General features: G+C 44.3%; 142 protein-coding genes and 1 pseudogene (2 of these 143 only partly in view). 13 read left to right on the forward strand and 130 right to left on the reverse strand.

Features of this window, described 5'->3' with window-relative positions:
• From BK126_RS02515 to BK126_RS02645, 27 genes are all read right to left on the reverse strand, one after another.
• Positions 1-353 carry the 5' portion of a response regulator gene (locus BK126_RS02515; protein WP_047909710.1) on the reverse strand. Its footprint begins 13 nt before the window's first position, so the window shows 353 of its 366 coding nt (coding positions 1-353); it begins with the start codon at positions 351-353; its stop codon lies beyond the left edge, outside the window.
• 30 nt (positions 354-383) lie between these two features.
• Positions 384-1,676 carry a flagellar motor switch phosphatase FliY gene (gene fliY, locus BK126_RS02520; RefSeq protein WP_076311140.1) on the reverse strand — a complete coding sequence of 431 codons (1,293 nt, stop codon included), beginning with the start codon at positions 1,674-1,676 and terminating at the stop codon, positions 384-386.
• Complete coding sequence (fliM, locus tag BK126_RS02525) at positions 1,666-2,664, reverse strand: flagellar motor switch protein FliM (protein WP_076311141.1); 999 nt, start codon at positions 2,662-2,664, stop codon at positions 1,666-1,668. Before fliM ends, fliY begins: the two co-directional genes overlap by 11 nt.
• Before the next feature lie 49 nt (positions 2,665-2,713).
• Positions 2,714-3,178 carry a flagellar basal body-associated FliL family protein gene (locus tag BK126_RS02530; RefSeq protein ID WP_047909713.1) on the reverse strand — a complete coding sequence of 155 codons (465 nt, stop codon included), beginning with the start codon at positions 3,176-3,178 and terminating at the stop codon, positions 2,714-2,716.
• A 1-nt stretch (position 3,179) separates the two neighbouring features.
• Positions 3,180-3,404, reverse strand: a complete 225-nt coding sequence (locus tag BK126_RS02535) for a flagellar FlbD family protein (protein WP_047909714.1) — start codon at positions 3,402-3,404, stop codon at positions 3,180-3,182.
• A 62-nt stretch (positions 3,405-3,466) separates the two neighbouring features.
• A complete protein-coding gene (gene flgG, locus BK126_RS02540) occupies positions 3,467-4,282 on the reverse strand; it encodes a flagellar basal body rod protein FlgG (protein WP_076311142.1) in 816 nt (271 codons plus the stop codon).
• Positions 4,283-4,366: 84 nt separating this feature from the next.
• A complete protein-coding gene (locus BK126_RS02545; RefSeq protein WP_076311143.1) occupies positions 4,367-4,753 on the reverse strand; it encodes a TIGR02530 family flagellar biosynthesis protein in 387 nt (128 codons plus the stop codon).
• Complete coding sequence (locus tag BK126_RS02550; RefSeq protein WP_076311144.1) at positions 4,750-5,271, reverse strand: flagellar hook capping FlgD N-terminal domain-containing protein; 522 nt, start codon at positions 5,269-5,271, stop codon at positions 4,750-4,752. Before BK126_RS02550 ends, BK126_RS02545 begins: the two co-directional genes overlap by 4 nt.
• 21 nt (positions 5,272-5,292) lie before the next feature.
• Complete coding sequence (locus BK126_RS02555; RefSeq protein WP_076311145.1) at positions 5,293-6,780, reverse strand: flagellar hook-length control protein FliK; 1,488 nt, start codon at positions 6,778-6,780, stop codon at positions 5,293-5,295.
• A 38-nt stretch (positions 6,781-6,818) separates the two neighbouring features.
• Positions 6,819-7,760, reverse strand: coding sequence for a MotE family protein (locus BK126_RS02560; protein ID WP_076311146.1), 942 nt, complete (start codon positions 7,758-7,760; stop codon positions 6,819-6,821).
• A 41-nt stretch (positions 7,761-7,801) separates the two neighbouring features.
• Complete coding sequence (fliJ, locus tag BK126_RS02565; protein ID WP_047909720.1) at positions 7,802-8,245, reverse strand: flagellar export protein FliJ; 444 nt, start codon at positions 8,243-8,245, stop codon at positions 7,802-7,804.
• A gap of 11 nt (positions 8,246-8,256) precedes the next feature.
• Entirely contained in the window at positions 8,257-9,576 is a 1,320-nt protein-coding gene (fliI, locus tag BK126_RS02570) for a flagellar protein export ATPase FliI (RefSeq protein WP_076311147.1), read from the reverse strand.
• On the reverse strand, positions 9,563-10,417 hold the full coding sequence (locus BK126_RS02575) for a FliH/SctL family protein (RefSeq protein WP_076311148.1): 855 nt from the start codon (positions 10,415-10,417) through the stop codon (positions 9,563-9,565). The genes fliI and BK126_RS02575 overlap by 14 nt, the downstream gene beginning before the upstream one ends.
• A complete protein-coding gene (fliG, locus tag BK126_RS02580) occupies positions 10,410-11,423 on the reverse strand; it encodes a flagellar motor switch protein FliG (RefSeq protein WP_047909723.1) in 1,014 nt (337 codons plus the stop codon). The genes BK126_RS02575 and fliG overlap by 8 nt, the downstream gene beginning before the upstream one ends.
• Before the next feature lie 11 nt (positions 11,424-11,434).
• On the reverse strand, positions 11,435-13,021 hold the full coding sequence (gene fliF / locus BK126_RS02585; RefSeq protein WP_076311149.1) for a flagellar basal-body MS-ring/collar protein FliF: 1,587 nt from the start codon (positions 13,019-13,021) through the stop codon (positions 11,435-11,437).
• Between the two features lie 37 nt (positions 13,022-13,058).
• The gene (gene fliE, locus BK126_RS02590) at positions 13,059-13,364 is read right to left on the reverse strand and encodes a flagellar hook-basal body complex protein FliE (protein WP_076311150.1); all 306 of its coding nucleotides are present in this window, start codon (positions 13,362-13,364) and stop codon (positions 13,059-13,061) included.
• A gap of 60 nt (positions 13,365-13,424) precedes the next feature.
• Entirely contained in the window at positions 13,425-13,874 is a 450-nt protein-coding gene (gene flgC, locus BK126_RS02595; RefSeq protein WP_076311151.1) for a flagellar basal body rod protein FlgC, read from the reverse strand.
• Between the two features lie 7 nt (positions 13,875-13,881).
• A complete protein-coding gene (gene flgB / locus BK126_RS02600; RefSeq protein ID WP_076311152.1) occupies positions 13,882-14,286 on the reverse strand; it encodes a flagellar basal body rod protein FlgB in 405 nt (134 codons plus the stop codon).
• Between the two features lie 499 nt (positions 14,287-14,785).
• Positions 14,786-16,180, reverse strand: a complete 1,395-nt coding sequence (gene hslU / locus BK126_RS02605; RefSeq protein ID WP_076311153.1) for an ATP-dependent protease ATPase subunit HslU — start codon at positions 16,178-16,180, stop codon at positions 14,786-14,788.
• A 40-nt stretch (positions 16,181-16,220) separates the two neighbouring features.
• On the reverse strand, positions 16,221-16,763 hold the full coding sequence (gene hslV / locus BK126_RS02610) for an ATP-dependent protease subunit HslV (protein ID WP_047909727.1): 543 nt from the start codon (positions 16,761-16,763) through the stop codon (positions 16,221-16,223).
• Between the two features lie 81 nt (positions 16,764-16,844).
• Positions 16,845-18,176 carry an FADH(2)-oxidizing methylenetetrahydrofolate--tRNA-(uracil(54)-C(5))-methyltransferase TrmFO gene (gene trmFO / locus BK126_RS02615; protein ID WP_076311154.1) on the reverse strand — a complete coding sequence of 444 codons (1,332 nt, stop codon included), beginning with the start codon at positions 18,174-18,176 and terminating at the stop codon, positions 16,845-16,847.
• Positions 18,177-18,274: 98 nt separating this feature from the next.
• Positions 18,275-20,374: a type I DNA topoisomerase gene (topA, locus tag BK126_RS02620; RefSeq protein ID WP_076311155.1), complete on the reverse strand. Its 2,100-nt coding sequence runs from the start codon at positions 20,372-20,374 to the stop codon at positions 18,275-18,277.
• Positions 20,375-20,447: 73 nt separating this feature from the next.
• The gene (dprA, locus tag BK126_RS02625; RefSeq protein ID WP_076311156.1) at positions 20,448-21,557 is read right to left on the reverse strand and encodes a DNA-processing protein DprA; all 1,110 of its coding nucleotides are present in this window, start codon (positions 21,555-21,557) and stop codon (positions 20,448-20,450) included.
• A gap of 166 nt (positions 21,558-21,723) precedes the next feature.
• Positions 21,724-22,653, reverse strand: a complete 930-nt coding sequence (gene sucD / locus BK126_RS02630; RefSeq protein WP_076311157.1) for a succinate--CoA ligase subunit alpha — start codon at positions 22,651-22,653, stop codon at positions 21,724-21,726.
• Between the two features lie 61 nt (positions 22,654-22,714).
• Complete coding sequence (gene sucC, locus BK126_RS02635) at positions 22,715-23,875, reverse strand: ADP-forming succinate--CoA ligase subunit beta (protein ID WP_076311158.1); 1,161 nt, start codon at positions 23,873-23,875, stop codon at positions 22,715-22,717.
• 268 nt (positions 23,876-24,143) lie between these two features.
• Positions 24,144-24,602 (reverse strand): MarR family winged helix-turn-helix transcriptional regulator, encoded by a 459-nt coding sequence (locus BK126_RS02640; protein WP_076311159.1) that lies wholly within the window; start codon positions 24,600-24,602, stop codon positions 24,144-24,146.
• 746 nt (positions 24,603-25,348) lie between these two features.
• Positions 25,349-25,777: a YxiG family protein gene (locus BK126_RS02645; RefSeq protein WP_076311160.1), complete on the reverse strand. Its 429-nt coding sequence runs from the start codon at positions 25,775-25,777 to the stop codon at positions 25,349-25,351.
• A gap of 116 nt (positions 25,778-25,893) precedes the next feature.
• On the opposite strand from BK126_RS02645, the gene BK126_RS02650 reads away from it, so the two are divergent.
• Complete coding sequence (locus BK126_RS02650) at positions 25,894-26,589, forward strand: IS3 family transposase (protein ID WP_090722992.1); 696 nt, start codon at positions 25,894-25,896, stop codon at positions 26,587-26,589.
• 97 nt (positions 26,590-26,686) lie between these two features.
• Here the strand turns inward: BK126_RS02650 and BK126_RS02655 are convergent, their stop codons facing one another.
• From BK126_RS02655 to BK126_RS02670, 4 genes are read right to left on the reverse strand one after another with little or no spacing between them, the layout of a single operon-like run.
• Positions 26,687-27,127 carry a hypothetical protein gene (locus BK126_RS02655; RefSeq protein ID WP_076311161.1) on the reverse strand — a complete coding sequence of 147 codons (441 nt, stop codon included), beginning with the start codon at positions 27,125-27,127 and terminating at the stop codon, positions 26,687-26,689.
• An 8-nt stretch (positions 27,128-27,135) separates the two neighbouring features.
• On the reverse strand, positions 27,136-27,720 hold the full coding sequence (locus BK126_RS02660) for a hypothetical protein (protein ID WP_143757656.1): 585 nt from the start codon (positions 27,718-27,720) through the stop codon (positions 27,136-27,138).
• A gap of 58 nt (positions 27,721-27,778) precedes the next feature.
• On the reverse strand, positions 27,779-28,039 hold the full coding sequence (locus BK126_RS02665) for a hypothetical protein (protein WP_076311163.1): 261 nt from the start codon (positions 28,037-28,039) through the stop codon (positions 27,779-27,781).
• Positions 28,020-28,604, reverse strand: a complete 585-nt coding sequence (locus BK126_RS02670) for a hypothetical protein (protein WP_076311164.1) — start codon at positions 28,602-28,604, stop codon at positions 28,020-28,022. Before BK126_RS02670 ends, BK126_RS02665 begins: the two co-directional genes overlap by 20 nt.
• Before the next feature lie 823 nt (positions 28,605-29,427).
• Between BK126_RS02670 and BK126_RS02675 the strand changes: the two genes are divergently transcribed.
• Positions 29,428-31,008, forward strand: a complete 1,581-nt coding sequence (locus BK126_RS02675; RefSeq protein ID WP_076311165.1) for a YifB family Mg chelatase-like AAA ATPase — start codon at positions 29,428-29,430, stop codon at positions 31,006-31,008.
• A gap of 230 nt (positions 31,009-31,238) precedes the next feature.
• Here the strand turns inward: BK126_RS02675 and BK126_RS02680 are convergent, their stop codons facing one another.
• The 17 genes from BK126_RS02680 to wecB form a co-directional block, all read right to left on the reverse strand.
• The gene (locus BK126_RS02680) at positions 31,239-32,120 is read right to left on the reverse strand and encodes a hypothetical protein (RefSeq protein ID WP_076311166.1); all 882 of its coding nucleotides are present in this window, start codon (positions 32,118-32,120) and stop codon (positions 31,239-31,241) included.
• 141 nt (positions 32,121-32,261) lie between these two features.
• On the reverse strand, positions 32,262-32,816 hold the full coding sequence (locus tag BK126_RS02685) for a nitroreductase family protein (RefSeq protein ID WP_076311167.1): 555 nt from the start codon (positions 32,814-32,816) through the stop codon (positions 32,262-32,264).
• Positions 32,817-33,135: 319 nt separating this feature from the next.
• Positions 33,136-33,552 (reverse strand): YraN family protein, encoded by a 417-nt coding sequence (locus BK126_RS02690; protein ID WP_076311168.1) that lies wholly within the window; start codon positions 33,550-33,552, stop codon positions 33,136-33,138.
• 6 nt (positions 33,553-33,558) lie between these two features.
• Positions 33,559-33,867, reverse strand: coding sequence for an EscU/YscU/HrcU family type III secretion system export apparatus switch protein (locus BK126_RS02695; protein ID WP_076311169.1), 309 nt, complete (start codon positions 33,865-33,867; stop codon positions 33,559-33,561).
• Positions 33,864-35,894 (reverse strand): flagellar hook-length control protein FliK, encoded by a 2,031-nt coding sequence (locus BK126_RS02700; RefSeq protein ID WP_076311170.1) that lies wholly within the window; start codon positions 35,892-35,894, stop codon positions 33,864-33,866. The genes BK126_RS02695 and BK126_RS02700 overlap by 4 nt, the downstream gene beginning before the upstream one ends.
• Before the next feature lie 380 nt (positions 35,895-36,274).
• Positions 36,275-36,952 (reverse strand): ribonuclease HII, encoded by a 678-nt coding sequence (locus BK126_RS02705; RefSeq protein ID WP_076311171.1) that lies wholly within the window; start codon positions 36,950-36,952, stop codon positions 36,275-36,277.
• Between the two features lie 172 nt (positions 36,953-37,124).
• The gene (gene ylqF, locus BK126_RS02710) at positions 37,125-37,988 is read right to left on the reverse strand and encodes a ribosome biogenesis GTPase YlqF (protein WP_047909743.1); all 864 of its coding nucleotides are present in this window, start codon (positions 37,986-37,988) and stop codon (positions 37,125-37,127) included.
• Positions 37,989-38,104: 116 nt separating this feature from the next.
• On the reverse strand, positions 38,105-38,725 hold the full coding sequence (lepB, locus tag BK126_RS02715; RefSeq protein ID WP_047909744.1) for a signal peptidase I: 621 nt from the start codon (positions 38,723-38,725) through the stop codon (positions 38,105-38,107).
• Positions 38,726-39,060: 335 nt separating this feature from the next.
• Positions 39,061-39,402, reverse strand: a complete 342-nt coding sequence (gene rplS, locus BK126_RS02720) for a 50S ribosomal protein L19 (RefSeq protein WP_047909745.1) — start codon at positions 39,400-39,402, stop codon at positions 39,061-39,063.
• Positions 39,403-39,657: 255 nt separating this feature from the next.
• Positions 39,658-40,458: a tRNA (guanosine(37)-N1)-methyltransferase TrmD gene (gene trmD / locus BK126_RS02725; protein WP_076311172.1), complete on the reverse strand. Its 801-nt coding sequence runs from the start codon at positions 40,456-40,458 to the stop codon at positions 39,658-39,660.
• Positions 40,458-40,967 carry a ribosome maturation factor RimM gene (rimM, locus tag BK126_RS02730; protein ID WP_076311173.1) on the reverse strand — a complete coding sequence of 170 codons (510 nt, stop codon included), beginning with the start codon at positions 40,965-40,967 and terminating at the stop codon, positions 40,458-40,460. Before rimM ends, trmD begins: the two co-directional genes overlap by 1 nt.
• 94 nt (positions 40,968-41,061) lie before the next feature.
• A complete protein-coding gene (locus BK126_RS02735; protein WP_047909748.1) occupies positions 41,062-41,292 on the reverse strand; it encodes a KH domain-containing protein in 231 nt (76 codons plus the stop codon).
• Between the two features lie 26 nt (positions 41,293-41,318).
• Positions 41,319-41,591: a 30S ribosomal protein S16 gene (gene rpsP / locus BK126_RS02740; protein ID WP_047909749.1), complete on the reverse strand. Its 273-nt coding sequence runs from the start codon at positions 41,589-41,591 to the stop codon at positions 41,319-41,321.
• A gap of 43 nt (positions 41,592-41,634) precedes the next feature.
• On the reverse strand, positions 41,635-43,008 hold the full coding sequence (gene ffh / locus BK126_RS02745) for a signal recognition particle protein (protein WP_076311174.1): 1,374 nt from the start codon (positions 43,006-43,008) through the stop codon (positions 41,635-41,637).
• Positions 43,009-43,047: 39 nt separating this feature from the next.
• Positions 43,048-43,404 (reverse strand): putative DNA-binding protein, encoded by a 357-nt coding sequence (locus BK126_RS02750; RefSeq protein WP_076311175.1) that lies wholly within the window; start codon positions 43,402-43,404, stop codon positions 43,048-43,050.
• 157 nt (positions 43,405-43,561) lie between these two features.
• Positions 43,562-44,212 carry a PAQR family membrane homeostasis protein TrhA gene (gene trhA / locus BK126_RS02755; RefSeq protein WP_076311176.1) on the reverse strand — a complete coding sequence of 217 codons (651 nt, stop codon included), beginning with the start codon at positions 44,210-44,212 and terminating at the stop codon, positions 43,562-43,564.
• 98 nt (positions 44,213-44,310) lie between these two features.
• Entirely contained in the window at positions 44,311-45,426 is a 1,116-nt protein-coding gene (gene wecB, locus BK126_RS02760; RefSeq protein ID WP_076311177.1) for a non-hydrolyzing UDP-N-acetylglucosamine 2-epimerase, read from the reverse strand.
• A gap of 214 nt (positions 45,427-45,640) precedes the next feature.
• On the opposite strand from wecB, the gene BK126_RS02765 reads away from it, so the two are divergent.
• From BK126_RS02765 to BK126_RS02790, 5 genes are read left to right on the forward strand one after another with little or no spacing between them, the layout of a single operon-like run.
• Positions 45,641-46,666, forward strand: a complete 1,026-nt coding sequence (locus tag BK126_RS02765) for a glycosyltransferase (RefSeq protein WP_076311178.1) — start codon at positions 45,641-45,643, stop codon at positions 46,664-46,666.
• Entirely contained in the window at positions 46,659-47,900 is a 1,242-nt protein-coding gene (locus tag BK126_RS28690; RefSeq protein WP_083655690.1) for a glycosyltransferase family 2 protein, read from the forward strand. Before BK126_RS02765 ends, BK126_RS28690 begins: the two co-directional genes overlap by 8 nt.
• A gap of 1 nt (position 47,901) precedes the next feature.
• Complete coding sequence (locus BK126_RS02780; protein WP_076311181.1) at positions 47,902-48,906, forward strand: polysaccharide pyruvyl transferase family protein; 1,005 nt, start codon at positions 47,902-47,904, stop codon at positions 48,904-48,906.
• A 25-nt stretch (positions 48,907-48,931) separates the two neighbouring features.
• Positions 48,932-49,249, forward strand: a complete 318-nt coding sequence (locus BK126_RS02785) for a hypothetical protein (protein WP_076311182.1) — start codon at positions 48,932-48,934, stop codon at positions 49,247-49,249.
• A gap of 51 nt (positions 49,250-49,300) precedes the next feature.
• Positions 49,301-49,504: a hypothetical protein gene (locus tag BK126_RS02790; protein ID WP_047909757.1), complete on the forward strand. Its 204-nt coding sequence runs from the start codon at positions 49,301-49,303 to the stop codon at positions 49,502-49,504.
• A gap of 108 nt (positions 49,505-49,612) precedes the next feature.
• Here BK126_RS02790 and ftsY read toward each other — a convergent pair whose 3' ends face one another.
• The 12 genes from ftsY to BK126_RS02850 form a co-directional block, all read right to left on the reverse strand.
• A complete protein-coding gene (gene ftsY / locus BK126_RS02795) occupies positions 49,613-50,620 on the reverse strand; it encodes a signal recognition particle-docking protein FtsY (RefSeq protein ID WP_076311183.1) in 1,008 nt (335 codons plus the stop codon).
• 83 nt (positions 50,621-50,703) lie between these two features.
• Positions 50,704-54,273, reverse strand: coding sequence for a chromosome segregation protein SMC (gene smc / locus BK126_RS02800; protein ID WP_076311184.1), 3,570 nt, complete (start codon positions 54,271-54,273; stop codon positions 50,704-50,706).
• Between the two features lie 361 nt (positions 54,274-54,634).
• The gene (rnc, locus tag BK126_RS02805) at positions 54,635-55,327 is read right to left on the reverse strand and encodes a ribonuclease III (RefSeq protein ID WP_047909760.1); all 693 of its coding nucleotides are present in this window, start codon (positions 55,325-55,327) and stop codon (positions 54,635-54,637) included.
• A 14-nt stretch (positions 55,328-55,341) separates the two neighbouring features.
• On the reverse strand, positions 55,342-56,580 hold the full coding sequence (gene fabF, locus BK126_RS02810) for a beta-ketoacyl-ACP synthase II (RefSeq protein WP_076311185.1): 1,239 nt from the start codon (positions 56,578-56,580) through the stop codon (positions 55,342-55,344).
• Between the two features lie 207 nt (positions 56,581-56,787).
• Positions 56,788-57,021 carry an acyl carrier protein gene (gene acpP / locus BK126_RS02815; RefSeq protein ID WP_025334828.1) on the reverse strand — a complete coding sequence of 78 codons (234 nt, stop codon included), beginning with the start codon at positions 57,019-57,021 and terminating at the stop codon, positions 56,788-56,790.
• Between the two features lie 118 nt (positions 57,022-57,139).
• Positions 57,140-57,889 (reverse strand): 3-oxoacyl-[acyl-carrier-protein] reductase, encoded by a 750-nt coding sequence (fabG, locus tag BK126_RS02820; RefSeq protein WP_076311186.1) that lies wholly within the window; start codon positions 57,887-57,889, stop codon positions 57,140-57,142.
• 53 nt (positions 57,890-57,942) lie between these two features.
• The gene (gene fabD, locus BK126_RS02825) at positions 57,943-58,884 is read right to left on the reverse strand and encodes an ACP S-malonyltransferase (RefSeq protein WP_076311187.1); all 942 of its coding nucleotides are present in this window, start codon (positions 58,882-58,884) and stop codon (positions 57,943-57,945) included.
• A gap of 76 nt (positions 58,885-58,960) precedes the next feature.
• Positions 58,961-59,956: a beta-ketoacyl-ACP synthase III gene (locus BK126_RS02830; RefSeq protein WP_379260934.1), complete on the reverse strand. Its 996-nt coding sequence runs from the start codon at positions 59,954-59,956 to the stop codon at positions 58,961-58,963.
• Between the two features lies 1 nt (position 59,957).
• Positions 59,958-60,953 carry a phosphate acyltransferase PlsX gene (gene plsX / locus BK126_RS02835; protein WP_076311188.1) on the reverse strand — a complete coding sequence of 332 codons (996 nt, stop codon included), beginning with the start codon at positions 60,951-60,953 and terminating at the stop codon, positions 59,958-59,960.
• On the reverse strand, positions 60,937-61,533 hold the full coding sequence (gene fapR / locus BK126_RS02840; RefSeq protein ID WP_170862471.1) for a transcription factor FapR: 597 nt from the start codon (positions 61,531-61,533) through the stop codon (positions 60,937-60,939). Before fapR ends, plsX begins: the two co-directional genes overlap by 17 nt.
• 329 nt (positions 61,534-61,862) lie before the next feature.
• Entirely contained in the window at positions 61,863-62,036 is a 174-nt protein-coding gene (gene rpmF, locus BK126_RS02845; RefSeq protein ID WP_076311189.1) for a 50S ribosomal protein L32, read from the reverse strand.
• 54 nt (positions 62,037-62,090) lie between these two features.
• Positions 62,091-62,603 carry a YceD family protein gene (locus BK126_RS02850; RefSeq protein ID WP_305954026.1) on the reverse strand — a complete coding sequence of 171 codons (513 nt, stop codon included), beginning with the start codon at positions 62,601-62,603 and terminating at the stop codon, positions 62,091-62,093.
• A gap of 289 nt (positions 62,604-62,892) precedes the next feature.
• On the opposite strand from BK126_RS02850, the gene BK126_RS02855 reads away from it, so the two are divergent.
• A complete protein-coding gene (locus tag BK126_RS02855; RefSeq protein ID WP_076311191.1) occupies positions 62,893-64,125 on the forward strand; it encodes a nucleotidyltransferase in 1,233 nt (410 codons plus the stop codon).
• A gap of 94 nt (positions 64,126-64,219) precedes the next feature.
• Here the strand turns inward: BK126_RS02855 and BK126_RS02860 are convergent, their stop codons facing one another.
• Entirely contained in the window at positions 64,220-65,266 is a 1,047-nt protein-coding gene (locus tag BK126_RS02860; protein ID WP_076311192.1) for a SepM family pheromone-processing serine protease, read from the reverse strand.
• Between the two features lie 126 nt (positions 65,267-65,392).
• On the opposite strand from BK126_RS02860, the gene BK126_RS02865 reads away from it, so the two are divergent.
• Entirely contained in the window at positions 65,393-66,607 is a 1,215-nt protein-coding gene (locus tag BK126_RS02865) for a nucleoside recognition domain-containing protein (RefSeq protein ID WP_076311193.1), read from the forward strand.
• Here BK126_RS02865 and coaD read toward each other — a convergent pair.
• The 9 genes from coaD to BK126_RS02910 all read right to left on the reverse strand — a co-directional run bounded on the left by coaD (position 66,582) and on the right by BK126_RS02910 (position 71,320).
• Positions 66,582-67,100: a pantetheine-phosphate adenylyltransferase gene (gene coaD, locus BK126_RS02870; RefSeq protein ID WP_076311194.1), complete on the reverse strand. Its 519-nt coding sequence runs from the start codon at positions 67,098-67,100 to the stop codon at positions 66,582-66,584. The genes BK126_RS02865 and coaD overlap by 26 nt on opposite strands.
• Positions 67,097-67,723 carry a 16S rRNA (guanine(966)-N(2))-methyltransferase RsmD gene (rsmD, locus tag BK126_RS02875; protein WP_076311195.1) on the reverse strand — a complete coding sequence of 209 codons (627 nt, stop codon included), beginning with the start codon at positions 67,721-67,723 and terminating at the stop codon, positions 67,097-67,099. Before rsmD ends, coaD begins: the two co-directional genes overlap by 4 nt.
• 387 nt (positions 67,724-68,110) lie before the next feature.
• Positions 68,111-68,332: a hypothetical protein gene (locus BK126_RS02880; RefSeq protein WP_076311196.1), complete on the reverse strand. Its 222-nt coding sequence runs from the start codon at positions 68,330-68,332 to the stop codon at positions 68,111-68,113.
• A 574-nt stretch (positions 68,333-68,906) separates the two neighbouring features.
• Positions 68,907-69,290: a LytTR family transcriptional regulator DNA-binding domain-containing protein gene (locus BK126_RS30170; protein ID WP_076311198.1), complete on the reverse strand. Its 384-nt coding sequence runs from the start codon at positions 69,288-69,290 to the stop codon at positions 68,907-68,909.
• Positions 69,291-69,303: 13 nt separating this feature from the next.
• Positions 69,304-69,429 carry an AgrD family cyclic lactone autoinducer peptide gene (locus BK126_RS28970; protein ID WP_143757657.1) on the reverse strand — a complete coding sequence of 42 codons (126 nt, stop codon included), beginning with the start codon at positions 69,427-69,429 and terminating at the stop codon, positions 69,304-69,306.
• Positions 69,410-69,964: an accessory gene regulator ArgB-like protein gene (locus BK126_RS02895; protein WP_076311199.1), complete on the reverse strand. Its 555-nt coding sequence runs from the start codon at positions 69,962-69,964 to the stop codon at positions 69,410-69,412. The genes BK126_RS28970 and BK126_RS02895 overlap by 20 nt, the downstream gene beginning before the upstream one ends.
• On the reverse strand, positions 69,964-70,554 hold the full coding sequence (locus BK126_RS02900; protein WP_083655691.1) for a hypothetical protein: 591 nt from the start codon (positions 70,552-70,554) through the stop codon (positions 69,964-69,966). The genes BK126_RS02895 and BK126_RS02900 overlap by 1 nt, the downstream gene beginning before the upstream one ends.
• A gap of 20 nt (positions 70,555-70,574) precedes the next feature.
• Complete coding sequence (locus BK126_RS02905; protein ID WP_179085501.1) at positions 70,575-70,787, reverse strand: helix-turn-helix domain-containing protein; 213 nt, start codon at positions 70,785-70,787, stop codon at positions 70,575-70,577.
• A gap of 197 nt (positions 70,788-70,984) precedes the next feature.
• Positions 70,985-71,320: a YolD-like family protein gene (locus BK126_RS02910; protein WP_076311201.1), complete on the reverse strand. Its 336-nt coding sequence runs from the start codon at positions 71,318-71,320 to the stop codon at positions 70,985-70,987.
• Between the two features lie 165 nt (positions 71,321-71,485).
• Here BK126_RS02910 and BK126_RS02915 point away from each other — a divergent pair, with 165 nt between their 5' ends.
• Positions 71,486-71,908 carry a hypothetical protein gene (locus tag BK126_RS02915; RefSeq protein ID WP_076311202.1) on the forward strand — a complete coding sequence of 141 codons (423 nt, stop codon included), beginning with the start codon at positions 71,486-71,488 and terminating at the stop codon, positions 71,906-71,908.
• A 42-nt stretch (positions 71,909-71,950) separates the two neighbouring features.
• Here BK126_RS02915 and BK126_RS02920 read toward each other — a convergent pair.
• From BK126_RS02920 to BK126_RS03025, 23 genes and pseudogenes are all read right to left on the reverse strand, one after another.
• A pseudogene (locus BK126_RS02920) lies at positions 71,951-72,634 on the reverse strand (N-acetylmuramoyl-L-alanine amidase); the annotation flags it as partial.
• Positions 72,635-72,697: 63 nt separating this feature from the next.
• Positions 72,698-72,982 carry a phage holin family protein gene (locus BK126_RS02925; RefSeq protein ID WP_076311203.1) on the reverse strand — a complete coding sequence of 95 codons (285 nt, stop codon included), beginning with the start codon at positions 72,980-72,982 and terminating at the stop codon, positions 72,698-72,700.
• 15 nt (positions 72,983-72,997) lie between these two features.
• Complete coding sequence (locus tag BK126_RS02930; protein ID WP_076311204.1) at positions 72,998-73,387, reverse strand: hypothetical protein; 390 nt, start codon at positions 73,385-73,387, stop codon at positions 72,998-73,000.
• 65 nt (positions 73,388-73,452) lie between these two features.
• The gene (locus BK126_RS29260) at positions 73,453-73,626 is read right to left on the reverse strand and encodes a hypothetical protein (protein ID WP_179085502.1); all 174 of its coding nucleotides are present in this window, start codon (positions 73,624-73,626) and stop codon (positions 73,453-73,455) included.
• A 49-nt stretch (positions 73,627-73,675) separates the two neighbouring features.
• Entirely contained in the window at positions 73,676-74,257 is a 582-nt protein-coding gene (locus tag BK126_RS02935; protein ID WP_076311205.1) for a hypothetical protein, read from the reverse strand.
• 66 nt (positions 74,258-74,323) lie between these two features.
• Positions 74,324-75,823, reverse strand: coding sequence for a phage tail protein (locus BK126_RS02940; protein WP_076311206.1), 1,500 nt, complete (start codon positions 75,821-75,823; stop codon positions 74,324-74,326).
• 11 nt (positions 75,824-75,834) lie between these two features.
• On the reverse strand, positions 75,835-77,457 hold the full coding sequence (locus BK126_RS02945) for a pectate lyase family protein (protein WP_076311207.1): 1,623 nt from the start codon (positions 77,455-77,457) through the stop codon (positions 75,835-75,837).
• Positions 77,458-77,471: 14 nt separating this feature from the next.
• A complete protein-coding gene (locus BK126_RS02950; RefSeq protein WP_076311208.1) occupies positions 77,472-78,284 on the reverse strand; it encodes a distal tail protein Dit in 813 nt (270 codons plus the stop codon).
• Positions 78,281-81,136 carry a phage tail tape measure protein gene (locus BK126_RS02955; protein WP_076311209.1) on the reverse strand — a complete coding sequence of 952 codons (2,856 nt, stop codon included), beginning with the start codon at positions 81,134-81,136 and terminating at the stop codon, positions 78,281-78,283. The genes BK126_RS02950 and BK126_RS02955 overlap by 4 nt, the downstream gene beginning before the upstream one ends.
• Before the next feature lie 189 nt (positions 81,137-81,325).
• Complete coding sequence (locus tag BK126_RS02960; RefSeq protein ID WP_076311210.1) at positions 81,326-81,673, reverse strand: hypothetical protein; 348 nt, start codon at positions 81,671-81,673, stop codon at positions 81,326-81,328.
• A 2-nt stretch (positions 81,674-81,675) separates the two neighbouring features.
• Positions 81,676-82,266: a major tail protein gene (locus BK126_RS02965; RefSeq protein ID WP_076311211.1), complete on the reverse strand. Its 591-nt coding sequence runs from the start codon at positions 82,264-82,266 to the stop codon at positions 81,676-81,678.
• Between the two features lie 4 nt (positions 82,267-82,270).
• The gene (locus BK126_RS02970) at positions 82,271-82,591 is read right to left on the reverse strand and encodes a hypothetical protein (protein ID WP_076311212.1); all 321 of its coding nucleotides are present in this window, start codon (positions 82,589-82,591) and stop codon (positions 82,271-82,273) included.
• A gap of 2 nt (positions 82,592-82,593) precedes the next feature.
• Complete coding sequence (locus BK126_RS02975) at positions 82,594-82,971, reverse strand: HK97 gp10 family phage protein (RefSeq protein WP_076311213.1); 378 nt, start codon at positions 82,969-82,971, stop codon at positions 82,594-82,596.
• 1 nt (position 82,972) lies between these two features.
• Positions 82,973-83,341: a phage head closure protein gene (locus BK126_RS02980; RefSeq protein ID WP_076311214.1), complete on the reverse strand. Its 369-nt coding sequence runs from the start codon at positions 83,339-83,341 to the stop codon at positions 82,973-82,975.
• On the reverse strand, positions 83,316-83,633 hold the full coding sequence (locus BK126_RS02985) for a hypothetical protein (RefSeq protein ID WP_076311215.1): 318 nt from the start codon (positions 83,631-83,633) through the stop codon (positions 83,316-83,318). The genes BK126_RS02980 and BK126_RS02985 overlap by 26 nt, the downstream gene beginning before the upstream one ends.
• A gap of 5 nt (positions 83,634-83,638) precedes the next feature.
• Positions 83,639-83,929 (reverse strand): hypothetical protein, encoded by a 291-nt coding sequence (locus tag BK126_RS02990; RefSeq protein WP_076311216.1) that lies wholly within the window; start codon positions 83,927-83,929, stop codon positions 83,639-83,641.
• A gap of 34 nt (positions 83,930-83,963) precedes the next feature.
• A complete protein-coding gene (locus BK126_RS02995; RefSeq protein WP_076311217.1) occupies positions 83,964-85,124 on the reverse strand; it encodes a phage major capsid protein in 1,161 nt (386 codons plus the stop codon).
• A gap of 17 nt (positions 85,125-85,141) precedes the next feature.
• A complete protein-coding gene (locus BK126_RS03000) occupies positions 85,142-85,885 on the reverse strand; it encodes a head maturation protease, ClpP-related (RefSeq protein WP_076311218.1) in 744 nt (247 codons plus the stop codon).
• Entirely contained in the window at positions 85,882-87,036 is a 1,155-nt protein-coding gene (locus tag BK126_RS03005) for a phage portal protein (RefSeq protein WP_076311219.1), read from the reverse strand. The genes BK126_RS03000 and BK126_RS03005 overlap by 4 nt, the downstream gene beginning before the upstream one ends.
• Before the next feature lie 26 nt (positions 87,037-87,062).
• Positions 87,063-88,712: a terminase TerL endonuclease subunit gene (locus tag BK126_RS03010; RefSeq protein WP_076311220.1), complete on the reverse strand. Its 1,650-nt coding sequence runs from the start codon at positions 88,710-88,712 to the stop codon at positions 87,063-87,065.
• Positions 88,709-89,044 (reverse strand): P27 family phage terminase small subunit, encoded by a 336-nt coding sequence (locus BK126_RS03015; RefSeq protein WP_076311221.1) that lies wholly within the window; start codon positions 89,042-89,044, stop codon positions 88,709-88,711. Before BK126_RS03015 ends, BK126_RS03010 begins: the two co-directional genes overlap by 4 nt.
• A gap of 252 nt (positions 89,045-89,296) precedes the next feature.
• Positions 89,297-89,563, reverse strand: a complete 267-nt coding sequence (locus BK126_RS03020; protein ID WP_076311222.1) for a hypothetical protein — start codon at positions 89,561-89,563, stop codon at positions 89,297-89,299.
• A gap of 5 nt (positions 89,564-89,568) precedes the next feature.
• Complete coding sequence (locus BK126_RS03025; protein ID WP_076311223.1) at positions 89,569-89,901, reverse strand: HNH endonuclease; 333 nt, start codon at positions 89,899-89,901, stop codon at positions 89,569-89,571.
• Between the two features lie 80 nt (positions 89,902-89,981).
• Here BK126_RS03025 and BK126_RS03030 point away from each other — a divergent pair, with 80 nt between their 5' ends.
• Positions 89,982-91,328 carry a hypothetical protein gene (locus BK126_RS03030; protein ID WP_076311224.1) on the forward strand — a complete coding sequence of 449 codons (1,347 nt, stop codon included), beginning with the start codon at positions 89,982-89,984 and terminating at the stop codon, positions 91,326-91,328.
• Between the two features lie 20 nt (positions 91,329-91,348).
• Here the strand turns inward: BK126_RS03030 and BK126_RS03035 are convergent, their stop codons facing one another.
• From BK126_RS03035 to BK126_RS03200, 33 genes are all read right to left on the reverse strand, one after another.
• On the reverse strand, positions 91,349-93,580 hold the full coding sequence (locus tag BK126_RS03035; RefSeq protein WP_076311225.1) for a right-handed parallel beta-helix repeat-containing protein: 2,232 nt from the start codon (positions 93,578-93,580) through the stop codon (positions 91,349-91,351).
• Positions 93,581-93,679: 99 nt separating this feature from the next.
• Positions 93,680-93,958 carry a zinc ribbon domain-containing protein gene (locus tag BK126_RS03040; protein ID WP_076311226.1) on the reverse strand — a complete coding sequence of 93 codons (279 nt, stop codon included), beginning with the start codon at positions 93,956-93,958 and terminating at the stop codon, positions 93,680-93,682.
• 754 nt (positions 93,959-94,712) lie between these two features.
• Positions 94,713-95,093, reverse strand: coding sequence for a hypothetical protein (locus BK126_RS03045; RefSeq protein ID WP_076311227.1), 381 nt, complete (start codon positions 95,091-95,093; stop codon positions 94,713-94,715).
• A gap of 275 nt (positions 95,094-95,368) precedes the next feature.
• Entirely contained in the window at positions 95,369-95,878 is a 510-nt protein-coding gene (locus BK126_RS03055; RefSeq protein ID WP_076311229.1) for a hypothetical protein, read from the reverse strand.
• A 79-nt stretch (positions 95,879-95,957) separates the two neighbouring features.
• Positions 95,958-96,527 (reverse strand): hypothetical protein, encoded by a 570-nt coding sequence (locus tag BK126_RS03060; RefSeq protein WP_076311230.1) that lies wholly within the window; start codon positions 96,525-96,527, stop codon positions 95,958-95,960.
• Positions 96,520-96,813, reverse strand: coding sequence for a hypothetical protein (locus tag BK126_RS03065; RefSeq protein WP_076311231.1), 294 nt, complete (start codon positions 96,811-96,813; stop codon positions 96,520-96,522). The genes BK126_RS03060 and BK126_RS03065 overlap by 8 nt, the downstream gene beginning before the upstream one ends.
• The gene (locus BK126_RS03070) at positions 96,806-97,165 is read right to left on the reverse strand and encodes a BC1872 family protein (protein ID WP_076311232.1); all 360 of its coding nucleotides are present in this window, start codon (positions 97,163-97,165) and stop codon (positions 96,806-96,808) included. Before BK126_RS03070 ends, BK126_RS03065 begins: the two co-directional genes overlap by 8 nt.
• A gap of 126 nt (positions 97,166-97,291) precedes the next feature.
• Positions 97,292-97,459 (reverse strand): hypothetical protein, encoded by a 168-nt coding sequence (locus BK126_RS29265; protein WP_179085503.1) that lies wholly within the window; start codon positions 97,457-97,459, stop codon positions 97,292-97,294.
• A gap of 94 nt (positions 97,460-97,553) precedes the next feature.
• Positions 97,554-97,817, reverse strand: coding sequence for a hypothetical protein (locus tag BK126_RS03080; protein ID WP_143757659.1), 264 nt, complete (start codon positions 97,815-97,817; stop codon positions 97,554-97,556).
• A gap of 104 nt (positions 97,818-97,921) precedes the next feature.
• Positions 97,922-98,101, reverse strand: a complete 180-nt coding sequence (locus BK126_RS03085; RefSeq protein ID WP_076311235.1) for a DUF7167 family protein — start codon at positions 98,099-98,101, stop codon at positions 97,922-97,924.
• 30 nt (positions 98,102-98,131) lie between these two features.
• Entirely contained in the window at positions 98,132-98,698 is a 567-nt protein-coding gene (locus tag BK126_RS03090) for a phiTE_072 family protein (protein ID WP_076311236.1), read from the reverse strand.
• Between the two features lie 90 nt (positions 98,699-98,788).
• Positions 98,789-99,091 (reverse strand): hypothetical protein, encoded by a 303-nt coding sequence (locus tag BK126_RS03095; protein ID WP_076311237.1) that lies wholly within the window; start codon positions 99,089-99,091, stop codon positions 98,789-98,791.
• A gap of 147 nt (positions 99,092-99,238) precedes the next feature.
• Positions 99,239-99,868, reverse strand: coding sequence for a hypothetical protein (locus BK126_RS03100; RefSeq protein WP_076311238.1), 630 nt, complete (start codon positions 99,866-99,868; stop codon positions 99,239-99,241).
• A gap of 15 nt (positions 99,869-99,883) precedes the next feature.
• Positions 99,884-100,192 carry a hypothetical protein gene (locus tag BK126_RS03105; RefSeq protein ID WP_076311239.1) on the reverse strand — a complete coding sequence of 103 codons (309 nt, stop codon included), beginning with the start codon at positions 100,190-100,192 and terminating at the stop codon, positions 99,884-99,886.
• Positions 100,193-100,219: 27 nt separating this feature from the next.
• Positions 100,220-100,933, reverse strand: a complete 714-nt coding sequence (thyX, locus tag BK126_RS03110; protein ID WP_076311240.1) for an FAD-dependent thymidylate synthase — start codon at positions 100,931-100,933, stop codon at positions 100,220-100,222.
• Positions 100,930-101,439: a pyrophosphohydrolase domain-containing protein gene (locus BK126_RS03115; RefSeq protein WP_076311241.1), complete on the reverse strand. Its 510-nt coding sequence runs from the start codon at positions 101,437-101,439 to the stop codon at positions 100,930-100,932. The genes thyX and BK126_RS03115 overlap by 4 nt, the downstream gene beginning before the upstream one ends.
• Positions 101,440-101,523: 84 nt before the next feature.
• Positions 101,524-102,042 carry a crossover junction endodeoxyribonuclease RuvC gene (locus BK126_RS03120; RefSeq protein ID WP_076311242.1) on the reverse strand — a complete coding sequence of 173 codons (519 nt, stop codon included), beginning with the start codon at positions 102,040-102,042 and terminating at the stop codon, positions 101,524-101,526.
• Positions 102,039-102,374 carry a hypothetical protein gene (locus BK126_RS03125; protein WP_076311243.1) on the reverse strand — a complete coding sequence of 112 codons (336 nt, stop codon included), beginning with the start codon at positions 102,372-102,374 and terminating at the stop codon, positions 102,039-102,041. The genes BK126_RS03120 and BK126_RS03125 overlap by 4 nt, the downstream gene beginning before the upstream one ends.
• Positions 102,371-102,625 (reverse strand): hypothetical protein, encoded by a 255-nt coding sequence (locus BK126_RS03130; protein ID WP_076311244.1) that lies wholly within the window; start codon positions 102,623-102,625, stop codon positions 102,371-102,373. The genes BK126_RS03125 and BK126_RS03130 overlap by 4 nt, the downstream gene beginning before the upstream one ends.
• Before the next feature lie 121 nt (positions 102,626-102,746).
• Positions 102,747-103,628, reverse strand: coding sequence for an ATP-binding protein (locus BK126_RS03135; RefSeq protein WP_083655693.1), 882 nt, complete (start codon positions 103,626-103,628; stop codon positions 102,747-102,749).
• Complete coding sequence (locus BK126_RS29270) at positions 103,531-104,313, reverse strand: hypothetical protein (RefSeq protein WP_076311246.1); 783 nt, start codon at positions 104,311-104,313, stop codon at positions 103,531-103,533. The genes BK126_RS03135 and BK126_RS29270 overlap by 98 nt, the downstream gene beginning before the upstream one ends.
• Positions 104,314-104,321: 8 nt before the next feature.
• Positions 104,322-104,708 (reverse strand): hypothetical protein, encoded by a 387-nt coding sequence (locus BK126_RS03145; protein WP_076311247.1) that lies wholly within the window; start codon positions 104,706-104,708, stop codon positions 104,322-104,324.
• An 11-nt stretch (positions 104,709-104,719) separates the two neighbouring features.
• On the reverse strand, positions 104,720-105,046 hold the full coding sequence (locus tag BK126_RS03150; protein WP_076311248.1) for a hypothetical protein: 327 nt from the start codon (positions 105,044-105,046) through the stop codon (positions 104,720-104,722).
• Between the two features lie 8 nt (positions 105,047-105,054).
• Positions 105,055-105,444 carry a single-stranded DNA-binding protein gene (locus BK126_RS03155; RefSeq protein WP_076311249.1) on the reverse strand — a complete coding sequence of 130 codons (390 nt, stop codon included), beginning with the start codon at positions 105,442-105,444 and terminating at the stop codon, positions 105,055-105,057.
• Entirely contained in the window at positions 105,434-106,075 is a 642-nt protein-coding gene (locus tag BK126_RS03160; RefSeq protein ID WP_076311250.1) for an ERF family protein, read from the reverse strand. The genes BK126_RS03155 and BK126_RS03160 overlap by 11 nt, the downstream gene beginning before the upstream one ends.
• Complete coding sequence (locus BK126_RS03165) at positions 106,072-106,554, reverse strand: siphovirus Gp157 family protein (RefSeq protein WP_076311251.1); 483 nt, start codon at positions 106,552-106,554, stop codon at positions 106,072-106,074. Before BK126_RS03165 ends, BK126_RS03160 begins: the two co-directional genes overlap by 4 nt.
• 202 nt (positions 106,555-106,756) lie before the next feature.
• Positions 106,757-106,993 (reverse strand): hypothetical protein, encoded by a 237-nt coding sequence (locus BK126_RS28980; RefSeq protein WP_143757660.1) that lies wholly within the window; start codon positions 106,991-106,993, stop codon positions 106,757-106,759.
• A gap of 1 nt (position 106,994) precedes the next feature.
• A complete protein-coding gene (locus tag BK126_RS03175; RefSeq protein ID WP_076311253.1) occupies positions 106,995-107,183 on the reverse strand; it encodes a hypothetical protein in 189 nt (62 codons plus the stop codon).
• Positions 107,184-107,360: 177 nt separating this feature from the next.
• Positions 107,361-107,636, reverse strand: coding sequence for an AbrB/MazE/SpoVT family DNA-binding domain-containing protein (locus BK126_RS03180; RefSeq protein ID WP_076311254.1), 276 nt, complete (start codon positions 107,634-107,636; stop codon positions 107,361-107,363).
• 16 nt (positions 107,637-107,652) lie between these two features.
• Positions 107,653-107,916, reverse strand: a complete 264-nt coding sequence (locus tag BK126_RS03185) for a DUF7667 family protein (RefSeq protein WP_076311255.1) — start codon at positions 107,914-107,916, stop codon at positions 107,653-107,655.
• A 23-nt stretch (positions 107,917-107,939) separates the two neighbouring features.
• Positions 107,940-108,704, reverse strand: a complete 765-nt coding sequence (locus tag BK126_RS03190; RefSeq protein WP_076311256.1) for a phage antirepressor KilAC domain-containing protein — start codon at positions 108,702-108,704, stop codon at positions 107,940-107,942.
• A complete protein-coding gene (locus BK126_RS03195; RefSeq protein WP_076311257.1) occupies positions 108,701-109,009 on the reverse strand; it encodes a helix-turn-helix domain-containing protein in 309 nt (102 codons plus the stop codon). Before BK126_RS03195 ends, BK126_RS03190 begins: the two co-directional genes overlap by 4 nt.
• Before the next feature lie 105 nt (positions 109,010-109,114).
• Positions 109,115-109,315, reverse strand: coding sequence for a helix-turn-helix transcriptional regulator (locus tag BK126_RS03200; protein ID WP_076311258.1), 201 nt, complete (start codon positions 109,313-109,315; stop codon positions 109,115-109,117).
• A 117-nt stretch (positions 109,316-109,432) separates the two neighbouring features.
• Between BK126_RS03200 and BK126_RS03205 the strand changes: the two genes are divergently transcribed.
• Positions 109,433-109,795, forward strand: coding sequence for a helix-turn-helix domain-containing protein (locus tag BK126_RS03205; protein WP_076311259.1), 363 nt, complete (start codon positions 109,433-109,435; stop codon positions 109,793-109,795).
• Positions 109,796-109,806: 11 nt separating this feature from the next.
• Positions 109,807-110,970, forward strand: coding sequence for a tyrosine-type recombinase/integrase (locus BK126_RS03210; protein WP_076311260.1), 1,164 nt, complete (start codon positions 109,807-109,809; stop codon positions 110,968-110,970).
• Positions 110,971-111,252: 282 nt separating this feature from the next.
• On the opposite strand, the gene BK126_RS03215 is transcribed toward BK126_RS03210, so the two are convergent.
• From BK126_RS03215 to BK126_RS03230, 4 genes are all read right to left on the reverse strand, one after another.
• Complete coding sequence (locus tag BK126_RS03215) at positions 111,253-111,447, reverse strand: hypothetical protein (protein WP_076311261.1); 195 nt, start codon at positions 111,445-111,447, stop codon at positions 111,253-111,255.
• A 66-nt stretch (positions 111,448-111,513) separates the two neighbouring features.
• Positions 111,514-112,395: an SMP-30/gluconolactonase/LRE family protein gene (locus tag BK126_RS03220; RefSeq protein WP_076311262.1), complete on the reverse strand. Its 882-nt coding sequence runs from the start codon at positions 112,393-112,395 to the stop codon at positions 111,514-111,516.
• Positions 112,396-112,406: 11 nt separating this feature from the next.
• Positions 112,407-113,057: an SGNH/GDSL hydrolase family protein gene (locus BK126_RS03225; RefSeq protein ID WP_076311263.1), complete on the reverse strand. Its 651-nt coding sequence runs from the start codon at positions 113,055-113,057 to the stop codon at positions 112,407-112,409.
• Positions 113,058-113,165: 108 nt separating this feature from the next.
• Positions 113,166-113,418: the 3' end of an alpha/beta hydrolase gene (locus BK126_RS03230; RefSeq protein ID WP_083655694.1), read on the reverse strand. 542 nt of this gene lie beyond the right edge of the window; the window shows 253 of its 795 coding nt (coding positions 543-795); its start codon lies beyond the right edge, outside the window; the stop codon is at positions 113,166-113,168.

Below are 113,418 nucleotides of genomic sequence, written 5' to 3' on the forward strand. Positions count from 1 at the left end.
GTCTTATTAATTGCTTCGATAACACGATCGGATTGAAACGGCTTCACGATGAAGTCCTTCGCACCTGCCTGAATGGCGTCAATAACCATTGCCTGCTGTCCCATTGCAGAACACATGATGACTTTAGCATTAGGCTCGATTTTTTTGATCTCCTTCAATGCAGCAATACCGTCCATTTCTGGCATGGTGATATCCATGGTGATCAAGTCAGGACGAAGCTCCTTATACTTTTCAATAGCCTGTGCTCCATCTTGCGCTTCTCCCACAACCTCAAACCCGTTTTTTGTCAGAATGTCCCGAATCATCATTCTCATAAATGCTGCGTCGTCCACGATTAGAATTCGATTTGCCATGTTAGTTAAAATCCTCCCCAAAAATTATGCTTATTGTATTTTCTGTAGTCGGTCCCATTCACTGATGATATCTGTTACACGTACACCAAAGTTCTCGTCAATAACAACGACCTCGCCCTTAGCGATCAGCTTCTGGTTTACAAGAATATCTACAGGCTCACCGGCAAGCTTGTCCAGTTCAATAATTGATCCCTGAGATAGTTCCAAAATATCCTTAATTTGCTTCTGGGTCCTTCCTAATTCTACGGTGACTTTAAGCGGTATGTCCATCAATAAATTCAAATTATTGTCGCTTTGCTGCCCAAAATTTCCATTTTGAAAGTTTGCGAATTGTACTGGTTGCACATTTACACCGCGTGCGTGCATATTTCCGTAATGCTGTGGTTCGTTATACTGCATATTCGGCATTTGCTGCGGCATCTGTTGCTGCATTGGCGGCATCGCTGTTTGTCCCTGCCAAGGGTCCTGATATGGCATGCTTGGCATCTGCATCGATTCAGATGGTGCAGAAGGCATACTATTCGGATGCTCCTGCGGAGTGTGAACCGTAGGCTGCGCTGCCTGAGCTGGTGGTGCTGGTTCAGTCATCTCCTCGACCGCTGCAGCAGCTTCATTTGCAGCTTCATCCATAGGATCAGACGAACCATGGATCAGCATATGAACCATATTTTTCGCAAAATCGACTCTTAACAGCTGCATAATGTTCGAATCAATTAAATCTCCAATGAGCAGTCTGAAGGATACCTTAATCAGCGTTTCGTCCATTGGGAAATTGTTGAGCCCTTCACCGCTGGACATATTCAAAATGTCGATGCTTGGCGGCGAAATATTTACAAAGCGATTAAACAAAGTGGACATGGAGGTGGCTGAAGACCCCATCATCTGGTTCATTGCTTCTTGAACCGCACTGATATGAATTTCATTCAGTTCCTCATCCTGCGGATTCCCTTCACCGCCCAGCATCAAGTCAGCTATCACCTGCGCGTCGCGCTTTTTGATCACAAGGGAATTAATTCCTTCAAATCCGTCTACGTACGTAACATGTACGGTAACATGTGGTTTGGGGAACTCCTCTTCAAACTGTGACTTATTAATAATCGAAATTTTAGGTGTTGTTATATCTACTTTATTCCCGAGCAAGGTGGACAGCGCTGTTGCCGCACTCCCGAAGGTAATGTTTCCAATTTCGCCCAGTGCATCCTGCTCGAGCGGTGTGAGATAATCGTCAACCGTCTTGATTACAGGCTCTCCGCTGGAAATGGATTCAGATTGCTTCAATAGAGCATCTATCTCTTCCTGGGACAAATAATCTTTACTCGTCAAGCTCTTCAACTCCTTCAATCAGAATCTCATCGATCTGCACGGCTACTCGATCTCTAAGTGTACCGGGACTTCCCATAAATTTAGCTCGTTCCCCCACCTTGATCGTCAGCCCTTCCTCAACCGGCTTATTTAATGTAATGACATCTCCGACATTCAAGGATAGAAACTCTGCTATGGAAATATTCGACTCACCTAGTTCTGCGATAATGGGCAATTTCGCTTTTTTAACTCTTTCTTTTAAGGCTACGACTTCCTCAGGCGCTCTCGATTTCTTCTCGGATATAAACCACTGATGTGTCGACAGCTTGGACATGATCGGTTCAACTACCACATGTGGAATACATAAATTTATCATTCCTGTGGTGTCACCGATCTTGGTGCTGAGCGAAATAAGAGCAATGGTCTCGTTCGGAGATACAATCTGCATAAACTGCGGATTCGTCTCCAGTGCTTCCATTCTTGGTGTGATATCAAGTACCGTTTTCCACGCTTCTTGCAGGCTGTCGAATGCTTTGCTAAATATTCGTTCCATAATGGTAGTTTCAATCTCAGTCATTGAGCTGTTCTTGGCTGATGAGGTCCCGGGCCCGCCCAGTAAACGATCCAGCATCGCGTAGGCAACGTTGGGGTGCACTTCGAGCACCATTCTGCCTTGGAGCGGCTCCGCTTCAAATATGTTCAAGATCGTCATCTTCGGTATGGACCTAATAAACTCGTCATAAGGCAGCTGCTCAACCTGAACAACATTAATTTGAACAAAAGTTCGTAATTGTGCTGAAAAATAAGTCGTCAGATACCTCGCAAAGTTCTCATGTATGCGCGTCAGGCTTCGAATATGATCCTTCGAAAAGCGTACTGCACGTTTAAAATCGTAGGATCTGATCTTTCGCGCGGTTTCTTCCTTCTTGAGCTCTTCAGCATCCATCTCCCCAGAGGAAAGAGCAGCGAGGAGGGCATCAATCTCATTCTGTGAAAGTACATCAACCATTTATCTCACCCCCTTGCAGAAATAAAAATGAACTTGCCTAAGCTGCATTTTACAAGCCTGCTACCACGATAGAAGTTATTTTACTTTCCGTAACTCTGCCGCTTGGCAGTTCTTTATTAATGAGCTCTGTGAGCTCACTCAGGAACAAATCACGGTTCTTGCCGGACTCAAGCTGCTCAGGCTGAGTATCAGCTAGTTTCTGCAGTATAGCGGGCTTGATTTGAATTTCCTTGATCTTCTCAAAATCTTCTTTGGCTTCCTTGGAGTTGACCTGGAAAGCGAGGTTCAATTGCACAATATTCGTATATCCTGCAAGGTTGGTCTTGATGTCAGTAATTTCTGAAGTCAGCTCTACGATTTCATCTGCGGATAAATGCTTCGTCGCTGTACTTTCAGCCACTTCCTGATTTGAGCTCTCATCTGCATTTGTCCGATCTACTAACAGAACCACAGCAAGCACGATCAGGGTAATGCCAAGCATGATCGTAGAAAGCCAGGGTAACATCTTTTTCATATTAGGAATCCTCCGTTTGCTGCTGCACTTTTATCGTTGCTGCATGTATGCCTATTTCACCGTTATACTCTTTGATCTTGTTAATGATTTCGTCTGCCTTTTCTAATACAATCAAACGTTTACCTGTAACGAGAGTGACGTATGTATCCGGTGTTTCTTCTACAGTTTCTACGAGCAGCGCATTTAACCACATGGATGAACCATTTAATCTCGTCACTAATATCATGGGTTTTCCTCCCGCTTAAGTGCCTAAGGGAAGCTGTCAGCCTCCCCTAAGCTATCAAATTATTAACGCTTGAGGTTTACGACTTCAGTAAGCACTTCATCAGAGGTTGTAATAATACGTGAATTCGCTTGGAATCCGCGCTGTGCCACGATCATTTCTGTAAATTCACCTGTAAGATCGACGTTCGACATTTCCAGCTGTCCTGTAACAATCGCTCCAGTACCTGCTTCAGCGTCATTGGCAGTGACGATTTCAAGCTCTCCTTCTGGATTGGCATTCAAGGTCATACGGTACAGGTTGCCTCCCATTTTCTCAAGACCACCCGGATTTGCGACAAGTCCAATCCCTAGCTGAACATCTGCTGCTACGGTTCCATCCGCAAGCTGTGTATTAATCGTGCCATCCTGACCAATTGAAAAAGCCACCACTTCAGGGTCGATCACGATCGCTGCTCCATCGGAATCAAAGACAAACAATCCGTCAGAAGTCAGGAGATTACCATTTGCATCCACATGAAAATCACCAGCACGTGTAAGATAAGGCGGTTCTTGACCATCCGTAAGACCTACAAGAAAGAATCCATTTCCTTCGAGACGCAAATCCGTAGGATTGTTTGTCGTCTGGGCAGACCCAGCGAGGTGCAATGTATCAATTGAACCCACACTCACTCCAAGACCTACCTGTTTCGCATTTACTCCTCCACTCTCATCAGTTGGCGCGGTTGTTCCGGAGATCGTCTGGCTCATAATATCCTTGAACATTACCCGGCTGGATTTAAATCCGGTCGTATTCACATTCGCAATATTGTTACCGATCACATCAAGCTTGGTTTGGAATCCTCTCATTCCGGACACTCCGGAATACATAGACTTCAGCATTTCGCACTACCTTTCTTTTGTTCAGTTATTTTTGCCGCTTCAGTCGGTCCACGGCATGAAGGCTCTCCGTTTAGGGCCAGCCGGTTAAGATATAATTACTGCACTGTCAATCTGAGTAAATACATTGTCACTCATGGAATCCCCGTTCACTGCGGTTACCACAGTGCGGTTCGGTACATTTACAATAAAGGCCGTATCCTGCATCAGCACCAGCGTTTCCTTTGCTCCTTTTGCTGCCGCCTTATCAATTGCATCACCGAGCTTCATCAGCTGCTCATTCCCAAGCTCGATTCCACGCTGTGCAAGCCTTTTGGAAGCATGATGACTGAGCTTGACCCACTCCTGATTTAGCAGCTCTTGAAAAGAAGTTCCTGCCGCTGAGGAGCTCGTGCTCTTCTTGTTGACATCTCGAAGGCTTCCGGGTGTAACCGGTCCTGTATACAGCTGGCCTACTCTTAAAATGTCACTCATACCTGTGTACCGGATTGATCTTCAGACGATTCTTCATCAGCGAGCTCTGCATCTGGCTGCTGCACTTCTTCTCCCTCTGCTGGTGCTGGATCACTGATTTGTATGATGTCTGTGAGGGCTACTTCTTCATCACCGATCATGGCATACTGAATTTGATCACGAATTATGATGGACTCAACCTGTCCAGTAAGCACACCCGATTCTCCCGACTCCGCATCTTTTCCGATCCAGCTTACATTTTTGCCAATCAATCCGGATGCTGCTCCTAGAGATTGTGCCAAGCTCTCCAACTGGCCTGAAATATTGGTTAACTGTTCGACTGAAGTAAATTGTGCCATCTGAGCGATAAATTCTTTATCCTCCATCGGCTGCATCGGGTTCTGATTCTGCAGCTGGGTTATAAGAATTTTGAGGAATTGATCCTTGCCCATCTCCTGCGTTGATTTTCTGCTGGCTGCGGCCACATTGCCCGCGGAATAGTTCGGCCATACATTAGATGTTGAGATTATGTCTGCCACTCGTTACCACCTCACTTCCTATCAAGCTTTGGCTGTAAAGCCTTGGGTACGTTCTGCTGAAGGGAAGACCTCCAGTCCTTGCTGTTCTCGCATCCATGTTCGAAGCTCATCCTGCATTTCTACCGCCTGAATGGCATCTTCATCTCTTTGCTCACGTTCCCTGGATCTCCGTTCTCCTCCGGACTGTCCATTAGAACCTCCCCCATCCTGATACATATGGGAAGATAGTGATGTGTTCTGTGTGACTTCCAGTCTTTCGACTTGGATCCCCTGAGCCTGGAGTGTGGCTCTCAGCTGAGTGATCTGCTGCTCGAGCAAATCCTTGGCTATCACCTGCTCTGTCATAAAACGGGCAACGAGTTGTCCATTCTGCATGGATAGCTGAACATCAACCTGCCCTAAATGTTCCGGCCGCAGTGAAATGACCGCCTCCGCTACGCCGTTCTGTTTAACAAACTCGAACTTTTGAATGACAAACTCAGACATATCCTTCACAAATTGCCCCGCAGGTATTGCCATCTCAGATTTTGCAACGGGTGTTTGAACATTACCGCTGCGCAGTACGAGCTGACCCGCTGTTGTAGGTTCATTCTCTTTCCCTTGTTCACCATCTGAGGTTGAAGCCGAGGAGTCCGTCTCTTCAACGATGCTGGTCTTCGAAGCTTCTGTTGGAACAAGCTTGCCGGCTTCCTTGTCTGTCACCTGATTGGAGTCCTCCGTGGTGCTAACGGTATTCGTGCTGTCCTCACCCGCAGCTTTGAGCAGTTGCTCCATTAATGCAGAGCTGGCATTCTGGATCACAGCTTCCTTATTCGAAGACATATTTACGACTGTTGCTATTTGCTCTGTTACAACCTGTAATTTCTCTAGAGACTCTGTACTTATATCTGATTTTTGTAATAAATTCTTGAGAGAGGTAATCAGCTCTGTATGTAGGCTCTGCTGCACCAGGGCTTGTCCATCTGAACTCTTTGTCCCGCTCGCTTCAACCACTTGCTGTAATGCCTCTTGCACCGCATATTGGATCGTGTTCGGATCATTAGCCAGGATATTGACTATTTGCTGTGAAGTAGAATCCGATGATTCACTGCCTTCCTGAGCCGCTGGGTAATATGCATTCATGAATTGCGAGAGCCAAGCATTTAAATCGGCTAATAATTCTGAATCCTCTAGCAGAAGCTTCTCTTTGGAGTCTTCCAATGCTTTGATCAGGTTCTCAATCAGCTGTTCTGCTGCTGCGAAGAGCTCTGACTCATCCTGCAGTGCCAGATTCATTTCCTCCTCGGAAGCCGCCGTCATTCCGGCTGCGGCCATTAAAGTAAATAATCCCGCTTGATTGACGTCAGATGTGCTGCTGCCAGAAGATGAAGTTGTCCCCATCAATCCCTGTAGCTGTTCGAGAAAGGAAGGCTGCGTACTCGATCCCGTTCCGCTGCTGTTTCCTGCAAGTGTGCTGCTTGTTGATTCGACAGTCTGTGTCATCGCCATTTGCGGCAAGAAAGATATCATTTCTTTTTTTCACCTCCTTTCAAATCGCAAATTAAAGTCTATTTCCCACCCATAAGTCTATTCAGGATTTTGGCAGAAGCTTCTTTGTCAATGCCAGACATGCTGTCAAGGAGTTCTGCTCTCTTGGCATCATCAACCGTCTTAAGGATCGTAATGGCCCGATCAGAGCTGATCTTGTTCATCTCCAGAATAAGCTCTGCACCGCTTGCAGCCGACATGGATGAGAACGTTTGAGTAAGCTCATTCTGGTCCAGATTCCGACTGTTATTGGTCTGCGCCGTCTCTGCTGCGGGCTGACTTGCCGCGAGCTTCGATTGCAATGCCGCGATTGCCTTCACCTCTGATGTTGTTACTTCCTTGAGAGCTGAAGTCAATTCAGCAGCAGACTGTGGATTCATTTTCTCTAGAATGCCTATTCGTTCATCCGATTTCATCTCTGATAGAAGCTGTACCTGCTCTTCTTTTGTCATACTCTGAATAATTGGTGCCGCTTTGCTAGGCTTCATCTCACCATACATCTTGGCCAGGTCTCTGATCTCCTGCACATAAGGATCGACCTGTTCCTCGCCATCTTCCGCTCTGCTATCCTTCGCTTGCTCCAGCTGCTTAATTTCTTCTTCTAACTGTTTCACTTTGTCATCCTGCTGTGTCTTTTGCGCTTCTGCCTCGGCCAGATCCTTCTCAGCAGCCTCAAGGTCTGCTTTCAAAGTTTCGATTGTAGCCTGATCGCTCTCCATTTGCTGCTCCAGCTTTCTCTCTTTGACCAATTCAGGATCAAGTGCATCTTCAGGAATCCATTCTCTAACAATCGGAACTTGGCTTAAAAAAGCCATAGCCTTTTTCTTGAAGTCACCGTTCAGTACGATGAGAAGTACGGTAACGAGAACAGCTGTAAATACGATCGGGACTGCGATTACAAGGAATTTTTCCCATCCGCTGCTGGACTCTCGCTCCAGCTCTTCCTTATCCTTGCCTACCAAAACTCATACCTCCTCCGGCGCATTTCCTCACGTCACTGTCATTAACGTGCTTTGACTGCAAAGCGCACCGTTGCCATTTCATCCAGTTCATTTTGTTCCCGAAGGAGCATTTCCTGTTGAAAATGCATTTTTGCTTTTTCTCTTGCTTCCATCCAAACCTTCTCGTCCAGCATCTTGTCATTCAAAAAATCCTGATTCTTCTTCACGTTCACCTGTGCATAAGCCACGTCGTTGTTCTTACGGCTGATACATTCGTCCAGATAATGAATATATCGGTTCATTTCCTGAAGATTCGCAGCAGATAATGACTGCTGAGATGACGATGAGATGCCTTGGAGCATATTCTCTTTATCTTGAACCAGCTCCATAAGATGCTGCTCCTCTGACTTCAGCTTCCCAATTGCGGAGGATAGCAGCCATTCAGCTTGTGTTTTTTCAGTGGATTTAAGATCGACAACCTTCTGAAAATGATACGTGAATCTCATAACTTACTTGTTCATCTCCTCGAAAATTCTGTAATCAATCTCTGCATAACCTCGTCCAAATTCGTCTTCTCATCTACTTTTTGGCGAGTAAAATCCCAAATATCTCCGATTCGGTCGATAGACTCGTCAATTTCCGCATTAGAGCCTTTTTGATAAGCACCTATGTTAATCAGATCCTCCGAGTTCTTGAACACGGACATCAGTCTCTTTATATTTTCGGCAGCCTCAATCTGATCGCGGGGGGCAATGTCCTTCATCACCCGGCTTATACTCGCCAGCACATCAATGGCTGGGAAATGCCCTTTGTTGGCAATGCCCCGATTGAGCACGATGTGCCCATCGAGAATCCCTCTGACCGCATCGGCAATCGGTTCGTTCATATCGTCACCATCTACCAGCACGGTATAAAAAGCAGTGATTGAGCCCGTTGGTCCTGTACCCGCTCTTTCCAGCAATTTAGGGAGACTCGCAAATACAGACGGGGTATAACCTCTCATAGCGGGCGGTTCCCCAACGGCTAGACCAACCTCCCGCTGGGCCATCGCATATCTCGTAACAGAGTCCATCATCAGCATCACATTCATGCCTCGATCTCGGAAGTACTCTGCAATGGTTGTCGCAATGAGCGCCCCCTTAATCCTCACCAGTGCAGGCTGATCCGAGGTCGCAACGATGACAACAGACCGTTCCAATCCTTCTGGTCCCAAATCCCGCTCAATGAAATCGAGCACCTCACGTCCGCGCTCTCCAATCAGTGCGATGACATTCACATCAGCTGATGTATTTCTTGCGATCATACCCATAAGTGTACTTTTCCCTACCCCGGATCCGGCAAAAATACCTACACGCTGGCCTTTACCAATCGTGAGCAGACCGTCGATAGCCCGAACGCCAATGCTTATCGGCTCTTGAACTCTCGGCCTATTGAGCGGGTTAATGGGCGTACTAGAGGTGGAATAATGCTGCATTCTCGCGGGTATTAATGATCCATCCAGCGGCTGACCTAACCCATCCAGCACTTTTCCTAGCAGCTCAGATCCCACCTGTACATTCAGCGGTTTTCCTGTACCTACGACATCACATCCAGGGCCGATGGATTGCAGATCTCCAAGCGGCATCAGAAGCACTTTATTGTCTCTAAACCCGACAACCTCAGCCTTCAAAGGTGTCGATGACTGGCTGGGATAGATGAGGCATACATCCCCTATGCTGGCGTCTGGACCTTCCGACTCCACCATCAGCCCGATCACCTGCGTTACTTTTCCATTAATGCGAATCGGATCCAAATGTTTGAGCTGATCAATATATCTGTGTGAGCTAAGCACCTTCATACTGTCCTCGCTCCTCCTGATCAAGTGCGACTCTGATCAATTCCTTCTTGATCTCCGTCAATTGGGTATCTATTCTTGCATCCACACTTCCGTATGCTGAACGGATAACACAGCCACGGTCCTTGACAGAAGCGTCAGGCAATATCTTCAGCTCGGCTTGAGAATCAATTGCGAAGCTCAATTCCTCTCTCGCTGCTTGAACAAAGGAGAACTGGGATGGAGCGACACATAGAGTAATGACCCCTTGCTCTCGTTTGCGAGATAGATTCTTCTTGATCAGATCGAGCATGAGATCCGTATCCTCAGTCAGCTGTCTGTCAATGATTTTCTCCGCGATCGCACTGCTGAGCTCAACGAGGAAGGGCTCTGCTTCCTGGATGATCTGGTCCTTCGCTTGGTATGCTTCATTTAGCACTGCTTGAGCTTCAAGCATCTTAATCTCCACTTGCTCCTGAAGCTCCTTCTGTGCTTTGTCACACCCTTCGTCATATCCCTGTTTAAAACCCTCGGAGCGCAGCGCCTCAACTAAATGCTCATCCTGTAATCTTTTTTCTTCCCACCAGGCCTCGATCTGAGCTCTGCCCTCCTGCAGCATCCGTTCCGCTTCTTCTGCCGCTTCACGAATCTGCCTTTCTGCAAATTCTTTCGCATTATGAAGCATTTCTTCTTTTAGTTTTAGCGTTTCCTCATCAACACTCGGCTGTTGACCGATATGAGAAGTAACATCCAAATTGTCCGTAATTTGTTCCTCCTGCAGCTTATCTCCATACTCATGAACAGGTCTCAGCTGTTTGTGAGTATCCACCGGGACGTATTGGAAGGACTTAATCAAATTAGACAACGATATCATCTCCTCCGCCGCGAGCTATAATAATCTCACCAGCTTCTTCCAATCTTCTGATCGTTGCGACAATTCGAGTCTGTGCTTCTTCCACATCACGAAGCCTTACAGGACCCATGTACTCCATCTCTTCCTTGAACGTTTCGGACATGCGTTTCGACATGTTCGTGAATATCGCTTGACGCACTTCTTCACTCGCCACTTTAAGGGCAAGCTGCAGATCGGCATTGTCGATATCACGGATAATGCGCTGAATTGAACGGTTATCCACATTAACGATGTCTTCAAATACAAACATCCGTTTCTTAATTTCTTCTGCAAGCTCTGGATCTTGAATTTCGAGAGAGTCGAGAATGGTACGCTCTGTTCCCCGATCGACACCATTTAGAATCTGAACAATGGATTCAATACCGCCGGCATTAGTATAATCCTGAGTCACCGTTGCAGACAGCTTCTGTTCCAGAACCCGTTCCACTTGTGAAATGACTTCAGGAGAAGTGCTGTCCATGACGGCTACGCGTCTTGCGACATCGGCCTGTTTGTCCTGCGGAAGCGAGGACAGAATGGCTGCTGCCTGCTCAAATTGCAGATAGGACAGTACTAGCGCAATAGTCTGCGGGCTCTCGTTCTGAATGAAGTTAAGAATTTGATTCGGATCCGCTTTACGAGCAAAATCAAACGGTCTGACCTGAAGTGTAGCGGTTAGACGATTGATAACCTCCAGTGCTTTTTGTGATCCGAGTGCTTTTTCCAAAATTTCCTTGGCATAATTGATGCCGCCCTGCGAGATATACTCTTGAGCCAAGCAAATTTGATGGAACTCGGACATAATCAATTCTTTCTCTCCTGAATCCACCTTACGAACATTGGCAATTTCCAGCGTCAATTGTTCGATCTCTTCATCTCTCAAATGCTTGAAGATCTGCGCAGACACTTCAGGTCCTAATGTTATAAGCAATATGGCGGCTTTCTGCCGGCCTGTTAATCCGTTCCCCTGCTTAACCAACTCGTTCACCTCTATTCATCAGCTAGCCATGTACGAAGCAGGTTAACAAATTCATCTGGTTTCTTCTTGGCGAGTGTTTCCAGCTGTTTGCGCACTTGGCTTTCATTCGTGACTGTTTCCAAATTAATGGACGGGAACTCTGTAGGAACCTGGAGCGGAATATCTTCTTCGAACTCTTCTTCCTTGTTGCGCCGTCTTCTGTATATTAAATATCCACCGCCAGCAAGCAGTAATGCAGCGGCTGCAGCCAGCCCCCAGATCATGCCTGATGTGAGCTGAATTCCGGTTTGTTCCGCTTCTTGCACTTGTGCTGGTTTCTCAGTGACAGATACTCTCTGAGTCACTTGGTCTTCAGTATATTCAACCCCTGAGTTCGACAATGAGGATCTGACAATATTTTTAAGCACCTCTCTGATCTGTTCCGTGGTGTCTGATGTTTCATCGTCTTGATCATCATTTGGACTACCAGGTGATTCAACTGCTACATTAATGGTTAAATCTTTAACAACGTATGGACTCTGTACGATTTCTTTAGCAATGCGGTTCACTTCGTAATTGATGACAGAAGAGCTTTCTTCACCACTTGTGGTGGAAGCATCGGCTGCCGGGTAATTGACGACATCTTCTTCTCCAGTGCCAGCAACTCCGCCATCAGCAGAACCTCCGCCAGTATAACTGCTTTGAATATCCTGGACGCTGATTTCGATCCCCCTCATATTTTCTTCATCTACAGGAGTAACGAGATTTTGCGTTTCATTGACCTTGTCAAAGTTCAGATTAGATGTTACAAGCACGTCAACATTACTGCTGCCTGTAATACCCGTCAAAAACTCTCTGACTGTTTTCTCAATGTCCTCTTCATATTGCTTCTGAAGCTGCATGTTCTCCTGCACTTCACCGAGAACACTTCCACCACCGCGCTCCGTAGGTACGAGCTCCTCGCCTTGATCTGTTGAAATCGTAATATTCTCAATTGGCAGATGTGGAACAGCTGTTTTCAGCAAATTGAAATATCCGTCAACGGCCGCCTGCGAAGGCTGATACCCTGGTTGAAATTGAAGCACCGCAGATGCGGAAGCACTATCTTGAGCTGATGATGCAAACAAGCTTTCTTTTGGAAGATTAACTAGGACTTTAGCCTCAGATATCCCCTGCATACCTAATAGCATCTGCTCGATTTCACCATTAAAAGCATTGGCATACTTTACTTGGAATTCTTTGTCCGTCATACCCATTGCTGACGAGCCCTGCTCAAAGATGTCATATCCGATCGATCCATTCTGAATCAAACCTTGGGAGCCGACATCGACTTTTACACGAGCCGCTTGGGTACTTGGTATGGAAATTTCAGAGCCATCTGCGTTCAATTGAAACGGAATATTACCTGATTCCAAATAGCTGATTACTCCAGCAGAATCTCCTGCATCCAGCCCCGTAAACGCAACCTCATATTCCGTCTTGGAGAACTGTATCGTTAGAACCACAATCGCAATGATCAGGAATAAGACGGTCGAAATTAACATTACTTTTTGTTTTTTCGTAAATTTGTTCCAATACGCGGAAACCTTGTCCTTATATTGGGCAATTCTTTCGTTCACTGTGTCACCTCATCCGAAACTTTGCTATAAACATAAACTACATTTGGATCCGCATGATTTCCTGGTAGGCCTCGATTACCTTGTTTCGAACTTGGGTTGTCAGTTGCAGACTTAGGAGAGCCTGCTGTGATGCGACCATAACCTGATCAACATTTACGTTGCCAAGTACAAACTCGGTTGACATTTCGCTCGCATGTTTTTCTTGATCTGCCACTTGAGTGATTGCATCTTCAAGGTAGGAAGAGAATTGATTGATGGTTTCTGTTGGGGTCGAATTGCCCTGTGTCATGTTAACCTTAGGGGTTTGGATAGCTGAAGCTTTAAACATCGTATTTTCGATCACGATTTTCCCTCCCATTATCTTCACGATTATGTATTCACATCATTTTTCTCTAGCTTATTTCTAACGTCCGATCTCCAGTGCTTTCATCACCATGGCTTTGGAAGCATTAAGGGCAGTAACGTTTGCTTCATAGGATCTTGATGCACCTATTAAATCTACCATTTCTTTTGTTGTATCCACGTTAGGCATGTACACATACCCTTCTGCATTTGCATCCGGATGTGTCGGATTGTATACCGGCTTCAGTGGTGCCGTGTCCTCTTCAATCGCCGCGACTTTAACTCCCTGACCCACATTTCCGCCTTGCATCTCATTGTCTAGCATCTGCTTGAAGCTGGGCTGATTGGACTCGAGTACAACCATTTTTCGCTTGTATGGAACGGCTTCACCATTCTCGATCTTTGCTCTTGTCGTTTCACTGTTCGCTATATTCGAAGAAATCACATCCATGCGAAGCCGCTGAGCAGTTAATGCAGAAGCACTGATATCAAAGCTCTTACTGATGTTCACTTATGATCTATCTCCCTTCGGTTGCAGTGCGCATAATCTTGATATGTTCATTCACCAATTGAATATAAGAGTTATACCGCAGCTGATTTTCCGCCAAAAGACTCATTTCCTTATCTACGTCAACATTGTTGTCATTATTGCTCATAGCTGTACTGTTATCGGTGGTTGTGACAGCTGCTGGAATGAAAGAACTAGGACCAATGGGTATGTGTCTCTCATTCGTACGTCTTCCAGTTAAAGTCGGTGTTCCTTGCATTTCCTGTGCAAGCAGCTGCTCGAAGTGAACCTCTGAACGTTTGAAATAAGGAGTGTCACTATTCGCTATATTATTAGTAATCGCAAGTTGTCTGACGTTAGCTGCATCAATTCCTGCTTGCAATGTTCGAAAGCTTACATCATTCAGAAGATTAATCCTCGTCCTCTCCTTCCAGAATATTTAAACTATTACCATTTGAAAAATGAGACCTAGTTCAAATAATTTCGACAAATAAATCTGAACTTTACTCTTTTCCTAGGTCTTTAGTAGAAATAATAAGTTATTTGTCGTATATTCTAAGTTTCTTAGAGTTGGGCATTTATTACAATAAGAAAAAAGCCCTATCTTTTGCCAAAAACAAGGACTTAATATGTATAATTTTCAAAATATGTACATTCTCATGAAAATATAGTCCCATTCTTAGCTGTATATTTTCATAAAAAATTCTTAATTTCAGATAGGTCGATTTTAAGATTTCACTAAAAACGATATGATACTTTAGGAGGAAAAAGCGCGACAAACCGCATTTATTGTCATATTTGACTTGGAGACTGGTTGGATTTTTACCACAAAACAAGTATAGAATTGCACTAAGATGAAAATGCGCACACAAAAAGACTCTTTACAGAGAAATTCTCTATAAAGAGTCTTAATTCTACAAAATATACTGACTTAGATCACGGTCTTTCGCAATTCCACCGAGCTTCTCTCTTACATATTCCGGTGTAATTGTCATCTTCTCTAAGGTGAGTTCCGGCGCTTCAAAGGACAGATCCTCAAGCAGCTTCTCCAAGATCGTATGTAGACGACGAGCACCAATATTCTCCGTATTCAGGTTGACGGATTCTGCGATGTTCGCAATCTCCCGAATAGCTTCTGGAGAGAATTCAATCTCGATGTCCTCGGTTTTCAGCAGATCAACATATTGTTTGGTCAGCGCATTTTTCGGTTCTGTCAAGATAGATACAAAATCATCCAGAGATAGACTGCTGAGTTCTACCCGAATAGGAAAGCGTCCTTGGAGCTCCGGAATGAGATCTGACGGCTTCGACACATGAAAAGCACCTGCAGCTATAAACAGGATGTAATCCGTCTTTACAGGCCCGTATTTGGTCATTACAGTCGATCCTTCAACGATAGGAAGAATATCCCTCTGAACGCCCTCACGGGACACATCTGGCCCTGATCCTTGTCCACGACTTGCTACCTTATCGATCTCATCTATAAAAATGATACCGGACTGCTCCGCACGCCGAATCGATTCCTGTGTCACATCATCCATATCGATAAGCTTGCCCGCTTCCTCCTGAATAAGGACTTTACGTGCTTCCTTGATGGGCAGCTTGCGTTTCTTAGTACGTTTCGGGAGGAAGTTACCAAACATCTCTTGCATATTCATGCCCATTTGGTCATTTCCTTGACCGGCAAACATATCAAACATGTTAGGTGCATTATCCTCAACATCAATCTCGATCGTATCATTCTCAAGCTGGCCGGCCAGCAGTTCAAATTTCACTTTACGTCTGCGTTCATGGATAGAGGCATCTTGTGCCGGATCTTCCTCTTGCTGTGTCTGCTGATGATTGCCAAACAGCATTTCAAAAGGATTTTTTTGATTTTTTGATTTGTTAGCCGACGGGACAAGGATTTGCACAATACGCTCATTCGCATTTTCCTCAGCCTTGTCTTTGACCTTTTCCGTCTTCTCCAATTTGACAATCCGGATCGAAGTTTCAATCAAGTCTCGAACCATCGATTCGACGTCACGTCCGACATAACCTACCTCGGTGAATTTAGTAGCTTCTACTTTTACAAATGGAGCACCGACCAGCTTGGCGAGCCGTCTAGCGATTTCCGTCTTACCTACCCCTGTAGGTCCAATCATCAGTATATTCTTTGGCACAATTTCATCCTGGGCATCTTCCGGCAGCCTGCTTCGACGATATCTGTTACGGAGGGCAACAGCGACGGACTTCTTGGCCTGCTTCTGACCAACGATGTACTTATCCAGCTCAGCGACAATTTGTCTGGGAGTAAAAGCTTCGTTCATTATTTACATACCTCCTTTTATTCCTGTTCCTATTCAGAGTTTACAGTTCTTCAACGATAATATTACTGTTCGTAAACACGCAAATCTCGGAAGCTACAACCAAAGCCTCACGAGCCATATCCTTTGCTTCAAGCTCACCCGGATGCCGCTTCAGAGCTCTTGCAGCTGCAAGAGCATAGTTGCCGCCTGACCCGATGGCTAGAATGTCATCATCCGGTTCAATAATCTCCCCGCCTCCAGATATAAGCAGCATGCCCGTTTTGTCCATTACGATCATTAACGCCTCCAGCTTGCGCAGCACACGATCCTGACGCCAATCCTTGGCGAGTTCCACCGCAGCTCTTTGCAGATTGCCATGATGCTCCTCAAGCTTGCCTTCAAATTTCTCAAACAGAGTGATGGCATCAGCTACAGAACCAGCAAAGCCTGCAACAACCTGTCCGCGGTACAATCTCCGGACCTTCTTCGCTGTATTTTTCATTACCACACTCTGACCCATCGTAACCTGTCCATCTCCCGCGATGGCCGCCTTGCCATGATGACGCACCGCACAGATCGTCGTCGCATGAAATGTAGTTTCCATAATTGCTACCTCCCTTGATTCGTATATGGTAAAAACCCGGCACGTCGCTGAGAGACTTACCGGGCTTTCCTCAAGATGTCGCTATTGCACTGTGGAGAGACCTTGCTCTTGCTTGAAACGTCTTATGCTGTCTAACGCACGATTCGCCAGTGCCTCATTCTTTTCCTTCTTGTTCCGAATTTTCTGTTCCAGCTTCGGTAATAGTCCAAAGTTCGCATTCATCGGCTGGAAGTGTTTGAAATCAGCTGTCGTAATGTAGTTCGCCATACTTCCAAGCGTACTGTCTACGGGCAGCGTCGTCAGGTCTTTGCCTAGTGCCAGATTCGCAGCATTCATACCCGCAATCAGTCCTGAAGCTGCAGATTCCACATAACCTTCTACACCTGTCATCTGACCAGCAAAGAACAGATTGCTCCGATTCTTGAACTGATACGTAGGCTCAAGCAATTTTGGAGAGTTGATAAAGGTATTACGATGCATGACCCCATAACGCACAAATTCTGCATTCTCAAGACCTGGAATCATACCGAACACACGCTTCTGCTCTCCCCATTTCAGATGCGTTTGGAAGCCTACCAGATTATACAGCGTTCCTGCCGCGTTGTCCTGGCGCAGCTGGACAACGGCATAAGGGAGCTCTCCCGTATGCGGATTAACTAGACCCACAGGCTTCATCGGTCCGAATAACGCTGTCTGTTTACCGCGTTTCATCATAACCTCAATCGGCATGCAGCCTTCAAAATAAATCTCTTTCTCAAACTCTTTAAGCTCAGCAACCTCAGCGGCGATCAGAGCATCGTAGAAACGATCAAACTCTTCTTCATTCATTGGGCAATTGAGGTAAGCCGCTTCTCCCTTGTCATAACGGGATGCTAAATACACTTTGTTCATATCAATGGATTCTTTCTCTACAATCGGTGCGGCCGCATCGTAGAAATAGAAGTATTCTTCACCCATCAGATCTTTAATCTGTGTGGACAATGCAGGGGAAGTCAGAGGACCTGTCGCAATAACGACAATGCCATCCGTTGGAATCTCCTGGATCTCCTCATTCACCACTGTAATCAGCGGATGCTCATGCAGTGTATTCGTGATTTCACCAGAAAATCCATCCCGGTCAACAGCCAGTGCACCACCAGCAGGGACAGCGTTCCGATCGGCGGAGCCAATTACCAGTGAATCCAACATACGCATTTCTTCTTTTAATACACCTACAGCATTCGTCAGTCCATTCGCTCTTAGTGAATTACTGCACACCAGCTCAGCAAATTTATTCGTGTGATGGGCAGGCGTCTTTACGACCGGTCTCATTTCATACAGCTTTACCGGTACCCCTCGTTTAGCAATCTGCCAAGCAGCTTCACTTCCTGCCAGTCCTGCACCAATTACCGTTACTTGTTGTTTCTCGTTCATATTTACCCCCTCGCTGCATGTATCCAGGACTCTATATCAGAGTCTTGGATACAGAAAGCTGCAGCCCGTACTACCGGTTAATCCATTATTTTTATGTTTTAAATTTCGACCGCTTCGTCCGCTTCCTCGACCGGTTCTGTATGATCGCAGGAAGTACACTGCAGTCTTGTGCCTTGCTTGTTTCTCTTCTCTACCATCAACGAATCGCATTTAGGACAAGGTTTTGGTGAAGGCTTATCCCACGAGACAAAATCACATTCAGGATATCGGTCACAGCCGTAGAAGATCCGGCCCTTTTTACTGCGGCGCTCGACGACCTGTCCTTCTTTACACGTCGGGCAGGTTACTCCGATATTTTTAATAATCGGCTTGGTATTGCGGCAATCCGGGAATCCAGAGCATGCCAGGAACTTACCAAATCGGCCAAATTTATATACCATCGGTTTGCCGCATTTCTCACAGATCTCATCGGATACCTCATCCTGGATTTCGATCTCACTCATTTCTTCTTCTGCTACATGCAATCTCTTCTCAAAGGATTTATAGAACTCAGCCAATATTTTAACCCAGTCCTCAGATCCTTCTTCAACATGGTCCAAATCCTCTTCCATATGAGCGGTAAACTCCACATCGACAATTTCAGGGAAAAATTGCTCCATCTGCTCGTTAATCAGCTCACCAAGCTCTGTCGGAATAAATTTCTTGTCTTCAATTGCGACATAACCACGTTTCTGAATCGTCTCCAGCGTTGGAGCATACGTACTCGGTCTTCCGATGCCCAGTTCTTCCATCGTCTTGACGAGTCTTGCTTCTGTATATCGAGGCGGCGGCTGTGTAAAGTGCTGCTTCGGCTCAATTTCTTTATGAATAAGCTTATCCCTGCTCTTTAGTGGAGGCAGGAGCTTCTCTTCATCCGTGGTGCCATCGTCGTTGCCTTCAACATAGACCTTCATGAAACCATGGAAGCGAACCTTGGAGCCTGTAGCACGAAAAGAAGCCTCTCCTGCTGCAATATCAACAGACAGGGTATCAAGAATAGCTGAAGCCATCTGACTCGCCACATATCGTTCCCAAATCAGCTTGTATAGACGGAATTGATCACGACTTGTAAATGCTTTCACTGAATCCGGATCTCTCAATACAGAGGTTGGGCGAATCGCCTCATGCGCTTCCTGCGCATTTGCATTTTTCTTGGAATATTGTCTGAATGTTTCCGGAACGAAGGATTCGCCGTACTTACCTGTGATATATTCCTTGGCTTCCTCTTGAGCAGACTGTGCGATACGTGTGGAGTCTGTTCTCATATAAGTGATCAAACCAACCGTGCCTTCCTTGCCAAGCTCAACCCCTTCATATAGCTGCTGAGCTACTGACATCGTCTTTGCTGCACGGAAATTCAATTTACGAGCCGCTTCCTGCTGTAAAGAACTAGTTGTAAAAGGAGCCGAAGGATTGCGCGTGCGCTCTTTCTCTTTGACCTCTGTTACGACATAATCCTTATCTTCTATTTCTTTAAGTATTTCTTTCACTTGCTCTTCATTACTGAGCTCCGTCTTCTCACCACGAAGCTGATGGAACTTTGCCTCAAACGGACTTCCGTCAGCTTCCAGTCTCGCCGTAATGCTCCAATATTCTTCCGGAACAAATTCGTTAATTTCGTCCTCACGATCCAGAATAATTTTGACAGCTACAGACTGAACTCGACCTGCAGATAGACCCTTCTTCACCTTTTTCCATAAAAGTGGACTGATCTTGTAGCCTACTAGCCGGTCCAAAATACGTCTTGCCTGCTGTGCATTGACAAGATCCATATTAATCTTGCGAGGTGTCTTGAAGGCATCCTTGACTGCCTGCTTCGTTATCTCATTAAAAACAACCCGGCAGCTCTCGGTTTGGTCAAGATCCAGAGCATGAGCCAAATGCCAAGCGATTGCTTCACCCTCACGATCGGGGTCAGCTGCCAGATATACTTTTTTCACTTTTTTAGATGCGTCCTTAAGTTCTTTCAGCACAGAACCTTTTCCGCGGATTGTAATATATTTAGGATTAAAATCATTCTCCACTTCTACGCCGGTCTGACTCTTCGGCAAATCGCGGACATGGCCCATCGACGCTTTGACAATATACTTGCTGCCCAAATACTTACCAATTGTCTTTGCTTTCGACGGGGATTCCACGATGACAAGTGAATCCGCCATAGGTTCATCCTCCTCTCACAATATAGCCCTACATGTCACCTATGGCGGATGTAATTTATAACGCCACAGGAATCTATATTAACTTATATATAGCACCAGGTAATTGCATGATTTGCTTTTTTATGATTAAAGATAACAGAACTGAATGCAAATGTCCAAAATCGAATGAGAGTTTGCCCACCAGTTCATCCAAAGTCAGTGGACCTGCCTCCAGCAAATCATATATCATTTGTTCCTCGGAACTCAAGCTTGGCATCATCTTCAGATCTGATTCGCTTCCCGTAGCAGCGATCCTCTCCTGGATTGTCGGCTTAATTAGATGTGCGTATTCTTCATTAATATCCTCTGCGCAAGTAACCAGCTTGGCGCCTTGTTTAATCAGATTCAGTGTTCCCTGGCTCTTGGGTGAAGTAATCATGCCCGGCACAGCAAACACATCTCTTCCCGCCTCAAGTGCAGCATCTGCTGTAATTAAGGAGCCGCTCCGAATATCCGCTTCTACAACCAGCGTTCCATAGGTAAGTCCGGCAATAATTCGATTTCTTTGTGGAAAGAGCCCGGGTCGAGGCTGCATATGGAGCGGATACTCGCTGACCAGCAAGCCTTGTTTCTCTATGTGATTCGCGAGGGTATGATTCTCCGTCGGATAGATATGGGAGAAGCCTCCCCCTAATACAGCAATGGTCGTTCCTCCTGCCTTCAAGGCTGCTTCATGGCAGATACTGTCTATGCCTCGGGCAAGACCACTAACAATCGTGTAGCCTGCATTAGAGAGCTCTGAAGCTAGAATCTCCCCTACCTTTTTGCCATAGCCTGAGGGCACTCGGGTTCCTACCATGGCAATCGAAGGATGATGCAGCAAGCTCACCTCTCCTTTTAGATATAGCACAAGAGGAGGGTCTGGCGTTTCCTTCATGAAAACAGGATAATCCTCATCAAGATAAGTTACAAATTGGGTACGCCCCTTCGATAAGGCATGAAGTCTCTCCTCAATCCATGCTTCGGAGAAGCGCTCGGTTATTTTGAGCGCCTGGTCTTTCTTCATTCCAGTCTGAATCCAGTCCTGAGTTTCGTATTTTAGCATGTCCGTATGTAAATTTCCACTTGAGAGCAGCTTATTTATCGTCTTTCTTCCAATCCCATCAATTTCATGCAGCCCAAGTAATAAATATCTAGATTCCAATAGACTAAACCTCCCTGATCATTAAACGAATGAGTAAATCTGTTATAAAAAGACAAAAAGCAACCCTTCTGTCGTCATTCGACAAAAAGGTTGCTTACCTAGATTCTGCAATATACCCTCTTCCACTATTACAGCTATTATAATAGAAGGAAAATTATTTTAACAATTAGTGAGTCATGCAGAGATTAAGAATACCTCGCTCTTCCAATACGCTAACCAGCGTAGAGCCCATCTCCGAAGGTGTAGGGGCGACGCGGATTCCGCAGGCTTCAAGTGTTTCGATTTTTTCCTTCGCTGTCCCTTTACCACCCGAGATAATCGCTCCTGCATGTCCCATCCGTTTCCCTGGAGGTGCCGTCACACCGCCGATGAAGCCCACTACAGGTTTTGTCATATTATCACGAATCCACTCTGCCGCTTCTTCCTCAGCCGTACCGCCAATCTCACCAATCATGATAACGGCATGTGTATCCGGGTCCTCATTGAAACGGGAGAGAATATCAATAAATTCAGAACCTTTGACAGGATCTCCACCGATACCAACCGCGGAGGATTGACCGATACCACGTGTAGTCAGCTGATGAACCGCCTCATAAGTTAATGTACCACTGCGGGATACAACGCCAACATGACCCGGCATATGAATGTATCCAGGCATGATACCAATCTTACACTCTCCCGGTGTAATGACACCTGGACAGTTAGGCCCGATCAGGACCGTGTTCTTGCCCTCCATGTAACGGGAGACCTTAACCATGTCAAGTACCGGAATACCCTCTGTAATACAAATCACAAGATCTAATTCAGCATCAACAGCTTCCATAATGGAATCTGCTGCAAAAGCCGGGGGAACATAAATAACACTTGCTGTAGCTCCGGTCGCTTCCTTAGCTTCTACCACGGTATTATAAACAGGCAGGCTGACGACATTGCCATTCTCAAGTGTAATGTCAACGTTCGTACCACCCTTGCCAGGAGTTACGCCGCCTACCATCTGAGTGCCGTAATCCAGCGCACCCTTAGCATGGAATTTGGCTGTGGCTCCTGTGATTCCTTGTGTAATCACTTTTGTATCTTTATTTACCAAAATACTCACGATCGTTCACATCCCCTACGGTTATTTTTCAAATATTCGGGCAGCCCCGAAAAGGAATGAATTATTTAACGAGGGCAACGATTTTTTGTGCACCGTCTGCCATCGAATCCGCTGCTACGATGTTAAGACCGGATTCGGATAATATTTTCTTGCCGAGCTCAACGTTTGTTCCTTCAAGTCTTACGACAAGAGGTTTGGTTAAACCAAGCTGTCTCGCTGCTTCAACAACCCCATCCGCAATGACATCACAACGCATGATGCCGCCAAAGATGTTGACGAAGATACCTTCTACCTTAGCATCAGACAGAATGATCTTGAATGCTTCAGTTACTTTCTCGGTTGTAGCACCGCCCCCAACGTCAAGGAAGTTGGCCGGGTCGCCGCCGTAATACTTGATGATATCCATCGTTGCCATCGCAAGACCTGCACCGTTAACCATACAGCCGATGTTACCATCAAGCGCTATGTAGCTCAGGTCAAACTTCGATGCTTCGATCTCTTTCTCATCTTCTTCGTCTAGGTCACGCAAAGCTTGAATGTCCTTGTGACGATATAATGCATTGGAATCAAAATTGAGCTTCGCATCAAGCGCCATTACGTTGCCATCGCCTGTAACAACGAGCGGATTGATCTCGGCAATAGAGCAGTCTTTGTCAACGAATGCTTCATACAGCGCGAGCATGAACTTCACCGCTTTATTGACCAATTCACCTGGAATGTTAATTGCATAAGCTAGTCTCCGCGCCTGGAATACCTGGAAGCCAACCGCAGGATCAATAACCTCTTTGAAAATCTTCTCTGGTGTTGCTGCCGCTACCTCTTCGATTTCGGTACCGCCTTCTTCAGAAGCCATCATGACAACTCGTCCGGTTCCGCGGTCTACGACAACACCTACGTAATATTCCTTGCGAATATCGCATCCTTCTTCGATAAGAAGACGTTTTACTTCTTTACCTTCAGGACCCGTTTGATGAGTGACCAGCACTTTACCGAGAATTTCGGAAGCATATGCGCGTACTTCATCTGAATTTTTGGCTACTTTTACGCCGCCTGCTTTACCGCGTCCACCTGCGTGAATTTGCGCTTTTACTACAGTCACCTGGCTTCCCAGCGACTCTGCGGCCTCTACCGCTTCCTCTACCGTGTAAGCTACTTTCCCGTTCGGAACGGTAACTCCGTACTGTTTCAGCACTTCTTTTCCTTGATATTCATGGATATTCATTCTCGAATCCTCCTATCAACATGACTGCAACAAGGCGGGTTAAATGACATGTTTCCTTATAAACCCACATCATTGTAACATGTTTTTAAAACGCTTACCTTAAAAATTCATCTCCGAACGAGTGTATTTTGATATCGGTATCATTCCAAATATCGAATACTTGGCAATAAATGTAAATAAAAAAACCTTCATGATTAAAAGATCCTTTTAACCAGAAGGCTATTATTATAAACGACTATATTCAGTTTGCCTGTTTATCCATGCACAGCTACTGCTGTTTGCTCTCCACGTTTGCATCATGCACTTTGGCTAACAGACCTTTAAATTGATTCAGCATTACGGTAAACTGCTCATCATCCTCGCTCGTTCCTGAACGCATCGCAAGTGGAATATGCAGCGCTTCATCATGAAGCTTCGCACCTTCCTCTGTCAACGTAATCATAACCTTTCGCTCGTCGTTAGCCGAACGTTCCCTATTGATAAGACCCGCAGACTGCATTCGCTTCAGCAGCGGAGTCAGCGTGCCTGAGTCCAGGTACAGCTTCTCTCCGATATCCTTAACCGTGCATTCCTTATGCTCCCATAGCACCATGAGCACCAGATACTGTGAGTAAGTCACGCCAAGCTTGTCGAGAAAGGGCTGATACAGCTTAGTAATCTCTCTAGAGCATGCATATATAGCAAAGCAAAGCTGGTTCTCCAGCTTCAATTCTTCATGAATCGACATAGTACCTCCACCCGCCAATCAGATTATGTTCTAAACAAGTTGTCTTCAATGCTCCTTTAGCAGGATAATTCACATTTTCTTCTTATTTTAGCACAGCAATCATAAAAATCTACATTTAATTTATAAAAATTATTTACAAATTTATTTTATCATGATAAATTTAATTGTACACAATATATATTTACGGCATTCATATATTATCTTCACTGTGTTCTTATGACTCGTTATTCATCCGTATATACAATTCTCTTGCAGCCTACAGGTTATTCGTTAGTAATATCAAGTTTGGTATTTTGTAGTGATGTTTCCATTACCCTATAAATTGTTGTATGCTGCTGAGAATTTTTATATAGATTATATAGATGAAGTTTCTTGGACAACCAGAATGACATGAAAAATGAGGAAGCACCTCTTCGCGCCGATACTCTCAAGAACATGTAACGAGAGCAGTGTAGAATAGGTGCTTTCCTATTGATATTCAAGAAGAAGAAACAGACACTGGAACGAATATAAAGAATAACCGGGGCTTTAAAAGATTCCTGCTTCGAGGCTTAGCAAAAGTAAGTCTTGAGGTCGGATGGCTTTCTCCTGCTCACAATCTGCTTAAGAAAACAGCCATAGACGCCAAAAACCAAGGAGCTAAGCGAAAACAAACTACTTAGCTCCTTGGCTTTTTACGAATACCATCCTATTTGTTTGGTGAGGGTGTTCCAACGGTTACTTTTAGGACACCCTCTTAAAATGTATTATTTCATATTTGGCAAATTAAATTGAACACCGTCAATTATTAAGGTATTCGATTCAATAAATAGCATGGAACTCCATATTTCTATTGCAAAGTTAGCAGATGAATAGTATTCTGTAACCCAACTTTCTGAAGAAGAGTTGACTGATAATTTACCGATTCCATTTTCATAATAGTCAATTGATGTTAATTCTAAATATGATGAATTATCATGGTCATTGTCTTCATTAAAATAATTTAACCTTTCAGATCCATTATTTCTAACAAAGTAATGTGCAGATACTTTTTCAAATTTCAGTGAATGGTTATTAACTTCACCGTTTTCAACCACATCTAAATTAATTTGAATCGAGTTGCTAAGAAGATCAAAATCAATCTCTTTAATAACTCCACCCCATACCACATTTAATTTAGATATTATTTCTCGCATTTTATCACTTCCCTAAGTATTTATTTAGTATTTTACTTATTTGGCTATAATAATTATCAGTCATATCTATGGAGTGCTACGATATGCAGTCAAAAAACACCCTCATATGAAATAAAATGAGAGATAACGAGGGGACGAGAGACAATGAACAGATACGACAAAGCATTCCCAAAAAGGAGCGACAGCAACGCCTTCTGGTCGGAATCAAAAAGATCTTTGACCAACATGAGGACAATAGCAATTACGGTGTTCAGCGCATTTTGCTAGGCTTGTCTCAAGCAGATATTAAGTCCAGCTATAGTACCGTCTATCGCATCATGAAGAAGTATGGAATTCTGAAGAAGGCCAAGCGTTATCCAAACGGCATAACACGCGAGGATGCTGCAGCCCAAAAGAGCGAGAACCTGATCCAGAGAGACTTTAAATCCTCAACACCGAACCAAAAGTGGCTATCGGATAACGCAAGGAATGCTCGCGGAATAATTTATCACAGCGATAGAGGCAGCCAGTTCATAAGCCATGCTTTCCGAGAGTGTCTGGTCAAACGTAGTGCCATTCAAAGCAACAGTGGCACGGGACGTTGCTATGACAATGCAAGAATGGAAAGTTTTTTTGCTACGCTCAAGAAAGAAAAGTTATACAAGATGAACACGGAACGCTATTCAATGACTTATATTAAATCGATCATCTTCAGATACATCACGGTCTACCAACAGGCGGCGGATCTACACCACAAATCTAGGCGAATAGCCCCCAGCTATCTATCGCGAAAGAATGCTCTCACAAGCAGCGTAGTTACGGGTTTTCTGTAAGAGGGGTGTTTTCAAACTACACTTTTGTTGACAACTCCAAACAGCCCCTCTCATATATTTTATTATTACTCACTGATGGGCTTATTTTGTTTCAAAATTAATGCCCTAAGGTTTTAAGATCATTTCTAAATTCGTCAATTGAATTTTTAATTTTCTTAACATCATTTACTGTGATATCAGATGGTTTGATGTTTATGACCCTCCAAGCTTTCCCATAAACTGTATATATTTCAGTGAATGCACCCTCATTTTCATCAAGAGGGATGAGAGCACCATAAGGTTTAATTACATTTCTGAATTCTTCAATGAGGAAAGCCGCATCAATCATTTCCTGATCCGTAATTTTATTATCCGAAATTAAAGCTGAAAACCGATAATTAATACTGTTGGCCCGCTCGCCTATGCTGATAATCTGTAATTGTTGAAGATCTTTAATTTTGCTAGTGAGGGCGTGGTATTTACTTGCTGTAATTAATGAATAAACTCCAATAATTATTGCTAGACCAATCACCAACAAAATTAGTATATTCTTTTTCATAGTTCACCTTACTCTCTTCCTGTAATCGTGAAGTAGTGCGTAGCTTGTCGAGTATATACATCAACAGGATAGTAATAAGAAATATCATTTGTTGTAAATACAGTGTAGTATGCTTTAGCGCTTGCTTGTAAATTTCTTGTTTTACCATCAGGAACATCGTAGTGAAACACAAAGTTTGAAACTGCACCGATCGATTTTGGTTTGTAATTTGCTTTATATGTTCCTGTTGCAGAATCGTACACACCTGCGGTATATTTATCAGCATTTGCAACCCCAACACTAGGCGGTATCTCTGTTTTATCTTTTGAGACGCTTGTAAGGTATATTGATGCAGATTGGTTATATTTATCTATGTCATGCTTAACTCCACCTGATGACTCATTGATTAAAAAGAAAGCTGTATCCATGAGACCACCTAAGTATGATATCGGTAGTCCGTCAGCTAACCATTCCAAACCAGGAATAGATAATTTAGAGGATTCCTTTGGTAATATATTCGAAGGTGAAATAAAATTATCGACAGGACTTTGCGCTTTAAATGTAGTTACAATTTTAGAGTTTGTTACCTGTGTAGCTCTTATGTCACCTGGCATTTTATAATTACGGCTATACCACTGTTGAACTATGCCATTACGGGTGTATGTTTTTATCCTAGCTTTTACCTGTTAATCCATCATAGAGAACAGAACTAGAAACAGCAATTGTAGCAGCATTGTTCTCTTGTATAGTACCGTTTGGATTATAATTTATTTCACCGATTCCGGTTGCATAATCATAACCTTTATAATAGTACTTTTCATATGCAACGGCTGCAGCACTAGAAGGTTCTATTGAAAAAATGAAAATAGCTAAAATATAACGATAAGCAACGTAATATATTGTTTTTGTTTTTTCATTGTTGGCTTTCTCCATAAATAATCTCATTGATTTGATCCCAGTCATTTTTAGTTAGAAATGCCTCTCCAAATGGGATAAAGGCAGTTTCACCTATAGACCCTGATGTTAATGCAACATCAATTTTTTTAGTTTCAGGTTCAAATCTGATACCCAAGATTGCTTCTTCTTGGTTAACTTTATTTGTTAATTGAACTGAGACACTCCCAATGTAAACTGTCCGATCATCATATTTCACTTCGCGAAATACATCTTGACCTGTAAAGTTGAAAAATTGTTTTTCTTCTTTCAGTTTTAACTTGCCCGATATACTTCCATTATAAAGTGTCATCTCAGAGGACATTTCTTCATTTTTTTGAAGTTCAATATCTAAGACAAGCTGTGATTGTTTTTCTTTACCAAATTTCTTGTTGTTTTCAACAGTTAATGAGCTATCCTTAAACTCTTCTAATAGTTCATCATTTGACTTTATATTGAACTTGTAGGTATTGTTATTCTTATCATCTGTAAATCCCATAGTAAACAGAACTACAGCGAAGAGAGAGAACACTAACCCAACTATTATTATTTTTTTCTTATTCATTCAACAATTCACCTCATGTTACGTATAGATCTATGATCACTGCCCGGACAAATGATAATAGTGACATACTAGCTAATAATTATCCAAGGGAAGAAAGTCTTGGAATTTTTGCTAATGTGCAGTGATAAGTATAGCAGAGTTATTAAGCATGCTTAACCTTTAAATATTTACAATAAAGGAACTTACTTCATTTATATCAAATTAAAGGGTGTTGTTTAAATAGAATTATGCCTTGTCCAAGAGAACAGGACTTCTTCATCACTCAGCTTCTTCGATAATTGCTAGTCTATGATGGCTAATACACCTTGTATAAGTAACTCCGGTCCCCATCCTATCCAAATGGTAAGCACAATCGATACGATTGTAACAATATAAACAATCATCAAGCGGGCACTCTTGGCATTTGCTTCAATACGTAGTCAATCCTCAACAAGCAGTAAATTTATTAATCGTGAATCAAGTAACATTGCAACGATCTTTCATTCCACAATTAATTTTCTCCCTCTTTTTACGATCCAACCGGCGGTGTGCTTGTTTCTCTGGGTTCTTCTGCTTATTCTTCTAAGTTTACTCAGCTAATTTTAATACTTTCATTTATTTTGTAAAGAAACACCTAAACACATAAGGCCAGCATACCCCATAACTGTATATCTTCGATATAATTCTTGACATTTTTAAGCACCCTTATATACAATTCTCTTAAATCAACAGTCGAATTTTGAAGCAAGAAATATCAAATAATGAAAATAAGGAAGCACCTTTTTTCACGTTCATTACGTCCATGATTTGCTCTGAGACGAATACGTAAAAGGGGTGCTTTTTGGTGTACGGAAAATTATACGGTGCGTGCTTATACGGCATAGATGGGGTATTAATTGAGGTGGAAACCGACCTCTCAAACGGTCTGCCCCAGACATCGATCATCGGTCTTCCAGATTCGGCCATCCGAGAAGCGGTGGAGCGTGTTCGCGCAGCGATTAAGAACTGTGGCTTTCAGTATCCGATGCAGCGGATTACGATCAATCTGGCGCCAGCTGATCTGAAGAAGGAGGGGTCCTCTTTCGACTTGGCCATTGCCCTCGCCATTCTGTCGACGAGTGAGCAGCTGCTCCTTCCTCCTGACAAAAAAACGCTCTTCCTCGGCGAGCTTGCGCTCGATGGGAGTCTTCGGCCTGTACCTGGTGTACTTAGTATGGTAGATTTGGCGCGCAGGCAGGGGTTTGATTCCGTCATTCTACCTCATGAAAACGCTGCGGAAGGGGCGATTATTGGTGGGATTGAAGTATTCGGCCTCTCTCATTTGAAAGAGATCATTCCGGACAAGCCTACTTCACCAGATGGAAGAGTCGTGATAGAGAACTACAACCTTCTGAATAGTCATCGTCCGCCTGCCTTGGCTGCTCATCAAGACCGTCCACTTCTTCCTGAGGATTATCTGGATGTGCTCGGTCAGCAGCATGTCAAGCGGGCGCTAACCATTGCCGCAGCCGGTATGCATAACATTCTGCTCGTAGGACCGCCAGGTACGGGGAAAACGATGCTGATCAAACGACTTCCGACCATTCTCCCACCGCTGTCTGAATTGGAGGCACTGGAAGTCACCAAAATTCTAAGTGCATCGGGCAAACTGAAAGAAGGTGTCAGCGGACTTGCCACAAGACGGCCCTTCCGTTCTCCTCATCATACGATCTCTGCTGGCGGACTGATTGGGGGTGGAACTGTTCCGAAGCCCGGGGAAGTGAGCCTTGCCCATAGGGGAATCTTGTTTCTTGACGAGCTGCCAGAATTCAGCAGGCAGGTTCTTGAGGTGCTGAGACAACCTTTGGAGGATCGGCAGGTTACCGTGAGCCGTGCACGAGCCGCCTTTACCTTCCCTGCTCATTTTATGCTCGCTGCATCGATGAATCCGTGTCCGTGCGGATACGCTGGCGGTGATCCCGGGCTGCAGCGCTGCACCTGTAGTCCTGCCAAGGTTGCTGCTTATCGTGCGAAAATATCTGGTCCCTTAATTGATCGAATTGATCTGCAGGTTGAAGTGCCGAGACCTAAAGAAGGATTAGAGGCAACGCTAACTTCTTCTTCGGAAACGATGCTTCAGATGGTTCTCTCCGTTCATAAAATTCAAGCTGCACGCTACAGGCATCACCCTATTTCCTGGAACAGTGAGCTGTCTGGAAGGCTGCTGAGACGTTATGCCAATCTGGAGCCTGATGCATCCGAGATGCTGGTTCAAACGATTGATGCCCTCGGACTCAGTATGAGATCCTATGATCGAATTCTGAAGATGTCCCGGACAATTGCTGATTTAGGAGGGCAGGATTCAATCCAGATCGAACATGTTGCAGAAGCAATACAATATCGTAACCTGGATTTAAAATCTGTGGCGATGCCCGAGTATGATTAAGACACTTTAAGAGAGTGGAATTGCCACCACTTGAAATGGGACTGAAAAACTTCAATTTGATACTGGAAGCAGTAGTGAGGATTATTTGATGTACAATTGTTATCTGTACAGAATTGAGTGAAGATTTGATAGAAGTCGCTAGGATACATAATTGGCATATTGATTTCGAACTGACGAACTGAATGCTAGATACATCATGATACGAACAACCTACGTTCAACCATAATCAATCAGTAACCATTTCTTCTCGCCTTAGATAACATTCTTGCTGCATCATCCAGATCATATTTATTCTCAAGCCAATCGACATCGACGTATTCCATACTTCCGAATCGAGCTTTATAGAAGGCCAGCCTCCGGATGGAATACGGCTCTCCTTCAATCTTATTTAAAAGATAATATCCAAGCAGCTCTGCAGCTTCCTTCCAGGCATAGCCAGCCTTCTTACTCGTCTTCATCTCATATAAGGTACCGTCGACAATGACATCAGCTTGAGCACCGCCTACCAGACGGCGTCTATGATCAAAGGCCGGATAGTATACTGTCTGGCCGTTGATCGTGGTGAAATGCTTCTTAAAAATCTCAATTAAACGAAGTAAATCCGCCATCACATCTGGCGTAGGGAGACTTGTAAATTGTTTGACGAATTGTTCTGTACTGGTATAGGTAGACCTGACGCCTACTCGATATATCGTATCTAGCTTGCTGCACATAAATGCTCCTGCAATCAGCTCAGCTGGATCCATCTGTTCCCCGTGAATGAAGCTCGTCCATTTTGATTTAAAATCGGCATACAGCTCATTCAGCACGGCCGTCTCAGGAACATCCTCAAAAAATTCATTTATGACTTCATGTCCTTTTACAATATAGGGATTAAACGCTGCATCAGGAGAATCTCCATTCTCTCTCGCAATCATGGCGCAGGCCAAATATTGAAAGGAGGTTCGAATAAGGCCCGAAACGTAACTAGTGAACTGGGCTTCAGCCAATATATTTTTATTTTTGAATGGGGCTGCCGCTGTGTTGGAGTAAAAATCATCTGGCAGAGGTGTCACTTCTCGAATCGCTTTTTGCAAAGTAGAATTTGTATTCAATAACGAAGCCAAGCTCATAGATAATTCACCCTATCATGAAATGAATGGACTAGTACCATCCATTATAAATTTCATAAGACGAATTTACAAAAACCAAAAAAGCTCTTTCTGATCCGATCAGAAGAGCTTCATCTTATCATGGCTTTATCTGACTATAGCTTACTCAAAAACCGTTAATTTGTCTGCTGCAGCCGTGCGTTCTTGCGGCTTTGGCACCACATCGGGGTACCCCACATAGATCATGCCAAGAATTTTTTCGCCGGGAACAATATTCAGAGTTTCTCTGAATTTAGGTCCGTACAGAAACGGCTTGGTTACCCAGAAGGTCCCGATCTCTTCACCCCATGCTGCGAGCATGAAATTTTGTATAAGTGCGCTAGTTGCGGCAAAATCCTCATCCCATATCGCTTGGCGTGGATCCTCCTTCATAACGACCAGCAATGTTGACGGATTCGTAAGCACGGCATTGACAAATTTATTGTCCTCGCCCATTTCATTCGATACCGCCTCAGCTAACTTCTGACGGCCTTCGCCCGTGAATAACAGAAATCTCCACGGCTCGCGAAGCTTATGATTCGGTGCCCACACCGCTGTATCCAGCAGTTCGGTAATTTTCTCAACCGGCACTGCCTCCTGCTTAAATTTCTTGATCGTCCGTCGTTCGCGAATGACATCCTTCACATGGACAGATGAAGCGATTTGTGATTCATTCATGTTATATAATCCTCCTTAACAGGTATGAAGTTGTTTTTTTCTCACAGATAATGATAATCTTTATCATTTAGATACTGGTGTTAGCATACCTCGGTTCTTCATCTAAAGTCAAATGATTACCCTAATGATCTATCCTAGGAGTTCCACCCCAAGCCTGCTCTTGCTCTAATAAAACAGGATATGATCGGTCATATCCCAACATTCGTGCGGCATCCCTTGAAGCACTTGTCATCATGTCAAATGATTGTAACAAACATCATCCAACCGTTCGAGCTGAACTCGGGAATTTCTGAATAAGTTCTTAGCTCCAACGATTGGATTAGAATGCATTCATAATGTGATCGATATGTAAAGGTTCCTCTGTCCAGTCTGCTGGATTCAGCAGAACGCCTATGACATCAAAGCGAATGGGACTATTGTATAATTTGCGTTCTTGAATATATACGGCTGCGGTACGGCGTACCTGAGCTTTTTTTCGTAGATTGACCGATTCCAGATGAGTTCCGAAGCGATCCAGGCTAGTCCGGCTTCTAACTTCTGCAAAAATGGTGGTTCCGCCCTTCTGAGCAACAATATCGAGCTCACCGCTCTTACATCTCCAGTTCGTATCCATAATGTCGTAACCCTGCTGCTTAAGGTATTGAACTGCCGCCTGTTCTCCGGCTCCACCTTTCTCTTTGCGAGAATCTTTCCTCTTCCTCGGTGCAGCCGGTTTGGAATTATTATCGTCCTTCATCGTTGCCTACACCTCTTTTCTCTGGCCGGCGGATGCAATCGCCTTCTGCTCGGCCTGATATACAAAGGTAAGCACCTCGGCTACGAGCTGATACAATTCAGGAGGAATTTGTTGATCCAGATCCAGCTTGGACAGCACCTCAACAAGAGCGGGATCTTCTTGTATCGGGACACCATGCTCCAGTGCCTTCTCCAGAATGGATTCGGCCAGCCTTCCGTCCCCTTTGGCGACTACAACGGGGGCTTCTGCTTCGCCAGGTACATATTTGAGCGCAACTGCCTTCTTGCGTACAACACTTTCTTCTTCCTGCTTCATACTCGCATATCCACTCCTTTATATGATTCCGGGACATACGAAGCCATCTTACTTACAGCTGAGGATGAGGAACCTTGTACCTGCTCTGTTTGCTCAGGACGGTTCTCTACCACTTCCGACTTATATACGGATAACTGATAGCCGGTGTTCCGCAGCGCACTGTCCACTTGTTCACGACCCAGCTCAAAAATTTGTGCAGCCATCTCATTATCTGTGCGAATATGCAGACTGATTACCCTGCCTGCCACCTGCATGTCGATCAGCGTGGGACCGAGCTGCTTCATATTCAGGTCAAACCAGATCCGGCAATGGGAGGCATCCATTTCGCCGCGCGGTCCGCGGCGGGACTGGATCTGGACATTTGCCGTCGTCTGACCGTCCGCTCCGCTCAGAGGGATGAACCAGTTCATCTGGGCAAAAGGAGCGGTCCGGTCGGTGTTCATGAGCAGCTGATGCCCTGTGAGCAAGTGCACGAGCTGACCTGCGGTCTCTTTGAGACCGGCAGGAAGCTCTGGACTTGCTTCCATCTGCATCAGCACGCTCTTCAGCGTGTCCGCCTGCTCTGCCGCGGACACCTCTGCCTGCGCTGGTGCGAGCATCCCGCGCACCACCTGCTGCTCGTGCTCCGCACCGAGCAGCTTCAGCACACGCGCCACCCACGAGTCATCCCTCGTGGTGGCAGGCGTGTGCACTGCCGGTGCTGGCGCTGCATCAGCACCGTCCTGCTGCGGCTCGCCCTGCGCCGCCGCAGCAACATCGCTGCCGGCCGGCTCTGCTCCGGCCGGCCCCTGCGGCGCAGCTCGTAGCTGGGCAAGCAGTGCTGCGGCACGCAGCACAAGCTCGCCCCCGCCCGCTGCTGCGCCTCTCGCCTGGACAGGAGCTTCGCCTCTGTCCCCCAGACTGCGATTGGCTGGAGTCGCCGTCCTCGGCTCTTCAGCCTCCCCCACAGGCAGGCTCGGTCCCCCGCCTGCCTCACTCCGTCCTGCGGCAGCCGCCTGCGCATGGCTGCCCGTACGTACCCGGTGATCCTGAGCTGCCGGATCACTAACACCCCATTCTGCCAGCATCCCAGCTACATTAGAACCTGAAGCACCTGGACCCGCTGTCGGAATCGTATTAGACATAGCGGCTGCAGGACCGGCTGTTGCCGTTGTCCTTCCATCTGCTCCGTTTCCTTGAATAGCCCTGGAATCTACGGTCCCTGTCTTCATAGACTCCATGAGCTCCGGTCCATCAGCTCCATCATTTGTACCTGTTAATCCGGTGGTACCCGCTGCTTTGTGAACATCTGCCTGCTGGGCCATTCCGGTACTGAGTAGCCTGCTCCCCTCGCTTCCAGCATGTGTCCGGGCTTGTCTAAGCTCTTGTGAGCCCTCCATTTCTGCAGGCGTATCTGAAATGCCTCCTGGTACCTTTCCACTCAATCCATCGCTTTTAGCGGCTTCAGTTAGTCTTGCATCCAGCTGACCCAGCAGCTCATCTAATGCTGGCCCAAACATCGCATAATATAGTCCAGAGATGGTAGAGCCTGTGACGGGCAGCCCCCTTTGCATGGCAAGACTTGCCGAAGTGATCCACTCGATATCCCCTGCAGCAGCCGGCTTTACATTCATAAGCGATTGAATAAGCTTCACGTTGTCCTTCGTCAGCGGCATTCCGCTCTGCTGCATTGCACTAAGGAGTATTCTGTTCTCCTTCGTATCCGGCAGCTGAAGATTTGTCAGCAGATCTGCAAGCGTTGCAGTTGATACAGATCCAAGTGTACCTTGAAAAGGCTTCATCACCATCATTCCGTCCTTGTTTTGCCCTCCAACCTGAAGCAGCGCATTCTGCCCGGCTACAAGTGGAGTATCTAATGCCGCTCTCACCTGCACCCCTTTGATCTGGAGTACGGCTTCCTTCTGATCCGGTGACACCTGAATGACCTCAGCACGCACCACCATGCCTTCCTTCAGCTCGAGCGTCTTAGCACCGCCTTGAGGCTTGGAATCTCCTAGCATGCCTCTGATTGCTTGACCTATATTCAAATACCATCTACTCCTTTCTACAAATAATGAGATGCTATCTATATCAACACGTATTCAATGAAATTGATTCACCTTATAATCTATTCATTTTATCGGTATAACGGGTGGGACACTGAAGAAGTCGTTGCTATTAAAAAAAGCAGCACTGCTATTAAAAACAGTACTGCACCGAAATAACTTGATCTAGATAATGCATATTCATCCCTCATATAGAACGAATACCATAAAAAAAGGCAGGTATATCCATCAACGATCTTCTGCGATCTAGCGATCTAGCGATCTAGCATCCTATCAAGTTTACCTGCTAGAGTAAGCCACTACGATTAGATATAAACATTACTCAGACTCTGCTCCTCTCTCGCTGCACCAGAACCTGTCTGTTAGAACAATGTAGGCTGCTCCTGCTCTCCTAATATTTTTCCGAGAAAGCTTCTGCGATGCAGCGGTGTAGGTCCCAGTGCGAGCAGCTGCTCTCTGTGCAGCTTTGTCGCATACCCTTTATGTATAGCAATACCGTACTCAGGATACAGAGCATCCCACTCCCCTTTGCACATCCGGTCTCTTGTCACCTTGGCAATGATAGATGCTGCACCAATTGATTGGCTGTTGGCGTCCCCTTTAATAATCGATAATTGCGGCAGAGGTACATCCACGGTTTCTGCATCCACGAGCAGATGATCCGGAGATGGGGTAAGTGCAAGAACCGCCTGTTTCATGGCAAGCCGAGATGCCTGCCTGATGTTAATCCGGTCAATCGTCTCCACATCGACGATCCCTATACCGACTGAGACAGCTTCCTTCATAATGATGTCAAATAACAATTCCCGCTTCTTGTCACTTAGCTTCTTGGAATCATTGACCCCTTCGAGTACTAAACCTTTTGGCAAAATGACAGCAGCAGCTACGACATCACCGAATAAGCAGCCTCTTCCTACTTCATCAATACCTGCAATATATTCAGCTCCGCTGTCCCATGCTTCTCTTTCATATCTAAGCATATCTATCTCAGGCTCTTCGAACGTATCCGTCTCCTGTATGTTCAGATCCAATTCTTTCATTTGTTATTTCCCCCTAACGGCACATCCCATAACCAATATCATAACATATGTATCAATAGGGTAGAAACATATAGAAGCTGGATAATACAGCAATCCCCTGCAGTACGCTGCAGGGGATTGTATTGCTTGCGGTATTCCTATTTAATAGGTTACGGCATCAGCATGTTTCACATTAAAAAGGAGATTCTAGACTGAATCGACCAAGCTTGCCGCCTCTTAGCTCTCTAAGCATCAAGGAGGAAGCCTTCTCCAGATCAATTCGTCCTCCGCTCATGACAGCACCGCGCTTACGCCCGATCTCTTCCATAACGGCAACAATTTGATCCGGATCTTCCGAATCCTTCGGAGCTTCAGACAAGCCGTAACGCTCCTGCATTGCCGGCCAGTAATACTGAGCAAGATATTTGATCGCGAAGAAGGCAATGTCCTCCACGTTAAGGATCTCTTCCTTAATTGCACCCGTAACTGCCAGACGGTAGCCCACATTCTGATCTTCAAATTTAGGCCACAGAATACCTGGGGTATCCAGGAGTTCAATTTCCTTGCCTACTCTGATCCATTGCTGCCCTTTGGTTACGCCTGGACGATCACCAGTCGCCGCAATATTTCTGCCGGCCAAACGGTTGATCAATGTCGATTTACCGACATTCGGAATGCCCACGATCAGTGCGCGAATCGCTCTCGGATTCATGCCTTTGGCAATTTGCCGATCGATCTTTTCCTTCAACAAGATCTTGGCAGTTGAGGGGATATCCTTAACTCCAGTACCTGTATTGGCATCGACAGCGAGTGCAGTATGCCCTTCTTCTTTAAAATACTTGATCCATTCTTCCGTTACCTTCGGGTCAGCCAAATCCGACTTGTTCAGCAGAATCATTCTTGGCTTGTCCTGCAATATTTCATCAATCATCGGGTTACGGCTGGATAATGGAAGCCGTGCATCCACCAGTTCAATGACGACATCAATCAATTTCAGCTTCTCCTGAATTTGTCGACGGGCTCTCGTCATATGTCCTGGAAACCATTGTATGGTCATCGCAATTCACCTTCTTTTTCACAAACAGTTGGATCCATTTGTATCATACCCTGAGGTGCTTCTATCATGAGTATCTACAGATCAAACCGGTATAGTTTGTCCTCTAAATTTCAAAATCAGTGATTAATCCATTCGATATCCTTCAGCGGCCAGAAAATAACGTCGGCACGTCCTACAATATCCTCAAGCGGCACATATCCAATCATGCGACTGTCTGTACTGTTCCCACGGTTATCACCAAGGGCAAAAATATGACCTTCCGGCACAGTGCCGTCCGGGAAATACTCATTCGGGAAGTTATAAGTGTTATACTGTCCGCCATTCGCCTGTGCCTCTGCAATCGCTTCTTGCAGATAAGGCTCCTCCACAACTTCGCCGTTTACTCGCAAGGTATCTCCAGTGACTTCAACCGTGTCCCCTTCAACAGCAATGACCCGCTTAATGAAATCCCGGTTCTCAGAAGGTACATGGAAGACAACGACCTCTCCGCGTTCAGGTTGCCTGATATCATACAGAATCTGGTTCACAATAACTCTTTCCCCTGTATGAAAATTCGGCTGCATCGATGGTCCGTCAACAATAAAAGGCTTGAACAAGAAGAATCGGATAATAAACACAAGCACTAATGCAATTGCAATGGCTTTGATCCATTCCCAAATCTCGTTCTTTACTTTCTTTGACTTAGAATTCCCATTCTCCGGTGTATTCAATCGTTCATTCTGTACATCCTGCTCCATCGCTTGTCCTCACTTCCTCATCCATGTCATCGAAACGATGCATCTAGACATATTCTATGTATGAAATCTGGTTAGAGACATAGCATCTGTTGTCAAGATCGTTTCCTCTGAAAATATTGTAAGAGAAATCTTAGCAGGATACAACTTCATCTCTCCGATCGGAGGGCGAGCGCTCCTCTATATCACATCAATAGATTATATTCTATATTGTTCATATTCACATGAGCTATGTTATTCCTGAATATAAGAACGTAAACCATCTTAAACGAACAATCACTTTTACATAAAAAAGCGAAAAGGGCTTGTTTCCAAGCCCTTTCCGTTTATTCGTTATATTAACGAATTTCTTTAATTCTCGCTGCTTTACCGCGAAGTTCACGAAGATAATAAAGCTTCGCACGACGCACTTTACCACGGCGAGCCACTTCGAGTTTATCGATTTTTGGGGAATGAAGCGGGAAAGTTCTTTCCACACCTACACCGTAAGAAATTTTACGAACTGTAAAAGTCTCACTGATTCCACCACCACGGCGTTTGATTACTACACCTTCGAACAACTGGATACGTTCGCGAGTTCCCTCGATAACCTTAACGTGCACTTTTACAGTGTCACCAGGACGAAAGTTCGGCAAATCTTTACGCAATTGTTCTTGTGTAATCGCTTGGACGATATTCATCTATGACTCCCTCCTTCCGTACAGGTGTTCATGTCTCTTCCGGATAACCTTCTGTTATCCATCATCATCCACAGCGGACCACCGTATTCCACACAACAGAAAAATTATAACATGTTATTACGAAGTAATGCAAGCATTAAGAACTTTTTTTCTCATAAACTCACCGGTGCATGCAGATTCATGCCATTTGGTGTCTGATTCAGCATATTGTTGTATCCACGATGTAACAATCTAGCAAATCCCGGGCTTCTTAATCTACTCATGCCGTTTAACCTGATCCAGCCATGCTTTCTCCTTTTTCGTCAGCTCCACCTGCTCCAGCAGATCTGGACGTCTGGTCAGCGTCCGAAGTAAGGACTGTTCTCTGCGCCAAGCATCAATGTTTTTGTGATGACCTGACAGCAGGATATCCGGTACCTTATGGCCTCTAAACTCCGCAGGTCTGGTATAGTGAGGATACTCTAGCAAACCGGTGCTGAATGAATCTGTAACTGCACTTGTCTCGTTACCCAGCACTCCTGGAAGCAGTCTCACCACACTGTCTATCACGACCATTGCAGGCAGTTCTCCACCTGTCAGCACATAATCTCCGGTCGAGATCTCATCCGTGACGAGATGCTCTCGAATTCGCTCATCATAGCCTTCGTAGTGACCACATATAAAGATGAGATGCTCTTCTTTGGACAGCTCCTCTGCCTTCTTCTGCGTAAAGGTCTCTCCTTGAGGGCACATCAGAATAATGCGCGGCTGCTTGGCAGAAGAAGCCTCTGGCTGTGTCTCTTCAGCTGATTTTGCAGCAGCACTCGATTGGGCATCCTGCTCCGCTTCGTTCAGCAAATCTTCCACTGCTGCAAAAATCGGCTCTGGCTTTAGCACCATTCCGCCGCCGCCGCCGTATGGCATGTCATCTACTTGTCCATGCTTGTTCCCTGCGTATTCACGGAAATTCAGAGCGTTTAAGGAAACAATTCCTTTGGCCTGGGCCTTACCTAATATGCTGGTACCAAATACACCATGAAACATTTCCGGAAACAGGGTTAATACATCAACCTTCATTACACTAATCCTTCCATCAGATGCACGGTTACCTTTTGATTCACAACATCAACATGCAAAATGACATCGTCAATATAAGGAAGCAGAATCTCTTTGCCGTTGTTTGCTTTGACCACCCAAACGTCATTCGCTCCTGGAGTCAGGATCTCTTTGATCGTGCCAAGTGTCTCTCCTTCATCAGTTACCACTTCGCAGCCGACAATCTGATGGAAGTAGAACTCGTCTTCACTCAGTTCAGTTTGATACTCAGCAGACACTTTCAGCATCATGCCTTTATATTTTTCTACTTCATTGATGTTGGTAAAGTCGTTCAAACGCACGACAAACATATTTTTGTGAAGCCTTGCCGACTCTACCGTTACAGGCAGTTGTCCCTCCCCCGTATCGATAACCAGCTTGCTCCCTTTAGCAAAGCGCTCTTCAGGGAAATCGGTCAGCGGGAGTACTTTCAGCTCACCACGAATCCCGTGGGTATTTACGATTTTTCCTACATTAAAAAATTGTGACATAGGTCCTCCTGTATTTCAATTAGACAAGGCTAAGTTATATAAGCATGTACGAAAAAGGGCTAGGACATGCATCCTAACCCCCTTTCGTATATCTTTAAGATATGATATCGACGGTAACCCGTTTATCCATCTTAACTGCTGCAGATGTGACGACCGTACGGAGTGCTTTCGCGATCCTCCCCTGCTTGCCGATCACTTTCCCCACATCCTCAGGATGCACGGTCAATTCATAGACAACAAGGCGATCCTTCTCCAGTGTCCGGACCGACACATCTTCCGGATGATCTACCAAAGCCTTCGCAATAACGCCGACTAATTGTTCCATAGATACCCTCCGTTATCAGCACCTAATTATTTCTGTTGTTTAAGCTCATGGAACTTCTTCATTACACCCGCTTTGCTAAGCAAGTTGCGAACTGTATCAGATGCTTGCGCACCATTTTGAAGCCATTTGAGTGCTTTATCTTCATCGATCTTAACCACTGCTGGTTGTTCAACCGGATTGTAGTAACCGATTTCCTCGATAAAACGGCCATCACGCGGGGAACGGGAATCCGATACAACCACACGATAGAAAGGCGCTTTATGAGCTCCCATACGTTTCAGACGAATACGAACTGCCACGAAAATTCACCTCCTTCAATAAAATATATATTGTAAGCTCGGCTTAACGGAAAGGAAATTTCATTCCCTTACCGAGTCCTTTAAGCTGCTTCATTGCTTTCTTGTTGCCCTTCGGCCCCATCATACCGCTGAATTGCTTCATTACTTTACGCATTTCATCGAACTGCTTAATCAGACGATTAACTTCCGCAACGGTAGTTCCGCTGCCTGCTGCAATCCGTTTGCGGCGGGATGGATTGATGATCTCTGGATTCTGCTTCTCTTCTCTTGTCATAGAGAAGACGATGGCTTCGATCCGATTCATCTGCTTATCATCAACCTTAAGATCCTTGGTCTGTTTCATATTGCTCATCCCAGGAATCATGTCCATGAGCTGATCCAGTGGTCCAAGCTTCTTGATCTGGTCCATTTGCTCAAGAAAATCTTCGAACGTGAACGATGCGGTCCGCATCTTCTGTTCCATTTCCTTCGCCTTTGCCGTATCAATGTTCGACTGGGCCTTCTCGATCAAGGACAGCATATCACCCATGCCCAAAATTCGGGAGGACATGCGTTCCGGATGGAACGGTTCAAGTGCATCCAGTTTCTCACCCAGGGTGATAAATTTGATCGGGCACCCGGTCACTGCTTTGACGGAGAGGGCAGCACCACCGCGCGTATCTCCATCCAGCTTCGTAAGCACGACGCCAGTAAGCGATAGCTGCGAGTTAAAATGCTCTGCTACGTTAACTGCATCCTGACCTGTCATTGCATCGACGACGAGAAGCACTTCATCCGGATTCACATTGCTGTGAATTAACCGAAGCTCTTCCATCAGCTCTTCATCTACATGGAGACGACCAGCCGTATCAATAATAACATAATCGTGACCGTTGTCCTTGGCATGCTGTAAGCCTTGCTTCGCAATCTCTACCGGGCTTGTCTTGTCACCTAAAGTGAATACCGGTGCCTTGAGCTGCTCTCCAAGCACCTGCAGCTGCTTGATCGCCGCAGGACGGTAAATATCGCCAGCCACAAGGAGCGGCTTTGCATTTTGCTTCTGCAAGAGCTTCGCGAGCTTACCTGTGGTTGTCGTCTTACCGGCACCCTGTAAACCGACCATCATAATGACTGTCGGCGGTTTGTTTGCCTTAGCCAGCTTAGACTGGCTTCCGCCCATCAGCTCGGTCAGCTCTTTATTTACGATGTCAATGATGACCATGCCAGGCGTGAAGCTCTCCATCACTTCCTTACCGACGGCCTTCTCTTTGACTTTCGAAATAAACTGCTTGACGACCTTGAAGTTAACATCAGCTTCAAGCAAGGCAAGACGCACCTCTCGCATCGCTTCGTTAACGTCTTCCTCGCTTACTTTCCCTTTGCCGCGAAGCTTGCTGAATACATTGGTAAGTCGAGCTGTTAATCCTTCAAATGGCATAAACACACCTCCTAAAGTTCATATTGCGAAGGGTAATCCCTATTCCAGAACCTCCAGGTGGTTCATCATTTCATTCATTCTATGTTTGTCTTCACTCGTCATCCCGCTTGATTCAATCATGGCTTTAAGCTTCTCTAGATTCATAAGCCGCCGTTCATGCTTCTCAAGCAAGCCGAGTTTATCCTCATACATTTCAAGTACCTGCTCTGCACGCTTAATGTGCTCGTAAACCGCTTGTCGACTAATCTCAAATTCGGAGGCAATCTCTCCCAAGGAGAAATCATCATGAAAATAATACTTCAGAAAAGTCTGCTGCTTCTCAGTTAACAGGTTTTCATAAAAATCAAACAGTAAGTTGATTCGATTCGTCTTCTCAAGCCGATTCTCCTGACTCATCTTGAGGGACACTCCCTTCGTCAAGGAAAAACACTTTACACTCATTAACGTTCTCTATCTTACAAAAAACAAAAGAAGATGTCAAGCATAAATCCTTGTCATCTTCTCATCGATTTTATTTTTGAGATCTACAGCCACATATTAGACTTCTAAGCATCTATAATCTGATGGGTGTCAGATAAATAATGACGGCAAAGAAATGCAGCACACTGCCTGCCAGAACGAATAAATGCCAAATGGCATGATGAAACGGAAAGCCGCGCCAGACATAAAAGATCGTACCCAGCGTATAACAAAGTCCTCCGGCAACAAGAAGAACTATTCCTCCTGAAGGAATTGCGGCGGTTAATGGAGCCCACGCAATGACGATCAGCCAGCCCATCGCAATGTAGAACAAGGTAGACATAAACAGAAACCGCTTGGTGAAGAACGCCTTGAAAGCTACACCGAACAAGGCAATTCCCCATATGATTCCAAACAGGGTCCAGCCGAGTGTACCGCGAATCGCGACCAGCAAGAATGGAGTATACGTTCCTGCTATAAATAAGTAGATGGAGGAGTGATCAAAAATCTCAAATAGATCCTTCGCTTTGCCATCCTTCAGAGCATGTACGAAAGTAGAGCTGATGTACAAGAGCAGCATGGACACTCCATAAACCGTAAAGCTGACAACATGCCAAGCTGTTCCATTCACACTTGCGGCAACAATAAGCAGTACGAGCGCTGCAACACTGAGGAGAGCCCCTATTCCATGGGTAATGGCATTTGCGACTTCCTCTCTTCGAGTATAGGTATAGGTGTTAGCCATAGAATCCATCCTTTCAACATCCGCTGCCTGCTATTTTCGCAGAACCGAAATCTTTCTACATATTATACTACGTTCACGGCTAATGTTCATCTTTAGCGTCAATCTGCAAAATACTTCAATATAATGGATGCAATTCGATCTGAAGCATGACCGTCCCCATAAGGATTGGCAGCTCTTGTCATGCGCTGATATCTTTTTCCTCCTGACAACAACAGCTCGATCTCCTTCTTGACCTTTTCATACTCTGTCCCTACACAGCGAAGCGTACCTGCCTTGACACCTTCCGGCCGTTCCGTTTTGTCACGGAGGACGAGTACGGGCTTACCGAGCGACGGCGCCTCTTCCTGAATCCCTCCCGAATCGGTCAGAATAACGTAAGCATGATTCATCATATTATGCATGTCACTAACATCAAGCGGCTCAATCAAATGAATGCGTTCCGTTTCGCCGAGCATCTCGAATGCCAGGTCCTTTACTGCCGGATTCGGATGGACCGGATAAATCAGCTCAAGTGTCCGATCCTGCTTAATGATCTCTTTCACGGCCTGAAACACCTGTTTCATTGGACTGCCCCAGTTCTCTCTCCGATGCATGGTCATGAATATCTTTCTGGTTCCAGGATGCAGCTTCGATAACAGTGGATGGTCGAACTCTTTCTTGATCGTCCAGCGCAGAGCATCAATGGATGTGTTGCCTGTCACGTAAACATGCTCTTTCCGGTGCTCGCTTGCGAGCCTTTTGGCAGCTGTAGTGGTAGGTGCAAAGTGCAGATCTGCAACACGGCCTATGAATTCCCTGTTCATTTCTTCCGGAAAGGGCGCATATTTGTCATACGTCCGCAGTCCGGCTTCGACATGACCGATCGGGATTTGAGCATAGTATGCACAGAGTGCAGCTGAAAAAGCCGTAGACGTATCACCATGGACGAGCACAAGGTCATATTTCTCGGCCTTCATGACAGGCTCAAGTGATTCTATCAAACGGGCGGTCAAGCCGTACAGCGTCTGCGCCTCCCGCATCACTTTCAATTCAATATGCGGTACGATATTAAATTCTTTCAATACTTGAGCCAGCATCTCCTCATGCTGCCCGGTAACACACACAATGGGCTCAATGTCAGGTGCCGCCTCTAGTGTTTTTACTATGGGCGCCATTTTGATAGCTTCAGGTCTCGTTCCGAACACAACAAGTACCCTGATTCGATGTTCCTCCATGTGATCAGCACTCCCCCTCTATTCACTTATTGGATAAGTTGAACAATTGCTTCAACCCTTATCTATATATGAGAGAGTCTCTCCATCTCGTAACGGCACTCTATGAAAAAGGACCTTAAACTATTTATTTCTGAATAGGACAGCTGCCGGTTTCTACTAATCTATCAATGCATAACCTGTAATTAGAGTGACGACTAAGGAGGTTATCCATCGCATGGCAGTTATCATCTATCCTAAGACAATGAACTGGAAGTTTATGCGGCAGCGACCGCAGCAGCTGATGACTGAGCTTGGAGCCAGAGGGCACCATGTGTTTTTCGAGAATCTTGCACCCATGAACAGTCAGCTGGAGGAAGTAGAACCTGGTGTACATTTGTTTACCGATCACCATTCGTTTGTTAAGAGACATCTGGACAAATTAAGAAAAGAGCATCCCGTTGTCGTCTGGACGACCTGGGCTAAGCAGAGAACAAGACTTGCATCGATCTATCGTCCGGATGCCGTTATCTATGATTGCTGTGACGAGTTTCCACATTGGGCAAAATACGAGCATCGGATGGTTGAATCTGCCGATCATCTGGTTGCAACCGCTGAAACAATCCGCACACGTTTATCGTTAGCCTACCCTGACAAACCCATCACTCTTATTCCTAATGCGGCGGATGCCAGCATGTTTGATACTCCTGCCGTTCAGAGACCTCATGATCTTCCTGCAGGTCCAACGGTCGCCTATATTGGCGCTTGGGCTTATTGGGTCGATCATGCATTGTTTGCGAAGGCAGCGGAGCAATATCCGAATGTGCAGTTTGTCTCTATTGGTGCACCTTACGGGGACATTCCAGGTTACGGCACCCTGCCGAATGTTCACATTCTGGGAGAGAAGCCGCATAGTGAGCTGAAAAAGTATTTAAAGCATATCGATGTTGCTGTCATACCTTTCCTATATCATCCCATCACCCTCGCCACTAATCCCGTGAAGGCTTATGAATACATGGCTACTGGAGTCAAGGTCCTCTCTACCGCACTGCCGGAATGTATTCGGATGGAGCCGTATGTCACTACGGCAACGACTCACGAGGATTTTATTGGCAAGCTGGGGCAAATGCTCTTTGAACAGGAGGATCCTGCAGCAAGATTAGCACGAATTGCCTATGCAAGAGAGAATACTTGGGTCCAGCGCGGAGAAGCAGCAGATGGAGTGATACACAATACCCTTCAGCTCAAAGGATTACATGAATAATATATATACCGTCTACCTTACGGGCGCAGCCTTCAGCAAACGAACAGCCGCACATAACAACAACGCTCTCCATTTATATCAATCGATTTGTGACCATTTATTAGAGTGCTCTGCACAATGGCTCGTATGGTCTCCCGCTGCTCTTCATATATCCGATCACAACAAGATGCGGCTTGAAGCCGAACTGCACGAACTATCTCCCGATACCCTTTGTGTCGTTTGCCCAGGAGACCGCTTTATTTTTCGGAAGGAATGCTTCACTCTTTCAGATACAGGTCATGTACGATCTCTGCCCTCCGCCTTCTGGCTGGGCTGTGAACTGCACGCCCGCTGCTCCTCGTTGGATCGTGTAACCCGCCTGTCTGAAGCACTCCAGCCTATGTTCCTGTCTGCCAAGCAGCAGCATAGGAATTATGTTCTCGCTACTCCTCCTACTGTTAGCAACTGCAACGATAGAAGCTCCTGTCATCCCATCCTTTCGGTAATACGACGTTCCACCACTCCCCCTGTGCCTTCCCATTCGCTGAACTCACTCGACCATACACCGCTCATAACCATCATGCTAAGTGTATTTAATATGGGCAAAACCGTAGAGTGGGCAATCCGCTCCGTGCTTGCACAGACCTATCCGAACTGGGAGCTCCTCATCGGCAACGACGCTTCAACGGACAATACGGCCGAGCTTATTAACCATTACACGATGGATTCACGCATTCGAGTCATTCACTCTAATACGAATGAAGGCAAGGCAGTAATGATGAATCATCTGCTTGAGCATGCGAACGGAACCTATGTGCTAGAGCTGGACGGTGACGACTGGCTTGCGACAAACGCTCTTGAAGCACTGCTAACCGTCATTTCACTACATCCAGATTCAGGTCTCGTGACAGGTGGATGCGGAGTGTGGCGCCGCAGTAAGCATGGTGATTTGTATTACCGAGGTACGGACTATTTTGACGGGAAGCTCGAATCTGCCAGCCATGCTCACCCTCCTGTTCCGCGCATGTATAGCATGAAGGCACTTCAGTATGTAGGCGGATGGACTGTGCTGCCTGGCCTTTATGGAAGAATATTTGAGGATATTGCTCTCTGCCAAAAAATACTCAAGCACGATGCATATGTACAGACAGACGAAACAGTATATCACCGAGTCATTTATCCGAGAAGCATCAGCCAGCAGCATTTGCCGCTCTATCCATTGTGGAAGGAACATTTGGAGAAGGAGGTGAAATGATATGAAAATTGCAGCTAGCGGGTATTACGGCATGGGGAATTTCGGAGATGATCTGTTTCTCAAAACGTTGCAGCAGGCTTTTAGCAAGCATACCTTATTTCCTTGGAATGGTTATATGGATCCTGCAAGGGTGGATGCTGTTATCATTGGCGGCGGAGATCTGATTACTCCCTATAAATTCAGCAGCTACTATTTTCCGGCAGCCCTGTCCGAGCACCCCATGTGGCTGTATGGGGTCGGGATCGTGGATACGTATCCTCCTGAGACGTGGCCGGCAGATCAGGTCGAGCTCCACAAGCAGTACATTCAGAAGGCAAGACGTGCCATTTTTAGAGACCAGAAATCACAAGAGCTGGCCACGATCGCGAAGCTTCATTCAACGCCTGAAACGGCACAGGATATGGTCTTTGCTTACCAGCAGCATCCGTTCCCCGTGAAACGATTCTCTGTTCGAAAAACGATCGGCGTTTGTCTGTTCTCCTACCCTTCTTTTCCAATGGAAGCCATGGTTCAACTGCTGCTTAGGCTAAGCACAGAGGGTTTCCATATCGTGCTTATCCCTGTCATTAACCATCCTTCGAACAACTTCTCGGATTACAGCACTTGCAAGCTGCTTGAACAAAAAATGAAGGAGATTGACAGTGCTGCGTCGGTTCAGACGCTATCCCTCTTACTGGAAACAGACATCACCTATAACGTGATTCAGTCCATGGATTATCTGATCAGCTACAAGCTGCACCCCACTCTCGTGGCACTACGGGCAGGAGTACCTGTACTTGCCTTCAGTAAGATGGGGAAGGTGAAGCATCTGCTGTCGCGCTTCCATCTGAATCATTACTATTGCGATTACGCACAGCCCTTTGAAATCTATGAAGATATCATTAACCGATTTATTGAGAACGGTCCTGAGGAAGTGAGAGCTGCACTGCCGCTCATTCGTCAGGCCGAGCATGAGAGCTATTCCGAGCTGACCCAGCTCGTGTCGGAAATAGAGTCACTAGGATAGATAACATCAAGGAGGTCAATGAGCGATGTGTTTCTTTTTTCACTCCCGTATATGGGCAAGAATCAAGCAGCTGGAAGTCCAGCAGGCATTATTGACGGAAAGAGTAGACATGTTAAATGCTCGTATCGAGCAATTGGAAACCGAGGTCCGCTCTGGAATCGTCGCGAATCCACCGCTGCAGCAATTTCTGGAGAGTAAAATGGGTCAAAACATCAGTATCAGCACCAGCAGCGTTACTGTTCTTGGTACGGTGCTTGCGGTTGGTAAGGATGCCGTTGAGATTCGCGAAACGAGCGGTGACATCGTCATCATTCCTTTCTCACAAATATCGGTTGCTCAATAAAAAGGCTGCTCTAAGCCTGCATATGCCACTAAGTCTAAGGAGGTACTTGATATGAATTTTAGAGATATGATTCGCGGCTTCTTGGGAAGCGAGGTAGAGGTACTGACGGCTAACGATTATTTGGACGGAACGCTCATCTCCATTGATGAGACAACGCTTGTCCTGCAAATACCACCGATTATTTACGGGCCGCCTGGGGATGTGGCTGTGGTTCCATTGTCTTCAGTTGAGCTCGTGCGTGTTCTGGCCGTATAGGATATGAGCTAAGAACGATATAGAAGCTATATAGCACTAATATGAAGAAGAAGACCGAATCCTTTTAATGGAAACGGTCTTCTTCTTATGATTTCAGCTCACGCTGCATTATTTCACTTCATTGTCTGCTTCTTCAGTCTCGGCATCCTGAATCAATCCTGCAAACAAGGCATGTACGAACTGTTCCGAATCAAATGGCTGCAGATCGTCTGCCTTCTCTCCAAGTCCGACAAGCTTGACGGGAATATCCATCTCTTGACGAATCGCAATAACGATACCACCCTTAGCAGTGCCGTCCAGCTTCGTGAGTACGAGACCAGTAACCCCGCTCTTCTCTCCAAACAGTTTGGCCTGGCTCAATGCATTCTGTCCTGTAGTTGCATCAAGGACCATGAGCACTTCATGCGGAGCACCTGGAATTTCTCGCTGAATGACACGGAAGATTTTGTTCAGCTCTTCCATCAGATTTGTTTTGTTCTGAAGTCTTCCCGCCGTATCGCAGAGAAGAACATCAGCACCGCGCTGCTTCGCCGCCTGAACCGCATCAAACATAACGGCCGCTGGATCAGATCCAGCTTGCTGCTTGATCACATCCACGCCTGCACGCTGTCCCCATACTTCCAGCTGCTCAATAGCGCCTGCTCTAAATGTATCTCCTGCGGCAAGAAGAACCTTCTTGCCTTCATTCTTAAAGCGATGGGCCAGCTTGCCAATCGTCGTTGTCTTGCCTACACCGTTCACACCAACAAAGAGGATTACGGTGATGCCATCCTTATTCATGTTAAGGCTGTTATTTTGCTCTGAACGCAGAAGCGCCGTTAATTTCTCGGACAACACCGGCTGCAGCTCAGCCGCATCCTGAATCTTCCGTTTCTTCACTTCGGCACGCAGATCATCAATCAGATCCATAACCGTGTTGACACCTACGTCGGCACCGATCAGGATCTCCTCAAGCTCCTCGTAGAATTCCTCATCAATCTTCTTACGGCGGATAACGAGATCGGATACCTTTTCAACGAAGCCTTTACGTGTTTTCTCGAGACCATCTTTAAAAATATTCGTTACCGATTCTGTTTTTGTTGATATACTTTCTTTCAGCTTTTTAAAGAAACTCATAGGTTCCCTCCAACTTAGAATTACAATACTTTTATCCAATACATAACTCATCACGAGAAGGAATTATGAATTGGATTCTGTACTTAAGCGATTTCTGCTTCCTCATTCTCCAGCTTCACCGAGACCAGCTTCGATACGCCGCCCTCTTCCATGGTAACGCCATACAGCACATCCGCTTCCTCCATCGTTCCTTTGCGGTGCGTTACAACGATAAACTGGGTTTGCTCCGAGAATTCACGCAAGTACTGAGCGAAACGAACGACGTTAGCTTCATCCAGCGCTGCCTCGACTTCATCCAGAACACAGAATGGCACCGGGCGAACATGGAGAATCGCAAACAGCAGTGCCATGGCGGTCAAGGCTCGTTCCCCACCAGAGAGGAGCTGCAGATTCTGGAGCTTCTTGCCCGGCGGCTGTGCGACAATCTCAATTCCTGTCGTAAGCAGCTTGTCCGGTTCATTCAGAATCAGATCTGCTCTACCTCCGCCGAACAGCTTCGAAAACACCGTGCCAAATTCACGCTTAATTGCATCAAATGTCGTCTTGAAGCGTTTAGACATTTCATCTTCCATTTCCTTAATGACCTGATAAAGTGTCGTCTTGGCTTCAACCAGATCATCCTTTTGCTCGCTGAGGAAGAGATAACGTTCGTTAACACGTTCATATTCCTCAATCGCGCCGAGATTCACTTCTCCCAGCGAAGAAATGCTTCGTTTCAGCTTCTGCACTTCCGCCTTGCTGCCTTCAATATCTTCCGGAATGGAGTAGTGCTGCTTCGCAAGCTCATAAGACAGCTCGTATTCGTCATTCAGCTTTTTCAAAATATTTTCAAGCTCCACATCCAGACGATTGACACTGATCTCCGTCTGACGAAGCTCGTCTTCACAGGCCTTCAGGCTGATCCGCTGCTCTTTGGTTTCATTCTCTTCAAGCTCAAGCTTCTTCGTAAGCTGGGCTCTGGCTGCACGCTTGAAATCCAGCTCCTTGGAAGCTTCCTCCTTCTTGAGGCGATAGCGGTTCAAGTCCTCCGTCTGCTTGACGCTCTCCTCTGCATTGGTTTTGAGATCTGCTTCCACAGAGGCCAGCATCGTACGATTCCGGTACCGTTCCTTGTCCGAATTCTCGTATTCGCGCTCCATTCTGCGAACCTGCTCTTCTACAGAGAAGCGCTCCTGATCCAGCTTGCCCTCACGAACCTTCAATATCGTCAGCGAGTTCTGGAGCTCCTCCTTGGCAGATTCATTCGCTTTGCGCGCAAACTCGGCAGCATGAATCGCTTGATGTGTCGCCTTCTCCTCTTCCTCCAGCTTCACCAGCAACTGTTCAGCAGCTGTGCGGGTATCTTCAAGTGCTTTGATTTCGTCCTTGAAGCCAGATTTCTCCGCACCTGCAGCTTCAACCTGGGTAAGCACATGCGCCAGCTCATGTTCAAGCTGTTTGAGCGACAGTGAGGCCTGCTGCTCTTCTGCCCGTTTCTCATCGCCATCCTGACGAAGCGTGTCCAGACTGATCTGACACTGCTCCATCTGCGCCTTCACTTCTTCCAGACTTCGATGCAGCTTAATAATCTGATTCTCGGTCTCCATAATATCGTGATCCAGCTGATCGAGCTGGCGTTTACGGGACAAGAGACTTGAATTCTTACGGTACTGGCTGCCCCCGGTCATGGAGCCGCCTGCATTGACCACATCACCCTCAAGTGTAACGACACGATAACGATACTGACAGCGTGCCGCAATTCGGTTCGCATCTTCCAGATTCTCCGAAATAATTACGTTACCGAGCAAGCTTCCTACAATAGCTTCATACTTTGAATCAAACTGCACGAGCTCGGCACCTACGCCGACAAACCCCTGCAATTCAGAGATCATATTTCGATCTGAAGCACCGATTGCGCGTGGCCTGATTACGTCCAGCGGCAGGAAAGTCGCTCTGCCAAGCTGACGCTGCTTCAGGAAGGAGATCGCCTGGCGGGAGACAGCTTCATTCTCCATGACCACATGCTGGAGCGATGCTCCAAGCGCAGTTTCAACGGCCATCTCTACTCGCTCAGGTACTTTGATCAGTTCTGCAACCGCACCATGGACACCATGAAGCACATTCTTTCTGGATGCCTTGAGAACTTCCTTGACACCCGTGTTAAACCCATCAAAGTCATCCTGCATTTCCTTCATTGTATCGCGTCTTGAAACTTGTGCCTCACGCTTCTGCTCCCATTTTCGAACCGTGCTCTGACTCTCGGATAAGAGCTTCTGCAGCGATTGAAGCCGTTCACTTTCCGTAATATATCCATTGCGCAATGAGCTGATCTCCGCACCCATCTTCTCAATCTGCTGAGTCAGCTCTCCCTTGCGTTTAAGAAGATCTGTCTTCTGAAGCTCCCACTTGTCTGATTCTTCACCAGCACGGTTCAGTCTCCGCTCGATTGCTTCCTTCTGCTGATCGGCATATCGAATCTCATTACGTGCCTGAGCCATTTGGTTCATCAGCTCCAAGAGGTTACCTTTGAGGCTCTCCTCCTGCTCCTGACTGATCCCTCCAGTTACGCCAACCAGCTTCGCTTCCTCGGCAGACAGCTGTTCACGCAGCTCATCAAGCTCCTGCTGCAGTCCAGCCAGCTTGCTCTTAAGACCGTCCAGCTCAGCCTCACGCTCCGCATAACGCTCCTCACTTCCGTTCAAGGAATTGAGCAGCTGCTCCCGGTTCGCTTCGAGATTCTTCAGCCGTTCTTTGAGCAGCTCGCGATACCCTTCACTTTTCTCGGTAGCTTCACTGTAGTGCAGGAGCTCGCCCTGCAGGCGCTCCACGGCCTCTTCTACCTGACGAAGCTCTGTCCGATCCTGCTCTAGTATGGCATCATGTCTAGATACGATCGTAGATAATTCCAGCTGCTGTTCCTTAAGCTCTTGCAGCTTCTCCGTCGCTTCACTCCAGGCCGTATGAATCTGCTCGATCTGATACACGTATAAAGACAGCTCCTGCTGCTTCAATTCTGCTCTGAGCTCTTTATAATGCTTCGCCTTCTCAGACTGCTCCTTGAGGGGTCCGATCTGATCCTCCAGTTCCGTCACCAGATCATGTATCCGCAGCAAATTTTGCTCCGTATCATCCAGCTTCCGCACGGCATCTTTTTTACGTGATTTATATTTAACAATACCGGATGCCTCTTCAAAGATACCTCTGCGATCCTCGGAGCGCGTACTCAAAATCTCCTCAATCCGCCCTTGTCCGATAATCGAATAAGCTTCTTTACCAATACCGGTATCCATGAACAGCTCCGTAATATCCTTAAGCCGGCAGGACTGTTTGTTAATAAAATATTCACTATCCCCGCTGCGATGAACACGGCGTGTTACCGTGACTTCACCAAAATCCAGAGATAAGGCATGATCTTCATTATCCAAGGTCAGTGATACCTCGGCAAAATTTACAGGCTTACGAGTATCACTGCCGGCAAAAATAATGTCTTCCATCTTGCCGCCGCGCAGTGATTTTGCACTCTGTTCTCCAAGAACCCAACGGATGCCGTCAGAAATGTTGCTCTTCCCACTCCCGTTGGGGCCTACAACAGAGGTTATACCGCGAACGAATTCCATCTCTGTTCGATCGGCAAACGATTTAAAGCCTGACAGCTCTATACGTTTTAAATACATCTTGTTTTTGACACCTCCAAGCTTCTTGCCACGGTCCTACACGGGTATGTACATCCGTTATTATTGTATGGGAAACGTCTCTTGAAGTCCATTTCTTCTACATCTTACGAGCATAACATATCTTCATTCGGAATGAATCTACCATCCTCAAAGCAACAAAAAGAAGAGCAAAAAGCAGTCCTTCCCATTCATCATTAGCCTGACAACTAAAGCGGGCTGCTCTTTGCTCTTCGTTTGTAAGAAAAGACAGGCCGCCAAATAAACGGCTGATTTCTTGTTCTTAAGATATAAGAAGATCTCACTGCTTCGTTAGATTTTCTTATACCTTAAGAATCCGCTAAAACAGTCTGCCAATCGATTCCTAAGGCAGCTTCAGTGTACTTAATGCGATTTGTGCCGCCTTTTGCTCAGCTTCCTTTTTCGAGCGGCCGTTACCACGGCCTAATCTCTGACTGCCCATATAAACTTCGGAGACAAACTCCCTCTCGTGAGCAGGGCCTTTTTCCTCAACAATTCGATATTCGAGCACACCCATATTATGATGCTGAGTCAATTCCTGTAATTCAGTCTTGAAATCAGTAAGCACGAGTTCGCCTTCCACAATAAGGCCGGCAAAGATGTGCTTGTCCAAAAATTTCTTCACTGCAGCAAGGCCTTGGTCCAAATAAAGAGCACCGATAAATGATTCGAAGACATCTGCCAGGAGAGCAGGACGATTCCTGCCTCCTGTCAGTTCTTCCCCTTTGCCCAGAAGTACATATTTGCCGAATTCCAAAGCCTCAGCAAATTTCACGAGTGAGGGCTCGCGTACAAGTGCGGCCCTCATCTTGGTGAGTTCTCCTTCCGGACGATTAGGATGTTCATTGTATAGATACTCTGATACCGTCAGCTCAAGTACAGCGTCCCCGAGAAACTCGAGTCGTTCGTTATCCTGGCTTTGACTGAATCTGTGCTCATTTACATATGAAGCATGAGTAAAGGCCTGCTTTAACAATTTGCGATTGTTAAACTCGATTTGAAGTTTGCGCTCTAATTGTTTCAGATCTGCATTCAATCGAATCGGACCCCTTATGATTCATATTTTTTGAGAATTACAGTTGCATTGTGTCCGCCGAATCCGAAGGAATTGGAAAGCGTGTATTCCAGTTCAGCTTCACGCGGAACATTCGGTACATAATCCAGATCACAAGCAGGATCCGGATTCTCCAAATTAATGGTTGGCGGAATCTTCTGATTCTGAAGTGCCAGTGCACAAATGATCGCTTCAACACCACCCGCTGCTCCAAGCATATGACCTGTCATCGATTTGGTAGAGCTCACTGCCACCTTATAGGCGTGTTCACCGAGAGCAAGCTTAATGCCTTCTGTTTCGGATTTGTCGCCAACCGGCGTTGATGTTCCATGAGCGTTGATATAATCAACATCCTCAGGGCTGATACCAGCGTCCTTGATCGCCATCTTCATGCTGCGTGCGCCGCCTTCCGGATCTGGATCCGTCATATGCTTCGCATCCGCAGACAGGCCATAACCGACAACCTCACCATAAATACGAGCACCTCGAGCAAGCGCATGCTCCAGGGATTCAAGAATCAGAATTCCAGCGCCTTCTCCCATGACAAAGCCATCGCGATCCGAGTCAAATGGACGGCTTGCTTTTTCCGGCTCATCATTACGGGTTGACATCGCACGCATGGAATTAAATCCTGCCATACCTGTTGGACGAATGGTAGCTTCTGCCCCGCCGCAGATCATGGCGTCGGCATCTCCACGCTGAATCATTCGCATGGAATCTCCAATGGAATGGCTTCCTGTAGCACAAGCCGTGACTTGTGTTGTATTAGGGCCCTTCGCACCAAAGCTGATCGACAGCTGACCTGATGCCATATTCGCAATCATCATCGGAATGAAGAATGGGCTTACCCGCTTCGGGCCTTTTTCCAAAAGGATATTGTGCTGGTCCTCCCAAGTACCGAGACCCCCAATCCCCGAGCCTACAGATACACCGATTCGTTCAGCATCTATATTCTCTCCGATTTGCAGTCCACTGTCTTGTATTGCCTGACCTCCGGCTGCAACAGCAAATTGAACAAAGCGGTCCATCTTGCGCGCATCCTTACGCTCCATGTAATCTTCTGGATTAAAATCCTTAATAGAAGCTGCAATCTTGGAGTTGTAGTCGCTCACATCAAAGGCTTCGACAAGCGATACTCCAGATTTACCTTCCATCAGACTGTTCCATAGCGTATCCAGGTCCTTACCAATCGGGGTCATTACACCCATGCCTGTAATCACAACTCTTTGTTTCAAATTCATTTCACCTCTATATCGACTGCATATTGCTATGCAATTAACAGATTTTAATGTAATGAAACCCATTCTATACATGTCGTTAAGATAACAAACACCTATAAAATGGGCCTTCATAAGGGCTTTATGCCTTTGGTTTGCAAAATTGGAGGGGAAGCTCCATATGAGATAAGACCTGCTTAACTCACGGAGCCTCCTCTAAATGACTTAGGTATGAGATTGTATGTAGTTTACAACTTCACCTACGGTCGTAATTTTCTCTGCATCTTCATCAGAGATCTCCATATCAAACTCGTCTTCGAGTTCCATCACCAATTCAACAACATCTAGAGAGTCAGCACCCAAATCATCTTTGAATGATGCTTCCAATGTTACTTCAGCTTCGTCAGCGCCTAAACGATCTACTACGATACGTTTTACGCGTTCCAATACGTCGGACATCCGGTTCACCTCCCTTTCCGTATTATACGAGAATCAATCGTAAAATGCCATAGAGCCTACATCACCTTCGAATTGAAGGCGAACAAGCACTTCATCTATGCTTCAATTACGGGCAAAATCACATGTACATACCGCCATCCACATGCAGGGTTTGACCTGTCATATAGGATGCAGACTCCGAAGCAAGGAATAGAGCAACTCCCCCCACTTCTTCAGGGCGTCCAAGCCTTGAGAGCGGAATCCCTGACAGCATACCTTCTACGAGTTCAGAAGACAAGCCCTGTGTCATTTCGGTTTCAATAAATCCAGGAGCGATGCAGTTCACCGTAATTCCGCGGGAAGCCAGCTCCCGGCTTGAGGATTTAGTAAGACCAATGACTCCTGCCTTGGCAGCTACATAGTTGGCTTGACCTGGATTACCCAGCACACCCACTACAGATGAAATATTGATAATTCGACCATAGCGCTGTTTCATCATGGGACGAGTCACCGCTTTGAGGCAATTAAAGACGCCCTTCAAATTGGTTTCGATCACTTGATCGAACTCCTCTTCCTTCATACGCATGATTAAATTATCTCTAGTAATACCTGCATTATTCACCAGAATATCAATTCTGCCCAGCTGGTCCAGCGTTTCTTTCACCAATTGGTCTGCTTCAGTCGTAATGCCTACATTCGCTTTAATCGCGATGGCTCTTACCCCTTTGGCTTCTATAAGCTGTACAACTTCGGCCGCAGCGGCTTCGTTGCCCGCATAGTTCACCGCAACATCAGCACCTGCATCTGCCAGAGCTAGAGCGATACTGCGCCCTATTCCGCGGGATGCACCTGTGACTAGAGCAACCTGGCCTTGTAGTGTAGTCGTCATCTTGTTGTTCCTCCTTTCCCCAAATATACCTGCTTAGAATGATGTTGTGCTAACTATTTCAGCTCAGCAGCAAGGGCATTCAAACTATCCAGGCTGTTTACGTTATATACTGTAACTGTTCTGCTTACCTTCTTGATCAGTCCACTGAGTACGCTGCCAGGGCCAATTTCCACGAAAGTGTCTACGCCCTGATCAATCAGCCATTCCACGGTATCTTCCCATTTGACAGAAGAATATACCTGCTGCACCAGAAGCTCACGAATCACTTCAGCCTCCGTTACGGGCTCAGCGGTCACATTTGCTACCACAGGTATGCTCGCATCACGAAGCTCTACAGAGGAGAGCTGATCGCCAAGTCTAGCGGCTGCCTCTTTCATCAGTGAAGTATGAAAAGGACCGCTGACTTCAAGAGGAATAGCTCGTTTCGCTCCAGCTTCCTTCACACGATCGATCAGCTGTGCCACACCGTCTTTAAGACCGGATACCACAATCTGTCCCGGTGAATTAAGGTTCGCCAACTCTACGAGAGAGTCCTTCCCTTGAGCGGAAATTTTCTCACATAGCTGCGCAAGCTGATCACGATCAGCCCCGAGCACGGCAGCCATAGCTCCACGTCCGCCCGGAACGGCTTCTTCCATGAAAGTCCCTCTTGCCCTAACCACAGCAACTGCATCCTCAAAGGATATCACGCCCGCTGCGACCAGCGCACTGTATTCACCCAAGCTGTGTCCAGCTGCATAATCAGCGGTAATTCCTTTCTCACGCAGAGCTTCATATAAAGCAATACTTGCTGTCAAAAGTGCTGGCTGTGTGTTTTTCGTTTGTTTAAGTTCGGTATCCGGACCATCAAAGATCAGCGAGCTCAGCGAAAAACCAAGCTTCTCGTCCGCTGTCTCAAAGACATGGCGTGAGGACGTTACGTTATCATATACATCTTTCGCCATCCCAACGGCCTGTGAGCCTTGACCCGGAAATACAAAAGCGATTTTCCCCATCTATTCATTGCTCCTTTATCGATCTAGAGTAAAAAAACTCGCAGTGAGCACCTTGTAATGCCTTGATGGTAAGTTATTACCACACAAGCACGGAGGCTCCCCAAGTCAGACCGCCGCCGAATCCAACCATTAGAATGGTGTCTCCTGCCTTCATCCGGCCCTCTTCAGCCGCCTCTACCAGTGCTAATGGAATGGAGGCGGCGGAAGTATTCGCATATTTATCAACGTTAATGACGACTTTATCTTCAGGAAGCTCAAGACGCTGCATTGCAGACTGAATAATACGGATATTGGCTTGATGCGGAATGAACAAGTCGACATCTTCTTTGGTTAGTCCTGCCTTGTCCAGTACATCAATCGTTGCTGTTCCCATTACTCGTACGGCAAATTTGAATACTTCTCTACCGTTCATATAAATGTAGTGCTGCTTGTTAGCCAGCGTAGTCTCAGATGCTGGCAGTCTGGAACCGCCCGCTTGGATATTGAGCAGCGGCCCGCCGGCACCTTCTGCACCCAGATCGAAGGATTTGAATCCACGGCCTTCAGGAACCTCTCCCAAGATAACAGCACCCGCTCCATCTCCAAACAGAACAGCCGTATTACGATCTGTATAATCCGTAATGCGAGACAAGCAGTCAACACCGATAACAAGCGCGTTGTTATACATTCCCGATTGAATAAAGCTTGTTGCCGTAGCCAGGCCATATACAAAGCCGGAGCAGGCTGCAGACAAGTCGAACGCAGCAGCTCCCTTGGCTCCCAGCTTATCCTGCAAAATGCAAGCCGTCGAAGGAAACGCACTGTCCGGAGTTATGGTCGCAACAATGATCAGCTCAATATCGCTTGGTGAAATGCCTGCAGATGCAGCTGCTGCTTTGGCCGCTTCATATGCAAGATCCGAAGTCGCTTCTTCAGGGGCCGCTATATGACGCTCGCGAATTCCCGTACGGGAGACAATCCACTCGTCATTGGTATCCATCATTTTTTCCATATCATGATTCGTCAGAATCTTTTCCGGTACGTATTTACCTGTACCAATGACACCGACTGGACGCAATTGTGTATTCATCATGTCACTCAACTCTCCCGCTTATTTCCTTAGATATACTTTCGACCAACTGGTTGGAAATGGCCAGTCTTGCCTGACGCACCGCATTCTTAATTGCATTCGCATCAGCCGAGCCGTGGCTCTTCACGACTAGACGACTAAGACCGAGCAGCGGCGCACCTCCATGCTCCTTGTAATCAAGCTTGCCCTTTAGCGCCCGGAGCTCCGGCATCAGCATTGCAGCTGCCAGCTTGCTCTTAAGCGACGAGGAGAACTGCTCCTTTAGTAAAGAAAAAATGCCCGCTGCCGTGCCTTCAAGCGTCTTCAGCATGATATTGCCGGCAAAGCCGTCACATACCAGTACATCACATCCACCCATCAGCACTTCTCTTGATTCCACATTACCAACAAAATGAATAGGCAGCTCCTTCAAAAGTGGAAACGCATGCTTGGTGAGCTCATTTCCTTTCCCTTCTTCGGTACCTACATTGAGGAGCCCTACCCTAGGCTGATCAATTCCATGCACCTTCTGCCGATATAAGCTTCCCATAAGTGCATACTGAGCCAAATGCTCGGGCTTGGCATCCATGTTCGCGCCAAGATCCAGAGCAAGCATTCCGCGATCGTCGATCGTAGGAATCATTGGGGCGAGTGCCGGGCGCTCGATGCCCTCCATTCTGCCCACCACAAGGAGCCCTGTCGTCATCAGCGCGCCCGTATTGCCGGCAGAGATCATTGCATCTGCTTGCCCTTCTCGAAGCATACGCCCGGCAACAACCATAGATGCGTCCTTCTTCCGCCGAACCGCCCTTACAGGCTCATCATCTGAACCGATGACCTCTGAAGCATGTATTATCGTTATACCCGATGGGCGATCTGCTCCCAGCAAAGGGCTGATCTTCGCTTCATCGCCGACCAGTACAATCTCCGTATCGTTCCATTCCTTTGCAGCAAGCACTGCACCTTGGACGGTTGCCTCCGGTGCATGGTCGCCTCCCATTGCATCAATGACGATCTTCATGATGTACTCCCCCTTCGTCACTATCTTGCCCGGCGGATCGGTAAATGACGAAGTTTCCTTGAAACACCATTTCCTCTCCGACATAAGCAAACACTTCTACCTTTGCTTTGCCCTTCTGCTCAGGAGTAGAACGCACATATGCCTTAGCAATACATTTCTCCCCCAGATGCACCGGTCTTACAAACCGGATGTCCGCAGAAGCGGTCAGCGCAATCTCATCGTTAATAACAGCAACAGCAAGTGAATTGGCTTGTGCAAAAACATAATGACCACGAGCTATTCCTGTTCTTGAAAACACATGTTCTTCTCTAATCTCAAAAATGGAAATCCCGCTCTTATCCAGCTGAAGGTCTACAATATCCCCGATGATTTCATGCAAAGGCAATGAGCGCACTTGATCATACGATCTCTCAGCCATCAGCTTCATCCGCTCACGAAGTTCAGGTATGCCCAGTTCCATCCGATCCAGTCGAATCGTCTGAATGCTCACCTTAAGTAATCTTGTCAGCTCTTGATCTGTAATAAAAGGGTTATCCTCAATCATTTGAGTGAGCTGCTGCTGTCTTTGTCGCTTCGGTATTCGTTCTATGATCAAGCACCCCCTGCTTATGTGACATTAAAAAGACCCGTTAACTCTATATAAGTCATCTATACGACACCAGCGTACAGCTCTCTATGCTCTGGCAGTGAACCATTCTTCAATGAAATGACCGAATGGTCCAGCACCCGTTCGTATGTACGCAAACTGTATTAAAAATAAGGATGAAATAAAAAAGATACACTGGTTAGAACCAGGTACTAATGCTTAGTATAAAACATGTAGCACCAAAAAGAAAGGGGCGGTCACTTTTTCGCAAAAAAATAGCACTTCATCCGCAATAGATGAAGCGCTACTTTTGAACAAAAATATTATTGAGAGATGATCTCTCTAGATTTGTACGTTCCGCACACTTTGCATACGTGATGAGCAAGCTTAAATTCTCCGCATTGTTCACATTTCACCATGCCTGGCACAGCCAATTTAAAGTGAGTACGACGTTTGTCACGACGAGTTTTGGATGTTCTCCGTTGAGGTACTGCCACAATTCCCACCTCCTTATCAAAGTCAAACCTTAAGAAAAAGAAATATTCTTGTTCTTATTTAAAGAAATCCTTAAGCCCTGCAAGCCGTGGATCGATTGGCGTATTGTCGCAATCGCAGCTGCTCGCGTTCAAGTCGGTTCCACAGCTCGGGCACAGCCCTTTGCAATCCGACTTGCACAGCGGGGCAAACGGAAGATGAAGCAGGAAATATTCTTCCAGGAAAGGAACCAAATTCACTGTATCCTCTTCCACATATAAGGTATCATCCTCTTCTTCAACTTCCTCCGGCTCTGTTCCATGCTTGAACTGCTCGGCGAATTTCATATTTAAATGCTCATGGACATTTCCTAGACAACGAGAGCAGAGCATATCTGCTTCGGCTGATAACGTTCCTTGAACATCTACCACGCCTTCCGGCAATGCAGTAAATGTGAGTTCCACCTGCATCGGGGATACGGCTGTGATTTCCTTGTTGTTTCGAATTAGATGGCTGATATCCAGCGACTCTGTAAGCTTCATCGGTCCAGCAGCCGAGGCCATCTTGCGAAATGACATTTCCACGTTCATCACTCCAGACGATAAACCATTTTAACAACATTTGTAGTATGCTTCAAATACAGCGCTAGTTATGTTGAAAAACAGTCTAACAAACAAAAATCATTATACCGATTTTGAAAGAGGTTTGTCAACACTTTAAACTTTACACCCTGCATATCCATTTATCCAGGCAAAATGCACCGCACCCGTCACGAATTGAGCAATTCATTCATCAGACCCGCCGCAACTTGGATATAATAGACTCTATAAACCTATCAGATAAGCCTTACCGAATGCAACAGGGAGTGTGAAATATATTATGAGTAGAACCGTGGGCCTGATCGTGGAATATAATCCGATGCATAACGGACATGTATACCATCTGGAAGCCTCCAAAAAAATAACCGGTGCTGATACAAGCGTCGCCGTAATGAGCGGTCACTTTCTGCAGCGAGGCGAGCCTGCGATGCTGAGCAAATGGGCCCGGGCTGAGATGGCGCTCGCCATGGGCGTCGATCTCGTGCTTGAGCTGCCGGTTTCCTATGCGGTAGGACCGGCAGAATGGTTCGCTCATGGTGCTGTGTCTACACTGCACCATACAGGGGTTGTCGATTCGCTGTGCTTCGGCAGCGAATCCGGAGAGCTTGCGCCGCTTGCTGCCATGGCAGACCTCCTCGCCAGCGAGCCGAAGGCGCTGTCGGAGGCTATCCAGCGGCAGCTGCAGCAAGGCGCAAGCTACCCCGCAGCCTACGCAGCGGCTGCGGCAGAGCTGGCCCCCGGCGGTGACGCCGCGGGGGCCCTGGCACTGCTCAAGCAGCCCAACAATACACTTGGGCTGCATTATATGATCGCGCTGAGGCGGCTCGGCAGCGCGATTCGGCCCTTCACGGCGCAGCGCACCGGCGCCGGTTATCACGATGCGATGCCGGGACCCGGCAGCATCGCCAGTGCCACGGCCGTGCGCCGGCTGCTCCTCGGCGCAGGACCCGAAGCAGCGGCGCCTTACGTGCCGGCTGCAACGCTTGCCATTCTGCGGCGCGAATGGCAGGAAGGACGCGCTCCGGTTCACCTGGAGCGCTTCAAGGATGCCCTGCTTGCCCAGCTGGTCACCTCAAGCGCAGCAGAGCTGGCCCAATATGCGGAGGTGACCGAAGGGCTTGAGCATCGCATAATGAGCCAGCTCCCCAAGCTCACGGAGCTGTCCGTCGACTCACTCCTTGAAGCATTAAAAACAAAACGCTATACACGCACCAAGCTCCAGCGCATGCTGATTCATATTCTGCTGCATCATAAAAAAGAGGAATTAATGCCTTCTGTGCTGGCCGAGGGGCCGCATTATATCCGGGTTCTTGGCTTTAACAACAGAGGACAGGAGCTGCTCAAGGATATGAAGAAAAAAGCATCCCTGCCGGTCGTAATCAAGCCTTCAGCCTTCAGCCACCCTCAGCTGACCCGAGACATTCAGGCGACTGCTTTATATGGTCTAGGCATGGAATCGGCTGACAGCCAATTTATGTACAGAGACTACTATCAATCGCCTATTCGAGTCTAGTGTTCATGGGCACAGATAAAGGAGCCTGTACTTGATCATTCTCAAGCGCAGGCTCCTATACATTGCTTCCATTTACTTAATACAAATAAAGCGACTACACCTCTGTTTTGACATTCAGCTTCTCGATATAATCGAGTGCATCGTCCGCAGTTTCCACAGGGACAAGCAGCATGTCCGTCTTGATGGATTCTGCCTTCTTCTTCGCTTCCTCATAATTCGCCTCTGGTACGAAGAAGACCTCGGCATCCTCACGATCCGCGGCAACGATCTTGTGAACGACACCTCCGATGGGACCGACGGTTCCTTCTTTATTAATAGTACCAGTACCTGCGATAACATGGCCTTTGGTCAAATCTCCAGGGGTCAGCTGATTGTATATTTCCAGCGTAAACATCAAGCCTGCTGACGGTCCGCCAATTTCCGTATTGGTAAAAGTAATTTGATGTGCAGGATCCTTAGGCTTTACGGTTTGAAGGGTACCGATCATTACACCCAGTCCAGGCCTGGTGTCTCCTGTTTCACTGTCCTTGATCGGGACGAGCTTCAGTTCTCTTGTAATGGTCTCTCCCTTGCGATCCAGCTGAAGCTCAACCGTATCCCCGACCTGCTTCTTCTCAAGCTGCTGCGCCAGTACCGTATTGTCGGGAGTAGGCACTCCGTTAATCGACAATATTTTATCCTGAGGCTTGATATCTCCTTCTGGCAGTGAATCCTTCGATAGACCGAGGACAAAGATATATTCTGGAACAATATCATAAGCAATGCCAGCCTGTTCATATGCCGCTTCCATCGCAGCTGACTGCGAATCACTCATAAACCACACTTGCTCTGCTGAATATTCCTCCTGAGTTCTGCCCGCAAGACGCTCTTCCTTCTTGCCGATCTGTGCATGTTCATTAAATGCGGAAATAAACAAAAGCGAGAGGTTCGCATAGCTGGCGGATACGGTTGTCATCAGAAACTTGCCGTCTTCCTCCTCATCACCATTTTTCACAGATACCATGGGTTTAACCGATTCTGCCGTTCCCGGCTGAGTGACAATATAAGGAGTCGGCATATACACGAGCACATACACAACGACAGCCAAACTTAAGATATATACGGCGGTGCGAAATCCGCTTCTTTTGGTGATATTACTCAATCTCTGGCCTCCTCCCTGCTTGCCTGCTTGTTCTTCTTTCCCTTCTCATCACATATAAATGCATAAGTACAGGCTGTTCCTGATATCATTCCAGCCATCTAAGCTATTGATCGGGGTGAAGATCCATTGAATTCGGAAATAACGAGAAAAAATAACGTTCCCTCTTATGTAAAAACGATGCTTCTCGGTATCAGCGCCCTGCTGGTCGTCGCTGCTGTTGTCACTTCTCCAAGTGAAGCGTTTGACGCCTCGATGCAAGGTCTTCAAATATGGTGGAAGCTGGTCTTTCCAGCTCTCCTGCCCTTTATTATGCTGTCGCAAATGCTGACTGCCTTCGGGTTCACCCATGGTCTCGGCGTGCTCTTAGAGCCATTAATGCGCATAGGCTTTCGTCTGCCCGGTGTAACGGGACTTGGTCTGGCTGTCGGGATCACCGGAGGTTTCCCATCTGGTGCAGATACCGCTGCCAGACTGTACCAGCAGAAGCTTGTCACGGGGAAGGAAGCGGCCATTCTTGCCTCCATCACCCATTTTGCGAGTCCTATGACGTTATTCGTGGTTATTGGGGCTGCATTCTATGAAGCGCCTGCCGTTGGGTATATTTTAGCATGCATTCACGGAATAAGCGGGATCATTGCAGGTATTGTACTCGGACGCGTTACTCTCTCCTCGAAAAAGACCACAAAAACAACCGAGCTGCATGAACAGCCCGAACCTGTTTCTGCACTCGAAGCGATGATGAAAGCCAAGGAAAAGGATGGAAGAAGCTTTGGCAGACTGCTGGGAGATACGGTAAGTCATGCAGTTCAAGTCTTAATGATGACCGGCGGCTATATGATCATTTTCTCCGTGTTCATCCGGCTGCTGGGCAAATATGTAACACCTTTTCTTCCTGAATGGATCTGGGCCTCTTTTTTCGAGCTTCACCTCGGAGCTTATTCGATGCGTTCCCTTGATATTACCGCACATGCAGTCGGATTTGCACTTCTTGCAGCCGCCATTGGCTGGGGTGGACTCAGCTCCCATTTACAGTCAACTGCGCTTCTTGCTCCATACGGAATAAACACGCGTATTTTTACAATAGGGCGTATACTGCATGCTGGTATTTCCTACGGACTTGTCCTGCTGTTGTGGCCCCCAATTCAGAGCTGGCTCCATCATTCCAAAGCCGTCTTTCTTCATAACGAACAAAATCCTTTAATTCAAGCCCAATACTCACCAGGAGGTCTTCAAGCAGCCGTTATCTTGGGGCTCTTCCATGTATTACTGTTAACATCTCTAATCGTCATCTCCGTGTGTATCGCCAAATGGCAGTCTACCCGCCATTCTTCTTCTCGATAACTTTACGTCTGAGTGCATCCTCTACCTCGGCAGGCACCAGCTCGGAGACATCCCCTTCGAAGCTTGCAATCTCCTTCACTACACTGGAGCTGAGATACGAATATTTAGGATTCGTCATCATAAAGATGGTTTCTGCATCCTTGTTAAGCTTCTTGTTAAGGGATGCCAGCTGAAGTTCATATTCAAAGTCAGTTACCGAACGAATTCCACGCATAATGACCTGTGCACCTTTGACTCTCACATAATTAGCCGTTAGATCACGGAAGCTGTCCACTTCAACATTTGGCAGGTCCGCTGTAACCATCTGCAGCAGCTCGACACGTTCCTCCACCGTGAACAGTGGATTCTTGCTCTTATTATTAAGCACAGCTACAACTAGCCGATCAAATTGTTTGGAGGCTCTCGTAATAATATCCAGGTGGCCCAATGTAACAGGGTCGAAGCTCCCGGGATAAACAGCTACTCTCTCCGTCTTATTTCCTGCTTCACTCATCTGCCTAAATCCTCCCGAATGTTGTCATCAATGTTTGCGTCCGTGTTCGTGATATCCTGCTCATCTATGGTTGAAGAATACTCGTATATCGTAATTGCCGTATCCCCGTATGTAGATTTGCGTATTTGCTCAAAGGAGCCTATTCTCTCTCCATATTCATGATCGGCATCATGTTCTACAACAACGATGGCGTCATCATTCACCATATTGTGTTCTTCAAGCCAGGATAGATACTCTTCCACATTCTTCATCCGATACGGGGGATCTAGAAAGACGAGATCGAATGTATATTTTCGTTTGGAGAGCAGCTTCAGGGCTCTGCCTGCTTCATTCCGGAACACTTCTGCCTTGCTATCCAGACCCGTTGCCTTCAGATTGGCGCGGATAATTTCAATGCTTTTCGGTTCCAGATCAATAAATACAGCCTTGTCCGAACCTCTGCTGAGCGATTCTATGCCGAGACCGCCGCTTCCCGCAAACAGATCCAGCACGACGCCTCCATCGAAATAAGGACCAATCATACTAAAGACCGCTTCCTTAACCTTGTCGGTTGTTGGACGGGTTCCGGTTCCGGGAACAGCCTTAAGCGGTCTACCTTTTGCAGTGCCTGATATTACTCTCACGTTTGATTTCACCCTGTTTCATTCTTTGTAAGTGTGCTATATATCGATATCGTACCACAATCTATGTAAGATGTGAAAATAACGAAAGCGTAAAAAGTCTGGAGTAAAAAATATTAACCAAGCAATGTATAAACTGATGGGCAGGCGGTCATGATGTAATTATCGGCATCAAAAGTGCCGTAGACAACCGCGGAGAAGACTTACGTTTCCCCATAAGCTCTTCGTCCGGTTTCTCCTCTCCCATGATAAGGGCATCTCGAAAGAGATGCCCGATTTTATTTGTCCTTATAGGGTTTTTGATTAAGTATATAATTCCCGGGTGGCAAACTAGGTGGCATATTTTATGTTTATGCGAGTTTGATTCCTAGGTTTTATTACATTGCCACCTTATTGATCTATGTCTATTCCCATTCCTTTTAATAATCCAAGCTTGTACATGCTTACAATCTGTTTATTGAATAACGCTTCTAATGACATCCTGTCACTCTGGCTCAGATCAGAACCTTCTATTATAGTCATAAAACATGTGTAATCTTCTTTCGTAACACTCTCCAACATTTCGGAATCATTTTCAAGTTGAACTTCTATCAATTCGCTTCCTTCTGTCATAAGCTTACCCCCGCTCGTTATCGTCTTTTAGTACATTTCCGAATTCTCAGTATTTACCTATCTCCTTTAGAATGATATACTTTCGGATTGAGAACCATTTAAAGGAGTTTTAAGAGGTGAATATCTCCCGTGGGAGATGCTTACTTCCTGATCTCATTGCTTCCAGAGGATGGACCCAAGCAGATTATGCTGACAAATCTGGTCGTCACCCTCGTGTGATATCTCACTTCTGCAACAACAAAAGAGTAATGCTACCTGAAGACATGTACATAGCCTCCAAGATTTTCAAATGCAGAATGGAAGACCTATATGAGTGGGAAGAATAATAGTAAGCTTCGCGGATGTCTTCTGATCCGCCTCCCCGGGTCTTCGGAACAATTTGTTCTCAAATCTAGAATCATATGTTCGCCTCTTGTTATTATTTTAGTACAGCTTACACATAATGTAAAAGGGTATTCGTCAGATGAATTTTGTCCAGTCGACACTATAAAACGACAGACTTTGACAAGTGAAACGTGTTATAATTCGGCTCACAAAAAAAGATGGGTAGCTGCTTAATGTGCAGCTACCCTTTTTAGGTTAACAATGTAAACGCTGATCTTGTAAGGTAAGGAAATTCGCCTACCAAGGCATTGTATTGTTTAACCGACATAGTACATTTGAATAAGTCTTTCTTGCTTCGATCTAAGTACACAACCTTGAATACCGTATCTATCTTTTGGATATGATCTACATTGATCGAATTGCTTCTATCTACGATTCTAAATGTGAATCCACTACCATTGAAAGCATTCGTCCAGAACTCAATTGTTCCAACTACATAAAATTTCTCAGATTCAGTATGAAGGATTACTCTGTTTATCTTCTTATCGTACTTTAAGTACTTAACATCCTTTATAAGGAGATTATAGATACCAGTGTTACCTTCTGGATCTCGACTAACTGAGACGTATGACATTTGATCAGCTCCATTATTTTTTTAGAAGCTCAGCTGGTGGTTCTGGGTTGTTAACGAATACGAGGCTAGCTGGCATTACAGAAAAGGCAGCGAGTGCAGACAACATTGTAGCAGCAACGTTATACAGTTTTTTCTTCATTCTTCTCACCTCCCTTCAATTTAATTTCATTCAATAGTAAGGTTAGGCTTTGGACTAAGAATGCCACTGCTACTATTGACGAATTAAACCATAAGTTCGTCCCTACCAACACCAGTGAGACATATTTTAATAATGGGTAGTATCTTTCAGGTATCCTTGTCTGATTTTCAATTCCAGATGGAGCGAAGAAGAATATGAGCACCATACTGATCGCTGTAAACGTGAGTGTGGTGATTTGATCTAATTCAATGAAAGATAGTGCAGTCGCTACACCAGATGTTAATAATGCGCAGCCCATACTTGATTTGATATGCAAACCTCCGGTTAACTGCCTCAATATTCCGAAGAATAAGAGTAATGAGAATACTTCCTTAGTTTTACCTGTGAAGAATGCAGCAATTAGACAAATGCCGATTACTGACATGAAGTTAATAGCGATAATTAGTGAATGTCTTAATACTGCAATTGAAGCCGGGTGGTTTGGAATAACTGACTTAATGTGAACGGCCATCTTTGATGCAACAGTCTCTATCATTAATCTTCTCTCTCTTTCTTAATTGCGTAGTACAGGAAGATTCCCGTGGTTATTCCAAAGAAAAGAATGTTCATCCAGATTTGATGCAAGTACATTGTAAGACCAAGTAGAATAAAAGTGACGATAATAATTGCGACTACTATGATGTGTTCGCCCTTCAATATAAGCTTGTTAAAGTCTCTAGCGAAACCAATACCAAACTTATATAGAACAAATGAAACGATCATAATCAGTATTGAGGTAACTAGTTGAAGTTGTTGTCCATCAATATAGCTCACAAACAATGATTGGATAAATGCATAAATGAAGTATCCTGTACATGAGATTATTGCAGCCCACAGAATAGGCATTTTAACAACCGTCTTCAACAGAAGTATATAAAGCATTATGTTGACCACTGGTGCGAGACTGGCTAATCCGATCTCTCCTCTTAAGAAGAAACTCTGCAATCCCATCAATATTGCGACAATAGACGCTTGCCAAACGTAGTCGAAAGGATTCATTCGAAATAAGGCCATCATAAAAACAAATGCTGCAAACATTTCTAAAGTCGAGAACAATAAAAACTGAATGAAATTACTCCAATCCACAGTGGTCATCTCCCCCAAGATTAACTACCCGGCTTACGTCCAGTCATTCGTATCATACCTTCGTATGTAACGAGCCAGACTTTCCCCGATTTCCTTGCCTCTTGATCATTGAATTTGTTTCTGTTACACCATTGAGTTACCGTGTTGTCGGACAATCCCCAAACCTCAGCAGCTTCTCGTGAGGTGTAGACGGTGTATAATGCGGGCAGTTGATTTTTTCGACCAACTGACATAAATTCCAGCTCCTTTTCTTTAGGACCGCTGTCTTGTTTGCAATACAAATATAGCATGTCCCTGTATTGTTTGCAATACACTTTTTAGGATTTTTTACCTCCTTTTTGTGCACTAATAGCAAGGACATAATAGGGGGAGATATGTAGTTGTGTCAACAAAAAAAGCTCGCCGACACTAAGTCAAACGAGCGTTGTGGTTACAATGTTGCAGCTACTATTTCTTTAATGCTAATCCACTCAAAATCATCCTCAGACGTAGTTAATTTAATTCGTCTCATATAAGTGTCTATTGTCGAGACTATTCCCGATACATGTCTGTCCTCGAATGGATCATGTAGGACTAAATCAATCCGCATACGCTCGTTTCGAGAATCTACTAAAGCACGTTCAATTAATTGCATTTCTTGTTCGTCAATAATCGGTTTAGAGTGTTTAGTTTTCTCCAGCTGCCGATCAATCCAAGCTTGCCGATGTTCAGGCATAATCATTCGTGATGATTCCATAATACCGTTACCTTCAAGTTTCTTTCCCATGCCGATCACCTCAGTAGTTATTTACTTAGGTATTATATACGAACATGTGTTCTTTTATCAATAACATTATTTGAAAATTATTTTGCTTTTGTGCGTAACATATGGATATATATACCTATTTCTGGTAGACTTTAAATGCTTAAATTATACTACAGGGGGATGTTATTGTTGAAAAAGGTAGGGTTTTTAATTAGTTTAGTATTTATTGTTGGCTTGTTGGCGGCATGTTCAAGTGGAGAATCTACAGTGAAGGTTGACGATGTAATTACGAAGTTTAAAGAGGCTGGCTTGGAAGCTGAAAATGCAACAGAAATTACAAAAGACGACATGGGAATGGGGCCAATGCGATTCGAAGAAGGCAAACGGATTCTCGTTCCATCTCTAGGTGAGGATAACGGTGGTCGCCTATTCGTATTTAAAGATAAATCAGATCTTGATGAACTAAAGAGTTATTATGATGAAATGGGTAAATCTTCAGCAATGTTGTTTTCACATACACATGCAAATGATCATGTTCTGATCCAGATGAACGGAGATATGGAACAAGCTGAGTTTGATAAATATGCTAAAGTAATTGACGAACTATAAACAAAAATAAGGCCCCTCGGCTTAAGCTGAGGGGCCTCTTTGTTACTTCAAACTGTTAATCAACCTACTTAATACAATCGCCATTTCTTCACGCGTGATCGGCGCTCCAGGACGTTTTCCGTCAAAGTAACCTGCATTCGTCATTTGCTCCCATATGTCCTTTGCCCATGGGCTTACTTTCTCAATATCTCTTTCAGCCACCTTCGCTACCTCCTTCTTTTTCAATCCGAAGTATTTCACCACACCAGCGACATGACCGTTTATAAGGGCTTCTATTACACTATAGTTACCAAGGCGATTAGCATCTGCGGCCACATCTATAAATAAATTCTCTGTCAACACTGCTGGCATTTTTGATTCACGGACCATGTGTAGGTTTTTCGTTTTCGTTTTGCGGTCAATAACGTTAAACTGATCTAGCTCATACATTATAGCGGTGTGTAGCGCCTCCTGGAGCTGTTTGGATTTCGCACTAGCGTTTGTATACCGGAACGTTTCAAAGCCACCAGAACCACCACCAGCGTTGCAGTGAATAGAAATAAGAGCGTCCGCGCCAGCTGCATTAGCTTTATCGGTACGCTCTTTGAGTTCTAGGAAAGTATCAGTGCTACGTGTTAAGGTTACTTGAATACCCTCATACTCGGATTCCAGTTTCTTTTTGATTCCTTCAGAGATAGTCAATGCAATATCTTTTTCCTTTAGGCCATAACCCACGGCTCCCGGATCTTTTCCACCGTGCTAATGACCAGGATCAATATAGATCCTGAACATATGGCACCACCTCCTTTCTTAAGCATTTTTATTCTGTTCAACGCCTTTTTGTGTTTGCTGTACAACCTGATTACCATAAACCGCAAATGCACCAACAAGAATACCTTGGATTAATGACTCAACCGACCATCCGAGCGTAAATCCTGTTAGAAGAATGGCTGCTGCTGAGACGATAAACACTATTGACCAGTTTGGAATGCTAGGTAGTTGTTTGACGGTGTATCCAATTACCCAGCATGCAACAAGTACCCCAATCAAAGCCGGGTCGATCAATTGAAAAATATAATCCATTGTAAATTCCATAATAGTTTATCCCCCTTATCCCACTGCTGCTAATTTAATACCGGCCCATACAGCCGCACACAATCCGCCAGTTGATGCTACAATAACCGCTGCGTAAAACGTACGCTTGAACCACTTTTGGGACTCTGCTTGCGCCGCCTGAGCTTCTAAAGCGGCAGTTGCTTTTCTCAGCGCTTCCTCTGCTGTAATCTTGGTTTGGTTAAATTCAATCTCCATGCCATCTAATTTAGTTTTTAATTGTTGAGCACAGTCCAATGCTTGTCTTGAAGTTTCTTTTACGTCATTTACAGTAGGCACAATAGCTCCGATGGGCTTTAACATTTCTTCAATTCTGGCAATCTGAATTTGCAGACTGACCAAGGTGTTTACATCTGACATTTCACTCACCCCTTCGTTTGGGCTCATATTCTCCTTCCCCCTATCTCTATATAAAATATGACCACTCCCATGGTGTCTACGCTACATAAAGATCACTCCTTTCCTGGATCTTCAAGTGCTTTATCTATGTCTTTACTTAGGGATTTGAGTATATCTACTTGCTGCTCTTTGCTGTATGAACTTAATACAACGTTTATAACGGCTCCGATTTCATGAACTGGATTACCAAGATCAATGGTGCACTCGATAAGTTTTCTGGCCTTCATGGTTTCACCCCCAATAAAAAAAGCCGCCCAATTGGACGACTCTGGTTTATTATTCTTCTAATGCTGCTATTGCTTCATTTACTAAACGAAGTTTTTCTGTGTAATCGACTTTTTGTTTTTCGAGTGTTGATACAATACCTTTTATGTTTTCTACATCAAGCCATGATTCTGGATTGGCAAGCATCTGGTTATACTCCGCTAGCTTAGAATCAATTCTTTGTAGATGCACAACTTCGAACAGTTCCTTAGTCGACAGCAACTTTTCTTCTGTCATGTAAGTATAAGGATTAGTGGTTGCTTCCGGTGTTTCTTCAGGCGTAGTAACCTCTGGCTCTGAAACTGGTTGGTCATTCTCCGTTTCAACAGTAATATCTATAGTTTTTTCAGTGTTATCCACGATAATCTCTCCTGTTCCTACTGCACTGACCAAAGATCGAACAGGCGCATATGATTTGCCTTCAGCGACAATAGCCGGGTCAGCGAGTTCTTTTCCATTCACTGTCACAGAATACTGTCCTGTGATTTTAGTACCGACTACACTCTTAATTTGATCCGCAAATGCACTGCCAAGCGGAAGTGCTAGAGCAATACCCAACAACATACCAGATGCCATATAAACAAATTTTTTCATCCTTAGTACCTCCGTGTATTATTTCCTTAATTATACAACGTATATCGGTCACTAAGGTTGCAGATTTTACGGCAATCTCGCAAATATTTCGTCAAGGGTCGCATCCAAATCAGTGTAATTTCGAGTGTTTATCCTTCCATAAAAGTAAGCTTCACCTTGGAATCTAATAGGACTAGCAGAATTATTGCTGCCTAAAAACAAATTCTCCGAAAATACAGACAATCCAGAATTAGAATAAGAGTTAACCTCCCCGGCATAACTACCAGACGAATCATAATACACAATGGCAGCTACTCCATTGTTAGATGCAGTGTTGATTCTGATCCGGTTTCTATTGTTGCTGTCGTAAGTTCTGAATCCGATAATACTATCCATTTCGATTCTTGGTCCAATTTCAGATGTTTTAATTGTACTACCTATGATGATGGAACCTGTAATAGTCCCCTTGAACTCAGCATTAATTGCAATCATCTTACCGTCTTCGCCAACTTCAAAATGAGTAGTGTTTTCATCGCCTATTTTGATGCTACCCCCGATGAATTGCCCAGCTCGTACAATGCCTGTGAAATTGTATTCTTGATTGATTGCATCAAAGTATAAGGAATCTGAATAACTGCCGTTGCCGTTTCCTTTTTGCATTCGGAATTCATTGGCATTGAAAATGGACTTTGCCAACTTATCGTATCGTTCTATAACAATACCTTCATCAGGGCCAATTTTTACGCCATACATCCATTTGTCTTTACCTACTGTCGTAGTCTGGATACGGTATATAGTATCTTGGATACCTTCAATATAGTTGGCTATAACCACTCTACTGTTGATCCGTTGCCTTGGTGAATAAGAGTATTCGATAATCCGCTGCTGCTCATCAATCTGCAGTTCCTCGTCAATGATATCGACCGTATCACCGAGTTCAAAGTATTCTAATCCTTCAAACTCGGGCAACGAGTTTAATTCCACTATATCAATCTCATATGCCGTTAAAACCTCTCCAGATTGAGCGTTAACGTCCTTTACGATCCCCTTAAGGTTTTTACCTAGCCTGAACTGTACGCCTCTGTCATAGCCCCTTCTGTTAAGGAGGTTGACCGTGTATTTATCAAATTGGAGCTCTGCACCGATCCGTGCAGCCAACTCCATCACAACGGCTCGGGCAGTAACTCCCTCTTTAAGATCCACACTGACATATCCGCTTGGTTGTACTGTGCCGATCGTAAAGTTTGTCCCCTCTAAAGCGCGTTGCAGCAGTTCTACAGGTGTCCCAGTATGAATAAAGCCTCCTTCAAACAATTTAAAGAGCAGATCGTAAGAGACCTGCTCACATTCTACTGCTATGACTACTTGACCGTTATCTGATCGGGTTCGGCGGTGTTTGATGATGTTGAAGTATTGATCTTCTACTTCCACTAGGTTAGCAGTGTCAATATATTGGCTTTTTTCATCATCCAAGTAGACGGAGAATTTAAATGTATAGGCTCCGTTAATTTGTTCGGTAATTTCATCACTTTGGTAATCATCTAGCACAGCCAGAGGTCTTTTTAATGCGTCTAAAATGGTTAACAAAAAGACCCCTCCTATCCAATCTTAGTCCATGTGTACGTGTCTGAAGCTGTTTTCTGACAAATATGAATTGAATCGGCTACTCCTGATGCACCTTGAACTCTGTAAATCTTCCCTCTGTTTTCTGCTGACGCTGGTGGTAAAGCAGGTATTCCTGAAAGATAGAAGCATCCATCACTTTCAAGATAGGACATCCATGCGGACATTGTGGAGTTAAGAACTCCGAACCGTTGACCTTGTACTGCCATTCCTCGGCCTGCCAGAATAGTTAACCCTGTACCCGCTGGGTTATCCGAGAGAGAGAACCTTCCTAATTGGAAATGTCCTTTATTGTTAGTTCCGCCCGGCAAGGTGAGGAGTGTGCCATTTTCAGAAATACCTTTATCAAATCGTGAATTCATAATGATTGGATATCCGGCTGTACTATCGTAGTATACGTTCGGAAGATTGCTGACCGTTTCATCGACGCAAGTTTCAAAAACAACGTTTCTTGTCTGGCCTTTAATAACACAAAACGTTGCGACCGCTCCTGTCTCACCCATTCCGATCGCAAAGGCTGAATGCATTGCAACCCCATTACAGTCCTCGAATCTAAATGCAGTTTGACCACCCTCGGCACCTGTTGCTTCGAATTTAACACTCCGACAGTTTTTGAGGTAATACGCATCCTCTTGACCGTTAATACTATCGCAAGCTGTGTTAACAAAGGAAATGTAAACTTGATCATCGAGGTGAAATCCTTGTCTAAGGTTAGCAGTAGCCCAGCAGTTCATAAATGTAATACTAGTTCCAGCTTGATACATGTAGAACCCGTATTCCCCTTGGAACGTTCGAACATTTTCCAAGTATGAGACGATAAGGTTCCGGCCCTTAATACCAATACCATATTCATGGGCAAGAACCACGACAACATTGACAATTCTCGTAAACCTCATGCCACCACCAGTAGGGCTATCCAAATCTATACCAGCAATGAAATTTGAAGTGACATTTGTACACCTTACAACTAAGTCCTCGATAGATACGTTGTAACTAGTGACCTTAATGCCAGTTGTTACAGTGTTAGCAAACTCGATAATGGAAACTTTCTCATTTCCGCCTTCGATTTCGTACACTTTGTTGTCTGATTTAATTTTGATTGGCTTACTTACCGTAAATGTCTGAGACAAAAAGTATTTAACCGATGGGATCGGCAAATGCAAAACTCCTCCAGCTGGACAAGCATTATAGGCATTAACGAAAGCTTGATAATCGTCTGTACCGTCTCCCTTAGCTCCGTAATCCATAACGTTGACCACGTAGGGCTCTTTCTTTATTCTGTCGTCCATTTCCACATCCATTGCATCAAGACGGCCGCCTAATACCGGATAACCATCACGAGCATCTACGATTTCTGTGTTATCGTCACCAGATTGAGATACAATTTCCGTAATACGGCTATCTATTTTATCAATAGCTTCTTTAACGTTTTCTGCTGTAGCAACTTCGCCACTATAAGTAATATTTTCAGCTGCATGCGCTTCATTCGAAGCGATATGGCCTTCAAGCTGTTCGTTTATGTTTTCGAAGTTTCGATTTATCTTTGGATTGCTATCCCTTAGCTTCTCATTTAAAGGTATGTTCTGAATTTCAGCCAATTTGATTACCTCCTTTATGCTGGATACTTCGCTTGGAAGACCACGTCAATTGATATATTTAAGTTAGTTCCGCCAACGATCAGATCTGACGTACCAGGTGGCAACTTACCAAACTTGGCATTTGAGTTTTGCAGAACATTTTGATTTCCTGATTTAGCGGTTTTTCGTTTGTAATTGATTTCTAACATACCGTTTAAAGGTGTATTGTATCTGAATTCAACTCCACCAACTGTTAATGAAAGTGTGTTGAAACTGCCGGCCACAACAATTAGAGGTTCAACATTAAGCCTTCCAAAGTTATTGATTTGCACTGTACCAGCTCTAGTGAAGTCGAAAGTGTATGCATCACCCCATGCGAAGTCATCTTCCCATGTGTAATCTGTGTCCCAGGTCAACAATGAACCGGTATCCGTCAGACTATAGGCAAACGGATCAAATGCAGTAAACGGTAATGTAAATGTTCCTAGTCCGGATATGCGGTCAATATTTAAACTCCCTACGTATCTAACCGAGTATTTACGATCCGGTTGGTTAGAGAAGACGATATCCATTGTTCTTGGCCTACCGTCTCCATCCAACAAAAAAGCAGCTAACGCGGAAACACGCTGCTGCAGTTCGATATGATTTCTTGTTATAAAAGCACATTCCAGTTCAAACGATTTGGGTCCCATTGTTGCCCCAAAGTCATACGCTCCGTGCATACCCGGGACTGTTACCGTATTATCCACCGTAGAGGATAGGATAGGCCGCTGAGAGTTTCTAAACGTGCCTAAGCCTAATTCAACAGGGGATATTCCGTCTATGGTTAAAACAGCGCCTAAGCTCATCTAGTTGCACCTCCCCATCCTCTTGCAACTCCATTAGATACACTTGCGATTTCTTGACCGATCTTCTTAATGTCATTGTCAGTGCGGATGACAAATGTAGCACCGTTAAACATTCCGGCTAAATTATTATTAACCGTTGTGCCGCTTCCACCAGAACCGCCCATTGAACCAACATCAGGCAGTGCAGCTCTCGACATATCATTTGCTGCTGATCGTACTGCCTTGATTGTGTTATCAATACCTTGTACGAATCCATCCCCGGCAAATTCCCCTAATTGTCTCATTACCCGGCTTGGGGAATGTATGTCTAATGCATCCCTTATGCCGTCTGTGATACTGTTAGCTACGTTTTTAATTGCGTCACCTACAGCATTAATCTTACTTTTGATACCGTCAACAATGCCGTCTATGATGTTTTTACCTATACTAAGCATTTGGGATGGGAGATTCTTAAGCCAGTCTATTGCATCGGTCATCCCTTTAACAATCGCATCTTTAACCTTGCCCACTGTCGTTGTGACCGAATCACGCATCCGAGTGAACATATCTGATCCGATATTGTAAAGTTTAGATGGAAGTTCACGGAACCAGTCTAATATGCTGTTCCACGTCTTTTTAATCCAATCCGATGTGGCGGTGATAACGGTATTGGTGACTTTTTTCATTCCTTCCCATGCTGATGAGACAACTTTAGTAATGGCATCTAATGTACCTGAGAAGACTTGTTTAATACCATCCCATATTGTAGCTAAGGATTTCTTTATGTTTTCCCATATCGCTTTAGCGTCCTTGGATAAACTTTCGAAATCACCTGTTACCAAGTCGATGATTAATAGTAATGCTCCACCGAATATATTCTTGATTAGATCCCAGACACCACTGAAATAGGTCTTTAACCCTTCCATAATCGGTTTGATAACGTTGGTTACAGCATCAAATGAGGTTTTGGCCAGGTTCTTAATGGTGTCCCACGTCTTTTTAAGGAAAGAGGAAATGTTTTTCCACACTGTAGAGATGAATTCGGATATTCCATTGAACACATTAGTAACTGTACTAGTGATACCTTCCCACGCTGATGAAAGAGCTGATGTTAATGTCTCCCATGCTGCCGATGTTCCCTGGCTGATCTTATCCCACAACTGAACAAAGAACGCTGATATGGGCTCCCAGTACTGATAAACCAATAACGCCGCTGCACTTATTGCTGCAACAGCTATAGCAATGGGACCAGCAAGACCAGCGAATGCAGGTGCTATCAACTTAATACCGGCTGCTATTTGAGGAAGATACCCTATTAACAATAGTAAAGGCCCTGCAATCAACCCTAAAGCAGCACCAACAGCTCCAGCAATTGCGATAAAAGTTTGCATAGTCGGTGACAGGCCATTGAACCAGTTAGCCAATCCGCCTAATGCTTCGGCCAACGCTTTGATTATTGGTGTTAAAGCAGTACCGATTGTAATCATCAGCGTTTCAAAGGCTCCCGACATTTCGTCAAGGGCTCCCTTGAGGTTGTCTTTCATTTTCGCTGCTGCTTCTGCAGATGCACCGCCTGAATCTTCGAGAGATTTAGTAAACTTGTTTATTTCCTCTGGTCCAGCTGCCATGAGTGAAAGCATGCCTGAAACAGCCTCAGTACCTACTAAAGCAGAAAGGGTTGCCGCTTTTTGAGTGTCGGTATAACCGTCCATGGATGAATCCAGGTTACGTACTAGCTGTTCCAAACCAACGAAGTTGCCTTCAAGATCCGTAATCTCCACACCCATGGTATTCATTAACTTGCTATTTTCTTCGGATGGATCCAAGAGACTAAGCAATGCAGATCGTAAAGTTGTACCGGCCTGTTCACCTTGCATACCAGCATTAGTCATAATACCAATACCGGCTGCCAACTCTTCAAGCGATACACCTAACGCTGCCGCTGGTGGTCCTGCATATTTCAAGGCGTACTGCATGTCAGTTATATCCGCAGCTGAAACGTTAGCTGTCTTAGCAAGGATATCCGCTACCTTAGTAGCTTCTGAAGCTTCCTTACCGAATATATTAAGCGTGGATGCCATGACTTCGGCTGTTTGTGCCATGTCTGCCCCGGACGCTTCTGCTGCCGAGATCACACCAGGCATTGCGCCTAAGATTTCATCCACTGTAAAACCAAGTGCAGCAAGTTCTTCTTGACCTTTAGTAACTTCACTGGCGCTTTTTGATGTACTGGCACCTAAATCTAGCGCCGATTGCCTTAGAGACTCTAGTTGGTCGCCTGTAGCGTCTGAGATAGCTCCTACACGGCTTAGTTGAGCTTCGAATTCAGCAGACACTCCGATAGCTGAACCAAGCCCAGCGGCTAATCCTGCGCCTGCTGCTGTTAGACCTGCTCCGAGTGTTTTGGCCTGATCAAAGGCGTTACCCATTGCCTGTTTAGCTTGATCAAACGATTCTTGATACTCTCTGCCTAATTTAGATACTGTCTCACCCTGATCTTTGAGGGCTTTTGTAGTTTGATCTAAACGTCCATCCAAGGACTTCAACTGAGATTCCGCACCGGCTATCTCTCGTTGAAACGCTCTATATTGACCGTCCGATATTTCCCCTCGTTCAAACTGCTGATTAACCTGCTCCTGTACTTCTCGTAATTGATCGAGTTTGGAAGCAGTATTTATAATTGACTTCTGTAAAAGAAGTTGTTTCTGTGCGAGTAACTCTGTATTGCCAGGATCAAACTTAAGGAGCTTTTCAACTTTTCCTAGTTCCATTTGTATATCGCGACTTTTCTTATTTACATCAGATAGGGCTTTTGATAGTGCCGTAGTATCCGATCCAATGACAACGTTTAATCCTTTTATTGTTTCAGCCATCTATTCACCCCCTATCTGAAGAAAGCATCAATATCTTCTTGTGTGGCTTCTACTTTTTCATCTTCATCTGAGTTTGAGTAAGATTTGGAAAGATCAATTAAATCGCAAACTCTCATTTCGTTTATTTCCAAGTAACTCAGGCCCATCTTTTTACCTAATGCAAGAAGACTGGTGTCATACCTTTGGGGCTTAGTTCGCTTTGGAGATTGCCCCTTTGACTCCGGAACGAAAAAAGCCCTCAGTTGCTTCCTCCACTGCTCCAACAAGTAAAGTCGGATCAGCTAAATCAATTGACTCAAAGGTGCTCAACCACTTCTCGAAGGAATCAAATGGTTTACCAAAAGAATCTGCCTTAGCCATTGCCCACACCATTTGCAGAATCGCAAGCATATCCAGTTTCGTAGGATCATCAGCAATAGAGGACAATTTTGTTAGATCGCCCATAAGATCTGATTTGAATTCTTGTTTGTAGTAAAGAAGAGCCAGGGGAGTAGCCCTGACTCTTACGATTTGATCTCCAATATTAAGTTCTCTCATGATTATGCGCCCTCCGGTGTTGTGCTAAAGGTCGGAAGGTAAACGGAGTTGAAGAAAGAATTGAACACCGTTGCATTCGTATCATTCAATTCAATATCGCCTTTGACAATCATCTCGTCATCAATTTCAATTGGTGAAATAGTTAAGTTCACGACATCTGTATTGACTTCTGTCGATTCGCCTTTAGTAGTAAGTTCTTTTGCCGGTCTAGTTGCTGAACACTTGTAATAAACAAACCGACGGTTACGCTGATCTCCAGCAACTTGTCCAAGCAAAGCGAATTGTTCACCTACTCCGTCCGCCACCTCAACAATCATTCCGTTAGTATCTCTTTTCCATCCCAACATGCGGATCTTAAGATCATCTGGAAGTAATGCAATTTCCAATTCTGCTGTATATCCGTTATTTGTATCAACAGCGTAATAAGTAGTATCGTCTGCATAAAAAGGTGTTGTTTCCCCCACTACCTCGGGTGTAAAACGAACCGCACCAGGTAACGGGATTGGTGTTTCCCATGCTGGTTGCTCCGTAGCTTCAGCATCCATGAATGCGACGTGGACATTTCTAAACCCGAACACAACTTTGTTTGGCATGATATTAGCCTCCTATTAATTGAACTTCATATATGATTTGAAATAACTTTTCATCTTCGATCCATGTTTCTGTTTTGGAATATGGCATCTGTAATTCCTTGAGCTTGTCCTGCACCAACTTTTCAGCAGCAAGATCCTTTTTAGTGGCATATAACTCTACTTGAAAGTTACCAATATCCAAATAATTTTGGTTGTCTGCCATCATGTCAGATGAATAAGCGTAGTGATAAGTAATAAACGGCGCTTGTACTGGACTTTGGAACGCCAAATAAGCCACTGGCATGCCTAGTGACTTTAGAGCGGTAAATAATTCAGCTTGATTCATAATTATCCTCCGTTGCGGATAATGGTTTTTATCCTGTCTGGGAGACCATCGACATTCTTTACATATGCTGGCCTAATATGAGGTTTGCCAGCTACCCTACCGCCGCCAACTTTAGCGTGACCGTATTCGAGTAGGTGACCAAGGTAAGGTTCCTTTTGGTTCCATAGAGTACGTCTAATTGTTCCGGAAAAGTTTTCTCGGGTAATTTTAAACCCACTTTTATACCTACCGGAATCAACAGGCGCTGCAGCTCTTGTATCTCTCAGGAATGCGTTAGCAGTTCGGTTTACCTCTTTTTCAATGGCTGCTGTAACATCCTCAGTATAGTCTCTAACCGCTGATACAATCTCATTCGTTAGATCGTTGATGGAAATGCTCATGTCACAGCCTCCCCTCAGCGATAATGGTATAAGTTTTGTTCAACTCATCATCGTTAATGGGCGCTCCCTGGACATCGTACCGTATGCCTTTGTACTCAATTTCAAACTTGGATGTCTCCCGGTTAAAGATCTCTTCAAGGGATTTGGAATACCTCACCACAAAGCGCACTGTGTTAACCGAGTTGGTTTGTGCAGCGGCAAAGTATTCACTCCCCTTGGTTGTCTTGACCATAGACCATAGGGTTACGATCTCCTCAAACGATTCGACCTCATTGCCGATTTCGTCTTGAATGACAACTGGTCCCCACAAGGTAATGCGCTTATTGAACCTGCCTGAGTGATTATTAGGGTTGTATTTGTACGGTTGCATCAGCATCACCCTCTACCTCAATGGACTCAAGCGCTTTTCTTAGGCTCAGCGTGTTAATTCGGGATAGGAAGTTTGTATCGAAGTATTCAAGAGCATCGTTATATACATAGCGAGAACGCTCAAATACAAGCTCTTTGAACCCTTCGTGTGTTAGAATGTCATATTCACCGCAAACATCTCTTAATTCGCCGTGAGAGGCTTTTAGAATCCGCAGAAGGTTATCGTCTTCCCCATCATCCAAGTGCATACGATCCTTAAACTCTTGAAGGATTACAGGAGTAATGTCAGCCATCTATATCACTCCTTCAAAGCTTTTTCTGCTTCGATTGCTTCTTCCTTCCCTTTCACTTTCTCACCATTAGAGAGTTCAAAGGTTCCTCCACCAACATGCTTAGGGAATTTATCGGCACTTTCATTTTCCTGAACATCAGCCAAATATACCTTTTCATATTTCGGATGGATTTCGGATAGATAACGAACACGCTCCTCATCAGCAGAGTATCCTTCAGCTGGGTAGGTATCACCAGGTTGATAGATATGATCGTCATGTTCTTTTGCCTTAAACCGATTAACTACTTTCGCTTTCATGTTATCCCCTCCTAAAAGAAGTAAGAGACCCCGATTAAGGAGTCTCTACAGTTTCAGCGCCGAATTGAATGTCCAGGTCATATACGAGCGCTGTTTTATTGTCTTTTGGCTTACCGTTTGCGAATTGTTTGATTGTATAAAGCATAGCGTCTTCCATAGCCAACGTTTGATCAAACTTGTTGAGTTTGTATCCGCCAGCGATAACCGCAAGATACTCACCTTGGACAAAGAACAGCGCCTTACCTACTGGTATTTCTTCTGATTCAACTGTTCGGATGTTGTAAGGGAGTGCAGTTACCCATTGTCCGTTAGATGTTTGGATCGTGTTGCGGAATTGAACGCTGATTGCATCGACAGGATTCACAACCATTACGATTTTATTGAGAACCTTACGTGTATTCCCAGCTGCGTCAGTGGACAGTGCTTTCACTACATCATGCAGTTCACCGGCAACAACTTCACCCATGAGGGATGGAGCGAAAGTCAATGTACCAGACGATGTTTTGTCTGTAACAGCACCGGTATCCGGATTTACGTCTTTCATTAAGCCAGTTGGTTCGTTTTGATTTGGCCCGCGTCCGTTTACCAATCCATACTCCAAACCGACTGAGTAGCTTTCGACTAGAAGCGTACGAACATAACGTTCAACCCATTCTGGTCCAAGCTCAAGCATGTCTTTTGGAATCACAGCGAATGCAGTGAGTTTCAGTTGAGTGATTTGTTCTTCATGGAACGCTGCTGCTACTTGACCTTGGATACCGCCAAACAATTTACCCCAGGCATAAGCTTTCGTAGGATCCGAGTAAATGTAACGAGTTACCGCACCCAGGTCCTGTAGACCAATAGCATCAAGCAGCGGATGGGCTGTAACCAAATCCTCGAATACACGCTCCTGAGTAGTTACTGGCAAGATGGAATCCTCTGCAAAACCGCCGCTGATAATTACTTCGTTGAAAAATTGACGTTCCTTAGAAGTGAGTACGTTTTGACCGCGTGCAGCAAGGATTGAACTATCGTTGTTTTCGTTGCGCACCTGAGTTTTGATATTCTCAGTAAGATCAGCAGCAAGAGCGTTCTGCATTTCATCCCATGCGACTGATTGCTTTTCAGCATCAGCACCTTCTTTTACAAGATTCATGTATGCCGTTTTCTTTGCTTCGTAATTTTCCATTTTTCCGTTCAATTTCATAGTCATATTCAATGACCTCCCTTTTAATTAAAAAAGAACCGTGGGCCTGCTGTAGCAGCTGGCTTCGATTCCTTTTGAGATTGATTTAATTTATTTGTGACCTGTTCGACAATATAGTCTAATTGTTCTTCAGAGATAGTATTGGTTGTCTTCCCCATGCTGATCAATTCGCGCGCCTTATCAACGGCGTTTTGTGGCAGCATCATTGAATCCAAACTTGCAACAAACTGCACCTTTTCATCGAATAACATCCCATCCGCAAAACCTTGATTTACAGCTTCTTTGGCGTTAAGCCACGTTTCATTGTCCATCATCTGAAGAATTTCTTCTTCTGACTTCCCTGTTTTCATGGTGTAAGCATTAGCGATGGCTTTGTTATAATTCTTGAGTACATCTGCTGTTTTCGTATGCGCTCTATAATCCCCTTCATTTCCTCCTGATACATTATGGATCATCAGTTGAGCTGTTGGTGCAATTAGAGTTTTACCGCCATTGTTGCTTCCCATTGCAATGATTGAAGCTGCACTACCAGCTAAGGAGAACGTTTTGGTTGTTACTTGTCCATCGTATTCCTTTAAGCGTGAGTAAATTTCACTTCCTGCATCAACGTGTCCACCACCTGAATTAATGATGATTTCAACTGGAGAACCATCGGTAGGAAGTTGAGAAATTACATCTTTTGGTGAAGTACATTCGTATCCGTAGAACTCGTAAACATCCTTATAATCGTTGAGGACGATAACGCCCTTAATTTCGATCTTTGTCATTGTTCATTCTCACCCCCTTCCGTACCGGAAGTAGATTCATAATTCTTTGTGCGAACATATTCATCAAGTGCCGGGTTGTCCACTGGTTCATCTCCTAACTTTATCCGGATTTCATTGCCGTTATATGCACCACTTGCAATCAGTTTATCTATTGCATCAGCAACTTCAAGAGGATTAATCTCCGTAACTCCACGCACTTCAATTTTGGTTCCATTGATGTATTCCGTTTTCGAAACGATCTTGGCATTGAGTTCATCTTTAATCTTCTTGACGAATGGGCTGATACAGAATTTGATATACGCCTCTAGCGCTGTATCGTACTCTGCCATGTCGCCATGTACCAAGGAAATCGGAATGCCTAAGATGTTAGCAACATCGTTGGTCAGATCCTTCTTCAGCTTTGTCAGCTCGTCTACGGACTTGCCATTGTTCGAACCGTCATTGACTTCGTTGTAATCAAACCCTTTAAGCTTCGGCACAATCGCTATAGGGCTCTTACGGAATGCATTAAACAACTTGTCAATGAAAGCCTGTAGCTTGGTCTGTGTGGCTTCGTCAAGCGCTTGTGTAGCCTCCACGCTCACGGTTCCCCTGATCTGATTGCTTTGCTTTGAAGACTCCATCATTCTGGAGAACAACTCTCCGTAATCTTCAAACATACCTTCCATAAACTTCGTTAATTTCTCGTTATTGTATGTCAGGTAAAAGACTTCATCCATGCGAAAAACCCGTCTAAAGGTATAGTCCTTGACGGTTACATCCCTGAATGTATCAGGGTACACAGCGTATTCATCACGTGAGAAACTGTCTGCAATTAACAGATCGTTGTTGTCAGACAGAATAACTAATATTTCATTCTCGTAAATTAATTTAGAAACAAACCTTTGCCAAAAGTCAGCAGCTGATTGATCCGTGTTCGGCCTTACGTTCAATAAGTAATTCCAATCACTTGCCCAGCTGTCAGTTCGCTTCTTCCCATCCTTCACAATTCGGAAGTCACATTGACTAATGGTCCTGGCAATGAAATTGATATTTGTTTCTAGTGCTATCTTTTTTAAGTATGCCCGGTGACTTGTGTCATAAGGGATATCTAAATCAAACATGCTTTCAAGTTCTTTGTTACGCCGAAGTATCGTATCCAAGAATCCCATTTACACTCTCACCCCCTCCCTTGAAGTTAAAAGTTTAAGCTCTCTAGCAAGCTCAATGACTGCATGATGTCCGTTTCATCCTCTAGTATGTTATCTGCTTGCCACAAGGCGTGTATAAAGGCGTGGAAGCCGTCTGTTTTCCTTCTGACTTCATCCTTTTTCAAGTACTCTTTATTTCCGTCTTTCTTTATGTGAACATACACGTTATTGGTATACCAACGCATAAGAGGGTTATCATCAAAAATGATTTGGTGATTAGCAAACATCGTTTCAACTCTAGGCGCTAATAGCGAATGAATCGCTTTAGGATTCCGTATATACAACAGCGTGAACCCTTCGGCCTCCAATGCTGTTTTTACTAAATCCAATCGAAATGTATCGGCCACTATTGTGCTAACGCCGTATACTTTACGCATTTCAACAAACCAGTTGACGATATGCTGAATGTTTATGACCGGCTCATCGACTATGGTAAGTAGCTTTTGCGCTTCCCATTGTCTGATCGGTGCTTTTAGTTTCACCGCGTCCAAGAAACCTTTACGCACAAAGGAATGGCTTTTCCAAACGTAGTTCTCACCGACTTTGAAAAGTAATCCGACAGCAGCAAAGTCTTTTATGCTAGCGAAGTCCAAACCTCCGACTGCAGTTCGATGTTTCAGCTCAGGGAACGGTCTGTTCGTTGCTATAATGTCATCCCAACTGGCAATTGTTTTGTTTAGATCCACTTCAGGATAATTCATACGCTTGGTCATAAACTCTTCACGGTTGGAAGGGTTGTTGACCAGCTGCTTATACTGAGTGAGAACCTTTTTAAATAATCCTTTTGCATAGAAACTTCTAGGCTCGCTAAACATCGGATTCGACTTCTCCCACGTGCTCGGATCATCTATTTCTTTCGGGTCATCTATTTTACATATCCAAGGGAATAAAGGATCATCCAACTCTTTTCCCTCAAGGATGTTCAATGCACGTTCTTTTGTTTTATCCAGGAATCCTTCACGAACAAAACCATCTGTTCCAATAAAAAATTCCCTAGCGTTTGGGACTTTACCAAGTCCGCTAGAGAATACGTTTACTGTATCTGAATTTTCATATTGATGAATCTCATCATAGATGACTGCCCCGTCCCGTAGTCCATCCTTGGTACTTGCATTCGACGTATGGAACTGGAGAGTACTCCGGGTGTCTGTTCCTGTTATTTCAAGCTTCGTCCTGTAAAACATATCTTCCAATACTTCATGAGAACCAATGGCATCGTATATTTCCATGAATGATGTCTTGGCCTGTTTCTCACTGTTCGCCACAATTGAAATATTGTACTTCGGTATTCCATGCAACGGACTAATGAAGAAATGGCTCAATGCAGATATAAGACCGTTTTTACCAGCTCCACGCGCCATCAACCACAAGAATTGTTCATAGAAGACTGAATCATCAGCCTTGTAAAATAAAAACACGAATGCAGCAAGAAACTTTTGAAATGGTTGTAAAGGAAAATACCATTTCTCAGCAAACTTGATGAAGTTCTCGATCATTACATCATCGAAGTATAAGTCATCTCTATTCAGTACACGTTTTTCCAAATGCTCGATCAGCATAATGCGCTCTTTATTCAGCTTAATTTCACCGGATTTGTACTGACGAATGTATTCATCAACGTGCTTATTGGAGATCATATCAATTCATTTGATGAGCGCTTTTTCTTCGATCCATCATCCTGTTCCACCGGCGAAGCTTTCAATCCAAGGGCATCTAGAATCTTAATCATTCGATCATTCGTCTTATGCAGATCACCAATGGAAGGATTCGATTTTGGACCATGCATACCAGAAACCTGAATGCCGTTTCTTTTGATATCATCAATGAGCTTGCACTTCAAATCCCACAGCGAAAGATAATCCTGCAATAAATCTTCGAAATGATGACCAGTTACTTTATTATCTTTTAATTGAGCTGACAAGTCCGTTTCTATCATACTTCTTAAGGCATCACGGTTAGTTTCGGCCATTAAATTTCCTCCTTCCATTTTACATTTAATCCCAATAAACTATATCGCGCGTATTTTGCTTTGAATCTGGGAAATCGACTCCCCCTCCCGGTCCCCAATGGTAAGAGTTAGCCCAAACCTTTTGACCCGGGGGGTGTCTTGAAAGCAACGATACTTTCTATTCGCTTACTTGATGACAATGCTATTGTGATGATGCCGTTATACTCTGATATAACATTCAGTTTCCATACTATCTGAGATGGTTTCATCTACTCACCACATCTCCATAATGTTAGGCACATCCTTGCCAGTCAGTTCCTTCAAAGACTTAGCATATGATGTGTTGATTTCATCTACCATTTCTTTACGTGTTATCCTCTCTGGTTGCTTAACACCTGTTTCTTTCCTGATAGTGCTGAGTTTATTGTTGGTTGGCAATTCACACACAGGACATTTCAATCCATCTCGTACCTTGTGTGAAGTCTCTTGCCATCCACATGAACGGTCAATGCAATACCATGTTGTCCGTTTCATCTTCACTAACCTCACCACCTCTCATCTTCCCACTTGTTCTCTTTCACCCCAAAGTCTCTACCATGTTCCTTGTTGTGACAGTCTACACACACTGTCTCTAGGTTATCTATATCCAGTGCTAAGTCTGGATGATGTTCTAACTCCTTCAAATGATGGACTACCAACTGTATCTTCTTACGCTTCGCACTCTCGCTATACTCATTGGTGTCTATGGTGACTAAGCCTTTGCGTTTGCACTCTTGGCATTCATAGTTGTCTCTTTTGAGTACTTCTAGTCTGATGTGCTTCCAGTCTTTGCTCGTGTAGAATTTACGTTTCTGTTCGAGCGTCTTATATTCTTTCATTTCTCCTCGAAATTAATGGAATTTTTTGCTTAATGTGTATATAATCTGTTGTATACAATCTGTATCGAAAGGAGTAGCTCATGAGTACTATCAGTAGCAAGACAGTTAGAAACACCCCTATCTTCAAACCTACAATTTACGAAAAAAAGTACGCCTTTGAAACTAAAGTACATAAGTTTGATTTAGTAATTCTAGGTTTGGTGCTGTTCAATTTATTCTTTTTACGTTATGTCAAAGTGGTGTATGAGTTATGGTACTTAGTTGATTTTTTCATCATTCTCTACACTGCAACCATGTTAGCGAAATCTAAGTTCAAAGTAACCATCGGACTTTACGTAGCAGCCGTTTTTTCCGTAACAATACTGATGTTAAACTTAGGTCAGTTTGGATACGTCAGGACTTTTGTAGATAATGTTCTGATGGCTTATACACCAGCAACCCTCATCGTATTTTTGATTTACATGAGAAAAAGATATTCATTTGATGCTCTTCATGAGTTGGCTAACACCATTCGTAAAGTGCTTAATATCTATTTCTTCATCAACACGCCGATCGTATATGTTCAGGCCATTACAGGAACATTTCTTATGGGCAGATTTATCGCAGTGAACCCTCTTGTCTTTGACCATATGACCGGTTTTATTGGTCTGAGTGGTGTGAGCGTGCTCAACTTTTTGTGGATCGCCACCCTTCTCTTTAACCTTTATCACTTAACAACTCATAAGAGCAAAATCACTTTGCTGATATTAGTTGCACAATTTTTATTAATGTTTCAGATGTCCATTTTGAACGATAACAAGATGTTTGCATTAACAGTAATACCGTTCATAGTTACCTTCTTTATGATCGGCCTTAACAGGCACGGCATCACGATCAAATCAATATTTAAAATACTTTTAATTGCAGGATTTGCCTTGTTACTTTACTCGGCAACTTCTTCGTTAGACGATGAAACTGGAGAAGTGCAAGATACAAACAGTTTGGTTGAAGAGTTCTTTACAAATAAACCAACCGTGCATAACGAGAGAGCATACCTTAACTATCTGGCTTTTAATAAATATAATGCCGATGGTCTTGTGATTGGATTAAGCAATGTTATGCTGCACAACCAAAACATTCATAAGCACTTAGGTGTTAATAGTGCATCTCTCCTTATGATTCAAGGAGGTCTCGTTTATTTCTTGTCTGTTTGTCTCTTATACACAGCGCTAGTAATGAGATTGTTCAACGAAAGAAACTTTATGAAGAAGCTCATGTTGTTCTTGGTAACTTTCGGAACGATGCTCGTTACATCTTTTGCAACTCAATTATTCCGTGATCATTATTTGTTTATTTGCATGATGTTGATTTACTTAGTTTTATATTTGCATAGTAAAAAGGGAGCTCCGGAAGAAGCACCCATGTACCACAATCCTAAAAATCCTTAAACAAACTAAACACCAATGGACTACGCTGCAGTATGATCGTAGACTCCGTTGGTGTTTCTGTTTGTGCCGAAGATTTGTTGTTTATTCTCTATACCATAATCAACAGTCGGTCCAGCGTTGTTCCTCGATGTGTTCCCAGCAATATCATTATTAATTGTGGTTGACCCTACAATCGCAATTCCAAATCTTTGTTGATCTCCATCTACAGTATTGTTCATGATTTTTGCATAAACTGTACCACCGCCTATTGAAATTCCCGAATACTGATTGTAACCTCTAAGGCTGTTATTAAACGATTCATTGCCAATGATATGACAGTAATATGCTGCTTCAAGATAGATTCCATGTTGGTAACAGAATGACACTTGGTTCTCTACAAATTTCGTTCTGTCAATACTAACAGTGGTACCATCTATAGACACTGGCGTTCCATGAATACCTGATCCAGCTGCGTTATAGACCTCATTTCGTGAAACTGATCCATATCGGAATGCTTGTACTTGTATGCCATGATTACCACACCCATCTATTTCATTTTCTTCAATGCGGCAGTAGCGTAGGTTCTGTATTCCCTTAATAGCTGTCCAGAAGTTATTGATTAGTTGGTTTTTCCTCACTTTAACCCTAACCATTCTAAAGTTAGCGCTGGAGTACATGTGTATTGCTGGAGCAAAAGTTCCCGTTACGTACTCCCATTCCACAGTGCCGTCCACTACAGATCCGTTCACATGAGACGGACTCACGGGTGAAGATAGAATTGGCGCGGTTGTGCCAGCTGTCTTAGCTTTGTAGAATCTTCCGTTAGCAGCAATTACATCATCTTTCTGATAGGTAGTTTCTGCTTCCCAATATTTGTACTCTCTACCTAAGATGTCTCCACATTCTTCTACAGTATTATGGTATACATCTACGTAACTACTCTTGTTTATGTCTATCCCTGAGTAAGCACATTTTCTGACTACATTATCAGCTATCCTCAGTCCTCGACCTTTGTCTGAGTTATCAGTCACTATTCCAAACCTACATTTTTCAACATAGTTTCTTGCGATATACCCATTCAACGGATCTCTCTGATAGTAGTTATCTTCATTTATTCCGTTTCTGCACTGACGTACATCATTGTCTGTAATTGAGTAAGATTCGCAACCATATGTGGCCCATATACCAGCCACTCCGTTTCTTTCAGAGGTATTACCATCTCCACCACAATTAAGGACCGTGACTTTTGATATTTTGAATCCCTTTCCGCGAGCCATAACAATTCCGCTTCCAGAACCTTTAGCGTTTGGATCATCTTTTCTATTTATGGGCTGTAATCCGTATCCATTGCCTACAATTTTAAGATTAGATATCCTCACGCCTTCAGTATTGTTGGAATAAAAAACATTGTTGAAAGGCAATACGCTTCGAACTACACTTTCGTCACCATTTCCGTATATGTTCATTTTTGTATGAATGATGACATCATCGAATAAATTGAATTGACCAGGTGGAACTACTACCTTCTTGTTGCCCTTGAAAGAGTCATTTATTGCATTTACAAATGAATCAGTATCATCGTGGTGTATAACTGCATTGTTCAAATTAACTTTCAAAGCGTCTTTTAGTTGAATGCCCTCATTATTAGTACTAGTTACTTCACTCCTAAATACCCCTCTACTCGGAGTTAGAGGAACAGTTTGTGCAATCGTTATAGGTGGAGTTCTCGGTATAGCTCCTGTATCGTACCAAGTCGACAATCCCGTCACCGCAAGATACTTCATCTCAGTTCCTGAACGTCCATATATCACATACCCTACCGCACCAGGCACTGGTTCCCACGATAATCTGTTAAAGTTAGCAGATGATAAGAATGCATTGCCTGTTGAAATAGAAAAAAGAGGACCTACTGCTGATTGGCCCCCTTTCTCGTCAATTACTGATATTCTATATTGATAATTTGTGTTTCCAGTTACTCCACCTGTAGATAAGTTGATTTGAGGTGGAGTTAACGTACAGACATTACCAGCTTTAAATACGCAAACACCATTACCCACATCAAAATCATGGTCAATCAATTTCACATGAGTTTCTCCAGAATTAATATCGCTGAGAAACTCAAGATCCGATCCGCTTGCACCATACTCATATACATCATATTCTTTACGATCTATTTTGGTGTTTAGAGCAACCTCAGCTTCTTCTGATCTTAATAGCGCAGTCTTCGCTTCGCGATCAATAATACCAAGGTTTCTATACTTTTTCTTTTTCATGACCACCTCTCCTATATCTCTAAAATTAAAAAAGCACCCAATCCTGTGTTATAGACTGGATGCGTACCGTTTTGGATGCTTTTGTATTTTTATAGCTTATTATCTTCTTCCAGATGAGAGTCTGCTCAAATAATGCCCGATTTGTTGCACCATTTCCTTGGTTTCTTCAATTTCATTAGCTAATTTCTTATTTTTATCCTCAATTAGCATTTTGATCTCGTTATGTTCACTCCCATTGTGCATATAATCCACTACACCAACTACGCCGCCGCATTTAGAACACTGGATAAAATGGAATTTGAACCTTGAACCAGTCGGTGAAGCTTCTTTCAATTCGAAACTTGCGCCCCCACAACTAACACACTTAGAAACTGCCATTTTCTCACCCCCTGTATGGTACTTTCGACATACAGGACTATTTTCCTTTATTATCCGGCATTATTTACGCTGCCGGTGCGCTCTCGATCCACTTTTTATACCGCTGAGATCACGGATAAGGAGTGTTTATGCAAAAGTGGAGTAACAAACAAAAAAGGTCATGAAGCAAATTTTATCTTTTCCCTCTTGGAATCGAACCAAGGCTTTCCTTTCGGTACTCTGCCACTGAGTTAAGGGAATATGCCGTGATGTGGGTAAGGATTTGCACCTTACATGGTTTGCAATGAACGCTCTCTTTTATCGTCCGAACGTCACCCTACGATACATAGCGTCTACCTATTCCGCCACCACATCATGTCACTCTATAAATAAATATTGGCGTATTTCCAAAATATTGAGGACTTAGGTTCACCACGTCGCGCCCCTCGGCTTCCCTATCGTTACCGCGCTTCTACCGTCCTTTTTTGGCCTTGACAGGACTCGAACCTATCTTATACCATTTAGGCCATAATAAAAGTGCAGTGATCTTACCTGCATTCCCCGCGCAGCACCTTTGACGATCCTCATTCCTAGCTTGGCTTTCGCTGCTAGACGTCTACGGTACAGTACCTTTAGCACTGCCGAGTCCTGCGACGATAAGGGGTTGCAGGGACACCCGGGTGATTAACCCTATGTCCCTACTATAATTTGTACTAACCGTCATATTTTCGTCAGCTTACATTCATGATACCGTCAATTTACCGTCAGATTTTCGTTAGATAATACCGCAATCCTTAAGAGTATTTGCTACCGATAACAAGCCTTTGTCAATTCTCCGGTCTATTGTACTTTCACTCATAATTGAGCCGAAAAAGGATATTGTATCTTTGCGCCGATCGGTCTTCAGATAGCGGTGTTTTATGATATCCCTTGCTTCTTTATCTAGGATTGTACTAATGGCTGTTTCTACGAGTTCGATTTTGTTTTGATAGGACTCAAGTTTGGCTAGCTGCTCTGGCGTATATTCTTTAATTTTCTTTAGGACTTTTACAGATGATTCCCATTGAGGTAACTCGTATCGCAGAAGATAAATTGTTCTCTGGATGTCCTCTTCTTTGGCGCTCGGAATTAACTCCATTTGTACCACCGCCTCCATTTTCAACACTCCTTTGCACTTATTTACATACAGTTTTTATATAACCCTTGGGATTTTACCCATTTCCTTTGCACTTTTACACCAAAATATCGAACAAATCCACTTGACCATCCTTCTCGACTTCGCTCGCATCTTGTATTAATCCATCTTCTAACCACTTTGCAGGCGCTTCTGTCCTATAATGTGGCCATATTTCCTTACCAGCGATAGATCGTGTAGGATTCTTAGCTTCAGCCAGTTTAGTCCAGGTCCAATACGTTTTTGCTTTTACTGTGTTATTTTGCATTTGGATCACTAGAGTAGCTTAAATTCAAGGCTTCGCATGCTTCAGCCAGATAATAATAAGGTTTCAACGTGAAAGATTTATGTTTTTTTATCAGACGTATCATTGCGAATATATGTGCATTAATTTCTTCAACTTTAGGATTAATGTCTAGTCTGTTGTGTTTTTGATTGTGATGACCTAATTCGTGAAGAATATTAAAAAGAAAATTAATCTCATCGGTTAGTACTGAACCTTCTATATAAATAATAGGCGACAAGCATAATTCCCCTACTTTTTTATCAAATCCGGACTTTATCGCGTCCCGTCCTTTTAAAACCACTTTTACATATGAGGCTATTCTAATATTTGTGTAAGGTGGATCAACTCGAGATTGCGAACAATATACTGCCTTTACTCCTCTCCACTCTTCTTTGGTAGTAACTCTAGCCAAATCGAATAGAGCTTTCTTTTGTTCTTGTTTATACACACCATAGAATTTGACGCCATGTATTTTAATCATATTTACGTTCCTCCATATTGAACTGCAATCATTTTATCACGGTCGTTTCTATACCCACAGAGTTATATGACATATTGACTCACTCCTTACCCTCTAAAACTCCCGTTCCATTCTCAAGTACATTTATGATTTCGTAGACAACCTCACCTATTCCCGGTTCATATGTCCACTCAAATTCATGCTTCGTTTTGATCCAAACAATTGATTCTTGCAGTTGAAGCAACGCTATCTCTGATCTATCTGCACGCTTCCTCTCAGCCCTCAGGAGCTCGTTAAACGCCCTTGCCTGATCTTCTACACTCTCACATGCTTCTATGTCTATATAGCTCCTGAACTCGTCTATATCTGCTTTTATGCGTTCTAGGACCTTAAGCATATCGTCGTTTCTTTCTTTGAGCTCTGCGTATTGTTGGAGCCAGTAAGGAAGGGCTTCGCGCGCCCCTATAATGAAGTCCGAATCAACTTGAGAAATGTAAACTGTACTCCCAAATGCCGACATTGCAAGGGTCACTACTGGTGCATGAGCCTTTAACTGAGGATCAATCATCTTCGTGCCAATGTTGTGGCCGTAGCTATCAGTAAACTCTCTCCAAGGTCCTCTCGTAGCCTTCTCACACAGTTCTATATCCTTATCCCAGTCTCTATTCATCCTTTACTACCTCCAAATCATCAATTGTTACAGTGTGATGACCTCCTTCGCCATCTCTAATCGTGACTTGATCATTTTCGACTCTCATCACAGTTACATATTCTATAATCCCGAAACATTTCACCTTATCTCCCGGCTTAATGGTGGGTACTGGATCAGGATCTAATTCTTTACACTTTATCGCCCTTGAAAGCGAATATTCACTTATGGTACTTCCGTTTGCTTTCTTCTCTTTGATCCATTCAAGCAGTTTGTCCGCTGATATAAGCTTCTCTTGTTTACTCATTCCCTGACCCTCCTATTACGGCTAGTAGAGCTGCTTTACACCGCTGTTCAGCTGTTGCGTGGATAAAATCGAACATTCCCACATATTCACCAGTGCCTAAGACTACCTGCTTTAATGATCCTGTGTATTCAACAGTTAAACCTAGCTCCTTTATTTGTTCTTCTACTTCCCATGCTGCTGATATGTCGGTTGAATATGGCTTTACCTGCGTATCAATTGGATCAGTGAAGTAATGAGAGCCTACAATCGTTATTTCTTTGAATCCCATGACTTTGATAGCTATATATGCATCCAATTCTCTTCCTGGTGGTTCAGCCAATATTTCTGCGTTAGTAATTACTCGTTCACTCATGGTCTACCTCCCCAGGAAGGTTTTGATCATTTCCGTATGTCGTTCTAAACCATTGGCAGTCTTCGCATTGACATTCTTCTGTTGCTCTCATTCCCTTTCATCCTCCCCTTTAGCTGGTTCCAGAGCCTAATATCCTCGGTAGGCCTTTTCCGCTTTTTCTCGGATATTCTCGGCAGCGGCGTAGCTCCGTTCTTCCTCTTCTTGATCATCAACTTCGGCTGAAAAATTAGCCATGTCAAACGCTCTTATTAAAAGCTGTAATTCATAGTCTGAAAAGTAAACTGACTTCCCCATCCCTGTTATCTCTCCCTTACTTGGATTATGGATATATTCGGCCCCCACTGGCGTTAAGCTTATTCGTTCGTCTCGGAGGCCTTCGGCCAATGAATTACTTTTTCTCTTCTGTCCACGAAAACAAGACTTCTGCATCTCGCCAATATTCCGGTATTTCCGCATCGCTTCGGCGGTAAGTAATCAGAGCAACCTCTCTCTCTTTTTTACGAACCTCAACTTTGTGCTGAGAGTATTTATCCCAAGACTTCATACAATAAGCCGTAACCATGAATCCATCACTGCTGTGTGATCCTATCTTCTGTACATCTGCAAACCGTTCGTTTTCGATTCTAAATTTGTCAAAGTTTTGTATATGCACCTTGTTCGCTCCTTCGTCTTTTTCTCCGAGTCGACCGAATCCGCTTAACAAAGTGGCGGCCGTATATAGGGTTTATTTCCTCCCAGGGAAAGAGGCTGATAGCCTCAATCCTCTTCAACGTATTTCCAGTCTGCTTTAATGTTTCCGCTCCATAACCAGTCATCGAAAGCTGCATTTATGTGTTTCAATCTGTCTGATGTGCTTAAACCTTCTAGTTCATCATCTTTTATTTCTACTGTCTCTTCACGGTCAGATGATTTAACGCTGAATTTGAATTTTGCCATCTGTTATCTCTCCTTTAAGGCTGTAATATATTATCCGGCTGCCGCTTCGCTAGGTGATTCGGTCGCTTCGTTGCCCTTCGGCCCTTCACGTTCCGCTTTTAGTTCTGCTGCTACCGCTTCGCAAAATCTAGGGAATAACTTATCTGCAAAAGCTTTTTCAGATGCCGTATAGCCATGGACCGAATATTCATGAGCGTCATAAAGATTCGTTTGCTCATACCATTGGCTGAATCCCTCACGGAAGTAGAAGTCAATGCTGTCTAACAAATTCCATTCTTCCCGAGCCTCTTCTTCAGTGAAGGAACCTGAACGCCGCATCTGAACTATCGTCTTTCTAATTAATTCCTCTGTCTTATCTCCTTGGTATTCTTTTCCTCTGGATGGAGCACATTTACCAAGAACATAATAAGCATCTTTATGGTCAAAGAAGTCTCTGAAATCATTACATCCAGTATTTCTAAGCGGCCACATGTAAGCATAATTTCCGTAGTCAGTCACTGCTGCAAACATACCTGTTGAATCAAGTAAGAATATCCCCCAGCCCTCAATCTCATCCGTGCTTGGTATATAGTAACGCCAAAACTTTACGTCCTTCATCGCGCTATTACTCCTTTGTCTTTTTCTCCGTCCCGACCGAATATGCTTAACGAAGTGTTAGCCGTATAGGGTCCTTTAAGGCTGTATAGCCTAAAAATTGAATTCAACTTGACCATCACTCTCTTGGTAAGTCAGTTGCTGAAGCTCTTCCTCGTACCGCATGACCCTCTTCTTTGCTGAATCAAGCCATCCCTCATAGAGCGGCATGATATGACTAAGGATGTACTCAATTCGACCTTCGTGATGCTTGGCTAGTTTCTTGCTTGACTTGGATTCTCTTTCGATCTCCTCGATCACTCGATGTAGTTCCTCGATCTCTTCTGTGTTGAGTTCTACAGATGCACGAGATTGGAACAGAAAGTATTCCACTTCAGCTTTCCTATCTTTATTCATAAGCTCACCCTATCTCAGCACAGTTGCTCTCATGGCATTCTGGGCAAGCTGGCTCTTCCAGATCTTCCGGTACAGCAAACTTCCGTTTACACTCTTCACATTGGTATTTGATCCAATCTTCCATGTGTTTTCTCTCCCTTACTAGGCTCAATTAGCTGCTTGCTTGAACTCTTCAAGCTTTCTGTTAACAAACTCTTTATATCGATCAAAGCCATTTTTTATAGTTATTTCTGCTCGAATAACAGCTAAATTGTATTTAATGTGCCTAGCTATTACCGCGCCTACTGTTACATCCGAGACTATCCAAATATCAATTTTCGGGTCATGGTATATAAAGAACTCATAATTCCCGTGCTTGAAAGCAATTTCTCCAGTAACTTCTCTGTACTCTCCGTTAATCATTCTGATTGCAAATGTCCGTGGGTTACGGAGTTTTCGTACTGGTTTAGGCTTTTTCGGTTTAGCAGGTTTCCTAGTTTGAATCCGTCTCCGACTTTTGTAATCCTCAGACAGCAAATCTAGATCAATGTTTGTTTGCTTCCGGATCAAGTCAAAAGTTTCTTCATAGTGCTTTTTATGTTCTGTCATGAAATCGAGTCTTTTACAGTTTTCAAGTTGCTCGTACCAATATGGTCTGAACACCGTAAGATAACGATGATCAATGAACTCAGCCACTAAATGACGAACCTTAGTCACATAAAAGAATGGAACTTCTTTTTTATTCTTCTGAGCTTCAGCAACTCGTTTATAGAACTTTTTAATAAGCCGTTTCTTCATGGATTCAACTCTCCTTTAAGCTGTAGTAGCTCTTAATTTGTAATCCAATCCGAACTCTTCATTGATCTGATTCAGATACACTTCGTACTCAGCCAGCGCTATTTTCAGAGCATCATCCGATGCAATCGTGTCAAAGTTCACTCTTGTCCCTTTACTGTTTGGTTTAAGCCACTTCTTCGGCTGCATCCGATCATTAATCATGCCGAGCCACATCCGCGCTTTAGATTGAGCATAGGTTTTTGCGTCGACCTTATGAGTAAGGTGCTTAAAGTTCATTTGTCCGCCGACCACTTGAATACTGTTTATCTTTTCTTTTTCACTCATTTATCTTCTCTCCCTTATTAGGCTGTATCAACCGTTCTTTTTGATTAACTCATCTATAGATATAGGGAACTTCGATTCGATTAAAGTTAATATTGCTTTGGCATATTCTTGTATTTCCTTCTGTGCATCGTGTTCCAGACGTTGATTAAGGAAGTGGCAAATAGATTGAAGCGATGCGGTCCAGTACCAACGGACGTACATTCCGTATGCAGGAAGGAACAGGCGGGCTTGCTCGGCACATACTCCGCTTTTTATAGCATCTTTGTATAACTGCTCTCCTTGACTGATATAGGCTTTGAGAAATGCCATATACATAAACCCTTCTTCTTCATCTATTGGTTCGCCCGATCCCTGTTTGCTGTTTTCTGGAGCACTGCGCCATTCGTCCGGTTCAGGAATGTAGAATGCCGGTTCCTCAGTGACATAACGTCTGCTTGACTCATTCCAAGCGTCTAGGCTGTCTCCTGTGCCTTCCATATGCGCTGAACCGATCTGATACTTCCACCATTGCCGCGCGACCATTAGCGGGGCATACACTTCGAATTGCGCCATCGCATGCCTGAACGGACTCGTATGTCCTTCTCTCGCCAGGAATTTGATTAAGCTTACATCACGATCAGATAGTTCCTTTGATTCTTTTGCGTAACTGACGCGGGCTGCATTCACTACCGTTAAATCACTGCCCATTACATTGACCAGTCTCACGTACCCTTTATCAAGGACATTGATTGTATCGTTCATTTTGTTTTCTCTCCCTCGTAAATTTCTGCGGATTGTCTGCGTAGCTCATTGATTATTTTTGGTTCCGGAGCGTATTTTGCTTGCCATCCATTTGGTTTAACAATCTTGCCTTGCTTGTCGTATCTCGGCTTTCCATCCTCATGTAACTTCCCCATGTTCGCAGCATGGACGATATCGAAAAATGGTTCGGGTTTAATTCCCATAAGAGTAAATGTGCCTACTGCAAAGTAGATTAGATCAGTCAATGCATCAACTTGTTCATAGGTGTTCTCGGCTTGCATAAACTCGATTAACTCTTCAAGCATCCATGAAGCTCTTTTCATTACTTCACTGGAGATATTGCCGTTTTTCATCCGTCTACAAGCAGCCAGTAACTCAAATGCTGTATCCTTCAAAATCAATCTATCGTAAGCAGTGCGCCCTCTTTCTAATATGCACGGCATATCCGGCATCTTTTGATTGAATGCTTCGTGAAACTCTTTCACTTGGTCATACTGCTTATTCATTTTTATCTCCCTCTCAAATGGAATTTGTAGAACTGGTGTTTGGTTAGAGGGCAGCAGAAGCCCGAGTTTCCACTACCCCACTTGCTATGCTCTTTTCTTCGTTGCTGTAGGCGCTAGAATCGCTTCTACGACCTCTTTCTGGTACTTAGTTGTAAATACTCCACTGCGAACTGAACGAGCTATATGAGCCAATACGAAAGCGTCACGGACGTTGTTAGAATTGTGTTCGAAAGACCAATGTCTCAAAATTGGTATGATCATGTTTTCCTTACTGGCATTTCCCTTACCACTTGCATACTTTTTAACTTGAGTTGGAGCAACTTCAATCCATTTAATATTCTGTCTGTATAGTTCCAATCGGATCGCATGGCCCAGGCCGAATTGATAGTCAATTGACCGACCCTTTGAGTTATAACTGAACCCTTCAATTGCGATCACATCATTTGGTTCAAGATTGTTAAATATTTCATCTATAATCTGATCAATTTGAACTGTTGTATCTTCTTCTGAAGATGTGATTTCGAATCCGTCCAGGTAATTTCCGTTCCTATCAAGCAGCACCATTCCTGTTTTACTGCTAGGGTCAATCCCTACATATCTCATTGTGCGATCGCTCCTTCGTTTTTAGCTTTATTTCTTAGGTATGCCGCTTGCCCTAATCGTCCGACTTCTTGCGGATTCATCATCGGTGTTGTGCTTGCTTTTTCTTTGCTCCATTTGTATTTATGAACTCGATTGTAGTAACACTGTCTTGTGATTCCGTTAGACAAGGCCTTAAGCACCCATTCGTTGAGAGCTGTATTATCTCGCACTGGCCTAGTAATGGCATCTTCTATACTCCAACCTTTTATTTTCACTCGATTGTCTACCAATTTTTTATTGATCCCGTTAGCTTCGGCTGTATCGTACTGTTGTGGAGTTATATATATTCTCATGCGCCTTTCCTCCTGTTCTTTCCGCCTTTCCCTTTGGCTTCGCGATTCTCTGAAATTTGATCAATCATATCTACCAGTTTGCTTCTAACGTAATTCTCTCGATACTCTGGAGGGATCTTGGCTACTCCAGCTTCTTTAGTCACTACCGAAAGTTTGTGGTCCACTTTTTCAAGTAATTCGTATATAGGCCATTCAAACGATCCAAAAATTTCATCCATCGTGGCCTCATGATCTTTTTTGGGCTTTGGCATGTCTCCTTCACTCCCTGACGTGTAATGATTTCTTTTGTAGCTTCGATCCGTATGTCATAGTCTAGAAATTCATCTGCTGCTATTGAGTTAAGTTCTTCATCGTTCAATCTACTCATCATGGTCATTGACCTTCGTTTAACCGTTTGAGAGCATCCTCGCGGCGTTTAGAGGTTCCTTTGTTTTCATAGATGTCTACGCTGCCCAGGATCCGGTCAAATAGTCTTCCTTGTTCGTCCAGAACGTTTCCGGACTTATCTTTGTAAAGCCACATTTCCAGTTGTTCTAAGTTGAGGTTAGTTGTGAAGTTGGTTAGCTTCCCTTGTCGTCCGTTCAAGATCGGGAAGAGTAAGTCTTTATATTCGAATTCTGTCAGGCTCCCAGCTCCCAACTCATCTAGTGTGAGAAGGTCACAAGAGACTGCAGCACTTACAATGTCGGTGATTGATACTTTAGAATGGTTTTTGAATGTCCCTTTTGCTATTTCCACCAGCTGCGGAAAGTCTAAGAAGAGACAAACATATCCTTGATGGTCTAAGGTGTGGTGCGCTGATGCTGCTAGATGGCTTTTTCCGTTCCCTGGTGGCCCGTAGGCGAGTATTCCAGTCTTCCGGGACTCATAAGTCCTTACGAACTCTTTGAAGGCTGAGAGGACAGATTCTGTGCCCTCTCGCTTTATGAAATTTTGAAACGTTGCTTGTTTAAGATTGTCGTTCATGATACTTCTTGAAAAAACTCGTTCCATCTTGCCTTTGCGGTATCTTCGATCGGATTCTAGTTGCTCTCTTTCTCTTTCAGCTACTACACAAGGACAAGCTGTGCTGATACCATATTTCTTGATAAAAGGTACATAAGTGCGTTTTATTTCTTTCTTGCAGCCGAGACAACAGTATGTTCCTTCGTGAGGATCATCTGCGAACAAACTGGTCGTATTTCGAACCGACTGTTTCTGCATTCTCTGATGTTCCGACTCCAGGTTTTGTAATGCTCCAAGGAATGGATTCATTTTTCCGTTCCTCCTCTAAATAATCTTTGTAGCGCTCTTCGTTTAAAAAGGTCTTAGGATGTTTGATGAATTGAGTTTCTGTCTTACGAAGTTCACATTGCTTTTTATAATTTTGAGAGCATTGAATGATAACGTCTGGATCTTCTTTCTTGGTTACTGTCTTCCAAGTTTTGAAGCATTCCTTTTTTCCGATCTTTCGAGGATAAGAATTCCAGAAGATTTCAAATTCAGGAGTATATATATCTTCTTTATTTTTCTTATTCTCATTATTAATCTTATTTACATTATTGTTTGTGTTCACTTGTTGTTCAGTTGTTGTTCGCTTGTTGTTCACTTGTTGTTCATTCTGTTGTTCACAGTCTTGGTATTCAGACCATGAAACCAGCGTCACTAAGCGGTTTTTACTGCTTGTTAGTTGTTCAATCTGTTGTTCGTTTTCGAACGATTTTAGAATTCGTTGCACCTTACTCTCTGAAATCTTCAATTTCTCAGATATTGATTTTCTACCGGTGATTAACTGCCCTGGTTGAAGGGTTATTCGTTCACCGGAGAAAAGGGCCGGATACTCCGCGTGCGCAGCATTTAGCAGTAAGTAAACCCACACTGCCATATGGTCACTGTCCTTGCACACGATCGGATTATCCAGCATTTTACGGTGCATGCTAATCCAACCCTTTCCGGCCATTTCACCACCTACTCAGTCCACCAATGCCGGCCTTCACCGGATGTGTAATATTCTATTAATTCCGCACGTTTCTGAAGCTTCCAGGCTTTACCCTCAGCCGTTTCATCAGCCCATTGATGACAAGTGCCTGTTTCTGACTTAGGGCCACACAGAATGGCTATATTCCAAGGCTGACCACCTTCACCATACTGACTAGCGTTTATCATGTGAGCACGATTAAAGCCCATTTCAGGATTGCTCTTACCGCATTTTTCACAGACCAAGTATCCTTCTGGTTCAACCGTTGCTCTACGCTTAACTTCATTGCTGCATTTATCTGTAATAGCCGTATGACGGCCTCTTTTGGGTTTAAGGCGGTTCTTTCGTACTTGTTGTTCTTTGCTATATGCAGGCATAACATCACCTCTTATATGTCTGTTTGATACTTGAGAATAGTCTGTAGTGCTGATACCTGTACTTTAATAGCGTCAGCTGCTTCTATACCGGCTTTGAATCGGGTTTCTGCATAATCTCTTTGGAATAAAAGATCAGCAACATTTCCTTTTGCTAGATCCGGTATAAGAGTAGCTGGGAAACCATCAGACTTGAGTTTTAGAATCTCCTGGGCTAGAGCAGAACGGTAATTCCGTTCCGCCTCTGCCTTTTCCTTACCAAGTCCAAACAGTGCATCAGCCGAGTTACTGAGGCGCTTAGAAGCAGCGTGTATTTCTTGTGTTATGTCAGTTATGTGCATTGGTCACCTCAAAACGGGAGTTCAGAATCTGGTATGTCAATTGGTCTACCATCATCTGCAAACGGATCGTTTCTTCTTGAAGAGTTATCGCGGTTCGATTCCAGGAAACGAACATTCTCCGCAACCACTTCCGTGATATATCTTCTGCCGTTTTCCGACTCCCATTGTCTAACTTGAATACGTCCTTCGATTGCAACAAGTCTTCCTTTACCGCTATATTCAGCTGTGTTCTCAGCGGATTTACCCCACATAACTACTGGTAGAAAAACGGTGTTTTCCTTGTCTCCAAACCGATCATTTATAGCGATATTGGCATTAGCCACTGCTTTACCATTAGGCGTGTACTTCAGTTCAATATCGCTTGCCCATCTTCCAATTCCAACAAATCTATTTAGCATCTATTTGCTCCTTCCCAGCCTTCTCAAGCCGTTCGCATAATTCGTCATATTCTTTCTTGGTTAGGTCCATTGCATCTGCTTTACGATAATCCTGAACAATTGATTTTTTTACATCTGCTACAGAGAAGCCTTTATTGTTCGCTATAGCAAAGAGTCTTTTAACTTGAGCCTCGGTTAGCTTTTTAGGTTGAAACTCTACTTCGTTACCTACTGCAGTATTGCCGTCATCATCCTTTTCCGTTGCGATTCCAAGCATTGCAGATAGGGAGTAACGCTTCATATAAGTGATCTGACCACCCAAATCTTGCATATTCGGACTTGCTGGTACTCTGAGAGCTTCCGATTTTACCCACTCACCAGATTGGTGTACAAACATAGTTGTTACAGAAACCACATGAACACCAGGACTATCCATTAGCGTATAGGCGTCTTGGATGATAGATAAGCCTTCATCCTTGAAAACTTCGCGTACAGCAGTGAATATGCCGTCCAAATCGGTATAAGAAAATGAATAATTGCCACCAGACTTCGTTTTAACAGTTACATTTGTGTTGTGCTTAGGCGTTTGGATTTTACCCCATGCAACAACTAGCGCCTTTGAAATCTCTTGATTGGATTCAGAGAAGATCATCGGATACTCAACCCACTTTCACCGTACACAAGCTCCAGTCCATGAAGCTTCTCACCAGCCTTAAGAGCTTCCATAGCTGCAGTCTTATCGACTTCTTTCTTAACTTTGATCAACTCAGAAGGCACAGCATCAATATTGGTCACCTCTACACGTTGCCGCGGCTTAGTAAGGGAAACAGTGAACAATTGACCCTTATGTTTATCCAAGTTCAAACGGATCATATTAATCTTCATAGCTTCCTTCATACGAGTAACTTGGTTCTCCAGAGAAGTCTTGCGCTGTGACAATCGGACAGTTTCAGCTTTAATAGCCTCAGCTTCCACTTCAAGAGTCTTGATCACCTTACAGTAGCCTTCCAATTTGTCCGAGATTACGCCTTCCATACCTTGCAGCATTTCTGTATAGTCCACGCCTTCAGCGCCTTCATAAGCCATTTCAAGCAAGGTTTGATATTGTTCAGTAAGTTCGTATAAGTTCATGGGTATTTACAACCTCCTGGAATTGTGGTATTTTTGCCGTAACAAATTTTTGATAATGACTACTCAAAGACTATGGTTGCCGCCATGGTCTTTTTTCGTTTCTACTTCGTTAAGAACAGTCTTCAATAGATCAATAGTCTTGTTTAGGTCATACTTAAAAAAGTCAGCGATCGCTACAACTACATTTTCCCTGGAGTTTCCTTTAGGGTCTGTTTCTGCGTCGAACCTTTCTAGCGTCTGGATCGCCTTTCTCAGCTCCTTCTGCATTGAATCCCACTCCTTTAAGCTTTTTGCTCAAATTCTCATACTCACGCCGTTGTTGTTCAGATGTGAATTCAAACTTTGGATGCTTACCCTCTCGAACTTTTCCTCCAACAAAAGCCAGTGCAAAACGGTCTTCTAAAGCGTCACTTGCCTTGATTCTGATTGTGGTAATCAATTCATTCACCTGCCGTTATTTCATAGGCGCCCATTATCACAGCAACACATTTGAAGCTGCAGCATAGTGCATCGCCGTAAGTTACTGCCTTTTCACCTTGATAAATTTCGTTCCCACAAGTTTCATTGGCGCAATATTCAATTACATCAGCTTCTTGCGGATCTGGTAAACCTTGTTCAAATCTGTCCATCTTCTCTAGCTCCTCTCAAAAATAGTAGGACAATCGCTGTATCAAAAAGAATCCACCATGTTAACCAGAACAGCATTTATCCTCTCTCCCATCTTTGTTTGTTTAACTCCGCAACCTCTTCCAACTCCTTGATACGTTCCTTTTTGTTTTTCGCTCGCCATTCCTTAACTAGAATTTTCATACCGTCACCGCCGCTGTGATTTTGTTTGCAGCATCACTGATTTCTTTGATGCATTTCTCGCAAATTTTACGTCCATAAAGGTGAACAAAGTTTTCTTCCTCTGAATCACATACATAACAACCAGGTTGATACTTTTTGATAATGATTTTGTCTCCATCTACATAGCACTCCAGTGCATCCCGATCATCAATTCCTAAAGTATTGCGAAGTTCCTTTGCAATTACCAAACGACCCAAACTATCAATTTTCCTTACGATTCCAGTTGATTTCATATTTTTCATCCTCCAATTATTTTTCAAATGATTTTGCAAGATCATCAAGCGCTTTACATACACCATGTTGCCATTCTGTATCACCTGTTCCGTATACCAAGAACGATAAATTCTTAAGTTCATCTGTCGTGCGAACCACTTCTAAATTCATCCGCAATAAGGCTTCCAGTAGGTTCACAGGGATACTTTTAACGTTGATCTTTCCTGTCTTAGGGTCTTGGTTATAGAACGCTATTTCAGCTAATTTGCGATGTGTAGGATGGATAGTGATTTGATTCATGTTGATCACTCCATTCCGTTTTGTTATGCAGTTCTAATCGCACTTAGTAACAACCTAAATGTTTCTCTACCCTTTGGAGTAACTAAGGTTTGCTCTCCGGCCTTACCGTTGCGTTCCCATTCTTTCATTTCAAACAACTTCGGTACGTGGTCAGCGTAAGGCTTCAATTTTCCTCTGGCATCTCTGTAGATATATCCCTTGTCAAGGAGCCAACTGATGAATTCCTTTTCTTTGACTTTCAGTTCCTTTGCGGTATCTCTGAAGCTGGTCAAAAGGTTTCTGTCTACTAGAGCGTCGAAGTAATCTGCTTTCGGCTGCATAATGGAAATTTGTTCATTTGCCTTGCGGACTGTTTCTAATGTTGCTCTGAAGATCAATTTTGTTTGTTCATCCGCATGCGGTAGATAAGTTGAAACGAACAAGTCATCATTTGCAACGTAACCGCCAGTCTTTCGTATAGTAGGTAGGACATCCGATGTAACCCACTTCTTATATGCTTTTGCTTTCTCTCTGATCTCAGGGTTGTTACCTTGTTTAGCAGCCCCAAAGATTAGGGCATACAAACCTGATTCATTGATGAATTTCTTTGCTTGCCTACGACCTATAGAATCAATGACCTCCTGGTCCGTTAGATCATCTTCATCAACGTGGTTTGGCAATGCAGTGTATGGATTTAAGAAACCCAATGCTTTAGCTGCCTCAGTTGCTCCGAACCATTCAACCCCATTGACTAAAAGGACAGGCAATTCCCCAAACATTTCGTTTTTAAATATCTGTGTTTGATTCATTTCACTCCTCCTTTACTCAATTGCTCCTGTTCATCCATCCACTTATCAAGTGAGGCTAAGCGGAAACGAATTTGTTTTTTAGAGGCATTCTTACTACCGTACTTCACAGTCGGAATCTGTTCCTCTTTGACCATGATGTAAAGAGTGGATTGAGATATTCCGGTGTACTCTGCTGCCTCTTCAATGGACACGGTCGCTTTACTGATTCTGGCGTTGTACATTTCGCTCACTTGTTCCTCGATCCAAGGCTTGATTTCTTCAACCAATCGACCCTTTATTTCTTCAATGAAATCAACGGTGGTCATCGCTATTCACAACCCCTCATGAATATGTCTAAAATTTAGACATTTACGTCAAAAAAATATTGCGTCAAAAATTTTGACATGGTATACTTCAGATAACAAAACAAGTTAGACGGCATCTTCAAAAACCTCTTCAATTGTCGCATTAAAATAACGAGCAATTGAAAAAGCTAATCTGAGTGTAGGATTGTTTCGACCCCTTTCAATCCCACGGATATGACTTTCCGATACACGAAGATCGGCAGCCATTTGCGCTAAGGAAACCCCTTTTTCCAAGCGCATGGATTCAAATTTAGTTCTGGTACACATTGATAATAATCAACTCCCTTATGTCTTAATTTGTGACACCCTCATATTATCACGTCTAAATTTAAGACGCAAGGTTTTTTTGAAAAATAAAATTTAAAATGATATGGGTGGTATAAAATGACGCATGCATCTGAAAACAGGATGCTTATCGGTAAAAGAATAAAAGAACAAAGAGAAGCTAAAGGTCTTTACCAAGATGTATTGGCTGAAATGATTGATACTAAAAGAACTAACGTCGCCAACTATGAGTCAGGAACTACAGCTCCCCAACCATATATGTTAGTTAAAATAGCAAAAGCGCTTAATACTACAGTTGATTATCTTGTAGGCGCTACTGATAACCCTAGTGTCAGAAATGACACACCTAGTGAAACAATCGAACTATCTAATTCAGATCTTCAATTGTCTCTTGATGGACAAATGCTAACTCCACAAGAAATTAAGCTTATTACTACAATGATCCGTACTACCAGATCATAAGGAGGTTTATTATGGGATGGGTTGAAAAACGCAATAACGGATATAGAATGGTTGTTGATGTGCCTGACATGTTTGGAAAACGCAAACGGAAAACTAAGATGGTATACACCAATTCAAAACGCCAGGCGGAGAAGGAATTAATCATATTCGAAGCTGAACAGATGAAGACGGTTGTAAATCACAAGAATATTAAATTCAAAGACTTTATTGAGCAATGGAAAGAACTGTACGTTAATAAGCATTTAGAAGAAACGACCAAAATGAACTACATTAGTCACATTGATAAAAGAATCACTCCTGTTTTTGGTGAAATGTATTTGCGTGACATAACGACACTTCAATTAGTCACTTTTATAGATGGATTAAAGAAAATAAAAAAGCCGCAAGAAGACGCTGGGCAAGCAACAAAACTTTACGTTTACAGAGTTCTACGCAGTATGTTCAATACTGCAAGCGAATGGTACGACCTTGATCCTAATCCGATGAAAAAGGTAAATAAGCCCAAGGAAAATGAAAATAAAAACGTCAACACTTATACCGAAGAAGAATCTATTAAAATACTCAAAGCTCTACAACATGAAAACATTCAATTTAAGACAATGATTACTCTTGCCTTTACTTCTGGAATGAGAAAAGGTGAATTGTTAGGCTTAGAATGGAAGCGCGTTGATTTAACTAACAATTTAATTCATATAGAACAATCAATTCCTATTGTTCGAAAAGGAGAAGCCGTAATAAAATCTCCAAAAACTAAAGGATCTGTCAGGACCATAGCGATCCCTCAGTATGTAACAGAGGAGCTTAAATTGTACAAGGAATTCTATTATAAAGAAAAAGCGGAATCTGAAGAATGGTACAGCGAAAGGGACTTTCTTTTTTGCAACCTGAGATATAAAGGTTTTATAGGTAAGCCAATGTATCCGAAAGTAATTAGTGAAAGGTGGAAAAATTTCATTTCAAAAGTTGAAGGTGTGAGAAGGATAAGATTTCATGATATCCGCCACACTTCAGTTTCGATTTTGATTAACCGCGGCATCCACGCAAAAGTCATTTCTAATTTAGTCGGGCATTCCAAAATTGGTACAACCATGGACGTTTACGGACATCTAATGAGAACTGCAGAGATAAAGGCAGCCGAAACGTTTGGAGATGTGTTCAATACACCAACTTCTTAAAGGTGGGATTATGGGTGGCAAAAAAGGTGGCAAATTCAAAGTATCGTTAAAATCAAACGTGATAATACCTCGGAACAAAATAGATAAAACCCAATAATAATAAGGGTTTGTGAAAACTAGAAAATACTAGTGAAACGCAAAAATATCCTCTCCCATGATAGGACGTCTCGAAAGAGGCGTCCGAATAAAAGCCTGCCAGGACGCCTGGCAGGCTTTTATTTTTTATTTGGCTGATACTAACTTAAAAATAACGGGTCTTGGCTCAATCTTATCAACAGTAAATCAAAGAATACGGCTTAAGAAGAGGATAACACCAATGACTGCCAAGAGAATCAACAGATTAGATACTTCTCTCCATAGTGACGGATAACCTTTTTCATGCAGTTCCTGTTGTTTAATCTCAAAATTGGCCTTTGCACTATAGGGATCAGCCGGCTCCGTATAGGGCCTGTTCTGTTCCTGAAGCGGATCATTCATAGGTCTCCACCTCCATTAGGTTTTGAACCACATATCAATCCATACGCACCTATATGGAAACCGTTTCTATTTTATACCCTTATAACGGTAAGTCGGCTGTCCTTTCACGCCGGGTTTCACTCGAAATACACCGCCAGCATGCGGAGTCTTGAGCAGCTGCTCCTCACTAAGTCCATTACGAGCCGTCGTGATATACAGCTCATCCAGTTCTTCTCCTCCAAAACAGCAGGAGGTCACATTGGAAGCCGGCACTTCGATATGCTGAATCAGGCTGCCTGTGTTCGGATCCCAGCGAGATACCTGGGAACCGCCATAGTGTGCCACCCATATCATCCCTTTTGCATCTACCGTCAACCCATCAGGGAAGCCGGTTCCTTCCGGCAGAGAGAACAAGGTTACACGATTCGAAATTTCACCGGTATCAAGATCAAAATCAAACTGATCAATACGGCCTGTCGGTGTATCAATATAGTACATCTTCTTATGATCTGGGCTGAACCCGAGACCATTAGAGAGAGATACCTCCGTTAGCACGGTTTTGACTTGACCATCATTCATTAGACAATACAATGCGCCCTGATTCTTCTTGTCAGTTAGACTCATCGTCCCTGCCCAAAACCGACCGTTCGGATCACATTTTCCATCATTAAACCGGTTATCGTCCCGATGACTTTCCGGATTGTGAAGCAGGGTAAGCTTCCCCGAAGTCAGATCATACCTATGAAACCCACTTTTTAAGGCAACCATAACATGATCTCGATCATAGGGAACAACGGCACCAATATGCTGACCCATCTCATGCACCGTGTCCTTTCCGGAATCCGGTTCATAAATATGAAGCTTATACCCTTCAATATCAACCCAATACAAGCGTTTCTCTTCTGCATCCCAGCTTGGTCCCTCTGCAAGCCTTGCCTTTGCGTCAATGACCAGTTCTACTTCTGTCATCCAATCCCTCCTTATTTATTCCAATCAAAACCGATGCTGTTCAAGAAGGCACGTGCCAGAACCATATGTCCCGTGTGGTTAGGATGTACGCGGTCCCAGGCAATAGCTCCTGGGTACAGCTGCTTCCAAATGGGTTCATATGCAGCCTGTGTATCTACAAATACGGCATCATATTCCTCAGCAACACGTTTGACAGCAGCGCCGTACAGATCCATCGTCGAGCGCATGGGATCTTCTACACTTGGCTCCAGGTAATAAGGTGTCATTAGGACAAGACCCTTCACCTGAGGACGCACTGAAGCAACCAGCTCACGTAGAGTAGCCTCATACTCATCCAGAAACACATGAAGCTCTCTTCGCTGCGGACTGTCAAACTGACGCCATACGTCATTGATCCCAATCATTACAGACAGCCAGTCCGGCTGAAGATCAAGTACATCCTCCTGCCAGCGATTTTTCAAATCCCTAACATTGTTTCCGCCTATCCCTACATTGATTACACGAGTATTTAATTCCGGATATACGCTTTGGAGCAAAGCATCCACATTGTATACATACCCATTTCCAAGCCCCATGCTTCCTTCGCCTACGGGACGAGTTCTACCGCAATCCGTAACCGAATCCCCTATAAAGACCAATTTATCGTTCTGAGCCAACTTCATACCTTCCATCTCCCTATCCAATATTAAATCACAGCTTATGTAAATCACTTGCAGTAAAGCAAATAGACTAAGGCAGCGTTTACAGTATTGTGTTTCTCAAGAAGAAAATTACCAGCCCTGCTGCTTAAGCCAGGATATACACAAGCCTTTCCATCGGCCTGTAGTCTCTTCCATCTCCTCTGCGAGCCCGAGGCCATGACGTCCTGCTTCAAATACATGCAGCTCATGAGGCACTCCTGCTTTGGTCAAAGACAGTGACATCTCCAGACTGTTCTGCAGCGGAACGGCCGCATCCTCGTGGGTATGCCATATGAAGGCAGGCGGCGTCTTACTTGTTACCTGGCGTTCAGTACTGTATTGT

Origin of the sequence: Paenibacillus sp. FSL H7-0326, assembly GCF_001955535.1 — a bacterium.
GTDB lineage: Bacteria > Bacillota > Bacilli > Paenibacillales > Paenibacillaceae > Paenibacillus > Paenibacillus shunpengii.

Bases quoted from the DNA above. Each gene is read 5' to 3' on its own strand.
- fabG (WP_076311186.1), bottom strand. From the start codon at position 57,889: ATGACGACTACACTACAAGGCCAGGTTGCTCTAGTCACAGGTGCATCC.
- BK126_RS03215 (WP_076311261.1), bottom strand. From the start codon at position 111,447: ATGAATGATCCGCTTCAGGAACAGAACAGGCCCTATACGGAGCCGGCT.
- BK126_RS03095 (WP_076311237.1), bottom strand. From the start codon at position 99,091: ATGAATAAAGATAGGAAAGCTGAAGTGGAATACTTTCTGTTCCAATCT.
- BK126_RS02650 (WP_090722992.1), top strand. From the start codon at position 25,894: ATGAGAGATAACGAGGGGACGAGAGACAATGAACAGATACGACAAAGC.
- BK126_RS03130 (WP_076311244.1), bottom strand. From the start codon at position 102,625: ATGCCAAAGCCCAAAAAAGATCATGAGGCCACGATGGATGAAATTTTT.
- BK126_RS03185 (WP_076311255.1), bottom strand. From the start codon at position 107,916: ATGAATCAAATCACTATCCATCCTACACATCGCAAATTAGCTGAAATA.
- BK126_RS02980 (WP_076311214.1), bottom strand. From the start codon at position 83,341: ATGCAACCGTACAAATACAACCCTAATAATCACTCAGGCAGGTTCAAT.
- BK126_RS02535 (WP_047909714.1), bottom strand. From the start codon at position 3,404: ATGATATTAGTGACGAGATTAAATGGTTCATCCATGTGGTTAAATGCG.
- hslV (WP_047909727.1), bottom strand. From the start codon at position 16,763: ATGGAAACTACATTTCATGCGACGACGATCTGTGCGGTGCGTCATCAT.
- BK126_RS03205 (WP_076311259.1), top strand. From the start codon at position 109,433: ATGACGCATGCATCTGAAAACAGGATGCTTATCGGTAAAAGAATAAAA.
- BK126_RS03010 (WP_076311220.1), bottom strand. From the start codon at position 88,712: ATGATCTCCAATAAGCACGTTGATGAATACATTCGTCAGTACAAATCC.
- BK126_RS03225 (WP_076311263.1), bottom strand. From the start codon at position 113,057: ATGAAGTTGGCTCAGAACGATAAATTGGTCTTTATAGGGGATTCGGTT.
- BK126_RS03175 (WP_076311253.1), bottom strand. From the start codon at position 107,183: ATGGACAGATTTGAACAAGGTTTACCAGATCCGCAAGAAGCTGATGTA.
- BK126_RS02685 (WP_076311167.1), bottom strand. From the start codon at position 32,816: ATGAATGAATCACAAATCGCTTCATCTGTCCATGTGAAGGATGTCATT.
- BK126_RS30170 (WP_076311198.1), bottom strand. From the start codon at position 69,290: ATGTCATACGTCTCAGTTAGTCGAGATCCAGAAGGTAACACTGGTATC.
- fliI (WP_076311147.1), bottom strand. From the start codon at position 9,576: ATGAAGGTGCTTAGCTCACACAGATATATTGATCAGCTCAAACATTTG.
- BK126_RS03210 (WP_076311260.1), top strand. From the start codon at position 109,807: ATGGGATGGGTTGAAAAACGCAATAACGGATATAGAATGGTTGTTGAT.
- BK126_RS02670 (WP_076311164.1), bottom strand. From the start codon at position 28,604: ATGAATAAGAAAAAAATAATAATAGTTGGGTTAGTGTTCTCTCTCTTC.
- BK126_RS03195 (WP_076311257.1), bottom strand. From the start codon at position 109,009: ATGACCACCGTTGATTTCATTGAAGAAATAAAGGGTCGATTGGTTGAA.
- sucC (WP_076311158.1), bottom strand. From the start codon at position 23,875: ATGAATATCCATGAATATCAAGGAAAAGAAGTGCTGAAACAGTACGGA.
- BK126_RS29270 (WP_076311246.1), bottom strand. From the start codon at position 104,313: ATGGCCGGAAAGGGTTGGATTAGCATGCACCGTAAAATGCTGGATAAT.
- BK126_RS02985 (WP_076311215.1), bottom strand. From the start codon at position 83,633: ATGGCTGACATTACTCCTGTAATCCTTCAAGAGTTTAAGGATCGTATG.
- BK126_RS29260 (WP_179085502.1), bottom strand. From the start codon at position 73,626: ATGAAGGCCAGAAAACTTATCGAGTGCACCATTGATCTTGGTAATCCA.
- BK126_RS03025 (WP_076311223.1), bottom strand. From the start codon at position 89,901: ATGAAAGAATATAAGACGCTCGAACAGAAACGTAAATTCTACACGAGC.
- BK126_RS03145 (WP_076311247.1), bottom strand. From the start codon at position 104,708: ATGCCTGCATATAGCAAAGAACAACAAGTACGAAAGAACCGCCTTAAA.
- BK126_RS02660 (WP_143757656.1), bottom strand. From the start codon at position 27,720: ATGCCAGGTGACATAAGAGCTACACAGGTAACAAACTCTAAAATTGTA.
- BK126_RS03125 (WP_076311243.1), bottom strand. From the start codon at position 102,374: ATGAGAATATATATAACTCCACAACAGTACGATACAGCCGAAGCTAAC.
- BK126_RS03105 (WP_076311239.1), bottom strand. From the start codon at position 100,192: ATGAGTGAAAAAGAAAAGATAAACAGTATTCAAGTGGTCGGCGGACAA.
- BK126_RS03115 (WP_076311241.1), bottom strand. From the start codon at position 101,439: ATGAATAAGCAGTATGACCAAGTGAAAGAGTTTCACGAAGCATTCAAT.
- fliJ (WP_047909720.1), bottom strand. From the start codon at position 8,245: ATGAGATTCACGTATCATTTTCAGAAGGTTGTCGATCTTAAATCCACT.
- BK126_RS02960 (WP_076311210.1), bottom strand. From the start codon at position 81,673: ATGAGAGAACTTAATATTGGAGATCAAATCGTAAGAGTCAGGGCTACT.
- BK126_RS03160 (WP_076311250.1), bottom strand. From the start codon at position 106,075: ATGATCTTCTCTGAATCCAATCAAGAGATTTCAAAGGCGCTAGTTGTT.
- BK126_RS02640 (WP_076311159.1), bottom strand. From the start codon at position 24,602: ATGTCGATTCATGAAGAATTGAAGCTGGAGAACCAGCTTTGCTTTGCT.
- BK126_RS03190 (WP_076311256.1), bottom strand. From the start codon at position 108,704: ATGAATCAAACACAGATATTTAAAAACGAAATGTTTGGGGAATTGCCT.
- BK126_RS02930 (WP_076311204.1), bottom strand. From the start codon at position 73,387: ATGAGCCCAAACGAAGGGGTGAGTGAAATGTCAGATGTAAACACCTTG.
- BK126_RS03100 (WP_076311238.1), bottom strand. From the start codon at position 99,868: ATGAAGAAACGGCTTATTAAAAAGTTCTATAAACGAGTTGCTGAAGCT.
- BK126_RS02965 (WP_076311211.1), bottom strand. From the start codon at position 82,266: ATGCCAAACAAAGTTGTGTTCGGGTTTAGAAATGTCCACGTCGCATTC.
- BK126_RS03085 (WP_076311235.1), bottom strand. From the start codon at position 98,101: ATGGCAAAATTCAAATTCAGCGTTAAATCATCTGACCGTGAAGAGACA.
- BK126_RS03070 (WP_076311232.1), bottom strand. From the start codon at position 97,165: ATGAGTGAACGAGTAATTACTAACGCAGAAATATTGGCTGAACCACCA.
- BK126_RS02695 (WP_076311169.1), bottom strand. From the start codon at position 33,867: ATGAAGCAGGAAGAAGAAAGTGTTGTACGCAAGAAGGCAGTTGCGCTC.
- BK126_RS02970 (WP_076311212.1), bottom strand. From the start codon at position 82,591: ATGAATCAAGCTGAATTATTTACCGCTCTAAAGTCACTAGGCATGCCA.
- rimM (WP_076311173.1), bottom strand. From the start codon at position 40,967: ATGTCACAATTTTTTAATGTAGGAAAAATCGTAAATACCCACGGGATT.
- BK126_RS03040 (WP_076311226.1), bottom strand. From the start codon at position 93,958: ATGGCAGTTTCTAAGTGTGTTAGTTGTGGGGGCGCAAGTTTCGAATTG.
- acpP (WP_025334828.1), bottom strand. From the start codon at position 57,021: ATGTCCGACGTATTGGAACGCGTAAAACGTATCGTAGTAGATCGTTTA.
- BK126_RS02750 (WP_076311175.1), bottom strand. From the start codon at position 43,404: ATGAGTCAGGAGAATCGGCTTGAGAAGACGAATCGAATCAACTTACTG.
- BK126_RS02855 (WP_076311191.1), top strand. From the start codon at position 62,893: ATGAGTAGAACCGTGGGCCTGATCGTGGAATATAATCCGATGCATAAC.
- fliM (WP_076311141.1), bottom strand. From the start codon at position 2,664: ATGGTTGATGTACTTTCACAGAATGAGATTGATGCCCTCCTCGCTGCT.
- flgG (WP_076311142.1), bottom strand. From the start codon at position 4,282: ATGCTGAAGTCTATGTATTCCGGAGTGTCCGGAATGAGAGGATTCCAA.
- BK126_RS03220 (WP_076311262.1), bottom strand. From the start codon at position 112,395: ATGACAGAAGTAGAACTGGTCATTGACGCAAAGGCAAGGCTTGCAGAG.
- BK126_RS02995 (WP_076311217.1), bottom strand. From the start codon at position 85,124: ATGACTATGAAATTGAACGGAAAAATGGAAAATTACGAAGCAAAGAAA.
- hslU (WP_076311153.1), bottom strand. From the start codon at position 16,180: ATGAACGAAGCTTTTACTCCCAGACAAATTGTCGCTGAGCTGGATAAG.
- BK126_RS03030 (WP_076311224.1), top strand. From the start codon at position 89,982: ATGAGTACTATCAGTAGCAAGACAGTTAGAAACACCCCTATCTTCAAA.
- BK126_RS02530 (WP_047909713.1), bottom strand. From the start codon at position 3,178: ATGAAAAAGATGTTACCCTGGCTTTCTACGATCATGCTTGGCATTACC.
- BK126_RS02785 (WP_076311182.1), top strand. From the start codon at position 48,932: ATGTGTTTCTTTTTTCACTCCCGTATATGGGCAAGAATCAAGCAGCTG.
- BK126_RS02910 (WP_076311201.1), bottom strand. From the start codon at position 71,320: ATGGGAAAGAAACTTGAAGGTAACGGTATTATGGAATCATCACGAATG.
- coaD (WP_076311194.1), bottom strand. From the start codon at position 67,100: ATGAGTGAAGCAGGAAATAAGACGGAGAGAGTAGCTGTTTATCCCGGG.
- BK126_RS02955 (WP_076311209.1), bottom strand. From the start codon at position 81,136: ATGGCTGAAACAATAAAAGGATTAAACGTTGTCATTGGATCGGATACT.
- BK126_RS02780 (WP_076311181.1), top strand. From the start codon at position 47,902: ATGAAAATTGCAGCTAGCGGGTATTACGGCATGGGGAATTTCGGAGAT.
- BK126_RS02905 (WP_179085501.1), bottom strand. From the start codon at position 70,787: ATGTCAGTTGGTCGAAAAAATCAACTGCCCGCATTATACACCGTCTAC.
- BK126_RS03135 (WP_083655693.1), bottom strand. From the start codon at position 103,628: ATGAATCCATTCCTTGGAGCATTACAAAACCTGGAGTCGGAACATCAG.
- BK126_RS02990 (WP_076311216.1), bottom strand. From the start codon at position 83,929: ATGAAAGCGAAAGTAGTTAATCGGTTTAAGGCAAAAGAACATGACGAT.
- BK126_RS28970 (WP_143757657.1), bottom strand. From the start codon at position 69,429: ATGAAGAAAAAACTGTATAACGTTGCTGCTACAATGTTGTCTGCACTC.
- BK126_RS02705 (WP_076311171.1), bottom strand. From the start codon at position 36,952: ATGAAAGAATTGGATCTGAACATACAGGAGACGGATACGTTCGAAGAG.
- BK126_RS02895 (WP_076311199.1), bottom strand. From the start codon at position 69,964: ATGATAGAGACTGTTGCATCAAAGATGGCCGTTCACATTAAGTCAGTT.
- rplS (WP_047909745.1), bottom strand. From the start codon at position 39,402: ATGAATATCGTCCAAGCGATTACACAAGAACAATTGCGTAAAGATTTG.
- BK126_RS02790 (WP_047909757.1), top strand. From the start codon at position 49,301: ATGAATTTTAGAGATATGATTCGCGGCTTCTTGGGAAGCGAGGTAGAG.
- wecB (WP_076311177.1), bottom strand. From the start codon at position 45,426: ATGGAGGAACATCGAATCAGGGTACTTGTTGTGTTCGGAACGAGACCT.
- BK126_RS03090 (WP_076311236.1), bottom strand. From the start codon at position 98,698: ATGAAGGACGTAAAGTTTTGGCGTTACTATATACCAAGCACGGATGAG.
- BK126_RS02975 (WP_076311213.1), bottom strand. From the start codon at position 82,971: ATGAGCATTTCCATCAACGATCTAACGAATGAGATTGTATCAGCGGTT.
- BK126_RS02830 (WP_379260934.1), bottom strand. From the start codon at position 59,956: ATGATGAATACACAATTGCGTCCAGTCGGTGTCATTGGTACAGGTAAA.
- BK126_RS03000 (WP_076311218.1), bottom strand. From the start codon at position 85,885: ATGACAAAGATCGAAATTAAGGGCGTTATCGTCCTCAACGATTATAAG.
- BK126_RS02680 (WP_076311166.1), bottom strand. From the start codon at position 32,120: ATGAGCTTGGCTTCGTTATTGAATACAAATTCTACTTTGCAAAAAGCG.
- BK126_RS02925 (WP_076311203.1), bottom strand. From the start codon at position 72,982: ATGGAATTTACAATGGATTATATTTTTCAATTGATCGACCCGGCTTTG.
- BK126_RS28690 (WP_083655690.1), top strand. From the start codon at position 46,659: ATGAATAATATATATACCGTCTACCTTACGGGCGCAGCCTTCAGCAAA.
- BK126_RS02935 (WP_076311205.1), bottom strand. From the start codon at position 74,257: ATGAAAAAATTTGTTTATATGGCATCTGGTATGTTGTTGGGTATTGCT.
- BK126_RS02545 (WP_076311143.1), bottom strand. From the start codon at position 4,753: ATGAGTGACATTTTAAGAGTAGGCCAGCTGTATACAGGACCGGTTACA.
- topA (WP_076311155.1), bottom strand. From the start codon at position 20,374: ATGGCGGATTCACTTGTCATCGTGGAATCCCCGTCGAAAGCAAAGACA.
- trmD (WP_076311172.1), bottom strand. From the start codon at position 40,458: ATGAAGGTTGATGTATTAACCCTGTTTCCGGAAATGTTTCATGGTGTA.
- BK126_RS02655 (WP_076311161.1), bottom strand. From the start codon at position 27,127: ATGAAAAAGAATATACTAATTTTGTTGGTGATTGGTCTAGCAATAATT.
- ftsY (WP_076311183.1), bottom strand. From the start codon at position 50,620: ATGAGTTTCTTTAAAAAGCTGAAAGAAAGTATATCAACAAAAACAGAA.
- BK126_RS02555 (WP_076311145.1), bottom strand. From the start codon at position 6,780: ATGATATCTTTCTTGCCGCAAATGGCGATGACACAGACTGTCGAATCA.
- BK126_RS03200 (WP_076311258.1), bottom strand. From the start codon at position 109,315: ATGTGTACCAGAACTAAATTTGAATCCATGCGCTTGGAAAAAGGGGTT.
- BK126_RS03005 (WP_076311219.1), bottom strand. From the start codon at position 87,036: ATGGGATTCTTGGATACGATACTTCGGCGTAACAAAGAACTTGAAAGC.
- BK126_RS02645 (WP_076311160.1), bottom strand. From the start codon at position 25,777: ATGCGAGAAATAATATCTAAATTAAATGTGGTATGGGGTGGAGTTATT.
- BK126_RS03150 (WP_076311248.1), bottom strand. From the start codon at position 105,046: ATGCACATAACTGACATAACACAAGAAATACACGCTGCTTCTAAGCGC.
- BK126_RS03065 (WP_076311231.1), bottom strand. From the start codon at position 96,813: ATGAGTAAACAAGAGAAGCTTATATCAGCGGACAAACTGCTTGAATGG.
- BK126_RS03060 (WP_076311230.1), bottom strand. From the start codon at position 96,527: ATGAATAGAGACTGGGATAAGGATATAGAACTGTGTGAGAAGGCTACG.
- thyX (WP_076311240.1), bottom strand. From the start codon at position 100,933: ATGAACGATACAATCAATGTCCTTGATAAAGGGTACGTGAGACTGGTC.
- BK126_RS02690 (WP_076311168.1), bottom strand. From the start codon at position 33,552: ATGAAGGACGATAATAATTCCAAACCGGCTGCACCGAGGAAGAGGAAA.
- trhA (WP_076311176.1), bottom strand. From the start codon at position 44,212: ATGGCTAACACCTATACCTATACTCGAAGAGAGGAAGTCGCAAATGCC.
- BK126_RS02765 (WP_076311178.1), top strand. From the start codon at position 45,641: ATGGCAGTTATCATCTATCCTAAGACAATGAACTGGAAGTTTATGCGG.
- BK126_RS03180 (WP_076311254.1), bottom strand. From the start codon at position 107,636: ATGAAATCAACTGGAATCGTAAGGAAAATTGATAGTTTGGGTCGTTTG.
- plsX (WP_076311188.1), bottom strand. From the start codon at position 60,953: ATGAAGATCGTCATTGATGCAATGGGAGGCGACCATGCACCGGAGGCA.
- ffh (WP_076311174.1), bottom strand. From the start codon at position 43,008: ATGCCATTTGAAGGATTAACAGCTCGACTTACCAATGTATTCAGCAAG.
- BK126_RS03120 (WP_076311242.1), bottom strand. From the start codon at position 102,042: ATGAGATATGTAGGGATTGACCCTAGCAGTAAAACAGGAATGGTGCTG.
- BK126_RS03035 (WP_076311225.1), bottom strand. From the start codon at position 93,580: ATGAAAAAGAAAAAGTATAGAAACCTTGGTATTATTGATCGCGAAGCG.
- BK126_RS03165 (WP_076311251.1), bottom strand. From the start codon at position 106,554: ATGAACTTATACGAACTTACTGAACAATATCAAACCTTGCTTGAAATG.
- BK126_RS02665 (WP_076311163.1), bottom strand. From the start codon at position 28,039: ATGGAGAAAGCCAACAATGAAAAAACAAAAACAATATATTACGTTGCT.
- lepB (WP_047909744.1), bottom strand. From the start codon at position 38,725: ATGGAGCAGGATGTACAGAATGAACGATTGAATACACCGGAGAATGGG.
- BK126_RS02880 (WP_076311196.1), bottom strand. From the start codon at position 68,332: ATGACAGAAGGAAGCGAATTGATAGAAGTTCAACTTGAAAATGATTCC.
- BK126_RS03045 (WP_076311227.1), bottom strand. From the start codon at position 95,093: ATGGAGGCGGTGGTACAAATGGAGTTAATTCCGAGCGCCAAAGAAGAG.
- fabD (WP_076311187.1), bottom strand. From the start codon at position 58,884: ATGGGGAAAATCGCTTTTGTATTTCCGGGTCAAGGCTCACAGGCCGTT.
- ylqF (WP_047909743.1), bottom strand. From the start codon at position 37,988: ATGACCATACAATGGTTTCCAGGACATATGACGAGAGCCCGTCGACAA.
- BK126_RS02950 (WP_076311208.1), bottom strand. From the start codon at position 78,284: ATGAGCTTAGGCGCTGTTTTAACCATAGACGGAATATCCCCTGTTGAA.
- BK126_RS29265 (WP_179085503.1), bottom strand. From the start codon at position 97,459: ATGGGGAAGTCAGTTTACTTTTCAGACTATGAATTACAGCTTTTAATA.
- smc (WP_076311184.1), bottom strand. From the start codon at position 54,273: ATGTATTTAAAACGTATAGAGCTGTCAGGCTTTAAATCGTTTGCCGAT.
- BK126_RS03055 (WP_076311229.1), bottom strand. From the start codon at position 95,878: ATGATTAAAATACATGGCGTCAAATTCTATGGTGTGTATAAACAAGAA.
- BK126_RS02850 (WP_305954026.1), bottom strand. From the start codon at position 62,603: ATGAACGTGGAAATGTCATTTCGCAAGATGGCCTCGGCTGCTGGACCG.
- BK126_RS03015 (WP_076311221.1), bottom strand. From the start codon at position 89,044: ATGGCCGAAACTAACCGTGATGCCTTAAGAAGTATGATAGAAACGGAC.
- BK126_RS03155 (WP_076311249.1), bottom strand. From the start codon at position 105,444: ATGCTAAATAGATTTGTTGGAATTGGAAGATGGGCAAGCGATATTGAA.
- BK126_RS02735 (WP_047909748.1), bottom strand. From the start codon at position 41,292: ATGGAACAATTAGTCGGCGTTATTGCGAAGGCTTTGGTAGATCATCCG.
- trmFO (WP_076311154.1), bottom strand. From the start codon at position 18,176: ATGAACGAGAAACAACAAGTAACGGTAATTGGTGCAGGACTGGCAGGA.